Raw genomic sequence first — 114,515 nt, 5'->3', positions numbered from 1 at the left:
CCACCGCGACCTCCTCCGGGGAGCGCACCACCGAACCGTCCGCGCGCTGGAGCACGGCGTACCCCCGCTCCATCGTCGCGGCGGGCGACAGCGCCCGGACCCGGGCCCGGGTGTGCGAGAGCTCCGAGTCGGCCCGGTCGAGCAGGTGCCCGAGCGTCCGCCGACTGCGGGCCAGCAGCGCGTCGAGCTCGTCCTCGCGCAGCTCCACCATCCGCTGCGGATGCTCCATGACCGGCCGGCCCAGCGCATGGGCGAGTCCGCGCTCCTCCCGGTCGAGCAGCCCCCGTACGGTCCGCAGCGCCCGGTCCCGCAGGCCCTGCACCCGGTCCAGCTCCTCGCCGACGTCCGGTACGACCTTCTTCGCGGCGTCCGTCGGCGTGGAGGCGCGCAGGTCGGCGACGAGGTCGAGCAGCGGCGAGTCCGGCTCGTGGCCGATCGCGGAGACCACCGGCGTACGGCACTCCGCGACCGCCCGGACCAGCTGCTCGTCCGAGAACGGCAGCAGGTCCTCCACGCTCCCGCCGCCCCGGGCCACGATGATCACGTCCACCCCCGGATGGGCGTCGAGCTCCTGCACGGCCTGGACGACCTGGGGCACGGCCTTCACGCCCTGCACGGCGACGTTGCGGACCTCGAAGCGGACGGCGGGCCAGCGGCGCCGCGCGTTCTCCAGGACGTCACGCTCGGCCGCGGAGGCCCGGCCGACGACGAGGCCGACGAGCTGGGGGAGGAAGGGCAGTGGCTTCTTGCGGTCGAGCGCGAAGAGACCCTCGGCGCCCAGGCTCCGCTTCAGCTGCTCCAGCCGGGCGAGCAGCTCCCCGATGCCGACGGGCTTGATCTCCACCGCCCGCAGGGACAGCTGCCCCCGCGGCGCGTACCACTCGGGCTTCGCGTGCACGACGACCCGGGCTCCCTCGGAGACCACGTCGGCCACCGCGTCGAACACCTGGCGGTAGCAGGTCACGCCGATGGAGATGTCGTACGAGGGATCCCGCAGCGTCAGAAAGACGACCCCGGCTCCGGGGCGACGCGACAACTGCGTGATCTGCCCCTCGACCCAGACGGCACCGAGCCGGTCGATCCACCCCCCGATCAGCCGGGAGACCTCCCCGACGGGCAGCGGCGCTTCGGCGGACGTGTTGAGACCCATGCGCCGAGCGTAGTGGCGCGGTCGGACAATGCGGAGAGCGCGTCGGGGCGGGGCGCCGCGACCGTGCCGGTTCGTTGCCGCGTCCGGCCGACGCGGGCAGGCGCCGGTCGCACCCGCGCTCCGTCCGGGGCCTCGCCCTCGCTCGTATCGGCGTACCCCGTACCCCGTGCCTCAGCGGCACCTCTCCCGTACCCGCGCCTCACCTCTCCCGTGTCGTGCCCTGCACCGCGAGCACCACGAGTCCCACCCCCAGCCAGATCACGCCCACCACCTGCGCCGTCACCGACGCCTCGACGATCACCGCGATCAGGATCGCCGCGCCCACCACCGGCATGACCACGTGCCACAACCAGTGCGGCGGACCCTCCATCCGGCGCACCGCGAACCACCCCACCACGCTCGCGTGCAGCAGCACGAAGGCCGTCAGGGCGCCGACGTCGACCACCGACACCAGGTGGTCGAGGCCGTCGTCGCGCTGGGCCGCCCACACCGCCGCCACCATCGTCACCGTCGCCGCGAACAGCAGCGCCACTCGCGGAACACCCGAGTCCGTACGGGCCAGGAGATGGGGCAGCCGCCGCTCCCGGGCCATCGCGAAGAGCAGCCGGCCCGCCGCCGCCTGCCCGGCGAGCGCCGCGAACGCCGCGCCGATCGCCTTCGACACCGCCACCAGGTCGTGCAGCCACGTCCCCACGGACACGTCCACCGCGTCGTAGAACGCCGAGCCCTGCTTCGCCGGGTCCGCCGCCAGCTCCGCGGAGGAGAGCGGTTCGAGGAGCGCCACCAGGTACGTCTGGGCCACGAAGAGCACACCCGCCAGCACCAGACAGAACAGGACCGCCCGCGCCACCTTCTCCGACCCCCCGGTGACCTCCTCCGCGAAGGAGGCGATCGCGTCGAATCCGAGGTACGAGAGGACCGCCACCGACACCGCGCCCACCACGGCGGCCATCGAGAACGTCCCGTCGCCGCCCAGCGGCGACCACCAGTCCCGCCGCGCCCCGTCCCGGGCCAGGACGACCACCGACGACACCACGAAGACCAGCAGCACCACGATCTCCATGGCGAGCACCGCGAAGCCGACCCGCGCCGCCGCCCGCACCCCCCACAGGTTGAGGAGCGTCGTGACGACCACCGCGATCGCGGTCCACACCCACCGGTCCACCTCCGGGACCAGCGCCTCCATCGCGATGCCCGCGAAGAGGTACGCCACGGCCGGGATCAGCAGGTAGTCGAGCATCGCCATCCACCCGGCGACGAACCCGGGCCCCTCACCCAGACCCTTGCGGGCGTACGCGAAGACCGAGCCGGCCAGCGGGGCCACTCGCACCATCTGGGCGTAGCTGAAAGCGGTGAAAGCCATCGCGACGGTGGCGACGACGTACACGAGCGCCACCGCGCCGTGTGACTTGGCGTCGAGGGTGCCGAAGACGCCGACAGGGGCCATGGGCGCGATGAACAGCAGCCCGTAGACGACAAGGTCGCGGAACCCGAGGGTCCGCCGCAGTCCGGTGTGCGCTGCCACCTGTGCTTCCTCGGCCATGCGCCCCAGTCTCGGCCACGGTCCGGACCGGCGCCGTACCGACGCGGCCGTAGCCGAGCGCGGGATCACGCGGCCTTACGATGGGACGCATGACTGCTACGCCCGCGTCGACGCCCGAGACCGCGACCACGACGAACCGCCCGAAGCGTGTCCTGCTCGCCGCTCCCCGCGGATACTGCGCGGGCGTGGACCGTGCCGTGATCGCCGTGGAGAAGGCCCTGGAGCAGTACGGCGCGCCGATCTACGTACGCCACGAGATCGTGCACAACAAGTACGTCGTCCAGACCCTGGAGCGGAAGGGCGCGATCTTCGTCGACCAGGCGACCGAGGTGCCGCCGGGCAACATCGTGATGTTCTCCGCGCACGGCGTCGCCCCGACCGTGCACGAAGAGGCCCGCGAGGGCCGCCTGAAGACCATCGACGCGACCTGCCCGCTGGTCACGAAGGTCCACAAGGAGGCCGTCCGGTTCGCCAAGGAGGACTTCGACATCCTCCTGATCGGTCACGAGGGCCACGAGGAGGTCATCGGCACCTCCGGCGAGGCCCCCGACCACATCCAGCTCGTCGACGGCCCCAGCGACGTGGCCAAGGTCGAGGTCCGCGACCCGGACCGGGTCGTCTGGCTCTCCCAGACCACGCTCTCCGTCGACGAGACGATGGAGACGGTCGACGCGCTGAAGGAGAAGTTCCCGAACCTGATCTCCCCGCCGTCCGACGACATCTGCTACGCCACGCAGAACCGCCAGCTGGCCATCAAGGAGCTCGCGGGCCAGGCGGAGCTGGTGATCGTCGTCGGCTCGAAGAACTCCTCGAACTCGATCCGCATGGTCGAGGTCGCCAAGCAGGCCGGCGTGCCGGCCGCCTACCTGGTCGACTTCGCGAGCGAGATCGACGAGGCGTGGCTGGAGGGCGTCACCTCGGTCGGCCTGTCGTCGGGCGCCTCGGTCCCGGACGTCCTCGTCCAGGAGGTCCTGGAGTGGCTCTCCGAGCGCGGCTACGCGGACGTGGAGATCGTCAAGACGGCCGACGAGTCGCTGACCTTCTCGCTTCCGAAGGAGCTCCGGAACAAGGACCTGCGCGCCGAGGCGGCGAAGCTCGTACAGGAGTAGGACCACTCCTCCCACGGGTGGCGTTCGAGGAGTAACTCCCGGCCACAGCCCTTACCGTGGGGTTCATGAACGTCTTCGGAGTGGACATCGGCGGCTCGGGCATCAAGGGCGCTCCGGTGGACCTGGAGCGCGGAGAGCTGGCCGAGCCCCGCCACAAGGTACTGACCCCGCATCCCGCCACACCCGAAGGTGTGGCGGGATGCGTCGTCGAGGTGGTGGAGAACTTCGGCTGGTCGGGCCCGGTAGGGGTGACCTTCCCGGGCGTCGTGACCGGCTCCACGATCCGTACCGCGGCGAACGTCGACACGTCCTGGATCGACGTCGACGCGGGCCGCCTGATCGGCGAGCGCCTGGGCGGGCTCCCGGTGACGGTCCTGAACGACGCGGACGCGGCCGGCGTGGCCGAGATGACCTTCGGCGCGGGCCGGGGCCGCAAGGGCACGGTGATCCTGCTGACGCTGGGTACGGGCATCGGCTCGGCGCTCTTCGTGGACGGCCGGCTCGTGCCCAACACCGAGCTGGGCCATCTGGAGCTGAAGGGCCACGACGCGGAGAAGCGGGCGTCGACGAAGGCCAAGGAGGACGAGGACCTCAGCTGGGAACACTGGGCGACGCGACGGGTGAAGAAGTACCTGGCCCACGTGGAGATGCTGTTCTCGCCGGAGCTGTTCATCATCGGCGGAGGAGTGAGCCGGAAGGCGGACAAGTTCCTGCCGCTGATCGACGGCATCAAGGCGGAGATCGTTCCGGCGGAGCTCCAGAACAACGCGGGAATCGTGGGCGCGGCGATGGCGGCACGGGCGGGCTAGGAGCCGGGCGGCGGGGGCCGGGGTCGGAAGCGGCGGCCGAGGGCCGGGGTCGGAAGCGCGCCCCTGCGAGCGTCGGATCCCGGAACTCCTGCGGATGCCGGAACTGCTCCGTATCTCGGCACTCCTCCGAATACGGAACTCCTCCGGATACGGAAATCCTTCGAACGCCGGAATCCGAACGGAACCCTACGGGCGGCGGACGCGCTGGGGGGCGCGGGCGGCGAGGCGCTGGCGGCGGCCCATGTGCCGTACCTTCCGGACGCAGGTGATCAGACCGGCGACGAGCGTGCCGCCGTAGAGCCACCCGGCCTGCACGGCGAGGGCGGTGACGACGGCCATGGCCTGTCCGCCGAAGCCACCGGTGCCGCCCGCGATCGGCACGACACCGACCGCGAAGGCGATCGGCACGCTGATGGGGGCCGTGACGAGGTCGGCGGTCCGGACCCAGAGCGCGGTGAGGGCGCTGACCGGCAGGAACAGCAGACCGTAGGCGAGCGGGGAGCCGTCGAGCAGCAGCTGGTCGAGGAGGCCGAGCAGCAGCATGGTGGCGGAGGCGAAGAGCCCGGCGCCGAGGCCGGTCAGCCGCGGGTTGGGGAGGCGCCGCAGCGCGACGACAACGGGCGGGGCCGGCCGCCGCACGGGCGCGGCCCGCTCGACGCGGCCGCTGCCGGGCTGGCCCGGGCGGGTGGTGACGCGGTAGACGGCCGCGCCCTCGACGAGCGCGCCGGGCGGCGTGAGAGGCGTTTGCGGCCGTCGGCGGCCTTGAGGCTGACTTGTCCGTTGCTGCTCCACTACACCAACGTAGGTCGGGAAGGGGTGCAGGGACGGTCCAGGACACGCCCTTTGGGTGACGTTGCCGTCGAGATCGGCCGAAGGTCGGCGTCGCAGGCCGGTTCGGACCCCCCGTAAACTGGTGGATCGGCCCACCACCGCACCCCCATCCGTACTCCAGGAAGTCGCCACCGTGTCGCTCACGATCGGAATCGTCGGTCTGCCGAATGTCGGCAAGTCGACCCTGTTCAACGCCCTGACCAAGAACGACGTCCTGGCGGCCAACTACCCGTTCGCCACGATCGAGCCGAACGTCGGCGTCGTCGGTGTTCCCGACACCCGTCTGACGAAGCTGGCGGAGATCTTCAGCTCGCAGCGGATCCTGCCGGCGACGGTCGACTTCGTGGACATCGCGGGCATCGTCCGCGGCGCGAGCGAGGGCGAGGGCCTGGGCAACAAGTTCCTGGCGAACATCCGCGAGTCGGACGCGATCTGCCAGGTCATCCGCGCCTTCAAGGACGAGAACGTCGTGCACGTCGACGGCAAGGTCTCGCCGAAGGACGACATCGAGACGATCAACACCGAGCTGATCCTGGCCGACCTGCAGACGATCGAGAAGGTCCTGCCGCGGCTGGCGAAGGAAGCCCGGATCAAGAAGGACGTGGCTCCGAAGGTCGCGGCGGTCGAGGCGGCGAAGGAGATCCTGGAGCGGGGCGACACGCTCTTCTCGCAGGGCATCCTGCAGGGCTCGGACAAGGCCGAGCTCCTCCACGACCTGCACCTGCTGACGACGAAGCCGTTCCTGTACGTCTTCAACGTCGACGAGGACGAGCTGACGGACGACGCCTTCAAGGAGGAGCAGCGCGCGCTGGTCGCCCCGGCCGAGGCGATCTTCCTCAACGCCAAGCTGGAGCAGGACCTCGCCGAGCTGGACGAGGAGGACGCCATGGAGCTCCTCCAGTCCGTCGGCGCGGAGGAGCCGGGCCTCGCGATCCTGGCCCGCGTCGGCTTCGACACCCTGGGCCTCCAGACGTACCTGACGGCCGGCCCGAAGGAATCCCGCGCCTGGACGATCAAGAAGGGCGCGACGGCCCCGGAGGCGGCCGGTGTGATCCACACCGACTTCCAGAAGGGCTTCATCAAGGCCGAGGTCATCTCCTTCGCCGACCTCGTGGAAACGGGCTCGGTGGCCGAAGCCCGCGCGGCCGGCAAGGCCCGCATGGAGGGCAAGGAGTACGTGATGCAGGACGGCGACGTGGTGGAGTTCCGCTTCAACGTCTGAGCGGATGAGATAACACCACGTCGCTGACGTGGCAAACATGTAGGTCAGAAGGGGTCGACTCCTCCAGAGTCGGCCCCTTGGTGTTTGCCCGTGCTGGGATGGTGCTGGGAAATCTGGCTGCCCGTCAGCCGCATGACCCGCCTGATATGGACCGAGAGTGGTACGTTATTAGGTACCACTTGAGGGGAGAGGCCAGGTCATGTCCATAACTGCGAGTGAAGCCCGCAAGGAACTCTTTCCGCTGATCAAGAAGGTCAACGAGAACCACGAGGCGATCGAGATCGTCTCCAAGCACGGCAATGCCGTACTTGTCTCGGCCGAGGACTATGCCGCGTTGCGTGAGGGCTCGTACCTGCTGCGCTCCCCGGCGAATGCCCGTCGCCTGCTCAAGGCGTACGAGAACGCCCTGGCGAACATCAACGTGTCGGAGCGGGATCTGATCGACCCCGACTCGCCGGATGCGGCACGTGAGGGTGCCGCGTGAGGCTCGTCTTCGAGGATCAGGGCTGGGAGGACTACACGTCCTGGCTCAAGAACGACCGGAAGATACTCGCTCGGATCAACAAGCTCATCGAGGACGTCAAGCGTGACCCCTTCACGGGGATCGGCAAGCCCGAGCCGCTGAAGTACCACTTGCCCGGGGCATGGTCGAGGCGGATCGATGATGAGCACCGCCTCGTCTACCTGGTCACGGACAAGGAAATCGTCATTCTCGCGGCTCGTTATCACTACTGACGTCCGGGACGTTTTCTTGTGGGACGCGGCCCGTGCGCGGCGCAGGCCAGGCGACGGAAGGCGCTGCTAAGGCGTGTCCGCAAAGTGGGTTGGTCGCTGGTCCGTTAGTGGTGCGTCGTCATGAGCTGACTGATGAGTCGTGGGCGGCGATCGCCCCGTTGCTGGTCCCGTCGCGGATGGGTCGGCCGGTGCGGGACCGCAGGCAGGTGGTCAACGGGATCCTGTGGAAGCTGTCCACCGGGGCCGCCTGGCGTGACCTGCCCGAGCGCTACGGGCCGTGGAAGACGGTCTGAACGCTTCCGCCGCTGGTCGGCCGACGGCACCTGGGACCGTCTGCTGGCGCACGTCCAGCAGCACTCCGATGCCGTGGCCGGCGTCGACTGGTCGATCGACTGCGTCGACTCGACCACGGTGCGGGCCCAGCGATCCCGGAACGGATCGACCAGATCAACGGACGGCTTCGCAGAGGCGGGAGCCGCTGTCGGCTCGATCGGGCCGCCTACCGGCGCCGCAAGGTCGTCGAACGCTGCTTCAACCGCCTCAAACAGAACAAGGCCCTCGCCACCCGCTACGACAAACGAGCCCCTTGTCGATCGTGCAGACGACGCGGTAGTCGCCGACTCGCAGGCGGCGGCGTTCTGGCCGCGGTACGAGCGCCGTGGTGTCGCCCGCGCCCGGAGATCGTCACGAACGGCAGGGACAACGCCGCGTACTGACAGTCCATGATGGCGATGACGGGCACGCCCGGTTCGGCGCGATACGTGCCCTGAGACAGAGGAAGACCGTGTCTGCTGAACGGAACATCCGAACCAACTTCGCCTTCTATCCGCCCCAAGGCAACGGCGGAGCGTGGGGTGCCACCCTTGCGTCGCTGGAGCGGGCTCTGAGACAGGGTTTCCCGGAGCCCACCGTGGAGCACCGGACTTCCGGCATCCACGGCATGACCGTGCTGGACTTCGAGATCGAGCTGGTTCCCGACGTATGGATCGACGGCACCGCGGCGATGACCGACCCCGACTACGCCTACATCACCCTGACCGACGTGACCGCTGGTGAAGCCGCCGTCTTCGCCCGATGGCTCCGTGATTCCTTCGCCCCCGCACCTGACCTCGTCCGATTCGCGAGCAGTCTCGCCATGGCCAAGGGCGAGCAGGACCCGTGGCCCCTGCCGGTCGAGGGTCGCGAAGAGGAGATCGCCACGGAGCTTCGGAGGCACCTCGACTCCGTCGAGTGAGTCCGCAGACAGTCCGCAGGACACACGTGCGCGGCCGCCGGAGGCCAACGCCTGCCGGCTGGGGCGAGGGATGAAACTTGAGAGCAATGCGGGAAACCCGGTACGCGTGGGCCAGGGCCGCCAGGCAGCATGGGGGAGAGCACCAGTACACCGAAGGGGAGTCGGTGCTTACGCTGCCTCGGGCGGAGACAGTGCTGTCCCGGCCGGCCGACGCCGAGTGTCCGCAGGTTCCCGCCAGTTTCGCCGCACTGCCGCGTCTGGTGCGGCTCGCGTCGCGGAGCGGGCGGGCGAGCGGGCTGGCCGGGACGATCGTGCGGTGCGCGGCAAGGGACCGCGGGTGCGACGATCTGCCGGCGGGGTGCGACAGATCGAGAAGGACGCCAACGCGGGCGAGGGGCAGCCGGCGCATCTCCGACCGGCGGGTGCAGATGGGCGATCGTCGATCCGAAGGCTCATGCTTCACACTCGCCAAGTGCCTGCTTGGCCGGTAATGCTTGTGTACGTCGCGCGAAATTTGCCTTCGCGACTCGTTTCCGCTGCCCTTCCCGTATTGTCGATCAATGTGCGCCACATCCTGGCGCACTCGCGGTGGCGGGCGTCCCAGGGGCGGTCGGCACCGGGGTCACGGGGACAGGGGGATGGCTCATGGCGGCCGAGGAAGCGCAGAGGGAAAGTGCGCCGCGGGACGACAAACTGCCGGACAGCGTGCTCTGGGCGCCACCCGGAGCGCCGGGACTGATAGCCCCGGGCCCGCTGCAAGCGGGCCCGGGTAAGCCGAACATCTACGACCCTTACGCTCCTCAGCCGCCCGCGCGGTCCCTCCCGCCGGGGACGCACGGGCCGGTGGTGCCGAACCTCAAGATCGGGGAGAAGGTCCTGGAGGGGGCGGCGGGCAAGGCGGACGAGATCTACGACGTCTTCTACAAGGCGGCGGCGTCGCTGGAACCGGATACCGTCGCTGCCTCGGGTGCCGTGGGTGAGCTGGAGACCGGTGCGGCGCTGAAGAGTTCGGGCAAACGCTGGGAGCAGCAGGCGGGGCTCGTGAGTGCCTGGATCGCCAACATCTCCGAGAGTCTGAGGCTGGCGGCCCGCGACTATCAAGGCAACGAGACCGCTCTGGAGGACCGGTTCCGAGGAGGCTCCGGACTGACCGCCGACCCGAATCTGCCGCAGAGTCCGAGGGTCGGCCGAAACCCCGTGTACGACCGGTGGGGGATCTGATGCCCGCGCTCTACGAGGATCTCACCGCCTCCGACTTCGGCAAGCTGACGACCCTGTCCCTGAAGTGGGGGCAGGCCACCAAAGACATCGACGGCCTTGCCCGACGCATGCGCGACGAGGTGCTCAAGGCGCTGAAGGACAAGGGTTACTGGGAGGGCATGGCCGCCCCGTACGCCTGGGCCCAGATCGACGACATCGAACGCCAGCTCGCCGCCGCCGCCAAGGTAGCGAAGGCGATGGAGGCAGCTCTCAAGGACGGGGCCGGCGAACTGAAGGCCATCCAGAAGGAACTGAAGGACGCGGTGGCGCGGACCCGATCCAAGGGCATGCACGTCGGGCGTGACGGCGCCGTGTCCAAGGGGGTGTCGGACGGGGTGTGCAAGGTGGGTGGTCCTGAGAAGGACGAGCAGAAGGAGATCGACGAGGCACAGGGTGAGATCAACGACATCCTTCGCCGCGGGTCTCTCGTGGACCAGCGCCTGGCACTGACCGTGCAGGACAACATCGGCGTGGACCGGTGGTTCAACAAGGGCACGGTGCGTTCCGACATCAACCACACGGCCGACATCAGCCTCGACCGGATCAACGCCCTGGAGCGGGACCAGCAGGGATGGGAGGTGAACCCCGGGCGCAACGACACCACGCCGCGTGGGCTGCTCGGCGACTGGATCACCGGAACCGGCCGCAGTGACCAGCACTTCACCATGGGGGACAAGTTCACCGAGCAACTGCGGCGGAGCGAGAGCATGAAGGACATCAGAGCCGACACCATCAAGGAGTGGGAGAACGGCAACGGGACCGGCCGGGTCAAGCACAAGATCTCGTCGGATGGTTTCCTCACGCAGGTCGGGACCTATGCCAAGGACATGGCGGGTCTCTCCGGAATCGACAACCTGTGGGGCGGCGACACCAACGAGGCCCAGTCCCTGCTCGGGTCGTACGACGTCGACTACGAGGTGAAGGGCGTCGACGACGACGGACAGCTGATCGTCCAGTACACGCTCACCAATGACACCGACATGGAGTCGTTCCTGCCCGGCTACCCCGAGTGGCAGCGGAAGCTGAATCACGAGCAGGGGCCCGGACGGGACATCGAAGAGACGATCACCTGGACCGAGCGCCTGAATCCCAAGGGGGCCTGATCCGATGGAGTTGTCCGGTGTGCCGCGTCGGCTCGTGCGGACGCGGGGGCGGAAGGTCGCTCTGGGGGTGGCGTTTCTTGTGCTCGTGCCCGTGGGGTGCGTCTCCCTCGTGGGGCTCGGTCGGGAATGTGCGCGCCCTCTGGCGGGTGGCTCGGCCGTCGTTCTGGCGGGGACCTACCAGGGGCCCGGAGGCATGTCCGTGACCCTCGCCGCGCCCGGCGCGGAGGGGCGGGCCGTCGCCTCCGTGCGGAACTGGCCCGTCGACCCGGCGGACGACTCCCCGGGGTCGCGCTTCGACGGGAGCGCGACCTGGGACGACGACGTCGTCGGCGGCGAACTCAGCGTGCGGCTGAGCTTCGCGCCCGGTGGTCTCTGGGACGAGCGGCCCTCGAGGGCCCAGTATCTGGTCGTCGGCGGCAGCGAGTCGGAGCCGGTGCTGCTCGTCAGGGAGGACCCCGACAGCTGCGGAGACCCCGAGCTGCGGCGGGCGGGCTGACCGGAGGCGGACAGGGCGGACGGCCATACTGGGGACATGACAACACCGCCCGGGTTCGGCTCCCCGACACCGACACCGCCCCCGTACAGAGCACCGCAGGCACCGGCCCCGTCACCGTACGGAGCGCCCCAGGCGTCGCCCCCGCACGACGGCCAGATGCCCGGGCCGTACGGTGCGCCCCCAGCCGGTCCTTACGGGCAGCCGGCAGCCGGGCCGTACGGTGCTCCCGCACCCGGGCCCTACGGCGCGACCCCACCCGGTCCCTACGGCCAGCCCGCACCCGCGCCGCCGTACGGCGCACCCGCAGCCGGCCCGTACGGCGCGCCCGCCCCCTACGGTCAGCCCGGGCCGTACGGCCAGCCCGCAGCCGGGCCGTACGCCCAGCCCGCCCCCGGGCCCGAGTTCGTGGCGCACGATCGGCGCAACTCCGTGATCGTGGACCCGTCCGGGGTGTCCCTGGAGATCAACGGCCAGGTCATGGACTTCCCTTGGGCCGCCGTCGCCACCGTGCACCACGCCCCGTCCCCGCACGGTGGTGCCTTCCTCATGGTGGCCGTCGTCCATGCCGGTGGAACGCTGTACGAGTGCCGGGTCGACGCCAAGCGCAAGGCGCAGCTCCACCAGTGGCTGGGGCAACTGGGTCCCGTGCTGCACCACTACCTCGCGAACCGGGTCTGACGTCGTCAGGCCTCCGGCAGCAGGCCCAGTTGATCCATGAACTGCATCTGGTCGTAGTAGAGCCGGTAGCTCTCGATCCGGCCGTTCCTGACCGTCGCGATGTCGACCCCGCGGATGCCGACCTCCCTGCCCGTCGGCGGCAGCGTCTCGCCGGTCAGGAGCAGGATCGGGCCCGTGTTCCGCCCGCTGAAGACGCCCTCGTCGATCGCGGTGTCGCCGATCTCGTACTTGTGCAGGGACGTGTACGTGGCGTCCGGTACCGAGCCCGTCATCGTGCGCAGATACGCGACGATCGCGTCGCGTCCCGCCACCTCGCCCAGGTCGGGGGTGACCGCGACGGCGTCCTCGGCGAAGAGGTCGGCGATCACCTCGGGGGCCAGGTCCGGTGTGGTCATCGCCTCGGTGAGACGGTCCATGACCGTGCGTGCCTCTCCCATGATCCACCTCCGTGGTCCGGACCGGCGGGTGTCCGAGAGCCTGGTCGTCCGGTTCCTCCATTTTCCCACCGGAGGATCGCGACCGGGAATCGGCGGCGCGGACGGCCGGCCCCGAGGGGGCCGGCCTCCTCCTCAGGCGCGCTGCGTGCCGGACGGGGCGAGGCCCGTCTTCGCGCCCGCCCCGCACAGGGGTACGACGGTCAGGCCGGGGCGCGGGGCCGTGGCGCGCACGGCGGCCCAACAGGCGACACCCGTCGACTCCACGAAGAGGCCGCGGCGCGCCAGGTCCAGCTGGGCCGCCTGGATCTGATCCTCCGTCACCGTCAGGAACGTCCCTCCGGTCTCGCGGACCGCCCGCAGGATCTGCCGGGCGCGGGGTGGGTTCGGGATCGCGATGCCCTCGGCGAGGGTGGGGCGCAGGGGTGCCGGTTCCCCCAGCTCCTCCGCGCCGGCGTGGAAGGCCGCGGCCAGCGGGGACACCGCCTCGGCCTGGACGGCGACCAGGGCGGGGCGGGTGTCGACGAGCCCGTGGCCGTACAGCTCCTCGATCGCCAGCGAGGCGCCCAGGAGGAGGGTTCCGTTGCCGACCGGGACCACGATCGTGTCCGGGAGCGTGCCGCCGAGCTCCTCCCAGAGCTCGTACACGTACGTCTTGGTGCCGTGCAGGAAGTGCGGGTTGTACACGTGCGAGGCGTAGAACACGCCCGGTTCGTCGGCGGCCTCGCGCGCCGCCCTCGCCGTCGCCTCGCGGTCGCCGGGGACGACGGTCAGCCGTGCGCCGTGCGCCCGGATCTGCTCCAGCTTCTTGGGGGACGTGCCGTCCGGTACGTAGACCGCGCAGTCGAGCCCGGCCCGCGCGCAGTACGCGGCGATCGACGTCCCCGCGTTGCCGCTGCTGTCGGCGAGGACGCGCCGTACGGCGCCGCCTCGCGCGAGGCGCCGGGCCAGCTCGACGAGCATCACCGCGCCGCGGTCCTTGAAGGACAACGTCGGCATGAGGAAGTCGAGTTTGGCCGAAACCGTGTCCGTGAGGGGGACCAGGGGTGTGCGCCCCTCGCCGAGGGTCACATGAGGGATCTCGGTCGCCAGCGGCAGTGCTTCCTCGTAACGCCACAATGAATTCCCGCGTGACGCCAGGGACTTGAGTGGCACCGGTGCACTGGCGAACTCCAGATCCCAGGGGCCGCGGCACTGTGGACAACACCAGGTGAGGGCGTCGGCGGGGGCGTGGAGACGGCAACGGGGGCAGTGGTAGGCGGTCATGGTCATCAGCATGGCAGCGGTGTGTCGCGCGTGTGACGGGGCGCTCGCAGCCCTTGTGGGATTCCTATGGATCCGCCAATCTTTCGCTCGGCAGCCGGATGTTCCGAACGGCGTGGACGCCCCATGTCGGTTTGTCATGTCCCTGCCGTACCCCCACAGCAGCGCACCACCAATGAGGAGGATCCCTCACATGTCAGTGATGCGTGACTCGCGGCGCAGACTCGTCGCCGCCAGCGCCATAGCCGTCGCCGCCCTGGCCCTCGGCACCGCCTCCACCCTCCCGGCCACCGCGGCCGAGGCCGCCCCGGAAGGCGTGATCCTCAACGCCGGCGCTCCCGGGACGATCGAGGGCAGCTACATCGTCACCCTCGACGAGTCCGCGCAGGCGGAGACCTCGAAGGGCCGGGCGATCGCGGCCAAGCACGGCGCGACGATCAAGAAGACGTACACCTCGGCGCTGAACGGCTACAACGTCGAGCTGACGGAGGCGCAGGCCAAGAAGCTCGCCGGCGACCCCGCGGTCGAGTCGGTCGTGCAGAACCGTGTCTTCAAGGTCAGCGGCACCCAGCCCAACCCGCCCTCCTGGGGCCTGGACCGGGTCGACCAGCGGGCCCTTCCGCTGAACCAGAGCTACACCTACCCGGACAGCGCGGGCCAGGGCGTCACGGCGTACATCATCGACACCGGCGTCCGCATCTCCCACAGCGACTTCGGTGGCCGGGCCTTCAACGGCTACGACGCCATCGACAACGACAACGTCGCCCAGGACGGCCACGGTCACGGCACGCACGTCGCGGGCACCGTCGCGGGATCCTCCTACGGTGTCGCCAAGAAGGCCAAGATCGTCGGCGTCCGCGTGCTCAACAACCAGGGCTCCGGCACGACCGCGCAGGTCGTCGCCGGCATCGACTGGGTGACGCAGAACGCCGTCAAGCCGGCCGTCGCCAACATGAGCCTCGGCGGCGGTGTCGACACCGCCCTCGACCAGGCGGTGCGCAACTCGATCGCGTCCGGCGTCACCTACGCCGTCGCCGCGGGCAACGACAACTCCAACGCCTCCAACTACTCGCCGGCGCGCGTCACCGAGGCGATCACGGTCGGCTCCACGACCAACACCGACGCCCGCTCCAGCTTCTCCAACTACGGCAGCGTCCTGGACATCTTCGCCCCGGGCTCCTCCATCACCTCGGCCTGGAACAGCAGCGACAGCGCCACCAACACCATCTCCGGCACCTCGATGGCGACCCCGCACGTCGCGGGCGCGGCCGCGGTCTACCTCGCGGACAACCCGTCGGCCACCCCGGCCCAGGTGTCGACGGCGCTGACCGGCGCCGCCACCCCGAACGTCGTCGGCAACCCCGGCAGCGGCTCGCCGAACCGTCTCCTCTTCGTCGGTGGCGGCGGCACGACCCCGCCGCCCGGCAAGAAGTTCGAGAACACCGCGGACTACGCCATCGCCGACAACTCGACCGTCGAGTCCCCGGTCACCGTCAGCGGCGTCACGGGCAACGCGCCTTCCGCGCTCCAGGTGCCCGTGAACATCGTTCACACGTACATCGGTGACCTTCAGGTCCAGCTGATCGCTCCCGACGGCACCGCGTACACGCTGAAGGGCTACGGCACCGGCGGCAGCTCCGACAACATCAACACCACGTACACGGTGAACGCCTCCTCCGAGGTCGCCAACGGCACGTGGAAGCTCCGGGTCAGCGACAACGCGCGCCTCGACACCGGAAAGATCGACTCCTGGGCGCTGCAGTTCTGAACGACGGTTCTTCCGCAGCGTAGGACGTGAACAGTGAGGGGCGGTCGCCGACGGCGGCCGCCCCTTCGTCACGCCTCGTCGAGAAGCCGGTACATCGTGCCCGGAGGAAGCGCCGGATTGGCGGCCGCGTCCTTCGACGACTCCTCGTCCTCGAGGAGTCGATGAAGCCGTGCCTGCGGGAGTGCCGGGTTCCGGGCGGCGGCCGAACGGATCCGCCGATCCCGGTCACGGGTCAGCGCGTCGGCGACGGCCGGGTCCAGTTCCGGATCGCGGGCGGCCAGCAGACGTTCGGCGGGGTCCTCCGCGTCCGCGAAACGGGGGCCGAGCCCGGCACCGGGGAACTGCGGCAGTTCGAGCAGCCGGTCGCGGTACCACCCCGTGTACTCCAGGTAGCACCGCAGCAGGAGCTCCGGCGGCGCCGCGGGGTGGAACTGTGCCAGCAGGACCCGTACGCCCAGGTCGTCGTCGTCCGCCAGGAGGGCGACGAGCCCGGCGGGGAGCCCGGGGTTGTGGGCGACGCGGCGGCGCAGCAGGGGGTGGGCGGACCGGGCGTGGGAGAGCGGCGCGCCGTACGGGTCCTCGCCCAGCCGGAAGTCCCTGAGCGGAGGAACGACGTAGTCGACGGCGGCGCGCTCCTCCTCCGTCAGCTCAGGACGTACGGAGACGGCGGTACGGACCTCCGGGTCGGGATCGCGGGCGAGGAGGTCCACCAGGTCGCGGGGGAGATCCTCGCGGCGGGCGACCGCCAGCCGGGCCTTGGGGTCGCCGACGCGGGCGACGTGGGCGACGACGTCCGGGGGAGTGCTGTAGTTGTGCGCGAGGCACCACAGGTCGTCGTCCTCGCGTTCGAGCAGCAGGTCGTCGACGACCGCCCGCGAGAGGCGGCAGTTCACGAGGATGTGGCTGTGGGCGTGCGAACGCGTTCCGGGCAGCGCGCGCAACCGCCGCTCCATCTCCTCGGCGTCGTCCTCCTCCAGCCGTCTCGCGGCGGACGCGCGGATCTCCGGGTCGGGGTCGTCGAGCAGGGCGGCGCGGCGCTCCTCGGTGAGAGACCCCCACGCGCCGGTGCCGTACCGGCGGAGCGCGGCCGAGGGGTGGGAGGCGTACGCGACGGGGATGCGGCGCGGTACCTGGCGCGAGACGATCAGCTCGGTCAACTCCTGGCCGTCGTACGTCGTGTACATCCGTTCGATCACGTGGTCCGGCAGGTGCCGGGGCCACGCGTCGTCACCGGGGCCGCCCGCCAGCTTCGCCCGTACGAGCCAGAACTCGTCGTCCACGACCAGGCCCCGCAGCTCCCCCGGGACGTACGGATTGCGGGCGAGTCCGCCCCGTGTGCGCGGGTTCGGGTGGGCGAGGATCGCCGCCACGACCTCGTCGGGGATCTCCCGCCTTTGCCGGCACAGGGACGAATGGACCGCGCCGTCCCCCGAGTCGAGGAGCCGCAGCAGGACGTCCACGGGCGCTGCCGGGTTGACCGCCAGCCCCTGGAGGATCGCGCTCACGCCGCGTCCTCCTCGAACTCCTCGGTGTCGTCCCACTCCTCGAAGACGTGGTCCACCGGCTCGGCGACCCAGCCCGCCGTCAGGACGAGCCGCGAGGTGCGGTGCACGGTCAGGAAGCCGAAGGGGCGGTCGAAGCGGACGTCGACGCGCCGGACGCGGTACGGCGGGGGAAGCGCGGCCCCGCCCGCGACGGCGCCCATCACCGAGACCGACGCCGCCTCGAAGCCCTTCGCGTCGAAGCGGGCCAGGGCCGACTGGCGGGCCTCGGAGATCGCGAGCGGGGCGTCACTGATGCCCGGGAAGTGACCGTGCCGGTCGTCCGTCGCCGAGCCGAGACCGAACAGCTCGGCCGACCTCAGCAGATCGTGCTCGGCGGTGAGGGAGAACGGGGAGGTCGTGACGGTCAGCTCCGGCGCGCGCCCGTAGCTGCGCGCGTTGCGCACGGTCACGCCCGGTCCTGGCTCCCCGAGCGGCAGCAGATCGCCCGGCACGGCCCTGGCCGCGCCGGACAGCACGTCGATCCCGGCCCTCAGGACCGCGCCCGGCTCCATCTCCTCCTCTCCGAGGAGGAGATGGACGTCGACTCCGGTGTCGCCGAGCACCTTGAGGACCGTCAGCGGACCGGAGTCCGTCCCCGCCACCCCGACCCGGTCGAGGAGCGAGGTGCTGCGCCACAGGCCGTCCAGCTCCCGCCCGGCCCACGGCCCGGACCGGGGCGTCAGCGCGTCGTGCGCGAAGGGCTGGAGCCAGCGCGTCCGCACGCTCTGGGCGGCGGCGAGGACCAGTCGGGTCCGCTCGTCCACGGAGACCGGCATGGTCGGGATCAGTCCCCCCGTACGCTCCCCGGCCCACGCGTCCAGCGCCGCGCGGTCCGCGGCGGCGTCTCCGGTGAAGCGGCCGAGGGTGGCCTCCGGAAGCCCCTTCACCCACCGCTCCCGCAGCTCCAGTCCGGGTCGGGTCCAGAGCCCGATCGCGGCGGCCGACCCGCGCATCGCCCCCAGGGCTCCGAGCAGCCCTCGCGCCGCCTCCGCGGCCCTGTCGGCGCGTATGCCGAGGGCGTCCTCCAACTCCTCCCGCGCCGGGCCCTCCGCGCCGTCCGCGAGGAAGGCCAGCAGCGGCCAGACGCCGGCGGCGGACAGGACACCGCCCTCGGTGCCGAGGGTGCCCGCCCACCGCGAGGTGAGCCGGTTGACCGCTCGCACGGTCTCGGCCCGTACCGCCGTGGATGCCCGTCGCATACCGCCCCCACTCCCGGACCACGTACGATGCGCGCGCCCGTTCGCATAGATGTGCCAGTCGATTCCAGCCGTGAGGCCGTGCCGGCTGACCCGTACCCGCCCCGACAGGAGCACCGTAGTCGTGGAGCCCTCCCAGCCGCCCCAGGATTCCCCGCCGCCCCGGCAGGGGTGGCCCGCCCCCGAGCCGTCGAACCCGATGGGGGCCGCTCCCGCGGCGGGTCCGCCCGCTCCGGGGCCGTACGCGGCTCCCGGGCCGTACACGGTTCCGGGTCCGTACACGGCTCCGGGTCCGTACACGCCCTACGGCCCCGGGGCGGCCCTCGGCCCGGGGCCCGGCCCCTATGGAGCGCCGCCCACCACCAACGGCCTGGCCATCGCCTCGCTGGTCTCCGGCATCGTCTGCTGCGTCCCGCCCCTCGGCCTGGTCTTCGGCCTGATCGCCCTTCCACAGATCAAGAAGAGGAACCAGACCGGCAAGGGACTCGCGATATCGGGCATCGTCCTGTCCTCCCTCAGCTGTCTCCTGATGGTCGTCGGCCTGGTGACCGGAGGCTTCGGCGAGGCGTGGAAGGGCTTCAAGGAGGGCATGGACGAGGCGGCGAGCTCGAAGTCGCCGTTCTCGCTGCGCACGGGCGAGTGCTTCGAGGTCGACGGCGAACTGGAGTCGTACACGACCGACGTCGGGATCGTCGACTGCGCGAAGCCGCACGACGGCGAGGTGGTCGGCGGCTTCACGATCACCGGCTTCGACACGTGGCCGGGTGACGACCGGCTGGACAAGCTCGCGGAAGAGCGCTGCTTCGAGATCAGCAGCGGGTACGCCATGGACGGCTGGGCGATCCCCGAGCGGGTCTGGGACTACTTCTACATCCCGAGCCGGCAGAGCTGGCGCGCCGGCGACCGCGCGGTGACGTGCACGCTCGCCGTCGACGGCGGAGAGCCGCTCAAGGGCTCCCTGCGCGCCGACGCCACCACCCTGGACCCCGACCAGCTGTACTACCTGGAGAACCTCAACCCCGTCGAGGAGGCCGTCTTCGCGGAGCCGGACGAGGACGCCGACGCGGACTTCGCGGCCAACAAGGCGTGGGCGACCCGGGTCCACAGGGCGATCGTGGACGCGAGCAAGGGGCTCAAGAACCACCGCTGGTCCGGTACGGCCGTGCGGCCGGTCGCCGACCTGGGCAAGGAGCTCGACGCCGCCGCGAAGCAGTGGGACGAGCTGGCCCGGTCCGCGGACGCCGACGCCTACTGGGAGTCGTACGACCTGGCCTTCGAGGCCCTGCCCGAGGACATCGGCGCGGACGTGCGGGAGGCCCTGGGACTCGCGGGTTCCACGGCGAACAGCCGGTCCGCCTGACCGTTCGGAGGACGCGGGTGGGGCTGGTGACGCCCCTGGGGCCGGTGGGCGCGATGGACGCGGTGGGCGCGGAGGACGCGGTGGGCGCGGGTGGGGCTGGTGGACGCCCCTGGGGCCGGTGGACGCCGGTGGGCGCGGTGGACGCCGGTGGGGACGGTGGACGCGGAGGACGTCGGTAGGGCCGATGGACGCCGGTGGGGCCGGATCTCCTCCAGGGAGACCCGGCCCCACGGTCGTGCGTGGCGCAGACGCGGGCCGGTTGCGCGGCGGCGGCCCGCCGTGCGGCCTACCTGCGGCCGAGAACCCCGTCGACCGCCGTGATCAGCTCGCCGTCGGGGGTGTCCCCGTCCAGCGACCAGAACATCGCGCCGCCGAGCCCCTTCACCCGTACGTACGCCGACTTGGCGCGCAGGACCTGCGGGTCGTCGTACGTCCACAGGGTCGTCCCGTCGAACAGCCACGCGTGGCCGTTCCTCCAGTCGCGGTGGAGGGTGTACGAGCCGGAGTCCGCGAGCTTCTTGAGCGCCTCGTAGTCCTCGGAGCCGTTCGCCCAGGTCGCGGGAGCGGGGCCGGTCGCGGGGCGACCGAGCCCGTTGCCGCCGCCGGTGACACCCGTCCATCCCTGGCCGTAGAACGGCATCCCCACCACGAGCTTGCGGGCGGGCGCGCCCCGTCGCAGCCAGTCGTTCACGGTCTGGTCGACGCTGAAGTCGTTCTTCGCGAAGAGCGCGGACTGCTGGGCGGTCGTGGTCTCCCAGGAGCCGTGGAAGTCGTACCCCTGGAGGTTGACGAAGTCCAGGTCCCGCATGATCTTCGGGACCTCGAAGCCCGCGTCGATCTTGGCGGGTGCGGTGGGGACGAAGGCGGTCAGCTCGTAGTGCTTGCGCTTGCCGTGGCCCTTCAGGGTCTTCGCGTACGCGTCGAGCTGGCTGCGGAACTCCCGTACGAGCGCGGTGAAGTTCTGCTTGTCCTCGGGGCGGAAGACGGTGTCGACGTCGCCTGCCGAGCCCGGCCACTCCCAGTCGAGGTCGATGCCGTCGAAGAGACCCGCGGCGGCTCCCGCGCCGCCACGGGTGCCGTCGGTGGGCAGATTGCCCTTGATGTAGAGGTCGATGCAGGAGGAGACCAACGCCTTGCGCGAGGCGGGGGTGCGGGCCGCGTCGGAGAAGTGGGTCGACCAGCTCCAACCGCCCAGCGAGATCATGACTTTGAGGCCCGGGTGCTTGGCCTTGAGCTCGCGCAGCTGGTTGAAGTTGCCGGCGAGCGGCTGGTCGGCGGTGTCGGCGACGCCGTCCACCGAGCCCGCCGCGTCGAGCGGGCGGACGTAGTCGGCCCAGGCGTCGGCCTCGCCGGGGATGTTGCCGGTGAAGCACTTGCCGTCGGAACTGACGTTGCCGAAGGCGTAGTTGATGTGGCTGAGCTTGGCCGCCGTGCCGCTGGTCTCCAGGTCCTTGACCTGGAAGTTCCGTCCGTAGACGCCCCATTGGGTGAAGTAGCCGACCCGCTTGTAGGAGGGGCGGCTGGTGTCGTGCGAGGCGGGGTCGGCGCCCGCTGCGGGCGCGAGACCGGCCACGAGGCCGAGGGAGAGGGCGGCGATCGTCAGCCGGGAAAGGGTTCTACGACGCATGAGGCTCGTTTCCTGTGCGTGTGCCGGAAGGGAGCTGTGCTCACAGGAAAGTATTGGTCTGGACCATTGAGGTCAAGGCTTCGGTGGAGATCGACTCCTATACCTGCGGTAAGCGCAGGCGTAAAGGCCAGTCATCACTTCGGGTGAAACTCTGGCCCATGGTTGCGGGTGGACACCGAGGGTTGTCACTCTGTAGCTGTCCGTCAACCTGAGGGGAGTGTCCAGTGACGTTCGGTGAGCAGCCCGCCTATCTGCGAGTGGCGAGCGATCTCCGGAAGAAGATCGCCAACGGCTCGCTGCCGCCGCACACCCGACTCCCCTCGCAGGCGCGCATCCGCGAGGAGTACGGCGTCTCGGACACCGTGGCGCTGGAGGCCCGCAAGGTGCTCATGGCCGAGGGGCTCGTCGAGGGCCGCTCGGGCTCGGGGACGTACGTACGGGAGCGGCCCGTGCCGCGTCGGATCGCCCGCTCCGGGTACCGGCCGCCGTCCGGCGCCAACCCCTTCAGACAGGAGCAGGCGGCCGACGGCGCGCGGGGCACCTGGGAATCCAGCAGCGAGCAGGAGCAGGCGAGCGCCGTCGTGGCGGCGCGGCTCGGCGTCGAGCCGGGCGAGCGCGTGATGCGCACGCGGTACGTGTACCGGGACGCGGGCGAACCGATGATGCTCTCCACCTCGTGGGAGCCGCTCTCCGTCACCGGCCGGACGCCCGTGATGCTCCCCGAGGAGGGGCCGTTGGGGGGCTGCGGGGTCGTCGAACGGATGGCGGCGATCGACGTGGTCGTCGACAACGTGGTGGAGGAGGTCGGCGCGCGTCCGGGCCTCGCGGAGGAACTGCTGGCGCTCGGTGGTGTGCCGGGCCATGTGGTGATGGTGGTCGAGCGGACCTACTACGCCTCGGGGCGGGCGGTGGAGACGGCCGACGTCGTCGTCCCCGCGGACCGCTTCCGGATCGCCTACCACCTGCCGGTGCGCTGACCGCACCGGGCCGAGCGGCGAGACGCCGACGGACGGGGAGTGTCGGGTGGGGGCACCGACGGGCAGGGAGTGTCGGGTGGGGGGGCATCGGCGGACGGGGAGGAGTGTCGGGTGGGGGCGGGCGGGGCTGGGTCGAGTCCTGTCCGGAGGGGCTGGGCTGGGCTGGGCCCCGCCCGTGTCGGCAGCCGTGCCCGCAGCGGTGCGACAGCCGTGACCGCAGCCGTGCAGACAGCCGTGCCGACGGTGATGCCGATGGGCCCCGAGTCGTGTCCCGAGGTCTGATCTTCGGCCTCCCTCCGTCAATTCCCGGCCGGATCCGTACCTCTTTGTGAAAACCCGTATCCGCTGTGTAAAGGTCAGGCGTAAGGTCGGGCATATGCGGATTGCCATTTCAGGGAGATCCTTAGAGACGACCGGACCGGCGGAGGGAGAAGCCCGATGACCGACAGTGGCCCTGTCCTGGCCTGGCTGGTCATTCGGCAGGACGACAACGGGAACCGCTATCGCGTCGGGCGATACGCAACGCAGGACGAAGCCCAGAAGGTCGCCGACAGCCTCGACGACCGCGGACACAAGCAGCTCTACTGGGTCGAGCGCATCGGCCAGCCCGCGGTCTGACCTCCCGGGAGCCTTCGACCTGGGCGTACCTCCACGCGGGATACGCTCCGGACCATGACAGATCGCCGTACCGACCACGTGGCCGACCACGTGGTCGTGGTCGCCGGAGCCGTGTACGACCGGGGGCGTCTGCTGGCCGCGCGCCGCAGCGCCCCCGCCGAACTCGCAGGCCGCTGGGAGCTTCCCGGCGGCAAGCTGGAGCCGGGGGAGAGCGCGGAGGAAGCGCTGGTCCGCGAATTGCGCGAAGAACTCGGCGTCGAGACCGAGCCCGGGGAGCGCATCCCCGGCGAGTGGCCGCTGAAGCCCGGCTACGTGCTCCAGGTGTGGACCGCCCGGCTGCTCTCCGGAGAGCCGCGCCCGCTGGAGGACCACGACGAACTGCGCTGGCTCGCCCGGCACGAGCTGGACTCCGTCGACTGGCTCGACCAGGACAGGCCGGCCGTCGCCGAGGCCGGGCGCCGACTGCCGGCCGCCCCGGCGGACGGTGTGCGCGGCTGACGCCCTACGCCGTTCGTACCACCCTGCGCGCACGGGTTTGATCCCTGCGATATCTCGCCAGGAATATCGGGTATGTGGTGATTAACCCCCCGAAATAGGACGTGGGCCTTCCTTCTGGTGATGGGCTGGGGAAGTGATTCGGCGTGATCGACACCGAAGGCGACTGCGTCGAGTGGTCCTTCCCGGCGGAGGCCAACGCCGTGCGCACCGCACGCCACGCCGTGCGCGACGCTCTTCGGACCTGGGAGATCGACTCCGCGATCGGTGACGTGACCGTCCTCCTGGTGAGCGAGCTGGTGACCAATTCCCTGCGCTACGCCTCCGGCCCCATCGGCGTCCGCCTCGTGCACGTCCAGCCGGACGGCGGCGACGCCGCTCACCACCCCGCCCTTCTCGTGGAAGTCTCCGATCCCCTTCCGGATGTCCCCACCGAACGCCCCGCCGGACCCGATGACGAGGGCGGTCGCGGGCTGCAGCTCGTGGCTTGTTCTGCTCGGCGCTGGGGGACCCGTAAGGGCAGGACGGGGAAGACAGTGTGGTTCGAGCTGGCCCTGCCGGGTTAGAAGACGGGGAGGGACAACGATCACCAAGGCTCGGCCGGAAATGAACGAGACCACCCTGTGATCGTGAACGTCGTGCCGTCGGGGGCCGTAGTGCTGAATACTGCGGGCATGGCCGGTCCGGTGCGGTGAGCTGGAGGGGACGGTCGCGTGAGCGAGATACCTGAGACGGCGAGCGGCGTCATGTGGCAGAGCAGCCCGCCCGGCTCGATCTATGACTACATCAGGGTCGCCTCCTTCTCGATAGGGCCCGACGGGCTCGTCGACCAATGGAGCCGTCGGGCCGTCGATCTCTTCGGCGTGCCCGCCGAGGAGGCGATGGGCAGGGACCCGGTTGAGGCGTTCATGCCGCCCGACCTGCGGGAGCGCGGCAGGCGCAGGGTCGCGGAGATCCTCGACGGCAAGGAATGGACGGGCCTCGTCCCCTTCCGTATCCCGGGGCAGACCCGCCGTGACGGGATCGCCGAGATGTACGTCATGCCGAGCCAGACGCCGTCCGGTGAGCGGGCCGCGCTGTGCATCGTCGTCGACGTGCGGGCGCTGCGGCACATCGAGACCGACCTCGCCGCCTCGCAGGCCATTTTCGGCCAATCGCCCTTCGGCTTTCTCCTCTTCGGTACCGATCTCACCGTGAAGCGGGCCAACCAGCGTTTCGCGGCCGTCTTCGGCGGCTCGGCCGACGACCACCGGGGTCGTACCGTCCACGACTACCTCTCGCGCCCCGAGGCCGAGCGGATGACCGCCGCGCTCCAGCGCGTCCTGGAGACCGGCGAGGCCGTCACCGAACTCCAGATCGTCGGCGCGCCCCCGGGCTCCACCGACCGCCGCCACTGGTCGATCAACCTCTACCGCGTGCACGGCGGCTCCGGACGGCCCGTCGGCGTCGCCGGGCTCGGCATCGACGTGACCCGTCGCCACAACGCCGCCCGCGAGGCGGCGAGCGCCCGCCGCAACCTCGCCCTCCTCAACGAGGCCGGCGCCCGGATCGGCAACTCCCTCGACCTGGAGGCCACCGCACGCGAGCTGCTGGACGTCGCCGTCCCCGGCTTCTGCGACCTCGCCTCCGTCGACCTCTACCAGGGGCTGCTCACCGGGGACGAGGCCCCGCCGGGGCGATGGGGCAGCTCCCACGACGTGGGCTACGGCGCGGGCAGCGCCGAACTGCGGCGGGTCGCCTTCGCCAGCGCCGTCGCCGACGCCCCGCTGCGCACCACCGAGGCGACCGCGGGTCCGGGAGCGGACGGAGGCTGTTGCGGCACCGGACCCGTCGAGGTCGGCTCCGTCCACCACTACCCCTTCAACTCGCCCTGCGCCGGAGCGCTGCGCACCGGACGCGTGAAGACGGTGCCGGGCGCCGAAGGCAGCCTCGTCCACTCCACGCTCGTGGTCCCGATGGTCGCCCATGACACCGTCGTGGGCCTGGTGCAGTTCTCCCGCGCCAAGGGCAGCGAGCCCTTCGGCGAGAGGGACCGGGCCCTCGCCGTCGAGTTGGCGGCCCGCGCCGCGGTCTGCATCGACAACGCCCGGCTCTACCGCCGCGAGCACGAGCGGGCCCTCATCCTCCAGCGCAGCCTCCTCCCGCCCGGCGACCCCGAGGCCGCCGGACTGGACATCGCCTGCCGCTATCTCCCCGGCACCACGGCGACCGAGGTGGGCGGCGACTGGTTCGACGTGATCGAACTGCCCGGCCACCGCACCGCACTCGTCATCGGCGACGTCATGGGCCGCGGCCTGCGCGCGGCCGTCGCCATGGGCGAACTGCGCACCGCCGTCCGCACCCTCGCCCAGCTCGACCTCGAACCCGCCGAGGTGCTCTCCCACCTCGACGAGATCGCCCGTGGGCTCGGCACCCCCGCCGGAGTCCAGCAAGGCGCCCGCGCCCACAAGGCCCGAGGACCCGAACTCTCCGAGGTCTACCTCGCCACCTGCGTCTACGCCGTCTACGACCCGGTCACCCGCCGCTGCACCTTCGCCAACGCGGGCCATCTGCCGCCGGTCCTCGTCGAACCCGGCGAGAAGGCCATGCTGCTCGACGTGCCCCCGGGGATGCCGCTCGGTGTCGGTGGCGAACCCTTCGAGGAGGTGGAGGTCGAACTGCCCGAGGGTTCGCTGCTGGCCCTCTACACCGACGGGCTCGTCGAGTCCCGCGACCACCCCCTCGACGAGGGCCTGAGCGCCTTCCGCAACGCGCTCACCGACGCGACGCGCCCCCTCGAGGACGTCTGCGACCGCGTCCTGAACACCCTCGACACCGGGCACGGCGAGGACGACATCGCCCTCCTGATGGCCCGTATCCAGGGACTGCCGTGCGACGCGGTGGGGGACTGGCGACTGCCCAGGGAACCCCGCTCGGTCGGCCGGGCCCGCGAGCTGGCCCGTGCCCAGCTCACCGCCTGGGACCTCGAACCGCTGGTGGACACCGTCGAACTGCTCGTCAGCGAGCTGGTCACCAACGCCCTGCGGTACGGCGAGGGCGAGATCCGGCTGCGGCTGCTGCGCGACCGCACCCTGGTCTGCGAGGTGTGGGACGCCGGCCTGGTCCAGCCGAGGCGCCGCCGGGCCCGGGACACCGACGAGGGCGGGCGCGGACTGCAGCTGGTCGGCCTGCTCAGCGCGGCCTGGGGTTCGCGCCGCACCCCGCGCGGCAAGACGGTCTGGTTCGAACTGCCGCTTCCGGACGGCGACGACGCCGCGGAGCCGACCGTGGAGCAGCTGCTGAGCATGTTCTGACCAGCGCCTCACGGCCCGCCGGGCCCGGTCGGAGAGCCTTCCGCGCCGGGCCCGCAGGACGGCCGCTACCCCTTGAGCGCGGCAAGCCGGGCCTCGATCTCCGCGCTGTCGCCGAGGGCGTCCAACTGCTCGAACTGGGCGTCCAGGGAGGAGGCGGCCAGCTCCTGCTTGCCCATCGCCCTGGCCTCCTCGCGCCGGACCTTGTCCTCGAACCGGCTCAGTTCGCTCGTCGGGTCCAGGACGTCGATGTTCTTCACCGCGTCCATCATCCGGTTCTGCGCCTGCGCGGACTTGGCGCGTGCCACCAGCTCGTCCCGCTTCGTCCGGAGCTCGCTCAGCTTGGCCTTCATCTGGTCCAGGCCGGACTTGAGCTTGTCCACCACCTCGGTCTGCGAGGCGATCGTCGGCTCGGCCGTCCTCGCCTCCTTCTCGGACTGGAGCTGGCGTCCCAGCGCGACCTTGGCCAGGTTGTCGAACCGGTCCGCCTCCGCCGCCTGTCCGCCGGCCCGCAGCTCGTCCCCCTTCCTGCTCGCGGCCAGCGCCTTCTCGCCCCACTCCTTCGCGGCCTCGACGTCCTCCTGGTGGTCCTGTTCCATCAGCCGCAGATTCCCGATCGTCGCGGCCACCGCCTCCTCCGCCTCCGCGATGTTGTTCGTGTAGTCGCGGATCAGCTGGTCCAGCATCTTCTGCGGGTCCTCGGCCTGATCCAGAAGGGCGTTGATGTTGGCCTTCGCCAGCTGCGCGACACGACCGAGGATCGTCTGCTTCGACATGCGTGATCTCCTTGAACGCGATGAGCGTGACATGGTCAGAAGCGGCCGCCGCCGCCCAGCCGGCCGCGTGTGCCCCCGCCGCCGAAGCTGCCGGGCCCGCCGCCGAAACCTCCGCCCCCGAAACCGCCGCCACCGAATCCCCCTCCGCCGCCACCGAATCCCCCTCCGCCTCTGCCGGAACCTCCGCCGAACAATCCGCCGAGGATGATGCCGCCGAGCACCGCACCGCCGAGCCCGCCGCCACCTCCCACCCCTGTTACACCGCCCATCCCGTTCGGGTTCCCGTACGTGCGGACGTCCTGCTCGGCGAGGTCCTGAGCCCGGCGGGCCAGCGCGTCCGCCTGCTGGGCCTCGGCGAGCGCGGCCTGCGGGTCGTCGGCCGCTTCGAGTTCCCCGGCCTTCGCCAGCCGCCGCTGGGCCTCGGCCAGCCGCGTACGGGCCTCGCTGCCGACCGCCCCGCGATGCGTCGTGACGTAGTCGGCCGCCGCCCCGATCGCGGAACGGGCCGTCAGCATCGCCTGATCGAGGAGCGCGCGTGCGCGCCGCGTGCCCGACTCGCGCTCCCGCGCGCCCTCCAGCGCCTCGTCGAGCGCCGCGTCGGCCTCCTCGACGCGGCGCAGGGCGTCGAGCGGGTCGTGGCGGCCGGCCTCCACCAGCCGTCGCACATCGGCGACGACGGACTCCGCGCGGGCGATGCGGCCCTGGAGGTCGGCGGTGGAGACCCCTTCTGCCGTGCCCTGGAGCAGGCCGCGGGCGTCGGCGAGGTCCGCCTCCGTCTCGGCGAGCGCGGTCGGCAGTTTGCCCACGGCCTCGGCCAGCTCCCGCGCCCGCCGGTCCACGGCCTCGCTGAGCCGCGCCGCCTGGTCGACCGCTCCCTCGGCGGCCCGGATGCGGACGGCGGCGGCGCCGTTGTCACCCGCGTCGATCTCCTGCCGGGCCCGGTCCAGGTTGGTCGTCGCGAACAGCAGCCGGTCCTTGGCCTGCTCGACGGCGCCCGAGACGGGCGACGCCGCCGAATCGGCGTACCGTTCCCGCATCGCGGTCAGCGCCGCCTCCGTCGTGACCACCCGCCCGGTCTGTTCGCGGAACGCCGCCTCCACGGCGGCCAGCGCCTCGGGGGCGTTGCGCTCCAGGGCCCGGAGCCGGTCGAAGTCCTCGGACTCGGCGTCGAGGCGGGTGTCGGCCTCGCCGCAGCGTCTGATGATCTCGTCGAGCATCGAGCGGCGGGTCGCGTCGTCCTCCGGGAAGGCGTCGTCGAGCTTCTGCCGCAGCCGGAACGCGGCCGTCAGCTCCTCCTTCGCGAAGGCCACGGCCTCCGTGAACTGCCGTACCGCCTCGTCGCCGAACTGGGCGCTCGCGAAGCCGAGTTCCTCCTGGCTCGTGCGGACGGCGTCGTCGGTGGCGACCAGGGTCTGCCGGGCCCGTCCGTCCAGCTCCTCCAGCGGCACCTCCGCGGGCTCCTTCGGAGTGCCCCAGCCCTGCCCGGTCCGGGGCGGCGGGACGCTGCCGGCCGCGGCCCGCCGGCGGCGCCTGGTCCAGGCGTAGGCGGCGACGGCCCCGGCCCCGCCGACCAGGACGACGGGCAGGACGAGGTCCGTCCCCGAGGTGCCCTCGTCCGCGCCGCCGCCGGGATCGGGCTCACCGGGGGTGATGGTCGGCGTGGGGACGGGCTGTCCGGCGAGTACGGCCCCGTAGCCGTTCGCCGCCCCGATCGCGGCCCCGGCCCAGTCGTTCTCCCGCAGCGCGGGCTCGATCGCGGTCCGCGCCACGTCGTCGAGCTGCGCCGGGGTGAGGCCGGAGGCGGGGTCCGCCGAGTAGCCGTACTGCCGGTCGTGCGTGGCCACGGCGAGGAGCAGGTCGTCGATGCCGAGGCCGTTGCGCTCGGCCGTCGCGTCGGCCCAGCTCTGGCCCGAACGCCCGGAGAAGTCCCGGACGTAGACGACGAAGAGCTGCATCCGCCGCTCGTCGTAGAGCCGGTCGAGTGCCTGGGCGACCGCGCCGCGTCGGTCTCCCAGCGCCCCGACCGTGTCCGTGATCTGACCCGTGCGGGACAGGACGACGGGGTCTTCGGCGCGGGCGTCGTGCACGGCGGGCACGGTCAGCCACCACGCCGCCACCAGCACCGCGAGGAGGAATCGGGTGGCTGTTCGTGTCACATGGGGAGGCTATGTCCCGATCTGTTCACCCGCGACCGGGCGGAACCCGATCCTCGGCCCCGAGCGTCACTGTCGGTAGCCGCCCCTAGGGTGGTGAACCGATGGCCGGCGATCTTGGGGGGCACGCATGAACGGACGCGTACGAGGCTGGTGGCGGCGGGGGCGCTGGGTCGCCCTCGGACTGGTCCTGCTCCTGGTGCTGCCGCTCGCCGGCAGCGCGGTCGCCCTGCGGGTCAATTACACGGGCGACCTCCGTGACGGGACGAAGTCCCGCGGCAAGGACGCCATCTGGCTGGGCCACGCCTGGGTGGACGGCCGCAAGAAGGACGCCGACCTCGCGGCGTTCGCCGCCCGCATCAAGGGCACGGGGATACGCGACCTGTACGTGCACGCGGGTCCGCTGGAGCACGACGGAACGCTCCCCGCGGCCCGGTACCCCCGGGCCGCCTGGCTGATCGAGAGCGTCCACCGCACCATGCCCGGCATACGGGTGCACGCCTGGCTGGGCGACATCCTGGCCACCGAGGGTCCCGAGGGGCTGCGCCTGGAGGACGCCGCCTCGCGCGCGGCCGTGGTGGGTTCGGCCCGGCAGATCCTCGACGCCGGCTTCGACGGGGTCCACTTCGACCTGGAGCCCCTGCTCTCGGACGACGCGAACTACCTGTCGCTCCTCGACGACCTGGGCCGGCTGACCGAGTCGCGCAAGGTCCCGCTCTCCGTCGCCGCCCACCAGATCGATCCGCTGCCCGGCCTGCACTCGGTCAACGGCGCCGTCAGCGGCAGCGAGAAGTGGTGGTCGCAGGAGTTCTTCGGACAGGTCGCCCGCCGGGTCGACCAGATCGCCGTCATGTCGTACGACACCTGGATGCCGCTGGAGGGGCTGTACGGCGGCTACGTCGCCCAGCAGACCAGCCTGGCCCTGGAGGTCACGCCCGAGGACACCGACCTCCTCATGGGGCTGCCGTTCTTCCACGAGGACGACCTCGGCCACCACGACTCGGCGGAGACCGTCGCGGCCGCGATCCGCGGCACCCGGCTGGGCCTGGGGCGCACGGACCACGACCGCGAGCGCTTCGGCGTCGCGCTCTACGTCGACTTCGCCGCCAAGGAGGAGGACTGGGCCGCCTACCGGGCCGACTGGCACTGACCCGAGGGGCTCCTACGCCTCCCGGCGGCGGATCTTGTTCCCGAGCCAGACCAGCGGGTCGTACGTGCGGTCCACGACCCGCTCCTTCAGCGGGATCAGCGCGTTGTCGGTGATCCTGATGCCCTCCGGGCACACCTCCGTACAGCACTTGGTGATGTTGCAGTACCCGAGCCCGTGGTCCTCCTGGGCGGTCCGCCTGCGGTCGAGACCCGCCTCCTCGGCGGCGTCCAGGGGGTGCATGTCCAGCTCGGCCACCCGCATCAGGAAACGCGGGCCGGCGAAGGCCGCCTTGTTCTCCTCGTGGTCCCGCACCACATGGCAGGTGTCCTGGCACAGGAAGCACTCGATGCACTTGCGGAACTCCTGCGAGCGCTCCACATCCATCTGCCGCATCCGGTACTCGCCCGGGGCGAGCCCCTCCGGCGGCACGAAGGCCGGGATCTCCCGGGCCTTCGTGTAGTTGAAGGACACGTCCGTCACCAGGTCCCGTACGACCGGGAACGCCCGCAGCGGGGTGATCGTGAGGGTCTCGGCGCGGTCGAAGGTCGACATCCTGGTCATGCACATCAGGCGCGGCCGGCCGTTGATCTCTGCCGAGCACGAACCGCACTTGCCCGCCTTGCAGTTCCAGCGCACGGCGAGGTCCGGAGCCTGGGTGGCCTGCAGCCGGTGGATGATGTCGAGCACCACCTCCCCGTCGTGCACCTCGACCGTGAAGTCCGTGAGGTCTCCGCCGTCGGTGTCGCCTCGCCACACCCTGAAGTGCGCGTCATAGGTACTCACTCGTACAGCTCCTCCTCGGCGAGGTACTTGACCAGCTCCTCCTTCTCGAACAGCGCGAGCAGATCCGCACGGATCGCCTCGGTGCGCGTCCGCTCAAGACCGATTCCGCCGTCCTCCGTCGGGTGGCACAGCAGATTCACCGGGCGCCATGTCCGCTCCATCGACGGACAGTCCTCCCGCGTGTGCCCGCCCCGGCTCTCGGTCCGCTCCAGCGCCGCCCGCGCCACGCACTCGCTCACCAGCAGCATGTTCCGGAGGTCGAGCGCGAGGTGCCAGCCGGGGTTGAACTGCCGGTGCCCCTCGACCCCGGCCCTGCGCGCGCGGACCCGCAGCTCGGAGATCCGCTCCAGGGCCTCCGCCATCTCTCCCTCCCGCCTGATGATGCCGACGAGGTCGTTCATCGTCTGCTGGAGCTCCTGGTGGAGGGTGTACGGGTTCTCGGCGGAGGGCTCCTCCGCCGCGCCGAACGGCGCCAGCGCCTCGGCGGCCGCCGCCTCGACCCCGGCGTCGGAGACGCCCGCGCGCGCGGCGCCCGCCGCGTACTCCGCCGCGTGCCAGCCCGCACGCCGGCCGAAGACCAGCAGGTCGGAGAGGGAGTTGCCGCCCAGCCGGTTGGAGCCGTGCATCCCGCCCGCGACCTCTCCCGCGGCGAAGAGCCCCGGGACCCCCACCGTCGCCGCGGTGTCCGAGTCGACCGCGATGCCGCCCATCACGTAGTGGCAGGTCGGCCCGACCTCCATCGCCTCCGCCGTGATGTCCACGTCCGCCAGCTCCTTGAACTGGTGGTACATCGACGGAAGCCGCCGCTTGATCACCTCGGCCGGCATCCGGGTCGACACGTCGAGGAACACCCCGCCGTGCGGAGAGCCGCGCCCCGCCTTCACCTCGGCGTTGATGGCCCGCGCCACCTCGTCGCGCGGCAGCAGCTCCGGCGGGCGCCGGTTGTTGTCCGGGTCCTCGTACCAGCGGTCGCCCTCCTCCTCCGTCTGCGCGTACTTCTCCTTGAAGACGTCGGGGACGTAGTCGAACATGAACCGCTCGCCCTCGGAGTTGCGGAGCACGCCGCCGTCCCCGCGCACGGACTCGGTGACCAGGATCCCCTTCACGGACGGCGGCCAGACCATCCCGGTGGGGTGGAACTGCACGAACTCCATGTTCACCAGCGGGGCACCGGCGAGCAGTGCGAGCGCGTGGCCGTCACCGGTGTACTCCCAGGAGTTCGAGGTCACCTTGAAGGACTTGCCGATCCCGCCCGTGGCCAGGACCACGGCCGGCGCCTCCATGACGAAGAAGCGCCCGGTCTCCCGCTCGTAGCAGAAGACACCGCCGACCCGTCCGTCCTCGTCCTTCAGGATCCGGGTGACCGTGCACTCCTGGAAGACCTTCAGCCGCGACTCGTAGGAGCCGGTCTCCCGGAAGTCCTCCTGCTGGAGCGCGACCGTCTTCTGCTGGAGGGTGCGGATCAGTTCCAGACCCGTCCGGTCGCCGACGTGGGCGAGCCGCGGGTACTCGTGGCCGCCGAAGTTGCGCTGGGAGATCCGGCCGTCCGGCGTCCGGTCGAAGAGGGCGCCCCACGCCTCCAGCTCCCAGACCCGGTCCGGGGCCTCGCGCGCGTGCAGCTCCGCCATCCGCCACTGGTTGAGGAACTTCCCGCCGCGCATGGTGTCGCGGAAGTGGACCTGCCACGTGTCGTGCGGGTTGGCGTTGGCCATCGACGCGGCGATGCCGCCCTCGGCCATCACCGTGTGCGCCTTGCCGAAGAGCGACTTGCAGATCACGGCCGTACGGGCGCCCCGCTCGCGCGCCTCGATCGCGGCACGCAGCCCGGCACCGCCCGCGCCGACGACGACCACGTCCCACTGCTGCCGTTCGACTTGAGCCATGTCAGAAGATCCTCGGGTCGTCGAAGGTTCCGGTGGCGAGCAGGTACACGTACAGATCGCAGAGGGCGACGGAGATCAACGACGCCCAGGCGAGCAGCATGTGGCGGGTGTTCAGCCGTCCGACCCAGCTCCACAGGCGGTAGCGCACCGGATGGCGTGAGAAGTGCCGCAGCCGGCCGCCGACGATGTGCCGGCAGGAGTGGCAGGACAGGGTGTACGCCCAGATCAGCACGATGTTGATCAGGAAGATCACGGTCCCCAGGCCCGCGTGGCCCCACTCGTACGAGGCGTCCCGGAAGGTCAGCGCGGTGTCGTAGGTGAGGATCGCGGCGACCGGGAGCGCGGTGTAGAAGAAGTACCGGTGGAGGTTCTGCAGGATCAGCGGGAAGCGGGTCTCACCGGTGTAGGTCGCATGCGGCTCGGCGACCGCGCAGGCCGGGGGAGAGGCCCAGAAGCCCCGGTAGTACGCCTTGCGGTAGTAGTAGCAGGTCAGTCGGAAGCCGAGCGGGAAGACCAGGATCAGCAGGGCGGGGGAGAGGCCCCACCAGCTGCCGAAGACCTCCCAGTTGGGTCCGCCCCGCATCGGGACGCAGTTCTCCGCCAGGCAGGGCGAGTAGAACGGCGAGACGTAGGGCGCGGCGTAGTAGTCGCTGTTCGCGAAGGCTCGCCAGGTGGAGTACGCGATGAAGGCGAGCAGTCCGGCCGCGGTGGCGGCGGGCGCCAGCCACCAGCGGTCGGTCCGTAGGTGGCGGGGGGCGATCGCCGCACGGGAGGGGGAGTGCACGCCGGTGGCGGGCGCTCCCCTTCCGGTGGAGGGCGGTTCGGTTCCTGTGGCCAACGAGGTCTCCTAGGGCGCGTGCCGGTCGCGTGCTCCCAGGCCCTCGTCGTCCGAATCCGTCCACAGCCCGCTGTCGTACGGGGTGTCGGGGATCGTCACGATGTTCTCCGGCCGACCGGGGGTCGGCGGCGAGGGGGTGCCCCGCTCCGCCGCGATGCGGCGCTCCAGCTGTTCGACCGTGCGAACCAGGTCGTCGAGGCGGCCCTTGACTGCCGCCAATTCGTCCTGAAGGGACATGGATTGCCCTCACTTCCGCGATTGCGGGTGGCGAACACGCGCCTGAGAGTGTCGCGCGTCACACCCCGCTTGTGAAGCCATGTGTACGGGATTCCACTCGTCCGGAGATCCGCGCCGCCCGGCGGTTGGGCCGCACGGGTGGGGTTTGCCGGCCGCGCCGCCGTGTCGCCTCGGGCGGATCCACTCCTTCCTTTTCAGTGTATGAGCAATAGGTGTGATCATCTCTAAATGGCATGAAACTGGACGAAGGGGTACAAGTCATGTCCCAGGTCGGCGCCCCTCGCGGGAGGACATGCTCCAGGAGCCCCCGCTCCCGCACGCTCCGCTCCGTCGCCACCCTCACCAGCGCGGTGCTCGCCATCTCGGTCCTGGCCGGATGCAGCTCGGCCGACGAAGCCGACGAGGCCAGGGCCGCCGCCCCGGACCACGCGCCCGCCGCACGCGACCGGGTGACCGACGGCGGCACCCTGAACTGGGCCGTGGACACCATGCCCACCACGCTCAACGCCTTCCAGGCGGACGCCGACGGCTCCACCTCGCGCATCGCCGGGGCCGTGCTCCCCGCCCTCTACACCCTCGACGCGCGGGGCCGCCCGCAGCGCAACCCGGACTACCTGGAGTCCGCGAAGGTCATCGAGACGGAGCCGAAGCAGGTCGTCCTGTACAAGCTCAACCAGCAGGCGGTGTGGAGCGACGGCCGCGAGATCGGCGCCCCCGACTTCGTCGCCCAGTGGCGGGCCCTGAACGGCAGGGACACCGCGTACTGGACCGCCCGCAACTCGGGCTACGAGCGGATCGAGAAGATCGAACGCGGCAAGAACGACCTGGAGGTGCGCGTCACCTTCGGCAAGCCGTACGCCGACTGGCAGTCCCTCTTCACCCCTCTCTATCCGAAGGAGGTGATGGGGACCCCGGCCGCCTTCAACGACGGCGCGCGCACCGCCCTGAAAGCGACCGCCGGCCCCTTCCGGATCAAGGAGGCCGACCGCAAGGCGGGCACCGTCACCCTCGACCGGAACCCTCGCTGGTGGGGCCAGTCCGCCAAGCTCGACCAGATCGTCCTGAAGTCCGTGCCGCGAGCCGACCGCGTCACCGCGCTGGCCGCCGGGAAGCTCGACCTGGCCGAGATCGACCGGTCGGCGGCGGACCGCATCGCCCTCGCGGTGAAGGACTCCCGGGACGGCCGGAACGGCCAGGCTCCCGCGCACGGCCCGGGCTCCGCGATCACCCCCTCGGCGGCGCTGAAGTCCTGGGCGCTGGCCAACGGCTCCGACGAGGCGAAGGCACGGGCCGTCCAGGCCGCCCGCAAGCAGAACCAGGAAGCCATCGACCGGTACGCCGCCGAGCAGCGCGCGCTCGGGAAGTTCGTCGTGCGCAAGTCGCTGGAGCCCGCGTACACGCAGCTCTCGCTGAACGGCGAGTCCGGTCCGCTCGCCGACGAGCGGGTCCGCAGGGCGGTGGCCCGCGCGCTCGACCGCCAGGAACTGGCCGAGGCCGTCCTCAAGCCGCTGGGGCTGCCCGCCCAGCCGCCCGGCAGCCACCTCGCTCTCGCCGGGCAGGCCGCCTACGCGGACAGCAGCGACGCGCTCGGCGACCAGGACGCCAAGGAAGCCATGGCGCTGCTCGCGGACGCGGGCTGGGTCCCCGGCGGCGCGGCCAAGAAACCGGCCGGGACGAAGGCCGGCAGCGAGGCGGAGAACACGGAGAAGACGGAGAAGGGGGGTACGGAGAAGGAGGGGACGGCCGGCACCGAGAAGAAGGCTCCCGCCGACCCCGCGGAGAAGTCCCCGGCCGAGAAGACCCCGGCCGAGAAGACCCCGGCCGAGAAGACACCCGCCGAGAAGACCCCCGCCGAGAAGACCCCGGCCGAGAAGAAGCCGGAGGCGAAGAAGCCCGAGGGCGACGCCGCCTCCAGCGACGGCCTCTACATCGTCGGCGACGACAAGCCGGGCGGCACTGCCGCCCGGGACGGCGCCAAGGCGCCCGAGCCCGCGATCGGCGCGGCCGGCCCCGAGAGCGGCACCGACGTCCTCGCCCCGGCCCCCGGAGCCGCCCTGCAGAACGCGGCACTGCTCCGCCAGGCCGCACTCCTCGACACCGGCACCGACGCCGGCACCACGACCGAGGCCAAGGGCCAGGCGGCCAAGCCCGACAGCGGCGTCGCCGGCGCCTACGCCCCGCGCGGCACCGCGGCCCCCGCCCCGGCCGGCCCGGAGGGCGCGGGCACGGGCCTCGGCAAGGACGGCAAGGCGCTCAACCTGCGGTTCGTCCTGCCCTCGGGCCCTGGCTCGGAGTCGCTGCGGACCGTCGGTGACAAGATCGTGCAGATGCTGGACGCGGTCGGCATCCGCACCGAGGTCACCAAGGTCGCGGACGAGAGCTTCTTCAAGGACCACATCGCCTCCGGCGACTACGACCTGGCGCTCTACTCCTGGCCCGCCTCCGCCTTCCCCGCGACCGACGCCCGGCCGATCTTCGCCAAGCCGGAGCCCGCCTCCGACGGGTCGCTCCTGGTCGAGCAGAACTACTCCCGGGTCGGCACGGACCGTATCGACCAGCTCTTCGACCAGGCGGTGGCCACCCTCGACGAGGAGGAGGCCCGTGACCTGGTCCGCCAGGCCGACGCCCGGATCTGGGCCGCTGCCGGATCGATTCCTCTCTATCAGCGCCCCCAGCTCGTGGCGGCCAAGCCCGAGATCGTGAACGCGGGCGCCTGGGGGTTCGCGGCCCCGCGGTACCAGGACATCGGGTTCAAGAAGCCCGAATCGGCGGGCGGTGCGGAGCGCAATACCAAGAAGTAGCCGAAAGTGCAGGTCACAACCTCAGATGCAGCTCAAGTTCCTTGCCCGCCGGTGTCCCCGGCGGGCAGGATCACGTCCGGCCCCTTGACCCGGCCGGTTCCGCACGCTCAGTGCTCCCCCCTCACCCCAGTGCACCGCTCCACCGAGGCCCCAAACCTCCTAGTAGACCCTCTCGAATCCGGGCGGGGAAGCCCCTTGCGCGGCGGCCCCGTACCATAGGACATAGCCGTGGCGCGTCCGCCCGGCGGGCGTAAGAGGAACTGACGCCGCATCCCACGATCCGAGAGAAGCGCAAGCACCCATGCCCACGCGCCACGACATCCGTAACGTCGCCATCGTCGCCCACGTCGACCATGGCAAGACGACCATCGTCGACGCCATGCTCAAGCAGGCCGGTGCCTTCGCCGCCCACCAGCAGCTCGACGACCGCATGATGGACTCGAACGACCTGGAGCGTGAGAAGGGCATCACGATCCTCGCCAAGAACACGGCGGTGAAGTATCACCCCAAGGACGGCGGGGCCCCGATCACGATCAACATCATCGACACCCCCGGTCACGCCGACTTCGGTGGCGAGGTCGAGCGTGGTCTGTCGATGGTCGACGCGGTCGTCCTCCTCGTCGACGCCTCCGAGGGCCCGCTGCCGCAGACGCGCTTCGTGCTCCGCAAGGCCCTCCAGGCCCGGATGCCCGTCATCCTCTGCATCAACAAGACCGACCGTCCGGACTCCCGGATCGACGAGGTCGTCAACGAGACCTACGACCTGTTCCTCGACCTGGACGCCGACGAGGACCAGATCGAGTTCCCGATCGTCTACGCCTGCGGCCGTGACGGCATCGCCTCGCTGACCAAGCCGGAGGACGGCACCGTCCCCGCCGACAGCGAGAACCTGGAGCCGTTCTTCTCCACCATCCTGGAGCACGTCCCCGCCCCGTCCTACGACGAGGACGCGCCGCTCCAGGCCCACGTCACCAACCTCGACGCCGACAACTTCCTCGGCCGTATCGCGCTGCTCCGTGTCGAGCAGGGCGAGCTGCGCAAGGGCCAGACGGTCGCGTGGATCAAGCGTGACGGCTCGATCTCCAACGTCCGCATCACCGAGCTGATGATGACCGAGGCGCTCACCCGCAAGCCGGCCGAGGTCGCCGGTCCCGGTGACATCTGCGCCGTCGCCGGTATCCCCGACATCATGATCGGCGAGACCCTCGCCGACCCGGAGAACCCGATCGCGCTGCCGCTCATCACGGTGGACGAGCCGGCCATCTCCATGGTCATCGGCACCAACACCTCCCCGCTGGTCGGCCGTGGCGGCACGGGCAAGGGCGCGGACGCCAAGGCCGCGGTCAAGGACCGCAAGGTCACCGCCCGCCAGGTCAAGGACCGTCTGGACCGCGAGCTGATCGGTAACGTCTCGCTCCGCGTCCTGGACACCGAGCGCCCCGACGCCTGGGAGGTCCAGGGCCGTGGTGAGCTCGCGCTCGCCATCCTGGTCGAGCAGATGCGCCGTGAGGGCTTCGAGCTGACCATCGGCAAGCCGCAGGTCGTCACCAAGGACGTCGACGGCAAGGTCCACGAGCCCGTCGAGCGCATGACGATCGACGTGCCCGAGGAGCACATGGGCGCCGTCACCCAGCTCATGGGTGTCCGCAAGGGCCGGATGGACAACATGTCCAACCACGGCTCCGGCTGGGTCCGCATGGAGTTCGTCGTCCCGTCCCGCGGCCTCATCGGCTTCCGTACGGAGTTCCTGACCCAGACCCGCGGCACGGGCATCGGCCACTCGATCCACGAGGGCCACGAGCCGTGGTTCGGCCAGCTCACGACCCGCAACAACGGCTCCCTGGTCGCCGACCGCGCGGGCGCGGTCACCGCCTTCGCGATGACCAACCTCCAGGAGCGCGGTGTCCTGTTCACCGACCCCGGCACCGAGGTGTACGAGGGCATGATCGTCGGCGAGAACTCGCGCTCCGACGACATGGACGTGAACATCACCAAGGAGAAGAAGCTCACCAACATGCGCTCCTCCTCGGCCGACTCCTTCGAGGCGATCGTGCCGCCGCGCAAGCTCTCCCTGGAGCAGTCCCTGGAGTTCTGCCGCGACGACGAGTGCGTCGAGGTGACCCCGGAGGCCGTCCGCATCCGCAAGGTCGTCCTGGACCAGAAGGAGCGCAGCCGCTCCGCCTCGCGCGCCAAGAACGCCTGACCTGTGATCTCGGCCGCGTCCGGCTGACGCCGGCAGGCTGACACGACCTCAGACAGAAGGCTCGGGCCCCCGCAGTGACTGCGGGGGCCCGAGCCTTTCGTCAAATCCATTTCAGAGGCACCGTGTCCGGATATCGGCCGTCGCTCTCCGGAACGTGTGTTAACGGTCCGTTTCGCGGGTGTCTGTCTGTGATCGCTTTGTCCGGATTTCGGTCTCAGGGCCCCTGCTGATGTTGTCAAACCGAGACCACTTAAGTGTGGTTTACAGCCCTGACGTACTTAATAGTTGGCTCCATTGAGCTCGGGTCAATGGGTCACGCACTGTGGGGAGTGCCGACTCACGAGCACACTCGGGGCACATGAGTGCATCGCCGTCAGGGGTGTCGGCGGACTCGAAGTGCCCCTCTTGTAGTGACAAGTGGACTCATGAGGAGGAACCCATGCGCGGTGCCAAGAGCGCCAAGTGGGTAGTGGGCGCGATTGTCGTCGCCCTGGCAGCGACCGCCTGTGGCGGAGGTAAGGGCGACGGCGGCAGCGACGCCAAGGGCCAGGTTGACCCGAACGGGATCTTCTCGATCGAGGTGGGCGAGCCGGAGAAGCTGCTGCACCCGGCCGACACGATGGAGTCCAACGGCTCGATCGTTCTGTCCGGTCTGTTCTCGCAGCTCGTGGACTACACCGCCGACGGCAAGCTCACCATGGTGAACGCCGAGTCGGTCGAGACCACGGACAGCAAGCTGTGGACGGTCAAGCTCAAGAAGGGCTGGACCTTCCACGACGGCACCCCGGTGACCGCCAAGTCCTACGTGGACGCGTGGAACTGGGCCGCCAACGTCGACAACCAGCAGGGCAACGCCTCCTGGTTCTCCGACATCAAGGGCTCCGAGGCCCTGCTGCCGGAGAAGGAGGGCGCCAAGCCCACCGCCGACAAGCTCACCGGCCTGAAGATCGTCGACGACTCGACCTTCACCATCGAGCTCAAGAGCGCGGTTCCGTACTTCGCGTACAAGCTCGGCTACGAGGTCTTCTCGCCGCTGCCGGAGTCCTTCTACAAGGACCCGAAGGGCGCGGGCCTGAAGCCGGTCGGCAACGGTCCCTACAAGTTCGAGTCGTGGGACCGCAAGAAGCAGATCAAGATCGTCCGCTACGACGCGTACAAGGGCGAGAACAAGGCGAAGAACGGCGGTGTGATCTTCAAGAACTACACCGGCCTCGAGCCCGCCTACGAGGACCTGAAGTCCGGCAACCTCGACGTCATCCGTCAGGTCGGCCCGAAGGACCTCCCGGTCTACCACCAGGACCTCGGTGACCGCGCCGTGGACGCCGACCAGTCGGCGATCCAGTCCATCGCGGTCGCGTTCTACGCGGACCAGTGGAAGAAGCCCAAGAAGGTCGACCCGAAGGTCATCCAGGGCATCTCGATGGCGATCGACCGCGCCACCATCACCAAGACGGTGCTGCAGGGTACGCGTGAGCCGGCGACCGGCTGGGTCGCCAAGGGCGTCCTCGGCTTCCAGCCGAACGCCGCGGGCGACGTCACCAAGTTCGACCCGGCCAAGGCCAAGCAGCTGATCGCGGAGGGTGGCGGCGTTCCCGGCAACGCCATCACCATCCAGTTCAACGCGGACGGCGGCCACAAGGAGTGGGTCGACGCGGTCTGCAACAGCATCACCCAGGCCACCAGCGTGAAGTGCGTCGGTGACAGCAAGGCGGACTTCCAGGCGGACCTCGCGGCCCGCAAGGCGAAGCAGGTCAAGTCCCTGTACCGCTCGGCCTGGACGCTCGACTACCCGGTGAACTCCAACTTCCTCCGTGACCTGTTCCAGACGGGTGCGTCCGGCAACCAGGGTGACTTCTCCAACCCTGCGCTCGACGCGAAGATCAAGGCGGCCGACTCCGCGGCCACCCTTGAGGAGTCGGTGAAGGCCTACCAGGAGGTGGAGAAGGAGCTCGTCAACCTGATGCCCTCCATCCCGCTCTGGTACTACAAGGTCAACGCCGGCTACTCCGAGAACGTCGAGGGCGTCCGCTACGCGCAGGACGGCGACCCGGTTCTCGAAGAGATCACCGTCAAGAAGAAGTAATCACCCAAGCGTAGTCCGCTAGCCGCAAGGCGAGGGGCCGTCGGTCGCACACCGCCCGCCGGCCCCTCGCACCGGCGATACGCAGTGGCTGGGGGGCCCTTCCACGACATCCGCGTACCCACAGGGGCGCGGTTGCCGGGGGAGGGCTCGTAGCGCTGCGGCTGTCACATCTCAACGGAGGCATGATGGGGCGCTATGTCGTACGACGACTGCTCCAGATGATCCCGGTCTTCATCGGGACAACCCTGCTGATCTTCCTCATGGTCTACAGCCTGCCCGGCGACCCCGTGGCGGGTCTGTTCGGCGACAAGGCCGCCAACCCGGCGACCGTGGCCAAGATCAGACACGAACTGGGGCTGGATCAGCCGATCCTGCAGCAGTACGCCAACTACATGTGGAACATCATTGCCCACTTCGACTTCGGCACCCAGATCCGTAACGGGCGTCCGGTCACCGAGGTTCTGGGCGACGCGTTCCCTGTCACGCTCCAACTCGCCGCGATGGCCTTCGCGTTCGAGCTGGTCTTCGGCATCGCGCTCGGCGTCATCGCCGGTATGCGCGCCGGCCGTCTCGCCGACAACGCGATCCTGATCTTCACCCTGCTGATCATCTCGGTGCCGGTCTTCGTTCTCGCCTTCATCATCAAGATGGTCTTCGCCTTCGAGCTGGAGTGGATCGCTCCGAACGTCAGCAACGACCAGCTGCTGTCGGAGATGATCGCGCCCGCCATCGTGCTCGGTGGTCTCTCGCTGGCCTACGTGGCCCGACTGACCCGTACGTCCATGGCGGAGAACCTGCGCGCCGACTACATGCGTACGGCCGTCGCCAAGGGCCTGCCGAAGCGCCGGGTCATCGGCGTCCACCTGATGCGCAACTCGATGATCCCCGTCGTCACCTTCCTCGGCACCGACATCGGCGCCCTCATGGGCGGCGCGGTCGTCACCGAAGGCATCTTCAACGTCAAGGGCGTCGGCGGCCTGATCTACGAGTCGATCATCCGCCGCGAGGGCACCACCCTGGTCGGTCTCGTGACCATCCTGGTGCTCGTCTACCTCGTCACCAGCCTGCTCATCGACCTGCTGTACGCGGTCCTGGACCCGAGGATCCGTTATGCCTGACGTGACCAAGACCGCCGTCACCGCCGTCGAGGACGCCGTCGCGCCCCCCTCCGTGACGGAGCCCGCGCCGAAGGCGAAGTCGGAGAAGGCCCGCAGCCTCTGGGGCGACGCCTGGGTGGACCTGCGTCGCAACCCGTACTTCGTCGTCTCGTCGGTGCTGATCCTCATCCTGCTGGTGATCACCGCGTTCCCGGGCTGGTTCACGAGCGCGTCGCCCACCAGGGGCGACCTGGTGAACCACTACCTCGGTCAGCCCGAGCTCGGCAAGATCGGCTCCGAGGGCTGGCTCGGCTGGGACGGCCAGGGCCGCTCCGTGTACGCCCGACTGATCTACGGCACCCGTGCCTCGATCATCGTCGGTGTCTGTGTCACCGCGATCGTCACCGTCATCGGTGGCATCACGGGCATGATCGCCGGTTACTTCGGCGGCATCACGGACGCGATCCTCTCGCGCCTCACCGACGTCTTCTTCGGCATCCCGTTCCTGCTCGGCGCCATGGTCGTCCTGCAGTCCTTCACCGAGCGCACCGTCTGGGTGGTCGTCTTCGCCCTCGCGTTCCTCGGCTGGACCCAGATCGCCCGCGTCATGCGTGGTGCGGTGATCACCGTCAAGCAGGCGGACTACGTCCACGCGGCCACGGCGCTCGGCGCCGGCACGACCCGGATCCTGTTCCGGCACATCCTGCCGAACGCCATGGCTCCGGTGATCGTCGTCGCGACCATCGCGCTCGGTGGCTACATCTCGGCCGAGGCGACCCTGTCCTACCTGGGTCTGGGCCTGTCCGCACCGACCATCTCGTGGGGTGTCGACATCTCCGCCGGTGTCCAGCAGATCCGTACGGCGCAGCACATCCTGCTGTACCCGTCGATCATGCTGAGCCTCACCGTCCTGGCGTTCATCATGCTCGGCGAAGCCGTACGCAACGCCCTCGACCCCAAGCTGCGCTGAGGAGGGCGTACGACGTGAGCATCATCGACAAGACCGCGACCGTTCCCGCGCCGCGCGACGGCGACGACTACAACGGTCCCCTGCTCGAAGTCCGTGACCTGCACGTGGAGTTCCACACCCGTGACGGTGTGGCCAAGGCGGTCAACGGAGTCAACTACAGCGTGAACGCCGGCGAGACGCTCGCCGTGCTCGGCGAGTCCGGGTCCGGCAAGTCCGTCACCGCGCAGGCCATCATGGGCATCCTCGACATGCCGCCCGGCAAGATCCCGCAGGGCGAGATCTTCTACCGCGGCCAGGACATGCTCAAGATGTCCTACGAGGAGCGCCGGAAGATCCGCGGTCGCAGGATCGCCATGATCTTCCAGGACGCGCTGTCGTCCCTCAACCCGGTCCTCACCGTCGGCTACCAGCTCGGCGAGATGTTCCGGGTGCACCACGGCCTCTCCAAGAAGGAGGCCAAGGCCAAGGCCATCGAGCTGATGGACAAGGTCAAGATCCCCGCCGCCGCGGCGCGGGTCAACGACTACCCCCACCAGTTCTCCGGCGGTATGCGCCAGCGCATCATGATCGCCATGGCGCTCGCCCTGGAGCCGGACCTGATCATCGCGGACGAGCCCACCACGGCGCTCGACGTGACGGTCCAGGCCCAGGTCATGGACCTCCTCGCGGAGCTCCAGCAGGAATACAACATGGGCCTGATCCTGATCACCCACGACCTCGGCGTCGTCGCCGACGTCGCGGACAAGATCGCGGTCATGTACGCGGGCCGGATCGTCGAGTGCGCGCCCGTGCACGAGCTCTACAAGCGCCCGGCCCACCCGTACACCCGGGGTCTGCTCGACTCGATCCCGCGCCTGGACCAGAAGGGCCAGGAGCTGTACGCGATCAAGGGTCTGCCGCCCAACCTGCTCCGCGTGCCCTCCGGCTGCGCCTTCAACCCGCGCTGCCCGAAGGCCGACGACATCTGCCGCACGGAGATCCCGGCCCTCGCACCGGTCACCGAGCAGGACGGCACGGAGCTGCCGGGCCGCGGCAGCGCCTGCCACTTCTGGAAGGAGACGATCCATGGCTGAGCTCAGCAAGAACGACGAGGCCGCGGACGTGACTCCGAACGTCACCGAGGTGCACACCGTCGACGCCGCGAGCGAGGCGGAGGCCGTAGCCGCCATCGAGGCGCCGGTCGAGCGCGGTGAGCCGATCCTGCAGGTGCGCAACCTGGTCAAGCACTTCCCGCTGACCCAGGGCATCCTGTTCAAGAAGCAGGTCGGCGCGGTCAAGGCCGTGGACGGGGTCTCCTTCGACCTCTACCAGGGCGAGACCCTCGGCATCGTCGGCGAGTCCGGCTGTGGCAAGTCCACGGTCGCCAAGCTGCTGATGAACCTGGAGCGGGCGACCGCGGGCGAGGTCTTCTACAAGGGCCAGGACATCACCCGGCTGTCCGGCCGCGCGCTGAAGGCCGTCCGCCGGAACATCCAGATGGTGTTCCAGGACCCGTACACCTCGCTGAACCCGCGCATGACGGTCGGCGACATCATCGGCGAGCCCTTCGACATCCACCCCGAGGTGGCCCCGAAGGGCGACCGGCGCCGCAAGGTGCAGGAGCTGCTCGATGTGGTCGGTCTGAACCCCGAGTACATCAACCGCTACCCGCACCAGTTCTCCGGCGGTCAGCGCCAGCGCATCGGCATCGCCCGCGGCCTCGCGCTCAACCCGGAGATCATCATCTGCGACGAGCCGGTCTCGGCGCTGGACGTCTCCGTCCAGGCGCAGGTCATCAACCTGATGGAGAAGCTGCAGGACGAGTTCAACCTCTCCTACGTCTTCATCGCGCACGACCTGTCGATCGTCCGGCACATCTCCGACCGGGTCGGCGTGATGTACCTCGGCAAGATGGCCGAGATCGGTACGGACACGCAGATCTACGACCACCCGACGCACCCCTACACCCAGGCGCTGCTGTCGGCGGTCCCGGTCCCGGACCCGGAGGCCCGCGAGGGTCGCGAGCGGATCATCCTCACCGGTGACGTCCCCTCGCCGGCCAACCCGCCGTCGGGCTGCCGCTTCCGCACCCGGTGCTGGAAGGCCGAGGAGAAGTGCGCCACGGAGATCCCGCTGCTGGCGATCCCCGAGCGCTTCCAGGGGCAGGACTCCCCGGCCGCGCACGAGTCGGCGTGCCACTTCGCCGAGGAGAAGGACGTCATCCACGCGGCGTAGCCTCCCGAGCGGTCCACCGAGGGCGCTCCGGCCATCACGGCCGGGGCGCCCTCGGCGTGTTTCTCCCAACGGGTGTCGTAAAGGTGCATAGCGGTATTTCTAGGGTGATATTGGGGCCTATCTGATACTCGGGACTCTCGGGAGGCACCTGATGCGCGGAGCCACGCACGCCAAGTGGACCGCTCTGGCCGCCGCCGTCGCCCTCATGGCGACCGCCTGCGGCGGCGGCGACGACAGCGGCGGTGGAAGTGGCGCCGACGGGATCGTCAGCTCCTCGTGGGGCGATCCGCAGAACCCGCTGGAGCCCGGGAACACCAACGAGGTGCAGGGCGGCAAGGTCCTCTCCATGATCTTCCGGGGTCTCAAGCAGTACGACCCGAAGACCGGCGAGGCCAAGAACATGCTCGCCGAGAACATCGAGACGACGGACTCGACCAACTTCACCATCACCCTCAAGGACGGCTGGACCTTCTCCAACGGCCAGGCGGTCACCGCGAACTCCTTCGTGGACGCCTGGAACTACGGCGCCTCCCTGAAGAACAACCAGAAGAACGCCTTCTTCTTCGGCCAGATCGAGGGCTACGACCAGGTCCACCCCGAGTCCGGCGAGCCGACCGCCGAGACCATGTCCGGCCTCAAGGTCGTCGACGACAAGACCTTCACCGTCAAGCTCACCCAGAAGTTCTCCACCTGGCCGGACACCCTCGGCTACGCGGCCTTCGCCCCCCTGCCCCAGGTGTTCTTCGACGACCACGCGTCCTGGCTGAACAAGCCCATCGGCAACGGCCCGTACACCGTCGACTCGTACGCCAAGGGCTCGCAGATGGAGCTGAGGCGCTGGGACGCCTACCCCGGCGAGGACAAGGCACAGAACGGCGGCGTCACCCTCAAGGTCTACACCGACAACAACACCGCCTACACCGACCTGACCGCCGGCAACCTCGACCTGGTCGACGACGTGCCCGCCTCGCAGCTCAAGAACGTCCAGGCGGACCTCGGCGACCGGTACATCAACGTCCCGGCCGGCATCATCCAGACCCTCGGCTTCCCGTTCTACGACCCGGCGTGGAACAAGCCCGGCCAGGAGAAGCTCCGCCAGGGCCTCTCCATGGCGATCAACCGCGAGCAGATCACCGACACGATCTTCCAGAAGACCCGCACCCCCGCCGTCGACTGGACCTCCCCGGTCCTCGGTGAGGACGGCGGCTTCAAGGACATCTGCGGCGACTTCTGCAAGTACAACGCGGAGGAGGCGAAGAAGCTGGTCGCCGAGGGCGGCGGCATCCCCGGCGGCACCATGACGATCACGTACAACGCCGACACCGGCTCCCACAAGGAGTGGGTGGACGCCGTCTGCAACTCCATCAACAACGCCCTCGGCAACAACCGGGCCTGCGTCGGCAACCCCATCGGCACCTTCGCCGACTTCCGCAGCCAGGTCAGCACACAGAAGATGAAGGGCCCGTTCCGGGCCGGCTGGCAGATGGACTACCCCCTCATCCAGAACTTCCTGCAGCCGCTCTACTACACCAACGCCTCCTCGAACGACGGAAAGTACACCGACCCGGAGTTCGACAAGCTCGTCGACCAGGCCAACGCCGAGTCCGACATCGCCAAGGCCGTCGAGACCTTCCAGAGCGCCGAGGAAGTCCTCCGCGACGACATGGGAGCGATCCCGCTCTGGTACCAGAACGGCAGCGCCGGCTACTCCGAGCGCGTCTCCAACGTGGTCCTGAACCCCTTCAGCGTGCCCGTCTACGACCAGATCAAGGTCAGTTGACGCAGAGCTCGTCGGCGTACGGCCCGGCCCCGCGTTCCCCCGCGTGCCGGGCCGTACGACTTCCCCACACCCCCGGAGCCCCTCATGGGACGTTATGTGATCCGGCGTCTGCTGCAGATGATCCCGGTCTTCATCGGCGCCACCCTGCTGATCTTCCTCATGGTCAACGTGATGGGCGACCCCATCGCCGGCCTCTGCGGCGACCGCGCCTGTGACCCGGCGACCGCCGCCCAGCTGGAGAAGGAGTTCGGCCTCGACAAGCCGGTCTGGCAGCAATACCTGATCTACATGGGCAACCTCTTCACCGGCGACTTCGGCACGGCCTTCAACGGCCAGCCGGTGACCGAGCTGATGGCGAGCGCCTTCCCCGTGACCATCAGGCTCACGATCGTCGCGATCCTCTTCGAGATCGTCATCGGCATCAGCCTCGGCGTGCTGACCGGTCTGCGCCGCGGCCGCCCGATCGACACGACCGTGCTCCTGCTCACTCTCGTCGTGATCTCGATCCCGACCTTCGTCACCGGTCTGCTGCTCCAGCTGCTGCTCGGCGTGGAGTGGGGCTGGATCAAGCCCGCCGTCTCGCCCGAGGCCCCCTTCAACGAACTGATCGTCCCCGGCCTCGTCCTCGCCTCCGTCTCCCTCGCCTACGTCACCCGGCTCACCCGGACCTCGATCGCCGAGAACAAGCGCGCCGACTACGTCCGCACCGCCGTCGCCAAGGGACTCCCGCGCCGCCGGGTCATCACCCGCCACCTGCTGCGCAACTCGCTCATCCCCGTGGTCACCTTCATCGGCGCCGACATCGGCGCGCTGATGGGAGGCGCCATCGTCACCGAGCGGATCTTCAACATCCACGGCGTCGGCTACCAGCTCTACCAGGGCATCGTGCGCCAGAGCACCCAGACCGTCGTCGGCTTCGTGACCGTCCTCGTCCTCGTCTTCCTGGTGGCCAACCTGCTCGTCGACCTCTTGTACGCCGTCCTTGACCCGAGGATCCGCTATGCCTGAGCCTCTTACGCCGCATGAGCCGTTCGACGACGGGCGCGCCATCGACCACACGGGGGCGGGTGGCGCCACGGACCTCGCCATGGAAGAGGGCGAGTCGCTGGAGAAGACCCCCGGCGGGCCCCTCGGTACCGGCCCCGCGGGCAAACCCCGCTCCCTGTGGTCCGACGCCTGGCACGACCTGCGCCGCAACCCGGTCTTCATCATCTCGGGCCTGGTCATCGTCTTCCTGGTGATCATCTCCATCTGGCCCTCCCTGATCGCCAGCGGAGACCCCCTCCAGTGCGACCTCTCCAAGGCGCAGGAGGGCTCACAGCCCGGCCACCCCTTCGGCTTCAACGGCCAGGGCTGCGACGTCTACACCCGTACCGTCTACGGCGCCCGGACCTCCGTGAGCGTCGGCGTCCTCGCCACCCTCGGAGTCGCGCTCCTCGGCTCCGCGCTCGGTGGCATCGCCGGCTTCTTCGGCGGCGCGTCGGACGCCGTCCTCTCCCGGATCACCGACGTCTTCTTCGCCATCCCCGTCGTCCTCGGCGGCCTCGTCCTGCTGTCGGTCGTCACCAGCAGCACGATCTGGCCCGTCATCGGCTTCATGGTGCTCCTCGGCTGGCCGCAGATCTCCCGGATCGCCCGCGGCTCCGTCATCACCGCCAAACAGAACGACTACGTCCAGGCCGCCCGCGCGCTCGGCGCCTCCAACTCCCGGATGCTGCTGCGCCACATCACGCCCAACGCCATCGCCCCGGTCATCGTCGTGGCGACCATCGCCCTCGGCACGTACATCTCGCTCGAAGCGACCCTGTCCTACCTGGGCGTCGGGCTGAAGCCGCCGACCGTCTCCTGGGGCATCGACATCTCCTCGGCCTCGCCGTACATCCGCAACGCCCCGCACATGCTGCTCTGGCCCGCGGGCGCGCTCGCCATCACCGTGCTCGCGTTCATCATGCTCGGCGACGCGGTGCGCGACGCCCTCGACCCGAAGCTGAGGTAGCCGCCCATGCTGCTCGAAGTCCGCGATCTGCACGTGGAGTTCCACACCAGGGACGGTGTGGCCAAGGCCGTCAACGGCGTCAGCTACTCCGTCGACGCCGGCGAGACACTGGCGGTGCTCGGCGAGTCCGGCTCCGGCAAGTCCGTGACCGCGCAGGCCGTCATGGGCATCCTCGACATCCCGCCCGGAAAGATCACCGATGGCGAGATCCTCTTCCAGGGGCAGGACCTGCTGAAGCTCAAGGAGGAGGAGCGGCGCAAGGTCCGGGGAGCCAAGATGGCGATGATCTTCCAGGACGCGCTGTCCTCCCTCAACCCCGTCATCAGCGTCGGCGACCAGCTCGGCGAGATGTTCCAGGTCCACCGGGGCATGTCCCGCAAGGACGCCCGGGCCAAGGCGATCGAGCTCATGGACCGGGTCCGCATCCCGGCGGCCAAGGAACGCGTGGGGCAGTACCCGCACCAGTTCTCCGGCGGCATGCGCCAGCGCATCATGATCGCGATGGCGCTCTCCCTCGAACCGGAACTGATCATCGCGGACGAGCCGACGACCGCCCTCGACGTCACCGTCCAGGCCCAGGTCATGGACCTCCTGGCCGAGCTCCAGAGCGAGCTCAACATGGGCCTCATCCTCATCACCCACGACCTCGGCGTCGTCGCCGACGTCGCCGACAAGATCGCCGTCATGTACGCGGGCAGGATCGTCGAGACCGCCCCCGTCCACGAGATCTACAAGGCGCCCGCCCACCCCTACACCCGCGGACTCCTCGACTCGATCCCGCGCCTGGACCAGAAGGGCCAGGAGCTGTACGCGATCAAGGGGCTGCCCCCGAACCTGCTGGCCATCCCGTCCGGATGCGCCTTCAACCCGCGCTGCCCGCTCGCCCGGGACATGTGCCGGACCGACGAGCCGCCGTTGTACGAGGTGTCGGAGGAACGCCGCAGCGCGTGCCACTTCTGGCAGGAGGCCCTCCGTGGCTGAGCCGATTCTCGAGGTCAGGGACCTGTACAAGCACTACCCGCTGACCCAGGGCGTCCTCTTCAAGAAGCAGGTCGGCGCGGTCAAGGCCGTCGACGGCGTCGACTTCGACCTGACGGCGGGGGAGACCCTCGGCATCGTCGGGGAGTCCGGCTGCGGCAAGTCGACCGTCGCCAAGATGCTGGTCAACCTGGAGCGCCCCACGTCGGGCTCGATCCGCTACAAGGGCGACGACATCACCACGCTCTCCCCGAAGGCCCTGCGCGCCGTCCGCCGCAACATCCAGATGGTCTTCCAGGACCCGTACACCTCGCTCAACCCGCGGATGACCGTGGGCGACATCATCGGCGAGCCGTACGAGATCCATCCCGAGGTCGCCCCGAAGGGGGACCGGCGGCGCAAGGTCCAGGACCTGCTGGACGTCGTCGGGCTCAACCCGGAGTACATCAACCGCTACCCGCACCAGTTCTCCGGCGGTCAGCGCCAGCGCATCGGCATCGCCCGCGGCCTCGCGCTCCAGCCGGAGATCATCGTGGCGGACGAACCGGTCTCGGCGCTCGACGTCTCCGTGCAGGCGCAGGTGGTGAACCTCCTGGAGAAGCTCCAGGACGAGTTCTCGCTGAGCTACGTCTTCATCGCCCACGACCTGTCGATCGTCCGGCACATCTCCGACCGGGTGGGCGTCATGTACCTCGGCCGGATCGTGGAGATCGGCACGGACGCGCAGATCTACGACCACCCCACCCACCCGTACACCCAGGCGCTGCTGTCGGCCGTCCCGGTCCCCGACCCGGACGCGCGGGAGCACCGCGAGCGCATCATCCTGGCCGGGGACGTGCCCTCCCCGGCCAACATCCCCTCCGGCTGCCGCTTCCGCACCCGCTGCTGGAAGGCCCAGCAGCGGTGCGAGCTGGAGGTACCGGAGCTGGCGGTCCCGGCGGTCTTCCGGCTGGCGGACACCCCGGCGAAGCACGACTCGGCGTGTCACTTCGCGGAGGAGAAGCACGTGGTGCCGACGGAGGACGAGTCGCAGTAGACCGTCACACGCGTTTACGGCCAGGCAACTTGCCCGACCCGGCTCCGATATACGAACGCGGCAGACTCGACAGCGTACGGCCGTGCGGGTGCCGTAGGCCGGCCGGGACGCGCCATGTCGCCCCGGCCGGCCGTGGCAAGCGGAACCGCTTGTTTCGGTGCGTGGTTGCGGTGAGTATCGGCTCCGTGACAGTGACTCGACCGGCACGCATCACCGGCGCCGCGCTCTGTGGCGCACTCGCACTCGTCATCGCCGTCTGGCTCCTCCGCGACCTCGCGGCCTTCGGCTCACCCGCCGAACTCGCCTGGTACTGGGCGGGGGAGAGCGCCTTCCTGCCGCGGCGGCGGGCCGCCACCTCGCTGGTCGACCCGCTCCTCCTCATCGCCTGCGTCGCCACCGCCGTCACCGCGCTGCGCTCCCCCTCCGCGGCGTCCGCGCTCGCCGCCACCGGGGCCGTCACCCTGGCGTTACGGCTCCCCGGCCTGTGGGCCACCGGGGTGGACGCCCTCGTCACCACCCTGATCACGCTCGCCCTCGCCACCGGTCTCGTCGTCACCTCGGCGGCCGGCCGTCGCCCCGCCGAGTCCCGCGACGAGCTGCCCGGCCGCCTCGGGACCGGCGCGGCCGTGGCGGCGGGGATCCTGTTCGCGGGCGCCGGCGTCGCCTGGGCGGCGTGGGAGGTGCACGGGGCACGGGCGCTGCCCGTCGAGTTCACGGTCGACCGCTTCACCGGCGGCCGCTCGCTCCTGCTGCCGGCGCTCGCCGTGCCACCGGGCTGGCTGAACGTGATGCTCGCCGTGCTGTTCCTGCTCGCCGCCGCGAGTGCCTTCGCCCGCGTCCCGTTCGCGCGGCCCCTCGGGCTGCTCGCGGGATTCCTCCTGGCCGGCTGGGGCGGTGCCGGAGTGGCGATCGCCTTCCGGCTCGGCCGGGTCGAGCACCTCGGCGCGCTGGACGACGACGGCCGGCTCACCCTCGCCACCTCCGCCTACGGGCTGCTCGCCGGGATCGCCGTACTGATCCTGCTCGCCGGCCGCGGCGCCGCCGCCGGGACCGCCCGCCACCGGCCGGTGGCCGCGCTGCCCCCGTCCCCGCCGTCCCCGCCGCCACCCGGCTGGTGACTACGGCTCGACGAGCCCCAGCGACCGCTTCAGGAAGTCCACCTGAAGCAGCAGCAGATTCTCCGCCACCTGCTCCTGCGGCGTCATATGGGTCACGCCCGTCAGCGGCAGGACCTCATGGGGGCGCCCCGCCGCGAGCAGCGCCGAGGACAGACGCAAGGTATGGGCCATCACCACATTGTCGTCGGCGAGACCATGGATGATCATCATCGGCCGCGCGGGGTTCTCCGGTGCCGACAGACCGTCGTCCGTCACCAGCGAGTTCGCCGCGTACACCTCCGGACGGTCCTGCGGCGTCCCCAGATACCGCTCCGTGTAGTGGGTGTCGTACAGCCGCAGGTCCGACAGCGGCGCCCCCGCGATGGCCGCGTGGAAGACGTCCGGTCGCCGCAGCACCCCGAGGGCGGCGAGATAGCCGCCGTACGACCAGCCCCGGATCGCGACCCGCCCCAGGTCCAGCGGGAAGTCCTCCGCCAGCGCGTGCAGCGCCTCGACCTGGTCGTCGAGGGTGGGTGTCAGATCGTTCGCGATCGCCTTCTCCCAGGCGGGAGACCGGCCCGGAGCGCCCCGGCCGTCCGCCACGATCACGGCGAAGCCCTGGTCGGCGAACCACTGGGACGTCAGATGCGGGTTGTGCGCCGCGACCACCCGCTGGCCGTGCGGCCCGCCGTACGGATCCATGAGCACGGGGAGTAGTCCGTCACCTTCCCGGTACCCCGAGGGGAGCAGGACGGCGCACGGAATCCGCCGTGCGCCCCCCGCCACCAGTCGCACCCGCGCCGACAGCACCGGCGTCTCCGCGTGCGCGCCGACGACCGCCACCTGCTCGCCGTCCCGCAGCACCCGCACCACGCTCCCCGCCGCGTCGGGCCGGGCCGAGGACAGCACCGTCACCGCTCCGCCGCGCACCGCCGAGTGAATTCCGGTCCCCTCCGAGACCCGCTCCACACCCCGCTCGCCGACCCGGTAGACATGGATCTCGCCGATCTCCGGCTCCGCCGCCTCCTCGCCCGCCGACGCCGACACCAGGACGTCGTCCTCCCCGACGTCCAGGACGGCCCGCAGGTGGAGCTGCGCGTTCGTCAACGCCCGGTCCCCGACCGCCAGGACGCGCGCCCCGGCCTCGTCGGCGATCCGCACGAGCCGCCCTCCCGGCCCCCAGGCCGGCGCCCCCGGCAGCAGCTCCAGCCACACCGGGTCCTCGTCCGCGTGCACCGTCCGCGTCGCCCCGGTCTCCGCGTCCACCGCCAGATACAGCTGGGTGCGCTGGTCACGCGCCTGTACGAGGATCAGCGGAGGGCCGTCGGAGGACCAGTGCACCCGGGCCAGATACGGATACCGCTCCCGGTCCCAGTCGACCTCCGTACGCTCCCCGGCCAGATCCACCAGGTACAGCCGCACCTCCGCGTTCGGCGTGCCCGCCGCCGGGTACGGCACCACCCGCGGCTCCCGGTCCGGGTGCGCCGGATCCGCGATCCACCACCGCCGCACGGGCCGGTCGTCCGCCCGCGCCACCAGCAGGCGGTCCGAGTCGGGCGACCACCAGAAGCCCCGCGAGCGCCCCATCTCCTCGGCCGCCACGAACTCCGCCAGCCCGTAGGTCGTGTGCGAGTCCTCCGGCTCCGCCAGCGCCCGGTCGCCCTGCCCGTCCGCACCCACCGACCGCAGAGCGCCCGCCGTCACATAGGCGATGCGCCGCCCGTCCGGTGACGGCCGCGGATCGATCACCGGCCCCGGCACCCTCAGCTCCCGTGCCGTCCCCGCCCTCAGCTCCGCCGCGAACAGCCGCCCCGACAGTGCGAACGCCGCCAACTCCACCGCCCCGTCCACCGCGTAGGACACGATCCCGGCCGAACCCTCACGGCTCCGCTCCCGCCGGTCGCGCTCCTCCGCCGACAACTCCTCGGCCGCGCCCTCCAACAGCGCCTCCGGGTCCGCCGCGAGCCGCTCCCGCACCTCCCCGGCCAGGTCCAGAACCCACAGCGCGTGCGAGCGGTCCGTACCCGACGACGAGCGCACGAACACCACCCGCTCACCGTCCGGGGAGACCGAGAACGCCCGCGGAAGGCCCAGGGTGAAGCGCTGCGTCCGGGCGTACTGACGGGGGAACGAGAGCGGGAACGACCGCTGTTGCCTGGAGGTCATGCGATCGAACCTAGCGCTGTGCGCCCCCCTGTGCCCCCGTACACCATCAATGCGGTGCCACACATAGTTATGATCCGTAGCGCTGGGTGGGTAGGGGACAGCTGGCACATGCTCGCCGACCTGACCGTCCGAATATCCGACCGAAGAAGTGTGGAGGTGAACCGCCGTGGCACTCTCGATTTCGGCGGTGGTGCTGCTGGCGATCGTCGTCTTCCTGCTGATCCGGAAATCCGGGCTGAAGGCTGGACATGCGGCGGTCTGCGCGCTCCTGGGGTTCTACCTGGCGAGCTCGTCCATCGCCCCGTCCATCAGCACGCTCACCACGAACGTGGCGGGCATGATCGGCGGCCTCAAGTTCTGAGCCGGGCTCTCGCGGCCGCCGTCGCGCGGCCCGCCGTCCCGATCCGGGCCCTGCCTCGTAGGGTGGGGCCATGACGGTTCTCCCAGCCCGTCGTCTGCTCCTGGTGCACGCGCACCCCGACGACGAGTCGATCAACAACGGCGCCACCATGGCCAAGTACGCGGCCGAGGGCGCGCTGGTCACGCTCGTGACCTGCACGCTCGGCGAGGAGGGCGAGGTCATTCCGCCCGAACTCGCCCATCTGGCACCCGACCGGGAGGACCGGCTCGGGGCCCACCGCGTCGGCGAACTCGCCGCCGCGATGAAGGAGCTGGGCGTCACCGACCACCGCTTCCTCGGCGGCCCCGGACGCTTCCGTGACTCCGGAATGATGGGAGTCGAGCAGAACCGGCGCGAGAACGCCTTCTGGAACACGGACGTCGACACCGCCGCCCCGTACCTCGTCGAGATCATCCGGGAGACCCGCCCCCAGGTCCTGGTCACCTACGACCCCGACGGCGGTTACGGCCACCCCGACCACATCCAGGCCCACCGGGTCGCCATGCGCGCCGCCGAGCTGGCCGCGGACGCCTCGTACCGCCCCGACCTCGGCCCGGCGCACACGATCGTGAAGATCTACTGGAACCGGGTCCCGCGCCCGGTCGCCGAGTCCGGCTTCGCCCGGCTGCGCGCCGAGGGCGCCGACTTCCCCGGCATCGCCGAGATCGACGACGTCCCCGGAGTCGTGGACGAGTTCCTGATCACCGCCGAGATCGACGGAGAAGCGGGCCATACGGACCGCAAGACCGCCGCGATGCGGGCACATGCCACCCAAATCGCCGTCGATGGGCCGTTCTTCGCGCTGTCGAACGAACTGGGACAGCCGATCTTCACCACGGAGTACTACCAGTTGGTCAGCGGCACGCCGGGCACACCGGCGGGGGTGCGGGAGACCGACCTCTTCGCGGGAGTGGAGGGATCGTGAACGTCCGGGTCGTCTGGTACGTATTCCTCCTCGTCCTCGGCTCAGCGGTCGGCGCCGCCGGCTCGCTGGCCCAAACCGCATGGTTCCCGGGAGGATTGGTTCTCTCGCTGCTCGCCACCGCCGGCGTCTTCTACGGCGGGCTGCGCGCCACCGAGACCCAGCTCGGCATCGTCGCGCCGGGCGTGGGCTGGCTGGTGACGATCGTGCTGCTCAGCCTCGGACGCCCGGAAGGCGACGGGGTCTTCGCGGGCGGGGCGGCCGAGATGATCTACCTTCTTGGAGGCATGGCCGTCGCTGTGATGTGTGCCACCATGGCGCGGCTGCCGCGACCGGCCCCGTGAACAGGCCGACTTGAGCGAGGGGCGTCCGGACTTCGGCCGGAATGCCCCGTACTCGGTCCCCGGCCGTCGGGTGCCTGTCGGCGACGGCCAGTATGGTGGTGCGCGCCGCCGAGCCGCCCGGGTACACGAGCACCAGCAAGAGCGGGCGGTGGAGCCAACCGGGAGAACCTGCTTTGAGTCGTGAAACTGGTCGAGAGACTGACAGTTCGTCCTCCGGCGCCCAGGGGCGCGGTGGAGCCGCGTACCCGTCGGGTACACCGCCGTACGGATCCCGCCAGTATCCGTCGCTCCACCCCACGCAGGACGGGGCCGACGACCCGGCCGGCGCCTCCGCCGTGCCCGCTCCGCCCCAGCCGGAGGAGCCGAAGACCGAGACCACGCTGACCACCCGGATCCGGATCAACATCCCGGGTTCGCGGCCGATCCCGCCCGTGGTGGTCCGCAAGCCGGTCGCGGACGGGGACGCGCCGAAGCCCGAGCGCGAGAGCGCCCCGGCCGCCGAGGCCGTCCCGGCACCCGCGCCCGCGCCCGCACCGGCCCCCGAGCCGCCGGCCCAGGCGGAGCCCCCCAAGGCGGAGGAGAAGCCGACCAGCGACTGGTTCGCCCCGCGCAAGGGAGCCGCTCCCGCCGCGCCCGCGACCCCGGCCGCGCCTCCCGCTCCGTCCGGGCCTTCCGGGGCCTCCGCCCCCTCGGCGCCCGCCGGACGGAGCGCCGGTCCCGGCGCCGGTCCCCGTGGCGGCCCCGGCCCTCGGGGCGGGGCGGCACCGCGTGGCGGTCCCGGCGCGCCCGGCCGCACGCCTCCCCCCGGCCCGCGGCCCCCGGCGTCGGGCGGTCCGGCACGCGGCTCCGGCTTCGCGGGACCCGCGACCGGCGGCATCCCGACCATAGGGGGCGCCTCGATCTCGGCGACCCCCGCGGCCGGCACCCCGATGTTCCTCACGCCGCCGCCGCAGGAGGAGGCCGGGTACGGCCCCGACGGCGCGCCGTACGCCCCGGAGGCGCCCAGCGGCCCGACCACCGGGCCCGTCACCGGCAGCAGCACGGTGGGCGGCCCGATGGGCGCCGGACCTCTCGCGGGCGGACCGGCCGGCGGCCCGGGAGGAAGCGGGCCGATGGGTGGCGGCGGCCCCGTCGCCGGCGGCCCCTTCGGGGGAGCGCCGCGCATGTCCGACGACACCGCCGTCCTCACCCCGCAGAGCCCCGGCCCGGTCACCCCTCCCGGCGCCGGCCCCGGTGGCCACGTCTCCGGGGACACGCTCACGAGCGGCATCCCCGTCGTGCCCTCGGGCCCCGGCGGCCCGTCCGGCCCCGACCGCGCGCCCCGAGCCCCGGAGCACGGCTTCTCGGCCCCCGAGGTCGTCGGCGGCGCCCCGGCGCCCGCCGCGCCCAGGAGGCCGACGCCCGCGCCCGCCCCGGCGAAGCAGGGCCGCTCCAAGCTCGTCCTCGTCGGCGTCGGCGTGTTCGGGCTGGTCGGCGTCGCCTACGGCGCCGGACTGCTCCTCAACCACTCCGACGTCCCCAAGGGCACCACCGTCCTCGGCGTCGACATCGGCGGCGGTACGAAGGAGGAGGCGGTCAACAAGCTGGAGGCCGCCCTCGGCAAGCGTGCCCACGCGCCCCTCCAGCTCGACGTCGGCGGCAAGACGGTCGCGCTCTCGCCGGACAAGGCCGGTCTCACCCTCGACAGCCAGGAGACCGTCCGGGCGGCCGCGGGCAGCGACTACAACCCCGTCTCCGTGATCGGCTCCCTCTTCGGCGGCGAGCGCGTCGCCGAACCGAAGCTTCCGGTCGACGAGGAGAAGCTGGCCGTCGCCCTCGCCGACGTCTCGGGCGCGTCCGGGTCGGCGACGGAGGGCACGATCACGTTCTCCCCGGGCAAGGTCACCGCCGTGCCGGGGAAGCCGGGCAAGGGCCTGGACGTCGCCCGTTCGATGATCTTCGTGAAGGACGCGTTCCGCGCCCAGGTGCAGACCGGGCAGTCGAAGCCCGTCGAGCTGCCCGTCGTCACCCGCCAGCCCACCGTCACCCAGGCCGAGCTCGACCGGGCGATGAGGGAGTTCGCCCAGCCCGCGATGTCCGGCGTGATCCTGATCAAGGCGGGCCCGAAGGAGATCAAGTTCGGCCCGGCGCGCTCGCTGCCGCAGATCCTCTCCATGAAGGCCGTCAACGGCCGTCTGGTCGAGGTCTACGACAAGAAGGCGATCGACGAGCTCCTCGACGGCGTCTTCGACGGCATCATGATCACCAAGGCGGACGGCCGGAAGCACCAGGTCTCCGCCGACGACGTGGCCTTCGTGATGCGCGACGCCCTGATGGGCAAGACCGCGGCCGAGCGGACGAAGGTCATCGACCTCGACGGCGAGGGCTGACGGTCCGTACCGCGACGTGAAGGAGCCCCGCCCGGCATCCCGGGCGGGGCTCCTTCACGTCCTCACGAGGTTGCGATGGTGAACCTGTCGTGCGCGGCTTGTGAAGATACCGGCGGAATGCGAATTCCTCAGGTGGGAAAGGGTTACCCACGGTCTGCCTGACTACGATCCGAGGGTCCCCGAGCTGACGAGACTTGCTGGGGTGAACGCGGGAACTCGGCTCACTGAGGGGTAGACGTGATGGGTGCGGCAAGGCGGGCCGTGGGCGGCCTGGGGCTGGCGATGACGGTCACGGCGTGCGGCGTCGGCGACCCGGGACAGGCCGCGACGTCGACGGTGGCGGCCGCCGCGGTCTGCGGGGGCCTGTCGCCGAAGGCGGCGAAGGCGCTGGAGCGGATCTCGGAGACGAAGCGGTTCGCGTACCGCTCGTACGAGGTCGCCGACTCGCTGAAGGAGATGCTGCACGACCCCGAGCTCGACAGCGGCGGGGTGCGGACGGACTGCGTGATCGAGCCGGACGTGGAGGACCCCGAGGAGAGCCCGGCGAAGATGACGGTGCTGTTCGAGGAGGTCGACCGGGTGCCCGCGCCGCAGCCCGAGGTGGTCGCGGCGGCACGCCTGCCCGTCGGTCTGCTGGCGGAAGGCGGCGACGCGAGCGCCGACCTGTGGTTCGCCTGCGAGGTGAAGGGCGTCGGCAAGCCCATCGTGCACGCGGAGCTGGTCTACGGCCCCCGCCCGCGCGAGGGCAGCGTCAAGGAGGCGAACATCCGCGTCCTCCAGGACCTCTCCCACCGGCTCGCCCTCGCCATGGGCTGCCCCGGCGCCGGCGGCGTCCCGAGCGTCTGAGACGGCTCCCGGGCCGAGGCCGGGGCGGCGACGGCCTGGACGGCGGCCGCCACCGTCCGCCCGGGGCGGTCAGTTCAGCAGCGCCCGCGCCGCCTGCGCCCTGTTCCTGATCGACGCCGCCGCGCTGGGTTCGACCGCGTCGACCACCGTGGCGTACGCCTCCATCTCCGCCGCGCCCGCGAGGAACTCGCCGCGCTGGACCAGCAGCTCCGCGTGTTCGTAGCGGAGGCGCGCCGGGTGCGAGGGGAGGAGCAGGGAGAGTTCCACGGCCCACAGCGCGACCGCGGAGCGTTCCGGGCGAGGGGTCGCCCAGGCGCGGATGTTGTTGAGGATGCGCAGCACGATCTCCAGCGGGTCCGCGGGGCGCAGCATCGAGGGTTCCAGGGGTTCACCGGTCGCGCCCGCCACCAGGAGCTCCGCGTCGATGCCCGTCATCGCCCGGCCGCCCGCGAAGGGGTCCGCGAGGACCTGGGCCGACGGGTCGCCGAAGCCGATGACGAAGTGGCCCGGCAGGCCGAGCCCGTACACCGGCGCACCCGCCCGGCGCGCGACCTCCATCCAGACCACCGACAGCAGGATCGGCAGGCCCCGCCTCCGCCGCAGGACCTCGTGGAGCAGCGAGGACTCCAGCCGCTGGTAGTCGGCGGGGACGCCCTGGAAGCCGTACCGGCCGCCGAGCAGCCGGGCGAGCGCCGCCGCCCACTCCTCGGGGTCGCGCATACCGTACGGCAGCTCGCCGGCCAGCCGGTCCAGCTCGATCTCCGCCGCGTCGAGGTCGGCCTCCGTGACCGTCGGGTCCGCCTCCGCCCCGATCAGCAGACAGAGCCGTGCGAGATCCGGGCGCCGCGCACGGGCCTCCTGGGCGAACTCCCGCCGCCAGTCGGTCACGCCGGTCACCTCGCTCCCGCCTCCGCCGCCCGGTAGTGGTGGTAGTGGTGATGGACCGCGAAGCCCATGCCCTCGTACAGCGCCCGCGCCCCGTCGTTGTCCTGCTCCACCTGGAGCCAGGCCGCCGACGCGCCCTCGTCGAGGGCCTGCCGGGCGAGCGCCGTCATGACGGCCGTGGCCAGGCCCTGACGCCGGAGCGCGGGGTCGACCTCCACCGCCATGAACCCGGCCCAGCGACCGTCCACCACACAGCGCCCGATCGCGGCCGGTATGTCTCCCGTGCCCGGTACGGACGCGAACCACACACTGGGGCCGCCGGTCAGCACCTTCAGCACGTGCGGTCCGGGCTCGCCCGAGCGGTTGTAGCGGCCGAGCCAGCCGGCGTCCAGGGACCGGGAGAGGCGGACCGGCGACACGTCCGCGTCCAGGTCCGCGATCGGAGCCAGCCCCCCGGTCCGCACCTCCGCCGAGACCTCCGGGTACCAGCCGCGCCGCTCCAGCTCCGCGCAGAGAAGCTCCTGCGTGCCCTCGGCGCCGGTCGACGTCTGGACGTAGGCGGGGAGCCCGCGCCGCGCGTACCAGTCGCGTACCCGCTCCAGGGCCTCGTCGAGGGGGAGCCCGGGGTCGCCGAGCGGCAGCGCCGAATTAGCCCGCCGGGTGAACCCCGAGGCGGCCCGCAGGGTCCACTCGCCGAGGGGCTCGCTCTCCACCGGCTCCCACGCGCGGGCCAGCACCCGCGCGAGCTCCTCGAAGGAGGCGGCGGGCCCACGGCGGCGGGCCGGGGCCGCGGGGACCACCTTGCCCGCGACCAGCGCGGATTCCGCGATCCGGACGCTCTCACCGGTCCGGCGTGTGATCAGCAGCACACCCGCGTCCCATGATGTGAGAACACCGACCGCGTCGGTGAAGCGTTCACCCGGGGCAGCGGACTCCGTCACGTACCGAACTGAGACACGTTTTCCCACGTCAGCGCGGGTAATACGCACCTCAAGGCGCCCTCCAGCGGTGAATTCCACAGCTTCTCCGCCCCTCCTGTTCGGATCGTCCCCAAGAACGGAGATACTAGGGGCGGGCATCGACGACGCCGCGCTCCCGCGCAGACCAGCCCTACCGAGGAGGAACGACAGCGTGACCTACGTCATCGCGCAGCCTTGTGTCGACGTCAAGGACAAGGCTTGCATCGAGGAGTGCCCCGTCGACTGCATCTACGAGGGCTCCCGGTCCTTGTACATCCACCCGGACGAATGCGTCGACTGTGGTGCTTGTGAGCCGGTGTGCCCGGTCGAGGCCATCTTCTACGAGGACGACACCCCGGAGGAGTGGAAGGACTACTACAAGGCGAACGTCGAGTTCTTCGACGAGCTCGGTTCGCCCGGTGGTGCCTCCAAGCTCGGCCTGATCGAGCGCGACCACCCCTTCATCGCCGCCCTGCCGCCGCAGAACGGCTGATCAACCGCCTTCGGTCCCGTACGGCTTCGCCCGCTGTACGGGGCCGACGCGTTTCCCGACGTGTCACCCCGCCCGACGCGTCACCCCGTACGTGACGAGGAAGTGAGCCAACTCGTGAGCGCAGTCTCTTCGCGCCTGCCCGTCTTCCCCTGGGACAAGCTGGAGCCGTACAAGAAGACGGCGGCCGCCCACCCGGACGGCATCGTGGACCTGTCCGTGGGCACGCCCGTCGACCCGGTGCCGGAGCTGATCCAGCGGGCACTGATCGCCGCGGCCGACTCGCCGGGCTATCCCACGGTGTGGGGCACCACCGAGCTGCGGGACGCGCTGACGGGCTGGTGCGAGCGGCGCCTCGGCGCGGTCGGCTTCGCGCACACGAACGTGCTGCCCGTCGTCGGCTCCAAGGAGCTGGTCGCCTGGCTGCCGACCCAGCTGGGGCTCGGCGCGGGGGACCAGGTCGCCTACCCGCGGCTCGCCTACCCGACGTACGAGGTCGGCGCGCGGCTCTGCGGCGCCGAGCCCGTCGTCTACGACGACCCGGTCGCCGATCTCGACCCGGCCGCGGTCAAGCTGCTCTGGCTCAACTCGCCCTCGAACCCCACCGGCAAGGTGCTCGCCAAGGACGAGCTGGTCCGGATCGTGGCCTGGGCGCGTGAGCACGGCATCCTCGTCTTCTCCGACGAGTGCTACCTGGAGCTGGGCTGGGAGGCCGACCCGGTCTCCGTGCTCCACCCGGACGTCTGCGGCGGTACGTACGAAGGGATCGTCGCCGTCCACTCGCTCTCCAAGCGCTCCAACCTGGCCGGCTACCGCGCCGCGTTCATCGCGGGCGACGCGGCCGTCCTCGGCGAGCTGCTGCAGATCCGCAAGCACGGCGGCATGATGACCGCCGCCCCGGTGCAGGCCGCGACCGTCGCCGCCCTCGGCGACGACACGCACGTGGCCGAGCAGCGGGAGCGGTACGCCGCCCGGCGCGCGGCCCTGCGCGCGGCCCTGGAGTCGCACGGTTTCCGGATCGAGCACAGCGAGGCGAGCCTCTACCTGTGGGCGACCCGCGACGAGCCGTGCTGGGAGACGGTCGCCCACCTCGCGGAGAAGGGCATCCTGGTCGCCCCCGGGGACTTCTACGGGGCGGCGGGGGAGCGGTTCGTCCGCGTGGCCTTCACCGCCACCGACGAGCGGGTCGAGGCGGCCGTCAAGCGGCTCGGCTGACCCGCACGGACGCGAGAGGGCCCGGGGAGCGTGACGCTCCCCGGGCCCTCTGCCGCACCGGTGCCGGAGTACCCGGCCGGTTCAGCCGCCGAGCGGCAGACCGCCCAGGGAGGGCGCGCCGCCACCGGCCGGCAGGGCCTGGCCGAGGCCGCCCGCCGCCGGGGCGCTCCCGGCGGTCTCGCCGAGGACCTCGCCCGCGCTGCCCGCGGTGTCGCCCGCGACCTTCTGCGCGGCGGGGGCGGCGGTCCTGCCGGCCGCGCCCACGGTCTTGCCCGCGGCCGGGACGGCCGAGTCGACGGCCTTGCCGCCGGTGTCGCCGACCACGCCGGTGGCGGTCTGCGAGGCGCCGTCGACGGCGTTGCCGACACCGGCGCCGTCCAGGCTGGAGACACCGGAGAGGGCTCCGGTGGGCGCGATGCTGTGGTCCAGGGCGCTCGCGGACCCGGCCGCACCGACCACGGGGGCTGCTCCGGCCGCCACGAGGAGTGCGGCGCGGGCGATCCGACGGGTCAGGGGGAGGGACATGGTGCTCCTTCGACGGAGAGGACGTTCTGACTCCGTGACAACCGAGGCGGGGGAGGCTGAGGTTTCGGCGGTCGAAGGTAAAGGCTGCGGGATGCGTCGCATTATCGGGTCGGGAGGAAAGCGGACGAACGCGCCCGAAGATCCACCCCTTGCCGAACCGTCACTGCCCGTGTCCCGCAAGGGGATGGGCGTGCGGGACGGTGAGGGGGAGTGACGAGCACCCGGAATGGGGCGAACAGCCCGGTCGGGTGACATCCCGTACGCGCGCTCGGGTCGGTGTTCGGTTACTGCGCCAGCCGGACGCGAACCCCGCCGCCGCTGTCGCCGTCCGTCTTCCGCCACGCCCCGGAGGGGTCGCTCGCGCGCCAGACCCGGTCCGCGTAGGCGACCTCGGAGATCCGCAGGTCGTCCGCCCGCGCCACCGCCCAGTGGGCCAGCTCCCAGCCTCGCTGCGCATCCGTGCCGGTGGTCGCGAGGACGGGCACGGTGAGCACGGCGGGAGCCCCGCCCAGGCTCGCCCCGGACCGTCCCGCGCTGCCCCCGCTCCCGCCCGCCGGCTTCGGGGCCGCCTTCTCGCCGAAGGCCCGCACCAGCTCCGCCCGCACCTTCGCCGGATCCCCCGGCTGCCCGTCCTTCGACGGGCTCGTCGTGCAGTTCAGGGACGCCGCCGAGCGGCCGGTCAGCGCCGCGGAGAGCAGCGCCGCGTCCGGCTCGTGCTTCGCGTACGCCTGCGGGAAACCGCTGCGCTGCACCTTCTGCGCCGCCACGGTCAGCGGGAGCCGCGAATAGCCGGGGACCTTCGCGAGACCCTCGTAGAACTTCCCCGAGGAGTACACCGGGTCCATGATCTGCTCCGGCGTGCCCCAGCCCATGGACGGGCGCTGCTGGAAGAGGCCGAGCGAATCCCGGTCGCCGTGCCGGATGTTGCGCAGCGCGGACTCCTGGAGCGCCGTCGCCAGGGCGATCGTGACCGCGCGCTCGGGCATCCGCCGCGTGGTGCCCACGGCGGAGATGGTGGCGGCGTTCGACGCCTGCTCCGGCGAGAACGTGTACGTGTTCTCGCCACTGCCCACGGTGCAGCCCGGAGCGCCCTTGGGGCCCGTGACGTGGTGCACGGTGAGATAGCCGGCCAGGCCGAGGAGCACGACGAACCCGGCCGTGAACCTGGCGAGACGGCCTGAGCGAGAGCTGCGGGGGTGGCGGTTGGGCTCGGACACGGGGCCAACCGTACTGGAGGCCGGGTTAGGGTCGGCACATGGCTGACAATGCTCCCCTCGACCTCACGATGGACGGCCCCGCGCTCACCGCCGCGCTCGTCGACTTCCCTTCCGTCAGCGGGACAGAGAAGCCGCTCGCCGACGCGATCGAGCAGGCCCTGCGCGCCCTGCCGCACCTCACCGTCGACCGGTACGGCAACAACGTCGTGGCCCGCACCCGGCTCGGCCACGCGGAGCGCGTCGTCCTGGCCGGCCACATCGACACCGTCCCGATCGCGGGCAACGTTCCCTCGCGCCTCGACGAGAACGGCATCCTGTGGGGCTGCGGCACCACCGACATGAAGTCGGGCGTCGCCGTCCAGCTCCGGATCGCCGCGACCGTCCCCGAGCCCAACCGCGACCTCACCTTCGTGTTCTACGACAACGAGGAGGTCGCCGCCCACCTGAACGGCCTCGGGAAGGTCGCCGAGGCGCACCCCGACTGGCTGGAGGGCGACTTCGCGATCCTCCTGGAGGGCTCGAACGCCGAGGTCGAGGGCGGCTGCCAGGGGACCCTGCGGGTCCTCCTGCACCTGGAGGGCGAGCGCGCCCACTCCGCGCGGTCCTGGATGGGCTCCAACGCCATCCACGCGGCCGCCCCGGTCCTCGCCCGCCTCGCCGCGTACGAGCCCCGCAAGCCGGTCATCGACGGCCTGGAGTACCACGAGGGCCTCAACGCGGTGCGGATCGAGGGCGGCGTCGCCAACAACGTCATCCCCGACGCCTGCACGGTCGTCGTCAACTACCGCTACGCCCCCGACCTCACGCAGGCCGAGGCCGAGGCGCACGTCCGCGAGGTCTTCGCGGACTGCGGGGTCGCCGAGTTCGTGATCGACGACCACAGCGGCGGCGCCCTGCCCGGCCTTTCCCACCCGGCCGCGGCCGAGTTCATGAAGGCGGTCGGCGGCACCGCGCTGCCCAAGTTCGGCTGGACCGACGTGGCCCGCTTCAGCGCGCTCGGCGTCCCCGCGGTCAACTACGGCCCCGGTGACCCGATCTACGCCCACAAGGTCGACGAGCACGTCGTCGTGGAGCGGATCGTCCGGTGCGAGGACCGGCTCCGCGACTGGCTCACTGCCTGACAGCCGTAATTTCGCTTTTTGTCACGTCCGTGCACCTACCCTGACCGAACCAGAAGATCAGTGGATCGGTGGAGGGAGCAGGCCATGGGTATCCCCGAGGGAGCGCAGAAGCCGGAGGAGCAGCGGCTGGGACCGGTGCTCAGGCGCCGCGAGCAGGTCCAGCCGGGCACCACGGATCAGCGTCTGCTGGACACCGAGGGCGACTCGGAGTGGGTGCACACCGACCCCTGGCGGGTCATGCGCATCCAGTCCGAGTTCGTCGAGGGCTTCGGCGCGCTCGCCGAACTGCCGAGCGCGATCAGCGTCTTCGGCTCGGCCCGCACGAAGCCGGACTCGCCCGAGTACGAGGCCGGCGTGCGGCTCGGCCGCGCGCTGGTCGAGGCGGGCTTCGCGGTGATCACGGGCGGCGGCCCGGGCGCCATGGAGGCGGCGAACAAGGGCGCCCGGGAGGCCAAGGGCATCTCGGTGGGCCTCGGCATCGAGCTCCCCTTCGAGCAGGGGCTCAACCCGCACGTCGACATCGGCGTGAACTTCCGCTACTTCTTCGTCCGCAAGACGATGTTCGTGAAGTACGCGCAGGGCTTCGTGGTCCTCCCGGGCGGCCTCGGCACCCTCGACGAGCTCTTCGAGGCGCTCACCCTGGTCCAGACGCGCAAGGTGACCCGCTTCCCGATCGTGCTCTTCGGCACGGAGTACTGGAAGGGCCTCGTCGACTGGCTCCGCGACTCGGTCGTCGCGGGCGGCAAGGCATCGGAGCGCGACCTCCTGCTCTTCCACGTGACGGACGACGTGGACGAGGCGGTCGCCCTGGTCACGAAGGAGACGGGCGGCCGCTGAGGATCGCCGCGCCCGGCGGCCTCGGTGCCGGGCGCGGGGTGCCCGGCACCCCGCGCCTACGCCAGGCCCCGCCGGGCCACGGCGGGCCGGCGGTGCCCCGCGATGGTCGCCACCATGTCCAGGACCTGCCGCGTCTCGGCCACCTCGTGCACGCGGTAGACCTGCGCTCCCAGCCACGCGGACACCGCCGTCGTCGCCAGCGTGCCCAGCACCCGCTCCTTCACCGGCCGGTCCAGCGTCTCCCCCACGAAGTCCTTGTTGGACAACGAGACGAGCACCGGCCACCCCGTCCGGGTCATCTCGTCGAGCCGCCGGGTCGCCTCCAGGCTGTGGCGGGTGTTCTTGCCGAAGTCGTGACCCGGGTCGATCATGATCCCGTCCCGCCGGACGCCCAGCTCGACCGCGCGCTCCGCCAGCCCCACGGTCACCCGCAGGATGTCGGCCATCACGTCCTCGTACTCGATCCGGTGCGGCCGGGTCCTCGGCTCGGCGCCGCCCGCGTGGGTGCAGACGAGGCCGGCGCCGTACCGGGCGGCGACCTCCGCGAGCCGCGGGTCCACCCCGCCCCACGCGTCGTTGAGGACGTCCGCGCCGGCCTCGCAGACCGCCTCGCCGACATCGGCGCGCCAGGTGTCCACGCTGATGACGACGTCCGGATGCCGGCGCCGTACCTCGGCGACGAAGCCGACCGTGCGCCGCGCCTCCTCCTCCGCCGTGACCTCCTCGCCGGGGCCCGCCTTCACCCCGCCGATGTCGATGATGGCGGCGCCCTCGGCGACCGCCTGCTCCACGCGGGCGAGAGCCGGCTCGTCGCGGAAGGTGGCGCCCTGGTCGTAGAAGGAATCGGGGGTCCGGTTGACGATCGCCATGATCACCGGCTCATGCGGCCCGAATTCACGCCGTCCCAAGCGCAGCATCCCTTTTGTCCTCCCTCGCGTCCGTTCGCCAGTGACCCTAACCGTCGGTGGCACATGGCACGATCGGCGGTGGGACGTTTTCCATTCCGGGGAGAGGCGCGCTGGTGTTCTGGTTCTTGCTGATCGCGATGGTCGTGGTCGTCGCGGCGGTCACCCTGGCGGTGGTCGGCGGAGGCGACAGCGAGGTGCTGCCCGACGTGGCACCGGAGCAGCTGATCGACCCCCTTCCGGCGTCCCGGCCCGTCGACCGCGCCGACATCGAGGCGCTCCGGCTGCCGGTGACCGCGCGGGGCTACCGCATGGCCGACGTGGACGACGTCCTGGGCCGCCTGGGCGCCGAACTCGCCGAGCGGGACGCGCGGATCGCGGAGCTGCAGGCGGCGCTGGCGGGCGGGAACGGCGGGGCGGGGCCCTCGCTGCGGAAGGACGAGGACCGGTGAGCGGCGGAGCCGTCACGGGCCCGGACGGCCGCCCGCGCTGCCCCTGGGGCCTGTCGGCCGAGGACTACGTCGCGTACCACGACGAGGAGTGGGGCCGACCCGTCCACGGCGACGACGCGCTGTTCGAGCGGCTGTGCCTGGAGGCGTTCCAGTCGGGTCTCTCCTGGATCACGATCCTGCGCCGCCGCGAGGGATTCCGGCGGGCCTTCGCCGGCTTCCGGATCGCCTCGGTCGCGGAGTTCGGCGAGGCGGACCGCGAGCGGCTCCTCCTGGACGAGGGCATCATCCGCAACCGGGCCAAGATCGACGCGACCCTGGCGAACGCGAAGACGCTGGCGACCTGGTCGCCCGGCGAGCTCGACGCCCTGATCTGGTCGTACGCCCCGGATCCGGCGACCCGCCCGGCGCCGCTCACCCTCGCCGACGTCCCGGCCGTGACGGACGAGTCGACGGCCCTGTCCAAGGCGCTGAAGAAGCGCGGCCTGCGGTTCATCGGGCCGACGACGGCCTACGCCCTGATGCAGGCGTGCGGCCTCGTCGACGACCATCTGAAGGAGTGCGTGGCCCGGGGCCGCCGCTGACGACGACCCGGGCCACGGCCGGTGTCACCGGCCCACGTACCGCGGCTTCTCCTTCGCCAGGAACGCCTGGACCGCGATCGTGTGGTCCTCGGAGGCCCCGGCCGCCGTCTGGAGCTCGTCCTCCTTCTCCAGGGCCTCGGACAGCGAGTGATCCGCCCCGTAGGCCAGCGACGCCTTGAGGGCCGCGTAGGCGACCGTCGGCCCCTCGGCCAGGGCGCGGGCGACCTTCAGGGCCTCCTCGGCGAGGTCGGCGGCCGGGACCAGCTTGTTCACGATGCCGAGTTCGTACGCCTCCCGCGCGCTGATCGAGCGCGGGAAGAGCAGCAGGTCGGAGGCGCGGCTCGCACCGATCAGCCGGGGCAGCGTCCACGACATGCCGGAGTCGGCGGTGAGCGCGACACCCGCGAAGGAGCTGTTGAACGCGGCGGTGTCGGCCACCACCCGGTAGTCCGCCGCCAGCGCGAAGCCGAAGCCGGCCCCGGCCGCGACGCCGTTGACGCCCGCCACCACGGGCTTCCGCATCCCGGTGAGCGCCTTGACGATCGGGTTGTAGTGGTCCCGGACGGTGTTCATGGTGTGCTGCGTCCCGGACTCCTTGTCCGACAGCAGCAGGCCCACGTGCTCCTTCAGGTCCTGGCCCACGCAGAACGCCCGGTCGCCCGCCGCCGTCAGCAGCACGGCCCGTACGGCGGTGTCCGCCGCGGCGGCCTCCGCCGCGTCCCGCAGGGCGACCTTCGCCTCGACGTTCATCGCGTTCATGGCCTCGGGCCGGTTGAGCGTGATCGTGGCGAGTCCGTCGCTCACCTCGTACAGAACGGTGTCGGCCATCGGGGCTTCCCTTCGCGTCTTTTTCGTCCTGACCTCCCCCGGACGTCGTCCTGGGGACCCCCAGGATGGCGGAGATCACGCACCCCGCACATGTGAGCTGCGTCAAAGCCCGACGGGGGAGGATCGGCGGGGCGGCGGCGAAGTATCGCAGGCTGATCGCCGAAAAGGGCGGTTTTGCGGAAGCGCGTTGCACAAGCGATGCAACCTGATGTTGGTCATCGGGTCCTGTGATGCGGGATAATGACCTGGAAGCAATGTGTTCGATGCCGGTGACGTGTGCTCCCGATCAGGGGCCGTCGGCTGACGAAGAGCTGGTTTCAGGAAGGGGAACAGGCATGGCGGCCATGAAGCCGCGGACGGGCGACGGCCCGCTCGAGGTGACCAAGGAGGGGCGGGGCATTGTCATGCGCGTTCCGCTCGAAGGCGGCGGTCGGCTTGTCGTCGAGCTGACCCCGGACGAGGCCGAAGCACTCGGCGACGCCCTGAAGCAGGTAGTCGGCTGACGCGACAAGCCAGGATTGTCCACTCCTGCCCCGGCACGGTACCCACCGCGCCGGGGCAGGGGTGTGTCGGGGGTCCTTGCGGGGATTCCCCCGGGGCTCAGGGCCGTCGCACCGCGCACAGCAGGCCGTCGCCCACCGGCAGCAGGGTGGGCAGCAGCTCCTGGCTCTCGCGGACCGCCCGCAACAGCTCGCGCACCCGCAGCACCTCGGCCGGCTGGGCCGCCGAGTCGACCGTGCGACCGTCCGAGAAGACGCCCTCGAAGCAGACCAGACCCCCTGGTCGCAGCAGGCGCAACGATTCAGCGAGGTAGTCCAGGGACTCCAGCCGGTCGCCGTCGCAGAAGACGAGGTCGTATCCGCCATCCGCGAGCCGCGGCAGGACGTCCAGGGCGCGACCCGGGATGAAACGCGCCCGGTTCCCGGCGAAGCCCGCGGCCCGGAAGGCCGTCTTCGCGAACTGCTGACGCTCCGGCTCCAGGTCCACCGTCGTCAGGACCCCGTCCGGACGCATCCCGTGCAGCAGATAGATCCCGGACACTCCCGTGCCCGTACCGATTTCGGCCACCGCTTTCGCGTCCGCCGTGGCCGCCAGCAGGCGCAGAGCGGCACCGGTGCCCGGAGACACCGAGGGCAGCCCTGCCTCCCGGGCCCGGTCACGGGCCCAGCGCAGCGCTTCGTCCTCGGCGACAAAGGCGTCGGCGAACGCCCAGCTCGTCTGCCGGTTGGCGGTAATGGCCCTCTCCTGTCCCCGTAGTTGGCGCAACGGTGACTGTATCCGCTGCGCGCGGGAACCCGCAGATGGGACCGCGCGTTCTGAGGAGGTGGGACCCGATGCGGAGCGCCGGTTCGGCCGTCCCCAAATTCGCGTAAAGATTCTTATCCGGAGCTAACGGGCGAGGTGGCTATGGTAGGGGCTCCACTGGACACCACCAGAGCCGATAGGGGAGGTGCGGCTGCGCCTGTGGATCGGGGAGGAGTGCTTCGGCGTCTTCTCAGGTCGGCGGGTGAGCCGAAATCCGTGACCGACACCGCTGACCGAATCCACACCGCCGACTCCGCTCCCACCACCGCGACCTTCGCATCGGATGCGGAATCGCAGGCGTGGACTCCGCCCACATGGGAGGAGATCGTCAGCACGCACAGTGGCCGGGTCTATCGCCTCGCCTACCGGCTGACCGGCAACCAGCACGACGCCGAGGACCTCACGCAAGAGGTCTTCGTCCGCGTCTTCCGCTCGCTGTCGACGTACACGCCGGGCACCTTCGAGGGCTGGCTGCACCGCATCACCACCAACCTCTTCCTCGACATGGTCCGCCGCAAGCAGCGGATCCGTTTCGACGCGCTCGCCGACGACGCGGCCGAGCGGCTGCCCAGCCGTGAGCCCTCGCCCCAGCAGGCGTTCAACGACACGCACTTCGACGCCGACGTCCAGCAGGCCCTCGACACCCTCGCGCCGGAGTTCAGGGCCGCGGTCGTGCTCTGCGACATCGAGGGACTCTCGTACGAGGAGATCGCCGCGACGCTCGGCGTGAAGCTCGGCACCGTCCGCAGCCGGATCCACCGCGGGCGCTCCCACCTGCGCAAGGCGCTGAAGCACCGTTCCCCCGAGGCCAGGGCGGAGCGCGCGCTGGCCACCGTCGGCTGGGAGGGCGGTACGGCGTGAACACACGTCCTGCCGGCCCGACCCCCGCGGAGCAGCACCTCGGGGACCGGCTCGCCGCGCTGGTCGACGGGGAGCTCGGCCACGACGCCCGCGAACGGGTCCTCGCGCACCTCGCGACCTGTGCCAAATGCAAGGCGGAAGCCGACGCCCAGCGCAGGCTGAAGAGCGTCTTCGCCTCCGCCGCGCCCCCGCCGCCCTCGGAAGGGCTCCTCGCCCGTCTCCAGGGGCTGCCCGGGGGCCCCGGTGATCCGGGCGGCGACGACCGTCGCGGACCCTTCGACGACCTCTTCGGCCTGGGCGGACCCGGCGGGTCCGACGGGCCAGGCTCGGTGAAGTCCGACGGCTTCGCCACGGCGGTCGTCTCCCCGCACTCCGGCTTCCGCATCCACGCGGTCGGCGGCCGCCCCGACCAGGACCGTTCGCCCTGGCGCGGGCGACGCTTCGGCATCGCCGCGGCCAGCGCGGTCTCCTTCGCCGCCATCGCGCTCGGCGGCGCCCTGCCGCTGGAGTCCTCGGTGAACGTCGGCGCGCGCGGCGAGGGCACGGGCAACACCGTGACCCCGCTGCGGGCCGCCGCCTCGGGCGGCGGCACCGGCTCGAACCCGGGGAACGGCGCGGGCACGAACCTGGCCTCGACCACCGGCCGAGGCGGGCGCTCGGGCGACCGGCCGGTCGCGGCCTCCACGACCGGTCCCCTCGGCACGCCGCTGTCGGCGCCCGGCGTCGTGGCGCCAGGACCCCTGGTCCCCGGCGAGGCGACGCCCGCGGTGACCGGCCGGTTCCAGGACCAGGCTCCGCCGTCGCTGCTGGCCCTCTCGCCGTTCATACGGCCGACGGGACCGGCCCTGCACCTGGCGTTCAGGTCCGGGCTCACCACGCACACGGGCCCGACCGTCACCTCGGCTCCGGCCACGTCGACGGCCTCCGGTTCGTCGACGATCCCGCTCACCTCCCAACGCTGACCCGGGACCTGGTTGAATCCAGGTCACGAGTGCCCGACACGGTCGGGCACGGACAGGCCAGCTGTTGCGGGGAGAGCATGAACGACGGGAAGCCCACCGGCCAGAAGCCGAAGTGGTGGAGCCGGCCCACGGCGCCGTCGGCCGGGGGGCACCCCGGCCAGGGCCGGGCGGAGACACCGGAGCCGCCGGCCACGGACGAGGGGGACTTCACGCTCGCCGCACCCGCGGTCTCGGACGGCCCGTCGGCCGCCGGGCCCGCCGACGCGGCCGCCGCGCCGGACCGGGTCGTCCCGGAACAGCGCCCCGACGACCCGGCCTCGGCCCAGGCCACGACCGAGGTCCTGGACCTGGCCGACGCCCCGGTCCCGGCGAAGGCCGAAACGCCGGATCAGGCCCGTACCCCCGACCTCGTCCCGACCCAGGCCGCTCCCTCGGCTCCGGGACACGACGCCGTCCCCGGCGTCCATGAGGGCGCGCCGGACGCGGCTCCCGGGCCGGTCGGTGCGCCGCGCCCGCTGCACGAGCCCGACGAGTACCGGACCCCGCCCTACGGCGGTCCCGGCCCCTGGGCCCCCGCCCCGCCGGTGCAGCGCCCGATGGCCGCCGAGGGACACGGGGTTCCCGTACCTCCGCAGCCCGTACCCCAGCAGGGGCCCCCGGCTCCCGCACCGCAGCCCATGCCGCAGCAGGCCGCCCCGCAGGCCCATCCCCAGCCTCAGCAGCCCGCGCAGTGGGTGCAGTACGACCCCTGGGGCGCTCCCGGGGCCATGGGCGCCGCGCTCGCCCCGCTGACCATCGGCGCGGAGCCGCCGGCCAAGCGGCGCCGCTCCCGGCGCGGCCTCGCGCTCACGGGCGCGCTGGTCTTCGCCATGATCACCGGTGTCGTCGGCGGCGCGGTCGGCGCCTACGTCGAGCGGCACGGTGGCATCAGCACGATCGAGCTGCCCCAGGCCGGCCCCGAGGACTCCGGACGGGCACCCGACAGCGTCGCCGGGATCGCCGCGAGCGCCCTGCCCAGCGTGGTCACGCTCCACGTCAGCGGCGGCGGCGCCTCGGGCACCGGCACCGGCTTCGTCCTGGACACCCAGGGCCACATCCTGACCAACAACCACGTGGTCGACGCGGCCTCCTCCTCCGGGGACATCTCGGTCACCTTCAGCAGCGGCGAGACCGCGAGCGCCAAGCTGGTCGGAAAGGACAGCGGCTACGACCTCGCCGTCGTCAAGGTCACCGGCGTCTCGGGGCTCAAGCCGCTGCCGCTGGGCAACTCCGACAACGTGCGGGTCGGCGACCCGGTCGTGGCCATCGGCGCCCCCTTCGACCTCCAGAACACCGTCACCTCCGGCATCATCAGCGCCAAGGAGCGGCCCATCACGGCCGGCGGCGAGAAGGGTGACGGCAGCGACGTCAGCTATGTCGACGCGCTCCAGACCGACGCACCGATAAACCCCGGCAATTCGGGCGGTCCGCTGGTCGACTCCAAGGCCCGGGTCATCGGCATCAACAGCGCCATCCGCGCCGCCGGAGGCGGCGACGGCGGCGACGGCGGCGGAGGCCAGGCGGGCTCCATCGGCCTGGGCTTCGCCATCCCGATCAACCAGGGCAAGCGGGTCGCCGAGGAGCTGATCAACACCGGCAAGGCCACCCATCCCGTCATCGGTGTGAGCCTCGACATGCAGTTCAACGGCGACGGGGCCCGCGTGGGGGAGAAGGGCAAGGACGGCTCGGCCTCCGTCACCCCCGGCGGTCCCGCGGCCAAGGCGGGCGTCCGGCCCGGCGACGTGATCACCAAGGTCGACGGCCAGCGGGTCCACAGCGGCGAGGAGTTGATCGTCAAGATCCGCGCCCACCGCCCCGGGGACCGGCTGGAGCTGACCCTGACGCGCGGCGGCAAGGAGCAGACCAAGACGTTGACTCTCGGCTCCTCGCAGGGCGACTGAGCGCCATGTGGGAGACACCGCAAGGTACCCGCCCGGCGGTTTCGGCGGGTACCGTGGAGCGGGCCCCGGACCCCGTGTAAGGAGCAGCAAGGTGTTCAACGACCTAGGCATACTCGAGCTCGTGACGCTCGTGGTCCTTGCGGTGCTCGTTTTCGGCCCGGACAAGCTGCCGAAGGTCATCCAGGACGTCTCGCGCTTCGTCCGGAAGGTCCGCGACTTCTCGGAGAGCGCGAAGGCCGACATCCGCACCGAGCTGGGGCCCGAGTTCAAGGACTTCGAGTTCGAGGACCTGAACCCGAAGACGTTCCTGCGCAAGCAGCTCGAAGGCAACGACGACCTCAAGGAGCTGAAGGAGCTGCGCAGCAGCTTCGACCTCAAGAAGGAGATGAACGAGGTCGCCGACGCGGTGCACGGCCGCGAGACGGCCCCGGCGCCCGCCTCGGTCCCCGCGGCCGTCAACGGCTCCCCGGACCTCCTCAAGAAGCAGGACAAGCCGGCGGCCGACGAGCGGCCGCCGTACGACTCCGACGCGACCTGACGACCTGGGCTGACACCACCGGGCCCGCACCGGTGGCTATCCTCCCTCTGTTGTCCGCCGACGCGGGCACAACGGATCGAGGAGGCGGCCGAGATGGAGACGACGAGTCGGGTGGAGGGAGTGCCCGCTGCCCGGCGAACGGTCGAAGGCTTTCTGCGCGCACCCTTCACCTGGTACGGACTTGACGAGGCGTTCACCGGGCCGCGCTGGCTGATGCAGGTCGGCACGGCGGCGGACGGGACCGTCCAGCACGGGTCGATGGGCCACGGCGACGAGCCGTCCATAAAGTCCGACGCGAGCGGGGTCGAGAAGGAGCGCTTCGCGGTCGTCGTGACGGTCGCGGCGAACCCGGTGCGGCGCTCGGCGGACGGCACGGGTGTCCTGGACGCCACGACGGTCGCCTCGGCCGCGTGGCTGGCGGGCTCGGGGCTTCTCGCGTACACCTGGCCGGCGCAGCTGGACCACGCGCTGCGGAACGAATGGCTCGACCAGCAGACGGAGACGGCCTTCGAGCTGGCGGACGACCTGACCGGGCCGGAATGGTCCACGCTCTCGCTGCCGGTGGACGGGGTACCGGTGCCGTTCCACTACCGGGAGTCGGAGTTCGGCTGGGTGCTGGCAGGGTCCGCGGGTGAGGTGCACATCGGGGCGTACGGCCGGGGCATGAGCGCCTACGGTCTGGGGTTCTCGGGAGTCGAGGACCTGGACGCGTACGCGTAGCACGAGGCTCGCGAGCACGACGAAGGGGCACCCCGGTCGCGGGGTGCCCCTTTCGGTGTCGCGCGGCCCCCACGGGCCGGTGGGCCGGCCCCGGGGGCGGGCGAGCCGGAGCCCCGGCGGGGCCCGCTCGCGACGCCTCTCAGAACTTGTTGCGCGGCGTGATGCCCAGGCTCATCCCGGACAGGCCGCGAGCGCGGCCGCCGAGCTTGCCGGCGATGGCGCGGAGCGCCGAGCCCGCGGGGGACTCCGGGTCGGTCAGGACGACCGGCTTGCCCTCGTCGCCGCCCTCGCGCAGGCGGACGTCGATCGGGATGGAGCCCAGGACCGGGACCGTCGCGCCCGTGGTCTTCGTCAGGCCGTCCGCGACCTTCTGGCCGCCGCCCGTGCCGAAGACGTCGACCATCTCGTCGCAGTGCGGGCACGGCAGGCCCGACATGTTCTCGACGACGCCGACGATCTTCTGGTGGGTCTGGACGGCGATCGAGCCGGCCCGCTCGGCGACCTCGGCCGCCGCCTGCTGAGGGGTGGTGACGACGAGGATCTCGGCGTTCGGCACCAGCTGCGCCACGGAGATCGCGATGTCGCCCGTGCCCGGGGGAAGGTCGAGCAGCAGCACGTCCAGGTCGCCCCAGTACACGTCGGCGAGGAACTGCTGCAGCGCGCGGTGGAGCATCGGGCCGCGCCACACGACCGGGGCGTTGCCCGGGGTGAACATGCCGATGGAGATGACCTTCACGCCGTTCGCGGACGGCGGCATGATCATGTTCTCGACCTGGGTCGGACGGCCATCCGCGCCCAGCATCCGGGGCACCGAGTGGCCGTAGATGTCGGCGTCGACGACGCCGACCTTCAGCCCGTCCGCGGCCATCGCCGCGGCGAGGTTCACGGTCACGGAGGACTTGCCGACGCCGCCCTTGCCGGAGGCGACCGCGTAGACGCGGGTCAGCGAGCCGGGCTTGGCGAAGGGGACCTCGCGCTCGGCCGTCGTGCCGCGCAGCGCCGAGGCCAGCTCCTTGCGCTGTTCGTCGCTCATCACGTCGAGCGTCACGTCGACACCGGAGACGCCCTCGACACGGGAGACCGCGTCCGTGACGCGCTGGGTGATCGTGTCGCGCATCGGGCAACCGGAGACGGTGAGATAGACCGTGACGGCGACCCTGCCGTCGGATCCGATCTCCACCGATTTGACCATGCCGAGTTCGGTGATCGGTTTGTTGATCTCGGGGTCGTTCACCGTCGCCAGTGCTTCGCGCACCGCGTCTTCCGTAGCCATACCGACGATGGTACGGCGCGGACCACCGGCCCCGGAAAGGCTGTCAGCGGTCGGGTACGTCACTTCCGCGATCGCCCCCGGAGGGGAATAGACCGCCGTGGTCCCCGAGACCGTCGCCCCGGTGCCCGTCCCGGCGCTCCTCCATCTCCTTGACCAGGTCCTGGAGCTCCGAACGGATCCAGTCCCGGGTCGCCACCTCCCCCAGCCCCATCCGCAGCGCCGCGATCTCCCGGGTGAGGAACTCGGTGTCCGCGATCGACCGCTCGTTCTGCTTCCTGTCCTGTTCGAGGTTGACCCGGTCCCGGTCGTCCTGCCGGTTCTGGGCGAGCAGGATGAGCGGGGCCGCGTACGAGGCCTGGAGCGACAGGGCGAGCGTCAGGAAGATGAACGGGTACTCGTCGAACTTCAGCGACGGCGGCGCGAAGATGTTCCACAGCACCCAGACGATGATGGTGATCGTCATCCAGACGATGAACCGCCCCGTCCCCAGGAAGCGCGCGATCCGCTCCGAGATCCGGCCGAACGCCTCCGGGTCGTACTCCGGCAGAAACCTGGCCCTGCGCTCGCGCGGAAGGTCGAGCCGGATCCGCGGGAGGGAGCGTTCCCGCTCCCTCTCCGCCGCGCGTTCAGCCGCCATGGCCGGCCTCCTCCCCGTGGAACTCGGTCTCCCGCCAGTCCTCCGGCAGCAGGTGGTCGAGCACGTCGTCGACGGTGACCGCGCCGAGCAGCGACCCGCTCTCGTCCACGACCGGAGCCGCGACCATGTTGTACGCGGCGAGATAGCTGGCGACCCCGGGCAGCGGGGTGTCCGGGGACAGCGGCGGCAGATCACTGTCGGCCAGTGAGCTGACCAGGGTGAACGGGGGGTCGCGCAGCAGCCGCTGGAAGTGCACCGTACCCAGGTACTTGCCCGTCGGGGTCTCGTCCGGCGGCCGGCACACGTACACCTGCGCCGCGAGCGCCGGGGAGAGGTCCTGCTGGCGTACGCGCGCCAGCGCGTCCGCGACCGTGGCGTCGGGACGCAGCACGATCGGCTCGGTCGTCATCAGGCCGCCCGCGGTCCGCTCCTCGTACGACAGCAGCCGGCGCACGTCCGCCGCGTCGTCGGGGCGCATCAGGGTGAGCAGCCGCTCCTTGTCCTCCTCCGGCAGCTCGGAGAGCAGGTCGGCGGCGTCGTCCGGGTCCATTGCCTCCAGGACGTCGGCGGCGCGCTCCTCCTTGAGCTTGCCGAGGATCTCGATCTGGTCGTCCTCCGGCAGCTCCTCCAGGACGTCGGCGAGCCGGTCGTCGTCGAGGGCCGCGGCGACCTCGGCCCGCCGCTTGGGGGAGAGGTGGTGGAGCACGTTGGCCAGGTCGGCGGGGCGCAGCCGCTCGAAGGTGGCGACCAGGTTCTCGGCGCCCTGGCCCTCCTCCTCCAGCGAGAAGCCGGTCACGGCCGACCACTCCACGGTCAGGGTCTCGCCCTTGCGGCGCAGCGCGCCCGGCTTGCCACGCCGTACGAAGACCTTGTCGATCTCCCAGTCCCGGCGGGCCGGCAGCTGCTGGATGGCCACGTCAAGGACGGTCACCTCCTCGTCCGTCTCCACGAGCCGTACCCGGCGGTCGAGGAGTTCGCCGAGGACGAGCCGCTCGGTGGGGCGCTGCTCGAAACGGCGCATGTTGACCACGCCCGTGGTGATGACCTGGCCGGACTCGACTCCGGTGATCCGGGTCATCGGAACGAAGACCCGGCGGCGGCTGAGCACCTCGACGACCATGCCGAGCAGCCGGGGCGGCCGGCGGCCGCCGACCCGCAGCATGGCGACGAGGTCGCTCACCCGGCCGACCTGGTCGCCGTTGGGGTCGAAGACGGGGACGCCGGCGATGTGCGAGACGAAGACCCGGGGGGCGCCTGCCGCCATGCCACGCGCCTCCTCGATGTCGCACGATTCGGGCCATTGCCGAGCAATGCCGGGTTCAGGCTAGCCCGTGCGCTTCCGTGCCGCCCCGGCAGAGCGCCCGTACGGCTGCCTGTGGGGGGCGGCTCCGCGCCCGGGTACGCTGCGGTCTGCCGTCCCCCCACCGACGACGTTCGAGAGGCAGCGCAGGTGACCGCACTCCCCTATGCATCGCGCATCCGCCGGGCCGTCCTGCCCGTGGCGCTCTGCGCCGGGCTCGCGGCCGGTCTCACCGCCTGCGCATCGGATCCGGACGAGGGGACCAACGGGGTCGGGAAGCTGGAGGCGACCGCCATCGAGCAGAAGGCCCAGACCGCGGCCGATGCGGCGAAGGCGGTGCGGCTGGCCGGGACCCTGGTGAGCAAGGGCGGCACGTACAAGCTGAACATGCGGCTCAAGCAGGACGGCGCGAGCGGCTCGGTGACGACGAAGAACAGCACGTTCGAGCTGCTGCGGATCGGCGACGCGCTCTATCTGAAGGCCGACGCGGGCTTCTGGGCGCACGACGAGGAGGCGTCCGACGGCAAGAACGGCGGCTCCGCGTCCGGCGGCGCCTCGCCCGCGGCGCCGACCGAGGCGGACAGCGAAGCCGCCGACAAGCTCGACGACAAGTACGTGAAGGTGCCGCAGGACGACCCCTCGTACAAGCAGCTGCGCGGCTTCACCGACATGGACCTGCTGCTCGACGGCCTCATCGGGCTGCACGGCGACGTCGTCAAGGGCGACCGCGACAAGATCGGCGGCATCCGCACGGTCAAGGTCAAGGGCGGCGAGGACGGCGAGGGCGGCACGCTGGACGTCGCGCTGGAGGGGACGCCGTTCCCGCTGCAGTTCGCGCGCGGCGGTGGCGCCGGGGTGGTGGTCCTGTCCGAGTGGGACAAGGACTTCCCGCTGGAGGAGCCGTCGAAGGACCAGACCCTGGACTACGGCAAGCAGTTGCCGCGTACGTGAGGGGGGCCGCGCCCCTGTGCGCGGCCCGTACGGGTGAGGGCCCGCCCCTGATCAGCGCTTGCGGCGCTTCAGCAGCAGCCGGGGGAGCGCCGCCGGTACCGGGCGCCTCGTCGTGGCGTCCGAGGGCTGCGGGACCGCCGCCAGGGACCCGTCCGGCAGCTCGGTCGTGGCGTCCAGGGGCGTGAGCCGCAGGACCCGGCACTCCCGCGCCCAGCGGGCGGGCATCTCCTCGCCGTCCGTCGCGTTCAGACGCTTGCCCTTCAGCTCGGCGACGGCGGCGTCCCACTCCTCCGTGCCGGGGGTCAGTTCGCTCACCGTCGCCGTCCAGGCGACGATCCGGCCGCCCTTGTCCTTGCTGCGGACCGTGACCTCGGCCGTCGCGCCGGCGACGAGGCCGGGGAGCGGCTGCTCGCCCGGGCCGTCGCCCACGATGTGCGCCGCGCCCTCGTGCCAGACGTGCCACAGCGCCCGGGCCGCGGGGGCGTCGCCCCGGACCCAGATGAGGCCGGACTTCTTGGTGGCCTCCTCGACGAGGGCGAGGCCGAGCAGCGTGTCTGTCATGCTCCGCAGCCTATCCAGTGCCGGCGGGAGGACCGTCTAGAGCCAGCCGTTCCGCTTGAGGGTGCGGTGGATGGCGAAGCAGGCCGCGGCGATGCCGACGAGCACCATCGGGTAGCCGTACTTCCACTCCAGCTCGGGCATGTGCTCGAAGTTCATCCCGTAGACGCCGCAGACCGCCGTCGGGACGGCGATGATGGCCGCCCATGAGGTGATCTTGCGCATGTCCTCGTTCTGCGTGACGGTCGCCTGGGCCAGGTTGGCCTGGAGGATCGAGTTGAGGAGCTCGTCGAAGCCGACGACCTGCTCCTGCACGCGCGCGAGGTGGTCGGCGACGTCGCGGAAGTACTTCTGGATGTCGGGGTCGACCAGCCGCATCGGGCGCTCGCTGAGCAGCTGCATGGGGCGCAGCAGCGGCGTGACGGCCCGCTTGAACTCCAGTACCTCGCGCTTGAGCTGGTAGATCCGGCCGGTGTCGGTGCCGCGCGTGGAGCCCTTGGCGGGCGGGGAGAAGACGTCGATCTCGATCTGGTCGATGTCGAGCTCGACCGCGTCGGCGACCGCGATGTAGCCGTCGACGACGTGGTCGGCGATGGCGTGCAGGACGGCGGAGGGGCCCTTGGCGAGCAGCTCGGGCTCGCCCTGGAGGCGGTGGCGCAGGTTGCGCAGCGAGCCCTGGCCGCCGTGCCGGACGGTGATGACGAAGTCGGGGCCGGTGAAGCACATCACCTCGCCGGTCTCGACCACCTCGCTGGTGGCGGTCAGCTCGGCGTGCTCGACGTAGTGGATCGTCTTGAAGACGGTGAACAGGGTGTCGTCGTACCGCTCCAGCTTGGGCCGCTGGTGGGCGTGGACGGCGTCCTCGACGGCGAGCGGGTGGAGCCCGAACTCGGCGGCGATGCCCGCGAATTCGGCCTCGGTCGGCTCGTGCAGACCGATCCAGGCGAAGCCGCCGCTCTCCCGCACCTGCCGCATCGCGCCGCGCGGCGTCAGGCAGGCGCGGTCGTCGACGCGACGGCCGTCGCGGTAGACGGCGCAGTCGACGACCGCGCTGGAGGCGGAGGGGTCCCGGGTGGCGTCGTAGTTGGCGTACGGGGAGGCGAGGGTGGAGCCGTCCTTGCGCAGGGAGGGACGGACCGCGGCGCGGAGGTCACGGATCATCGACATTTGGCATGCTCCTTCACGGAGAAGCCGTCGGCGAGGCGTGGCACAGCCCGGAATGGGGACGTGGAGCTACGTCGTCCACAAAGCGGGCGGCACCGCGGGATCGCGGTGACGGCGTTCGCTACAGACAGGCAAAGGCGAAGTGCTCTTCCGTCGTGCGAGATGCCGGATGACGGGGCGGACCGGGAACGGAGCGCCTCAGATCACCGGGAGGAGCGCACCGGGCTCGGGTGCGGGGCGGAAGAGCGGTTGGTACTGCCCGATCGACTTCGATCCACGCAGCCCCACCTCCTCCAGCCGGTCCCCCATGGGGGATGACGAGTAGTCGGGAGTCCCGACCAGCGACCAAGACTATCAGCCGACAGGGGGCCAATCCCTTCCTTTGCCCGTTCCGTACGCGCTTTATGCTCGCGTCATGGGAGAAGTTCTTGCTCTGGTCGAGGCCCGGCTCCGTACGGCGCTCGGCGAACCGGACGCGCGGGCCGCGGTGACGTTCCTCGGTACGGACCGGATCGAGGTGCTCCGATTCATCGACGGCGACGTCGTGCGGTACGCCACGCTCGGCATGTCCGCGCACCCGATGACCGACCCGACGTCCGCGCTCGCCGACCCCGTGAAGGGTCCGCGCGCCGAGCTGGTGCTGTCGGTACGGGCCGGGCTCGCCGACACCGACAAGGTGCTGCGCCCGCTCGCCGTCCTCGCCTCGACCCCTCAGGTCGAAGGCGTGGTCGTGGCCGCCGGCGCCTCGCTCGACGTGGGCGAACCCCTGTGGCCCGGGGCCCCGTTCAGCTCGGTCCTCGTGGCGGAGCCGGGCGGTCTGGTGGAGGACCTGGATCTGAACGAGGCGACCTCGCGGAGCGACTCCTCGGGTGACGCCGGCGGGGCCATGGATCCGGTGCGGTTCCTGCCGCTGCTGCCGATGACGTCCAACGAGGCGGCGTGGAAGCGGGTCCACGGCGCGGAGGCGCTCCAGGAGCGGTGGCTGACGAACGGCACGGATCTGCGGGATCCGCTGCGCAGGTCCGTTCCGCTGGACTGACGCGCGCCCTCGTCCTGTGGGGGCGGGCGCCGCCGGTGCCCGCCCGTGGCCGAGGCGTGCGCGGAACGGTGCCGACCGCACCGATGTGTGCAAACCACATCCTTCACTGGGGGTGAACCGGTCGGTCCGGACGGGTGATCGTCCTTGACGTGGACGCGGTGTGGTAGGACCGTTGGGCTCTATGAGGGGCGAACCCAGTTGCCCGAAGTGCGGTGGCCGGGTCAGGGCGCCCGGTCTTTTTGCCGACTCGTGGCAGTGCGACGTGCACGGCTCGGTGCACCCGCTGCAACCCGTGATCCCGCCCAGCGTCGAGGCCCTCGGTGTCGTGGTGCACCGGACCCAGGTGCCCGTGTGGATGCCGTGGCCCCTGCCCGTCGGATGGCTCTTCACCGGGGTCGCGTACGCCGGTGACGACCGCAGCGGAGGGCGCGCGACGGCCGTCGCCTGCTCCGGTCCCGGCCCGCTCGGCGGGATCGGCGAGCTGCTGCTCGTCGCCGAGGAGCTCGGCGTCGGCCTCGGCGCTCGGTACGCCGGGATCGACGGACCCGACCCCGGTCCCCACATGGCCATCGAGAAGCCCGCCCAGACGAAGGTGCTCGCGGCGGGCCGTCCCACACCGCTCTGGCACGTGAACGGCGCGCCGCAAGACCGGGCCGTGTTCGCGGGGGAGGCGCGCGGGCTGTGGCTGTGGGCGATCGTCTGGCCCGAGCAGTCCGGACTGCTGATGTACGACGAGCTGGTGCTGACGGACCTGCGGGACGCGGGCGCGGAGGTCGAGCTGCTGCCGTGCGGGGCGCTGACACCGCGTCTGCTGTCGTAGGAGGGGCTCCGCGGGCCCGGCCGGGCCCGGGGACGTCGGGCCCGCCGCCGCGGGGCGGGGGTGTTCGATTCCCCCGTTATGCTGGAGCGTCCCCTTCGTCCGCCCCGAGCCCTGGAGTACCGCGTCGTGCGCATCGATCTGCACACCCACTCCACCGCCTCGGACGGCACGGACACCCCGGCCGAGCTTGTCCGCAACGCGGCGGCCGCCGGGCTCGACGTCGTCGCCCTCACCGACCACGACACGACGCGCGGCTACGCCGAGGCGACCGCCGCGCTTCCCGAGGGGCTGACCCTCGTCACCGGAGCCGAACTCTCCTGCCGCGTCGACGGGGTCGGGCTGCACATGCTCGCCTACCTCTTCGACCCCGAGGAGCCCGAGCTGGCTGCCGAGCGCGAGCTGGTCAGGGACGACCGGGTGCCGCGCGCCCGCGCGATGGTCGGCAAGCTCCAGGAGCTCGGCGTCCCCGTCACCTGGGAGCAGGTCGCCCGGATCGCCGGGGACGGCTCGGTGGGCCGCCCGCACGTCGCGGAGGCGCTCGTCGAACTCGGCGTCGTACCGGACGTGTCCGGGGCGTTCACGCAGGAGTGGCTGGCGGACGGCGGACGGGCGTACGTGGAGAAGCACGAGCTCGACCCGTCGGACGCGATCCGGCTCGTCAAGGCGGCCGGTGGCGTCACGGTCTTCGCGCACCCGGCGGCCGTCAAGCGCGGCGAGGTGGTGCCGGAGTCGACGATCGCGCGGCTCGCGGAGGCCGGCCTCGACGGCATCGAGGTGGACCACATGGACCACGACGAGGCGACCCGGGCGCGGCTGCGAGGGCTGGCGAAGGAGCTCGGGCTGCTCACCACGGGCTCCAGCGACTACCACGGCAGCCGCAAGACGTGCCGCCTCGGGGAGTTCACCACGGACCCCGAGATCTACGGCGAGATCACCCGCCGCGCCACGGGCGCCTTCCCGGTCCCGGGCGCGGGCGGACCCAGGTAGCCCCACCGGAACCCCCGGAGAACCCACACCGGCCCCGGGAGCCCTCGGGCCCCCGGATCCGGTCACCTGAGGGAGCCGCGGGAGCCCTGCGGGATCGGCACGGCCCCCCCGAGGGAGCCGCGGGAGCCCTGCGGGATCGGCACGGCCCCCTGAGGGAGCCGTCCGCCGGAGACCCGGGACCGCCTCGGCCCCGAGGGAGCCGTCCGCCGGAGACCCGCGGGACGTGATCCGCCCTTCGGCGGAGACCCGCGCCGAGCCCTTCGGGACCCGGTTCGGTCACCTGACGGAGACCCGCGTCGGAGTCCTGCGACCCGCCCCGGCCCACCCGGCTGCGGCGTCGCCGGAACCTGCGGGGCCGGAGGCCGTCGTGGTCTTCCCCCGGCGGGCTGTCCGACCCGCTCGACGCCGCGCGGCGGCAGCCGCTCCGTGAAGGCCCGGGCCGGATCTCCTGCGGGTCCGCCCGGCTCCCGGCGGCTCCACGGGCCGGACCGGACGGTCTCCGCCCCGCGCCCTCGGCTCAGGCGGGTGTCCTCCGACGGTCTCCGGCCGGCGCCTCGGCTCAGGCGGGTGTCCCCCGGTGGTCTCCGGCCGGCGCCGTCCGCGCGGCGGGTCCCCGATCGGTGCCCCGCGCTCGCGCGGCCGGTTCCGACGGGTGTCCGCTCCCGGACGGGGCCGGGCCGCCCGGGACACCGCCCACGCCCATGTTCCGTACGTCGCCCCCCAAGGGCGCCGCACCGAACCCCCACACCCCTCGTACACCCCATAGCGCAAGGCTCATCGTGTTCGACGTCGCCGTCTTCGGCTCGCTCTTCCTGACTCTGTTCGTGATCATGGATCCCCCCGGGATCACCCCGATCTTCCTCGCCCTCACCTCCGGGCGACCCGCCAAGGTCCAGCGGCGGATGGCCTGGCAGGCCGTCGCCGTGGCCTTCGGCGTCATCACCGTCTTCGGGATCCTCGGGCAGCAGATCCTCGCGTATCTGCACGTGTCCGTCCCCGCGCTGATGATCGCGGGCGGTCTGCTCCTGCTGCTCATCGCGCTCGACCTGCTCACCGGCAAGACCGACGAGCCCAAGCAGACCAAGGACGTCAACGTCGCCCTCGTCCCCCTGGGCATGCCCCTGCTCGCCGGGCCCGGTGCGATCGTGTCCGTGATCCTCGCCGTGCAGCACGCCGACGGCGCCGCCGCCCAGGTCTCGGTCTGGGCCGCCATCGTCGCCATGCACGTCGTGCTCTGGCTGACCATGCGCTACTCGCTGGTGATCATCCGCGTCATCAAGGACGGCGGCGTCGTGCTCGTCACCCGGCTCGCCGGCATGATGCTGTCGGCCATCGCCGTCCAGCAGATCATCAACGGCGTCACCCAGGTCGTCCAGGGCTCCTGAGGCCCCCCGCACGCGCCACTGCGCCCCCGTACGGATTCCGGTTCACGGAGTCCATGCGGGGGCGCGGTGCGTCTGAGCGTTGCCTGGTTACGAGGCCGTGGTGTCGGCCGGTCGGATCCAGATGCGCTGGCCGATCGAGGCGGCCTGCTGCACGATCCGGTTGACGGAGGCGGCGTCCACGACGGTGCGGTCGACGGGCGTCCCGTCGATGTCGTCCAGTCGCAGGATTTCGAAGCGCATGGGCTTCTCCCTTCGTCTGAGTTGATCCTCCTGATGGAGAACTGCGATGCGAGCTACACCTGTCCAACGGGATGCATCCTGCAAACATTCCCTACGCTAAGGAAATTTTTTGGATGTCTAACTACTAAGCGGTAGGGGACGTTGGCGACGGCGCCCCGAGCGGCGGAGAATGAGGCCCGTATGAACGACGCAGAGATACCTCAGACGACGCCCGACGACCCGGTCCGCGACCTCGGCGCCCGCCTGGAGCGCACCAATGAGCTCCTCCAGCGGATGCTCGCCGAGGTGGCCAAGACCCCCTCGACGCATGCCATCTTCGTCGACGCGGGTTACGTCTATGCTGCGGCCGGGTTGCTGGTCGCGGGCACCGAGGACCGCCGCTCCTTCGATCTCGACGCGGAAGGGCTGATCGAGGCGTTCATCGACAAGGCCCGCACGATCTTCGCCGACAGCCGGCTGCTGCGCGTCTACTGGTACGACGGCGCACGGCGCAGGATCCACACCCCCGAGCAGCAGTCGATCGCCGAGCTGCCCGACGTCAAGGTCCGCCTCGGCAACCTCAACGCCAACAACCAGCAGAAGGGCGTCGACTCCCTCATCCGCTCCGACCTGGAGTCCCTCGCCCGCCACCGCGCCATCAGTGACGCCGCGCTCGTCGGCGGCGACGAGGACCTGGTCTCCGCCGTCGAGGCGGCCCAGGGATACGGGGCACGCGTCCACCTCTGGGGCATCGAGGCCGCCGACGGGCGCAACCAGGCCGAGCCGCTGCTCTGGGAGGTCGACAGCCAGCGCACCTTCGACCTCGACTTCTGGCGGCCCTACGTCACCCGGCGCCCCGTCACGACCTACGAGAACGAGGGGGAGCCGCCGCCCTCGCGCGAAGAGGTCCGCTTCGTCGGCGCCCAGATCGCCGCGACCTGGCTCGCCGAACGCGGCCCGGACGCGCTGGCCGAGCTGCTGCCAGGGCATCCGTATCTGCCGGGACCGGTCGACCAGGACCTGCTCATCGAGGCGGAACGGCTCCTCAGTCGCTCCCTGCGGGGACACGCGGCGCTGCGGAGGGCGCTGCGGGACGGGTTCTGGCAGCACCTCCAGGCCCAGTTCTGACGGCTCGCCGCCCGGGCGTCAGGAGCAGCGCTCCCAGAACGCCGTCAAGCGGTCGGCCAGCTCCCGGGGATGGGTCACGTTGGGGGAGTGGCCGGCGCCGGCGACCACCGTGTGATGGGCCCCGGTCCGCCGCGCCGCCTCCGCGAGACCCGCCGTCGGCCAGACCATCTCCTCGTCCCCGTACGCGATGTGCAGCGGCACGGGGAGACCCGCCAGCTGCGCCGTACCGTCCGGATCGCGCCTCAACAGCCGCCCCGTAGCGGACAGTTGGACGATCCGTGTGCGCATCCAGCGGCGCCGCAGGAAGCTCACGATCTCCGGCGGGTCGGTCACGCCCGGCTCCTCGCCCCGGCTGTCCAGCCATCGCGTCGCCAGCCAGACCCGCTCCTTGGGCAGCACCGCGAGCGCCCCGCGCAGCACCCGGACGCGAAGGCGCTGCGGCCGGGCGACCCGGCCCGGCCCCGACGAGAGCAGGGTCAGCGAGAGGAACGCCTCGGGGGCCACCGCGACCGCCGCCCTCGCCACCAGCCCGCCGAAGGAGTGCCCCAGCAGATGCACGGGCCCGTCGCCGAGCGCGAGGGCCTGGGCCACGGCGTCGAGCGCCAGGGCCCGCCGGCTGTACGCGCCCCGGTGCCGCGGCCCCGGGCTCTCGTGCTGGCCCCGGCCGTCGACCGCGACGGCGCGGTAGCCGGCGTCGCTCAGCGGTCCGAGCAGCGCGAGGAAGTCCTCCTTGCTGCCGGTGTAGCCGGGCAGCAGCAGCACCGTGCCCCGGGCCTCGCCCTCGGGCGCGGTGTCCAGGACGGCGAAGACGCCGCGGGCCGTCATCAGCCGGTAGGCACGCGTGCGCGGCGGCGGCGCCAGGGACCGGGGCTTGCTCATAGAGGGACTGTAACCGCTGCTCGAAAGGGGTCGGACAGCACGGCGGCCCGGCCCCTGGGCAGGGACCGGGCCGCCGAAGACGGTGCGGGGCGCGTCAGCTCTCGGGCTGCGCGGCCGCGGCCTTCTTCGTCGTGCGGCGGCGCGGGGCCTTGGGGGCCTCGGCCGTCTCGGTGGCCTCCGCCGGAGCGGCGGCCACCTTCTTCACCGTGCGGCGGCGCGGCGCGGCCTTCGGCTCCGAGGCGTCGGGGGCCTCGGCGACGGCGGCCTTCTTCGTGGTGCGGCGGCGGGGAGCCTTGGGGGCCTCCTCGACGACCTCGGTCACCGGGGCCGTCTCGACCACCGCGGCGGCGGCCTTCTTCGTGGTGCGGCGGCGGGGAGCCTTGGGGGCCTCCTCGACGACCTCGGCGGCCACCGGGGCCGTCTCGACCACCGCGGCGGCGGCCTTCTTCGTCGTGCGGCGGCGGGGAGCCTTCTTGGGCTCCTCGACGGTCTCCACCGCGACGACCGTCTCCACCGGCGCGGCCGGCGTGACCGTCGCGAGGGCGGCGGCGGCCGACTCCGGGGTCTGGAACGACACCGTCTCCGCGGGCTGCACGACGCGCGGACGGCGGCGGCGCGGAGCCCGGGGAGCCTCCTCGACCGCGGGGGCCGGTGCGGCGGCGGGCACCACCGGAGCGGCGGCGGCCTTGGCGGCGGGAGCCTTCGTGGCGACGGCGACCGGGGCCGCGGGGGCCTCCGTCACCGCGGCCGGGGCCTCGGCGACCGGTACGCCCGAGGCACCGACGGCGCGGGTACGCCGACGGCGGCGCGGGGTGCGCGGCTCGGCGGGGGCGTCCTCCGCCACCGGGGCGGCGACCGGAGCGGCCGTCGTCCCGTCCACGGTGGAACCACCACGCGTACGGCGACGCTGGCGCGGGGTGCGCGTACGGGCGGGGCGCTCCTCGGCCGCCGGAGCGGCCTGCTTGCGACCACGGCCGCCACGGCCGCCCGGCTCGCCCAGGTCCTCCAGCTCCTCCGCGCCCAGACCCGCACGGGTCCGCTCGGCGCGGGGCAGGACGCCCTTGGTGCCCGCCGGGATGTCCAGCTCCTCGTACAGGTGCGGGGAGGTGGAGTAGGTCTCGACCGGGTCGTGGAAGTCCAGGTCGAGCGCCTTGTTGATGAGCTGCCAGCGCGGGATGTCGTCCCAGTCGACCAGGGTCACGGCCGTGCCCTTGGCGCCGGCGCGGCCGGTGCGGCCCACGCGGTGGAGGAACGTCTTCTCGTCCTCCGGCGACTGGTAGTTGATGACGTGCGTGACGCCCTCGACGTCGATGCCGCGCGCGGCGACGTCGGTGCAGACGAGCACGTCGACCTTGCCGTTGCGGAACGCGCGCAGGGCCTGCTCGCGGGCGCCCTGGCCGAGGTCGCCGTGGACCGCGCCGGACGCGAAGCCACGACGCTCCAGCTGCTCGGCGATGTCGGCCGCCGTGCGCTTCGTACGGCAGAAGATCATCGCCAGCCCGCGGCCGTTGGCCTGCAGGATGCGGGAGACCAGCTCCGGCTTGTCCATCGAGTGCGCGCGGTAGACGCGCTGCGTGATGTTGGCGACGGTCGCGCCCTCGTCGTCCGGCGCGGTGGCGCGGATGTGCGTGGGCTGCGACATGTAGCGGCGGGCCAGACCGATCACGGCGCCCGGCATGGTCGCCGAGAACAGCATGGTCTGACGCTTCGCCGGAAGCATGTTGATGATCTTCTCGACGTCGGGCAGGAAGCCCAGGTCGAGCATCTCGTCGGCCTCGTCGAGGACGAGGGCCTTGACGTGGGACAGGTCCAGCTTGCGCTGGCCGGCCAGGTCGAGGAGTCGGCCCGGGGTGCCGACGATGACGTCGACGCCCTTCTTGAGCGCCTCGACCTGGGGCTCGTACGCCCGGCCGCCGTAGATGGCGAGCACGCGGACGTTACGGACCTTGCCGGCGGTCAGCAGGTCGTTGGTGACCTGGGTGCACAGCTCGCGGGTCGGGACGACGACCAGGGCCTGCGGGGCGTCGGTCAGCTGCTCGGGCGCGGCCCGGCCGGCCTCGACGTCCGCGGGGACGGTGACGCGCTCCAGGAGCGGCAGACCGAAGCCGAGCGTCTTGCCGGTGCCGGTCTTGGCCTGGCCGATGACGTCGGTGCCGGAGAGCGCGACCGGAAGGGTCATCTCCTGGATCGGGAAGGGGGACACGATGCCGACGGCTTCGAGCGCCTCGGCCGTCTCGGGAAGGATCCCGAGCTCTCGGAAAGTCGTAGTCAGGGTGCTGCCTCTTCTGTGAGACGCGGCGCGAGGCGAACGCTGGGGGTCGTACCGTGCCGATTCGCTTCCGGCCGGATCGACTAAGGGATCACAGCCGGGTGGCGCGGGACCACTGCCGTCGCTCGAGCGTCGTGCCGCTTGAGGGACCCTCTCCTGCAGGTGCGCGGGGAGGGCTGTCGGGTCGGAGCCAGTCGGGCCACCGACCGGGCATCCTCATTCATGAGTCGGCCCACCAAGTACGTCCGAACGTGCGAAAGCATGTCCGCATACTCAGCAGGCGCATTACCACTGTACCCCGGATTCGCGCATGTGTGTTGGGGGAATTCGTGATGAGGGCGCGGTCACAGTGACTGACCAGGGCCTTACGCGGGTCGGGGAGCGGGCTATTGTGCGCTTCATGGAGACGCCTGACAACGCCACGCCCGCCGAAGAGAACGCCGCGGAGACCGCCGAAGAGTTCACCGGGATCGCCGCCCAGGACTGGGCCACGGCCTCCGCCGAGCCGCAGTACCGCGCCGCGGTCGTCGATCTGCTCGGCGCGCTGGCCTACGGCGAGCTGGCGGCCTTCGAGCGGCTCGCCGAGGACGCCAAGCTCGCGCCGACGCTGGCGGACAAGGCGGAGCTGGCGAAGATGGCCTCCGCCGAGTTCCACCACTTCGAGCAGCTGCGGGACCGGCTGGCCGCCGTGGACGCCGAGCCGACGGCCGCGATGGAGCCCTTCGCCAAGGCGCTGGACGACTTCCACCGCCAGACCGCGCCGTCGGACTGGCTGGAGGGCCTGGTCAAGGCGTACGTCGGCGACTCGATCGCCTCCGACTTCTACCGGGAGGTGGCGGCGCGACTCGACGCCGACACGCGCCGGCTGGTGCTCTCGGTGCTCGACGACACGGGCCACGGCAACTTCGCCGTGGAGAAGGTCCGCGCGGCGATCGAGGCCGACCCGCGCGTCGGCGGGCGGCTCGCGCTGTGGGCCCGCCGGCTGATGGGCGAGGCGCTCTCGCAGGCCCAGAGGGTGGTCGCCGAGCGCGACGCGCTCTCCACGATGCTGGTCGGTGGTGTCGCCGACGGCTTCGACCTGGCGGAGGTCGGCCGGATGTTCTCCCGTATCACCGAGGCGCACACCAAGCGCATGGCGGCGCTGGGCCTGGCCGCTTAGTCGCTGCGGTCGGCGGGGCGTGTGTGGCGGCGCTGCTCACGCCGCCGCTGATCGCCGCAGCCGGCGCGAGGCGGGGCGAATCAGCAGCGAGAGCAGGACCGTGGCGATCGCGACCGCGCCGAACAGCGTGGCCAGGCCGTGACCCGGGCCCAGGGCACCGTGCGTCACCAGGGCTCCGAAGACGGCGCCCAGCGAGCCCGCGGTGAGGACGACCCCACGTGCGGGGAGCCGGTCGGGCAGCCGGTGCACGGCGGCCCAGGCCAGGGCGAGGCCGAGCAGGGCGGAGCCGAGAGCTTCCAGGAACACGGGATCACCTCGCGTACGGGGCGGGCAATTCGGTCACAGGCCGTCCTACCCGAACCACCCCGGACGCAATCCTCCTCGGCACCCCTCACCAGGACATTCGCCCACGGCGTAGGTGCGGGCCGCGCCCGGACACACGGAAGGCCCGGCGGATCGGATCCGCCGGGCCTTCCCCTGTTCGGCCGTACGTCTCAGAGCGCGCCGAAGCCGACGCGGCGCACCGCGGGCTCGCCGATCTCCACGTACGCGATCTTCTCGGCCGGGACCAGGACCTTGCGGCCCTTCTCGTCCGTGAGGCTGAGCAGCTGCGCCTTGCCGGCCAGCGCGTCGGCCACGGCGCGCTCGACCTCCTCGGCGGACTGCCCGCTCTCCAGAACGATCTCCCGGGGTGCGTGCTGCACGCCGATCTTGACCTCCACGGCTATGTCCCTCCGAACGGTCAGCGTTGCGCGTCTCCCGCGCCGTACGCTGCACACATTAGCCCGGTGAGGGGACCCGCACGGCGCACCCGGCGAACGCCAGGAGCGAACAGTGGGGAGGGAATACGCCGGACCGAGGGGCCGGGGAGCGGGGCTCAGCCGCCGTCGGTGACCGGCTGGCCGTCCGTCGGGTGCAGCGGGAAGCCCGCGATACCGCGCCAGGCCAGCGAGGTCAGCAGCGCCACGGCCTTGTCGCGGGGGATGGCGGACTCGCTGGAGAGCCAGTAGCGCGCGACGACCTGCGAGACGCCGCCCAGGCCCACGGCCAGCAGCATCGACTCGTCCTTGGAGAGGTTGGTGTCCTCGGCGATGACGTCCGAGATCGCCTCGGCGCACTGCAGGCTGACCCGGTCCACGCGCTCGCGCACGGCCGGCTCGTTGGTCAGGTCGGACTCGAAGACGAGACGGAACGCGCCGCCCTCGTCCTCCACGTACGCGAAGTAGGCGTCCATCGTCGCCTCGACCCGCAGCTTGTTGTCCGTGGTCGACGCGAGCGCCGTGCGCACGGCCTGGAGGAGCGCCTCGCAGTGCTGGTCGAGCAGGGCCAGGTAGAGCTCGAGCTTCCCCGGGAAGTGCTGGTAGAGCACCGGCTTGCTGACGCCCGCCCGCTCGGCGATGTCGTCCATCGCGGCGGAGTGGTACCCCTGAGCGACGAACACCTCCTGGGCCGCACCCAGGAGCTGGTTCCGTCGGGCTCGGCGCGGCAGGCGCGTGCCCCGAGGGCGTGCTGCCTCTGTCTGCTCGATGGCTGTCACGCCGCCTCCCAAAAATCGATCCATGCGCACGGTGGTGCCGCGCCCGCCATCGTACTTTTGGGTAACCCGGCTGTGCGCGGTGCGGACGCAGAATTTCACGGACCGGACGTCCGAGGCGACAGGCGATTCAACGTTAAACCGAACAAATCAGCGGTAGTCGTCTTCGTCCAAGGTGACGACGCGCGCCTGTTCGGATGCGTCCGCCGGGTTCGCGGAGTCCTGTTCGAGATGTGTGGGTCGGTCGTCCTCCTGCTGCTGGACATCCGTGTGCTGCTCGGCGGCGTCGGCCTCCGGGATTTCCTCGTCGAGCACCGCGACCTCTTCCTCGGCGAATGTGTCCGGCTCGGTCGGATCGACAGTCATGCGATTCCTTCCGGCATGCGGGTCCTCTCCGATGGCCCTCTCTTCGAGCGTAGGAGCACACCTGGCGCGGCGCACCCGTACCTGTGACGCCACACACACGCGCCGCCGCGTGATCGTCTCGTAATATTGCGGCCATGTCGTCGACCGAGCTGCCGGAGACCCGGACCGCCGCCGCACCGCCCGCGTCGCGAACCCGCGCCGTGCGAGTGGCGGACGGCGAGGAGTTGCGCTCCGTCGCGCTGCCCGGTCTCACGCTGACCGTGCGCGCCCGCCCGGGCGACCGGCCGGGCCTCCCGCCCGCGCTCTACGTCCACGGGCTCGGCGGCTCCTCGCAGAACTGGTCGGCGCTCATGCCGCTGCTGGCCGACCGGGTCGACGGCGAGGCCGTCGACCTTCCCGGCTTCGGGGACTCCCCGCCGCCCGACGACGGCAACTACTCGGTCACCGGACACGCCCGGGCCGTCATCCGATTTCTCGACGCCGCGGGCCGCGGGCCGGTGCACCTGATCGGCAACTCGCTCGGCGGTGCCGTCTCCACCCGCGTCGCCGCGGTCCGGCCCGACCTGGTCCGCACCCTCACCCTGGTCTCCCCGGCCCTGCCCGAGCTGCGCGCCCAGCGCACCGCATGGCCGACCGTGATGCTCGCCGTGCCGGGTGTCGCGCCGCTGTTCGCCAGGCTGACCAGGGGCTGGACGCCGGAGCAGCGGGTCCGCGGAGTGCTCTCCCTCTGTTACGGAGACCCCGCCCGGGTCTCCGACGAGGGCTTCCGGCACGCCGTGGAGGAGATGGAGCGGCGCCTGGAGCTCCCGTACTTCTGGGACGCCATGGCCCGTTCCTCGCGCGGCATCGTCGACGCGTACACCCTCGGCGGTCAACACGGGCTGTGGCGGCAGGCGGAACGGGTGCTGGCGCCGACACTGCTCATCTACGGCGGCCGTGACCAGCTCGTTTCGTACCGGATGGCACGCCGGGCGGCCGCCGCGTTCCGCGGCTCGCGCCTCCTGACGCTCCCGGACGCCGGGCATGTGGCCATGATGGAGTACCCGGAGACGGTCGCCGAGGCCGTCCGGGAACTGATCGAAGCCGACGAAGACGGCACAGACGACAGCGGCGGGAGCTGATCCGGGGCGTGGGACGACACAGTCGGAAGGGCCCCGCGCCCGCTCCACCCGTCGATACGGGGCGGCGGGAAGCGCCGGAGCCGGGGACGGGACGCCGCAGGCGCGCGCCGGGACAGGACGGGTACGCCCCGCCGGCCCAGGCGCAGCAGAGCCGCTACGGACAGGACGGATACGGCCTCCAGGGCGGCACGGGACCGCGCCAGGGTGCCGGTCGGACCGGCTACGCCCAAGGCGCGTACGGGCAGGGCCCGCCCACCCAGGGCCAGGGCGCGTACGGCCAGGGCCCACGCACCCAGGGCCAGGGGGCGTACGGCCAGGGGGCGTACGGGACCGGCGGTGGCCGGCCGGTCTGGGACACGCCGATGCACGGCACGCCGGTCTACGCCGGACCCGACGACACGGCGGTACGGGGCGGGCATCCCGAGCACACCGAGACGCCGGCGCGGCCCCAGCGCTACCCGGACTTCTCGGAGACGCCCCCGCCGGCCCGGGACGAGACCGCGGCGCAGACCCCCTTCATCCCCGGACAGCGGCGCGAGTCCCGCCCGGAGGAGCTTCCCGAGGAGCCGCCCGCCAGGACCGGCGGCAAGGGCCGGACCCTCACCGGTATCGCCGCCGCCGCCGTCACCACCGTCCTCGCCGTCGTGGTGGCGGGTCAGGTGGCGGAGGGAGACTCCGGCGGCCCGCTGGCCCACTCCGCGGACGGCTCCGCCGACCGCGCCGTCGAGGACGACGGCGCCTCGCGCTCCGACACCAGGCCGGCACCCCCGAAGGCCGCGCCGGCCGCGCCCAGCGCCCCCGTCGCGCTCCCCACGTACGAGGAGTTGATGGCGCTTCAGTTCCCCATCGACCCCAAGCTCAAGGGCTCGGGCGAGTTCGAGGCCGTGTCCGGCTTCGACAAGGCCCCGGGCAAGGGGAAGAAGATCCGCTATCGGGTCGATGTCGAGAAGGGGATCGGCCTCGACGCGGCACTCTTCGCGCAGGCCGTGCAGAAGACCCTCAACGACAAACGGAGCTGGGCCGGTCAGGGCGAGATGACCTTCGAGCGGATCTCCAGCGGGGAACCGCAGTTCGTGATCACGCTCGCGAGTCCCGGTACCACCGGCGTCTGGTGCGCGAAGTCCGACCTGGACACCACCGTCGACAACGTCTCCTGCGACTCCGCCTCCACCTCGCGCGTGATGATCAACGCGTTCCGCTGGGCGCAGGGCTCGGAGACCTTCGGCCCCAAGGCGATGTTCGCCTATCGGCAGATGCTCATCAACCACGAGGTCGGGCACCGGCTCGGACACAGCCATGTGACCTGCCGTACGCCCGGCGCCCTCGCCCCCGTGATGCAGCAGCAGACCAAGTCCCTGGACATCGACGGCATCAAGTGCCGCCCCAACCCCTGGGTGCATCCCGGCGGTTGACGGGTCGACCGGTTCACGGAGCCGGTCGGCCGTGCCCGAATCGCGGGACGGGCATGTCCTCGTGACGGCCCGCCGCGAACGGCGCCGGGAGCCGGCCGCGGCCTGACTCTCCGTACGCACGACACCCCGTACCGCGACGGAACGCGACCGTGGTGGGAAAGTTACGTGCATTCACCCCTTCCGGTGGCGCGACGGACAACCGTCCGTCGCGCCACCACTCTCTCCGCTTACGTTCTTCCCGCTGCGAGTCGCCGAGCCACGGCGCCGCCAGGCAAGGGAGATCGGGGGTGTACGCCATGCGGATCGGACTGCTCACGGAGGGTGGCTACCCGTACGCCACGGGTGAGTCCAGGCTCTGGTGCGACCGGCTCGTGCGCGGGCTCGCGTCGCACGACTTCGACCTGTACGCCCTCAGCCGCAGCGCCCGGCAGGAGGAGGCCGGCTGGGTCGACCTGCCCCCGCAGGTCCGGCGCGTCCGCACGGCCCCGCTCTGGGCCCCCGAGGACGACGGCCACACCTACGGCCGACGCGAACGGAGATCCTTCGCCGGCCATTTCGGGGCGCTCGCGACCGGGATCTGCGCCGAGGCCGACGCGACGGCGGAGCGCGCCTTCGCCGACGGTCTCTACGGACTGGCCGAACTCGCCCGCGAGCGGGGCGGTCTCTACGCGGCCCTCCGCTCCGAACTCGCGGTCCGCACGCTGGAGAACGCCTGCCGCGCCCCCGGCGCACGCCGGGGCGTGGCCGACGCCACCGTGCCCGACTACCTCGCCTTCGTCGACCGGTTGGAGCGCGCGCTGCGCCCGCTGTCGCTCGACTGGTACGGCGACGACGGGCTCGGCGCGGTCGACCTCTGCCACGCCGCGTCCGGCGGATCGGCGGCGCTTCCCGGCCTGTTGGCCAAACGCTTCTTCGGCACTCCGCTGCTGGTCACCGAGTACGGCGTGCAGCTGCGCGCGCACTACCTCGCCGCCACCGACGGGCCGCTGGCCGCGCCCGTACGCGCTCTGCTCGCGGCCTTCCAGGGCCGGCTCGCCGCCGAGGTCTACCGGCAGGCCGCGCTCCTCACCCCCGGCAACACCCACGCGCGCCGCTGGCAGGAGAGGTGCGGGGCCGACCGGGCCAAGCTGCGCACGGTCTACCCCGGTATGGAGTCCGAGCGGTTCACCGAGGTCGGCGAGGACGAGGAGAGCGGCGACCCGGCGACCCTCGTCTGGGTCGGCCGCGTCGAACCCGCCAAGGACCTGATCGCCCTGCTGCATGCCTTCGCCGAGGTGCGCAAGGCCCAGCCCGAGGTCCGGCTCCGGATCATCGCCGCCCCGGTGCGCGAGTCCGGCGCGGCGGCGTACCTCGCGCACTGCCGGGCGCTCGCGGCCCAGCTCTTCCCCGACGAGGCCGCGGGTGCGCACGAGGTCGGCGAGAACCCGGTCACCTTCGAGGAGATCGGCGGACCGGAGGCCCCGACGCTCGCCGAGGCGTACGCGGCGGGCGCGGTCGTCGTCCTCTCCAGCGTCGTCGAGGGCTTCCCGATCAGCCTGGTCGAGTCGATGTTCTGCGCACGGGCGACGGTCTCGACGGACGTGGGCGCCGTCGTCGAGGTCATCGGGGGCACCGGGCTCGTCGTGCCCCCGCGCAATCCCCGGGCGCTCGCGGACGCGTGCCTCGCGCTGCTGCGCGACCCCGAGCGCCGCCACCGGCTGGGCGCCGCCGCCCGCGCCCGCGCGCTCGAACTCTTCACCGTCGAACAGAACCTCGCGGCATTTCGCGGCATCTACCTGGAACTCCTCTCCCGCGCGCCGGTGCGCCGCCATGACGCCGAGGGCGTCCCCTTCGCCCACCCGGCGGAGGCGTACGTCCCCGGCACCTGGGCGGACCGGCGCATGAGCGCCGCCGTCGCGGGAGACCCCGATGCCTGAAGGAGGCACCCCCATGCGCGGCCCCGCCGCCTCGCACTCCCACGCCGAGGCGCTCCTGGAGACGACGGCGCTGACCGTGGCCGTGACGGTCTCCGTGAAGACCGACGGGCAGCAGCCGGCGGCGACCCCGGGCTGGAGCCGCCGGACCCGCCCGGGGACGGCCGAGGGCATGCCCGCCGCGCCGGGAACGGGCGCCACCGTGCCCGGCGCGAGGCCCGCCACGACGGAGCCCGGGGACCGGCGCCGGCCCGGCACGGACCTCGACCTGCGGTCGGCCGGCGGTCCCGGGGCGGACGACGCGTCCCTGTCGGGGGCCGCGGCCCCGGAGCCGCGGCCCGGTCCGGGCGACGCCCCACGTGGTCCCGCTACCGGTCCGGTTCCGAGTGGACCCACGGCCGGGTCGGTTCCGAGTGGAGCCACGGCCGGGTCGGTCCCGGGCGGACCCACGGCCGGGTCGGTTCCGAGCGGTCCCACCGCCGGGTCGGTCCCGAGCGGTCCCACCGCCGGTCCGGTTCCGAGTGGACCCACGGCCGGTCCGGTCCCGGGCGGACCCACCGCCGGTCCGGTCCCGACCCGGGGCGCCGCCTCGCCCGGTTCCGCCGCCAAGACCCAGCGGCGGCGGTCCGCCGACCCCGTCAAGGCGCTGATGCACCGGCACCGGGAGCTGTGCGAGCGGGCCGTCGATCCGCTGGAGATCGCCGCCGGACTCGAGGCCCACGGAGTCACCGACCGGACCGCGGCGCGATTCCGGCACCGGGACGTGTTCTCGCTCGCCGAGGAGCTGTACGCGCGCGTGCCCCGGCAGGACGGGGCGCCCCCGCGTCCCGCGACCGAGGGGAACACCCCTTCCGGTTGGGCCGGGTGGACCGTTGCCGCCCTCGCGCCCGGCGCCGTCGCCGCCCTCACCGTCACCGGACTCGCCCTCACCGAAGGGCCCGTGCGCCTCGCCGTCGGCGCGGCCGGGGCCCTCGGCCTGGCCGCCGCGCTCGCCGTCGCCGTCCGGCGAGGCCCCCTGCGCGCCGCCGGCCGCACCGTCCCCGCCGCCCGCGTCTGGACCCTCTGGCTCCTCGCGTACGCGGTCGGCGGGGACGGCCTTCTCCAGCAGCTGCTCGCCGGCGGACCCGACGGCCCCTGGGAGATCACGCCCCAACCCCTCCTCGCCCTCGCCCTCGCCGTCGCCCCCGCCGCCTGGTGCGCCCGGCTCTTCGCCGTCCGGGCCCGCCGCCGGCTCACCGCCAGCCGCGGCCTGGAGGACTTCGCCGCCGGCACCCGCCCCCTGCTGCTGGCCACCGTCGCCCTCCATCTGGCCGCCCTCGCGGGCCTGTCGGGGCTGACCGGCTTCGTGCCCGGCGCCCTCGCCCTCGGTGCGCTCCTCATGCTCGCCAGGCTCCTCACCGTCCACGGCTTCCCCGAGACCGCCGCGAGCGGCCTCGCCGCCGCCTGCGCCGCCGAGGCGCTCGCCCTCGCGAGCGTCCTGGCGGGCCGCGTGCCCGGCTGCGACCTCCTCGCCGCCCCGGTCCGCGCGCTCGTCGACACCTGGGGCCCCGGCGCCGTACCCACCCTCGTCTGCGGCACCGCGGCGCTCGGCCTGCTGGCCCACGCCACCGCCGCCCTCTCCCGGGCCTCGGCCCACGCCGCCACCGGCACCTGAACCCCGGCGCACCCGCGGAGCCGACGCCGCGGGCGCACCCACCGCAGGACCCCATCCCAAGGAGACGAAAGAGACATGACCTCGCAACCCCCAGCAACGGCCGGTCGGCACGAAGGGGCCGCACGATGAGGGTGCTGCTGCTCGGAGCCAACGGATTCCTCGGCCGCTTCGTCGCCGACAGACTGCTCGCCGACCCGGCCGTGCACCTCACCGCACTCGGACGGGGCGACGACGCCGACGTACGGTTCGACCTCGCCGGCGGCAGCCCCGGTGCCCTGACCCGGTTCCTGGACGCCGTCCACCCCGGAGTCGTCGTCAACTGCGCGGGCGCCACCCGCGGCGGCGCCCGCGAGCTGACCCGGCACAACACCGTCGCCGTGGCCACCGTCTGCGAGGCCCTGCGCCGCAGCGGCTGCGGCGCCCGGCTGGTCCAGGTCGGCTGCGCCTCTGAGTACGGCCCGAGCCAGCCCGGATCCTCCACCGCCGAGGACGCCGTGCCCCGCCCCGGCGGCCCCTACGGGGTGTCGAAGCTGGCGGCGACCGAACTCGTCCTCGGCTCGGGGCTCGACGCCGTGGTGCTCCGGGTGTTCTCGCCCGTGGGCCCCGGCACTCCGGCCGGCTCCCCGCTCGGCCGTCTCGCCGAGGCCATGCGCCGCGCCATGCAGGCGGGCGACGGCGAGCTGAAGCTCAGCGGCCTCGGCGTGCAGCGCGACTTCGTCGACGTACGGGACGTGGCCCGCGCCGTCCACGCGGCCTCGCTCTCCGCGGCCCAGGGAGTCGTCAACATCGGCACCGGCCGCGCGGTCAGGCTGCGCGACGCCGCCGCCGTGCTGGCCCGCGTCGCCGGATACGCCGGGACCCTGCATGAGGTCGACGGCCCGCACGGCCCGTCCCAGCGGCCCGTCATCGGCGCTCCCCGCACCGAGACCATCGCCGAGCAACTGGCCGCCGCGCCCTACCCGTACCCCGACGGCTGCGGCGGCTGGCAGCAGGCCGACGTCCGCACCGCACGCGACCGGCTCGGCTGGCGCCCCAGGATCAACCTGGAGGAGTCGCTCGCCGACATCTGGATGGAGGCGGCATGTCGCATCTGACCACGAGCACGACCGGGGCCGTACAGACGCCGGAGCTGGGCTTCGGCGTCCCCGGCTACGCCCACCCGCTGCTCGCTCCCGTCGAGTGGGCCGAACTGACCCGTCCCGGCACCCCCCTGCACTGGGCCGTGCTCAATGTCGCCGGGGGACCGGGGGACCGGCCCGACCCGCACTGCCTGGAGGCGGCGGGCCGGCTGCGGAACGCCGGGATCCGGGTCCTCGGGCACCTGGACCTCCGCCACGGCTCGCGCGAGTTCGGCGAGATCGTCTCGGACGCCCACCGCTACCTCGACTGGTACCGGGCCGACGGCTTCTATCTGGACCGGTGTCCCACCGACCGGGCCGATCTGCCCGAGGTGAGACGCGTCACGGCCACCCTGGAGGCGGTCCTCGACGGAGAGGCCCACCTCGTCCTCGGCCACGGCACCCACCCGTACCCGGGATACGCCGAGACGGCCGACCAGCTGGTCACCTTCTCCGGGCCGTGGACGGACTACCGCTGGTCGCAGGTGGCCGAGTGGACCGCCGAGTACCCGCCGGAGAAGTTCGTCCATCTCGTCCACGGGGTGCCGCGCAGTCACCTGGAGGAGGCGATGCGGATCGCCCGCTGGCAGGGGGCGGGGACGATCTTCTTCACGGACCACGCGGACCGGACGGGACAAAGCGACCCATTCCAAACTCTGCCCGGCTACTGGGACGAAATCGTCTCGCGCATTGGACCGGGTGTCTCGGAATGAGAAGGGCCGTGGCAGTGTTACGGGGAGAACAACCGTACTGACATACCGACCAACGGAGCCCCCGTGTCGCTGCCACCCCTGGTCGAGCCGGCTGCCGAGCTCACCGTAGACGAGGTCCGCAGGTACTCCCGCCACCTGATCATCCCGGATGTCGGGATGGACGGGCAGAAGCGGCTGAAGAACGCCAAGGTGCTCTGTGTGGGCGCCGGTGGCCTCGGTTCGCCGGCCCTGATGTACCTGGCCGCGGCCGGTGTGGGCACGCTCGGCATCGTGGAGTTCGACGAGGTCGACGAGTCGAACCTGCAGCGCCAGATCATCCACAGCCAGGCGGACATCGGCCGCTCCAAGGCGGAGTCCGCCAAGGACTCGGTGCTCGGCATCAACCCGTACGTGAACGTGATCCTCCACGAAGAGCGGCTCGAGGCCGAGAACGTGATGGACATCTTCAGCCAGTACGACCTGATCGTCGACGGCACGGACAACTTCGCCACGCGTTACCTCGTCAACGACGCGTGCGTGCTGCTGAACAAGCCGTACGTCTGGGGCTCGATCTACCGCTTCGACGGCCAGGCGTCCGTCTTCTGGTCCGAGTACGGCCCCTGCTACCGCTGCCTCTACCCGGAGCCCCCGCCGCCGGGCATGGTCCCGTCCTGCGCCGAGGGCGGCGTCCTGGGCGTGCTCTGCGCGTCCATCGGCTCCATCCAGGTCACCGAGGCGATCAAGGTCCTGGCCGGCGTGGGCGACCCGCTGGTCGGCCGGCTGATGATCTACGACGCCCTGGAGATGCAGTACCGCCAGGTGAAGGTCCGCAAGGACCCGAACTGCGCGGTCTGCGGCGAGAACCCGACCGTCACCGAGCTCATCGACTACGAGGCCTTCTGCGGCGTCGTGTCCGAGGAGGCCCAGGAGGCGGCGCTCGGCTCGACGATCACTCCCAAGCAGCTCAAGGAGTGGATCGACGAGGGCGAGAACATCGACATCATCGACGTCCGGGAGATCAACGAGTACGAGATCGTCTCGATCCCCGGCGCGCGACTGATCCCGAAGAACGAGTTCCTGATGGGCAACGCCCTCCAGGACCTCCCGCAGGACAAGCGGATCGTCCTGCACTGCAAGACCGGTGTCCGCAGTGCGGAAGTCCTCGCCGTGCTCAAGTCCGCGGGCTTCGCGGACGCGGTGCACGTCGGCGGCGGCGTCATCGGCTGGGTGAACCAGATCGAGCCCGAGAAGCCGATCTACTAGACCCGTACGAGAAGGGGCCCGGACCTGACATCAGGTCCGGGCCCCTTCTCGTCGCCCTAGGAGCAGCGCGTGCCGTACTTCGGGACCGTGCCGTCCAGGAGGTAGGCGTCGACCGTCCGCGTCACACAGGGGGACGTGCCGTAGGCGCCGTGGCCCTCGCCCTCGTTGCTGACCAGGACGCCGACGCCGGTGCCCAGCTCCTTCGCCATCCGCTCGGCCCCTTCGTACGGGGTCGCCGGGTCGCCGGTCGTGCCGACGACCAGGATCGGGCCGGCGCCGCGCGCGCTCACGTCGGGATCGACGCGCTCGCCCTTGACCGGCCACTGCGCGCACCAGCCGGCCGTGTCCCAGGCCAGGAACGGGCCGAACACCGGCGACAGCTCACGGAATTCCGGCAGCAGCGCCTTCGCCTGCTCGACGGTCTTGCGCTCGGCGGAGTCGGCGCAGGAGATCGCCCGCTGGGAGTGGGACTGGGTCGAGTAGTGCCCGGAGGCGTCCCGGTCGTTGTACGCGTCGGCCAGGGCGAGCAGCTGCGCGCCGTCGCGGTTCCGGGCCTGCTCCAGGGCGGAGGTCAGCATGGGCCAGCTGCTCTCCGAGTAGAGGGTGACCGCGATGCCGGTGAGCGCCAGACCGTCGGTCAGCTGCCGGTCGCCGACGGGCAGCGGGTCGCCGTCCAGTCGCTCCAGCAGACGGGTGATCCGGGCCGTCCCCTGCTTCGGGTCCTCGCCGGTGCTCTTCAGGTAGTTGTCCAGGGCGCGCTGGAAGCCGATGGTCTGGTTGCGGGCGTGGCCCGTGGTGTCGGCGGTCGGGTCGACGACCGCGTCGAGGACGGTCCGGCCGACGCGCGTCGGGAACAGGTGGGCGTAGGCGCCGCCGAGCTGGGTCCCGTAGGAGATGCCGAAGTAGTTCAGCTTGTCGTCGCCGAGGACGTGCCGGACCAGGTCCAGGTCCCGGGCGGTGTTGCTGGTGGTGGTGTGCGGGATGACCTTGCCCGAGCGGCGGGCGCATCCGGCGCCGAAGGCGGCGCCGTCCGCATGGAAGGCGACCTCCTCGGCAGGCGTCTCCGGCGTCGCGTCGACGCTCTCCGCGGCGGCCAGCTCCTTGTCGTCCCGGCACACGACGCCGGCGCTCTGCCGGACGCCGCGGGGGTCGAAGCCGACCAGGTCGTAGCGGCGGTTCAGCCCGCTGTACTCCTGGGCCGCGCGGGGGAGGATCTCGACCCCGGAGGCGCCCGGGCCGCCGAAGTTGAAGAGGAGGGAGCCGATCCGCCGGTTCTTGTCGCGGGCCTCCTTGCGGATCAGCGCGATCGGGATCGTCTCGCCCTCGGGCCGCGTGTAGTCGAGCGGGACCCGCACCTGCGCGCAGCGCCAGTCGGCACCGGGCTCCTCGCCGCCCTCCGGGGCGGCGCAGGGCTTCCAGCCGGGGCGTTGCCCGGTGAGAGAGGCGGGGAGTTCGGCGTCCTTCGACGGCTTCGCGTCCGCGCTGGGCGGGGTCTTGCCGCTGCTCCGGGGGGTGTCGGCGGGGCCCGCGGTGCTCGTGCAGCCCGCGATCAGCAACCCGGTGACGGCAAGGACCGCCACTCGTATCCGTGTGGACAAGACAACCCCCATGATCCGGACCGAAACCGCCATCCTAGGGGTCGGCCGGGCTACTTGCAGACCGTCCCGGACGCGGGGACCTTCCCCTCGAGGAAGTACGCGTTGACGGTGTTCTGCACGCACGCGTTGCCGCCGTTGTACGCGCCGTGCCCCTCGCCCTCGAACGTCAGCTCCACGCCCACGCCCTCGCCGAGCGCGTCCACCATCGCCCGGGTGCCCGCGTACGGGGTTGCCGGGTCGCCCGTCGTGCCGAGCACCAGGATCGGGGCGGAGCCGGGCGCGGAGACGTCGGGGTGCTCCCAGGCGCCCGGGACGGGCCACTGGGAGCAGCCCGACAGGGCCCAGCCCATGTAGTCACCGAAGACCGGGGAGACCTTCTGGAACTCCGGGAGCCGTTCCTTGGCCTGGCCGAGGGTGTAGCGCTCCTCGAAGTCCACGCAGTTGATGGCCGCGTTCGCCGCCTGGATGTTGCTGTAGCTGCCGTTCTGGTCCCGGCCGTTCATGGAGTCGGAGAGGGCGAGGAGCAGCCCGCCGTCGCCACCCTCGGCCGAGTCGAGCCCCTGCTCCAGGTACTGCCAGAACTCCTTGGAGTACAGCGCCTGCGCGATGCCGTTGGTGGCCTGCGTCTGGGTGAGCTTGCGGTCCCCGATCCCGGGGATCGGGTTCTCGTCGAGCTCGTCGAGGAGGTTGATGATGAATCCCTCGATCTCGGCGGCCGTCGAGCCGGGCAGCGTGCAGGCGTCGCCACGGGCCACGCAGTCCTTGGCGAAGTTGTCGAGGGCGAGCTGGAAGCCCTGAGCCTGGCCGAGCGCTCCCGCCTCCGTGCCGGAGTTCGGGTCGACGACCGCGTCGAAGAGGGCACGGCCGACGTTCTTCGGGAACAGGTGGGCGTAGACGCCGCCCAGCTGTGTGCCGTACGAGATGCCGAAGTAGTGGAGCTTGTCGTCGCCGAGGACCTGGCGCATCAGGTCCATGTCGCGGGCCGCGTTCTCGGTGCCGACGTGGGGGAGGACGGTGCCGGACTCGTTCTCGCAGCCGGCGGCGTACTTCTTCTGCCCGTCGGACATGGTCCGCTCCTCGGCGGCGTCGTCCGGGGTGAAGTCCATCGCGTAGTAGGCGTCCAGCTCCTTGTCGGTCAGGCACTGGACGTCCGCGCTGCGGCCGACGCCGCGGGGGTCGAAGGAGACGAGGTCGTAGCGGGTGCGGAGCTTCTCGTAGTCCGGGGCGAACGACGGCAGTCCGGTGACGCCGGAGCCGCCCGGGCCGCCGAAGTTGTAGATCATGGAGCCGATCCGCTGGTCGGGGTTGCTGGTCCGGGCGCGGATCAGGGCCAGCTCGATGGTCTCGCCCCCGGGGTCGTCGTAGTCGAGCGGTGCCTCCATGAAGGAGCACTCCCAGGGGGTCCCGCCGGGCAGCGGGGAGGGCGCCGGTCCGCCGCCCTCCGCGGCGGACGGGGGCGGACAGGGGGCCCACTCCAGGTTCTGGGTGGCGAACCCGGCGAGGTCGGTGGGCGAGTCGGAGGCCGTGCCGCCACTGTCCGAACATCCGGCGGCGCCCACGGCGAGCACCATGGTGGTCGCGATGAGCAGGGCGGCACGCTGCGCGGCGGAGATCGGCATGCATCCATCGTGAGCCGAACGAACCCACCCCGCGCGGGCGGGCACCCACACGGGTGTCACGAGGGAGCCCCCGCCGGGGTCGCGGACCGTCGCACGGCGGTCGCGGGGAAGCGCGCCCCCGCCGCACGGCCGGCATCGGTCGCACGGCGTCGCCCCTCGCGGGGAAGGGCGCCCCGGCGCTTAGAGCGCGCCCCGCTTCGTCAGCCAGTTGAAGCACAGCCACCCCGGCAGTACCGGCAGCCACAGGGTCAGCAGTCGGTACAGCAGCACCGCCGGGGTCGCGACCTCGATGGGGAGGCCGACCGCGACCAGACCGAGCGTCAGCGCGGTCTCGACCGCGCCCACACCGCCCGGTGTCGGCGCCGCCGAGCCGAGCGCGTTGCCGGCGAGGAAGACGACCGCCACGCTGGCGTAGCTGAGTCCCTGGCTGTCGTGCCCGAACGCGCGGATCGAGGCGTCCAGACAGAGCACGAACACACCGGTCAGGAGCAGCATCCCGCCGATGCCCGTGAGCAGCTTCAGCGGCCTCTGGAGCACGTCCAGCATGCGTGGCACGACACCCGCGAACAGCGACCGCAGCCGCGTCGAGACGAACTTGCGCATGAAGGGGATCGCGGTGACCACCAGGACCAGGACCGCCACGGTCAGCAGACCGGCGATCACCGTCCTGGACGGGGTGAACGACTGCGACTTCTCCGTACCCGTCAGATAGCCGAAGGCCAGCAGCAGCAGGATGTGCGCGCCGAGCCCGAAGAGCTGCGACGCGCCGACGCTCGCGACCGCGAGCCCCGGCCGCACTCCCGAGCGCTGGAGGAAGCGGGTGTTCAGCGCGACACCGCCGACCGCCGCCGGGGCGACGATCTTCACGAACGACCCGGCCACCTGCGCGATCACCGTCCGCCAGAACCCGACCCGCTCCGGTACGAAGCCGAGCAGGCTCATCGCGGCGGCGATGTAGCTGAGCGCCGAGAAGAGCACCGCGGCCGCCACCCACCGCCAGTCCGCCGAGCTGATGGTGGACAGCGGAGTCCGGGCGATCTGCGAGAGCAGGAAGTACGCGGCGACGGCGCCGGCGATGAGACTGACGAGCGTGCGCGGCTTGATCCGCTCCAGGCGGACCGGCTCGACGGGCGCCTGGGGCCGGATCAGCAGCACCTGCTGGCGGATCTGCGCCAGCAGATCCTCCTCGCGGGCCTCGTCGAGCGCCTCGTCCAGGGCCCGCTTCTCCGCCTGTTTCTCCGCCTTCTCGATCTTCCGGTCGGACTTGCGGTCCGGTTTCAGGTCCGTGGTGCCCCCGGCGGCCGCCGCGGCCTCGGCCCGGGCCCGCTTCGACGCCTCCGACGCCTCGAGCACGGCCTCGCGCTCCCGCTGGGAGCGCTCGCGCGCCAGCCTCCGCAGCGTCGCCCGCGTGGAGCGGCTCAGCGCGATCGGCTGGAGCAGCGGGAGACAGTCGGCGATCGCGTCCGGGCCGAGCACGGCCACGGCCCCGGCCACCGCACGCTCGGCCCCGACCCGCAGGCCGAGGGTGGTGAGGAGCTGCGCGATGTCCATCCGCAGGATCAGGTCGCCCGCGGCGATCTCACCGCCCCGCAGATCGGTCAGGATCACCTTGCCGGAACGATCCACCAGAATCGCGTCTCCGGCGAGCCTGCGGTGCGCGATCCGGCGCGACTGCAGCGCCTTCACCTGCCGCCAGGCGCTGCGCACGAGATCGTCGGTGATCTCCTTGTCGTCCAGCGAGTCCAGGGTCCGGCCGCCCAGGTGCTCGTACACGAGCATCACGGCGTCCGGACCCAGCTCGGAGGTGGCGATCAGCTTCGGCGCGTTGGCCCCGGCGGCGATCGCCGCGTACGCGAGGAGGGCCTCCTGCTCCAGCGCCTGGCGCAGCGAGACGATCGACCGGCGGGTGGTGATCGCACGCAGGGTGATCCTGCGCCAGACCCGGTAGAAGAAGCCGTGTGCCTGCTGCTCCCGGTCCACGACGGTGACGTCGAGCGGCGGCCCGTCCTCCAGCGTGACGATGTAGCGACGGCCGCGGTCGCTGCCGTCGGTCGAGTCGGGCACGCCCGCGCCCTCGGCGCGCAGCGCCGTGACCGGCCGGAATCCGACCCGGCGCAGACCGGCCAGGAGCGTCTGCCCGGTGGGACGGACGTTGGGGGAGCCGACCGCGTACAGCGTTCCGTACGCCACGGTCCAGCCGATCAGGACGGTCAGGATGATCGAGAACGCGGTGGTGTACCCGGCGACCAGCATCGTGAACGCGTCGAGCAGCAGCACCGCCCACAGGCTCACCCGCCAGCGCGGACGGCGGGCCATGCCGACGGCGGTCATGTACGCGATGACCGGCGCGAGGTAGTTGTGGACCGGGTCGGTGAGCCCTCCGCCGGAGGCGGGCTGGGTCAGGGCATCCTGGATGGTGCCGGGCGCCGCCTTGGCGACCCAGAGGTCGGTGGCGAGGGTGACGCCGTGGGCGAGCACGGCGGCGAGGACGCCGTCGGCGATCCGCAGACCGTCCCGTTTGATCAGCCGCTCGATGGCGAAGGCCACCGGTACGAGCAGCACGGCGATGCTGGAGACCAGACCGGCGATCTTGACGAAGACGTCGGGTGCGCCGCCTGCGCCCTTGTTGATGTCCTGCTCAAGACCTGAGGTGGTGCCGTGGGCGAAGGCGGCGATGGCGATGACGAGGGCGATCGCGAGGACGCCGACGAGCAGCCTCATCAGGTCGGACGGGCGGTGCACACGGGCGGCGAGCAGCGGCTCGTCCTGCGAGACCTGCTCGTTCGGCTCCCCTTCGGGCGAGGGCAGGTCGGGGTGACCCCCCTCCTCAGGAGGCCGAGCGTCGTACCCCATCACCGTGTCCGTCTCTGCTTGTGCCGCGTGCTCGTCGTGCGACGCGTCCTGCTTTTCGAATTGTTGTTCTTCTTGGTCGTCTTGTCGCTCTTGATCTCGTATCACCAGTCACCGCCCGGACGATGGTGGCACGAAGCGGCGCCCGACGGAGGCATCAGGGCGTTGTCGGTGGGGTGAGGCAGGATGGGGCGGATGAGCGTGGAGGAGCTTCCGGAGTACGCGGAGCGGGTCCTTGAAGTCGCCGAGCTGATCCCGCCGGGCCGGGTGATGACCTACGGAGACGTCGCCGAATGGCTCGGCGACGGCGGCCCGCGCCAGGTCGGCCGAGTGATGGCCCTGTACGGCGGGGCCGTGCCGTGGTGGCGCGTGGTGCGCTCCGACGGCACGCTGCTGCCCGGTCACGAGCTGCGCGCCCTCGGGCACTACCGGGACGAGGGCACCCCACTGCGCCAGGCCGGGCGCGGCGCCGAGGGGCACGTGCCGAAGATCGACATGCGGCGCGCGCGGTGGGACGGCGTGGACGGCGCCCACCGGGATCCGCGTGCGGGAACTCACACCTGACGGCTCTGCCCACCGCCGGCCGGGCCGGGCGGCCCGCCGAAGGCACCGAGGCGGGTACGGAGTGCGGCTCGGACGCCCTCCGTTTCCCGTAACGTCGTCGTTCGCCCCGTACACCTCTCCACCTCTTCGCTCAGGACCGGTCGATCCACGTGAGTTCCTCCTCCACCACCCGGCGCACGCCGTACCAGGGGCGGACCACGGGCGCGTACCGTCTGGTGCGCACCGCCCCGGCCCAGGTGGAACCCCCTCTGCTGGACGCAGCGCAGCGGGAAGTGGTTGACCACACGGGCGGACCGCTGCTCGTCCTCGCGGGACCGGGCACCGGCAAGACCACGACGCTGGTGGAGGCGGTCGCCGCCCGGATCGAGAAGGGGACCGACCCGGAGCGGATCCTCGTCCTCACCTTCAGCCGCAAGGCCGCCGTGGAGCTGCGGGACCGGATGGCGGCGCGGATCGGCGCGCTCCCCGGCACGGGCGGTGGGCACCGGGCGGGCGGCCCGCGGCCACCGCAGGCGACGACCTTCCATTCGTACTGCTACGCCCTGATCCGCGCCCACCAGGACGCGGAACTCTTCGCCGAGCCGCTGCGGCTGCTGTCGGGACCGGAGCAGGACCTGTTCGTACGGGAACTGCTCGCTGGCCAGATCGACCTGGAGAAGGCGGGGCTCGCGGGCATCCGGTGGCCCGACGAGCTGCGCGCCTGTCTGACGACGCGCGGTTTCGCCGACGAGGTACGGGCCGTCCTCGCGCGCTCGCGCGAGCTGGGGCTCGGGCCGCGGGCGCTGGCCGAGTTCGCCCAGCGGGTGGGGCGCCCGGACTGGGGGGCGGCGGCCGGCTTCCTGGCGGAGTACCTGGACGTCCTGGACCTGCAGGGAGTGCTCGACTACACGGAGCTCGTGCACCGGGCGGTGCTGCTGTCGGAGAGCGTGACGCTGCCCGACTACGACGCCGTGTTCGTGGACGAGTACCAGGACACCGACCCGGCCCAGGTGCGGCTGCTGCGCGCGCTGGCGGGGGGCGGCCGCACGGTGGTCGCCTTCGGCGACCCGGACCAGTCGATCTACGCGTTCCGGGGTGCCGACGTGAACGGCATCCTCGACTTCCCCGACACCTTCCGGCGGCTCGACGGCCGGCCCTCGGACGTCCGGGTCCTGACGGGCTCCCGCCGCTCGGGCGCGGGCCTGCTCGCCGCGACGCGGGAACTCACCCGGCGGATGCCGCTGCCGCGCCTGCCCGGCGAGAAGGTCCGCGCCCACCGCGAGCCGGTGGCGTCGCGCGGGGGCGGCCGGGTCGAGGTGTACACGTATCCCACGGCCTCCACCGAGTCCGACAACATCGCCGACCTCCTGCGCCGGGCCCACCTGGAGGACGGGGTCCCCTGGCAGGACATGGCCGTCCTGGTCCGCGCGGGCACCACCGTCCCGGGGCTCCGCCGAGCCCTCACCTCGGCCGGTGTCCCCCTGGAGACCGACACCGCCGACACCCCCCTCCGCCACGAACCGGCGGTGACCCCGCTGCTGCTCGCCCTGCGCGCGGCGGCGACCCCGGACGCGGCCGGCGAGGAGGACGGGAGGTCGGCCGGCTCCCCCGCGACCGCCGTCGTCGACGAGGTCGCCGTCGCTGACCACGCTGTTGCGGCCGACCAAGGTGACGAGGCTGCCGCAGTCGACCGAGCCGTCGCGGCCGACCGAGCTGTCGCGACCGACGAGGGCGGCGAGGCCAACGAGGTCCACGAGGCCGCCGCAGTCGACCGAGCCGTCGCGGCCGGCCAGGACGCCGAGGCCAACGAGGTCCACGAGGCTGCCGCAGTCGACCCAGTCGACCCAGTCGACCCAGTCGTCGCGGCCGACCGGGGCGACGACGTCGCCGCAGCCGCCGCAGCCGCCGCTTCAGCCGATCAAGCCGTCGCGGCCGACCAGGCCGGTGAGGGCGGCGCGCGGACGGACGACGACGAGGCGGGTGCGGCGGGCGCCGCGGCGTGGCTCGACACCGAGACCGCGCTCACCCTGCTCGCCTCGCCCCTCGCCGGCATGGACCCCGCCGATCTGCGCCGTCTCGGCCGTGCCCTGCGCGACGAGGAGCGGGCCGGCGGCAACCAGGTGCCGCCGCCCTCCGACGTACTCCTCGCCCGTGCGCTCGCCGAGCCCGAGCGGCTCGTCGCGCACGACCAGTCGTACGCCCGCGGAGCCAAGCGGCTCGGCGAGCTGCTCCGTCAGGCCCGCAACCGCCTCGCCTCGGGCGGTACGGCCGAGGAAGCCCTCTGGCTGCTGTGGAACGGCACCCCCTGGCCCGGCCGGCTGGAGCGCGCGGCCCTGCGCGGCGGCCCGGCCGGCCGGAACGCCGACCGTGACCTCGACGCCGTCTGCGCCCTCTTCGAGGCCGCCGCTCGCGCCGAGGACCGTGTCGGCGGCCGCGGCGCCCTGAACTTCCTCGAAGAGCTCGACGCCCAGGACATCGCCGCCGACACCCTCTCCCAGCGCCAGACCCGGCCCGACGCCGTGCGCCTGATGACCGCCCACCGCGCCAAGGGCCTCGAATGGAGCCTCGTCGTCGTCGCCGGCGTCCAGGAGGGCCTCTGGCCCGATCTGCGCCGCCGCGGCTCCCTCCTCGAAGCCGACCGCATCGGACGCGACGGACTCGCCGAACCCCTCACCCCCGGCGCCCTCCTGGCCGAGGAGCGCCGCCTCTTCTACGTCGCCGCCACCCGCGCCCGCGACCGGCTCGTCGTCACCGCCGTCAAGGCCCCCGCCGACGACGGCGACCAGCCCTCCCGCTTCCTCACCGAACTGGGCACCGAGCCCAAGGACGTCCCGGGCCGCCCCCGCCGCCCGCTCGCCGTCGCCGCGCTCGTCGCCGAACTGCGCGCCACCACCGTCGACCCGGCCGCCTCCGACGCGCTCCGCGACGCCGCCGCCCAGCGGCTCGCCCGGCTCGCCGCGCTCACCGACGACGAGGGCCAGCCGCTGGTGCCGGCCGCCCACCCGGACCGCTGGTGGGGCCTGTTCGAGCCCACCCGCAGCCGGGTCCCGCTCCGCGACCGCGCCCACCCCGTCGCCCTCTCCGGCTCCGCCCTCGACCAGCTCGCCAACACCTGCGCCCTGCAGTGGTTCCTGGGCCGCGAGGTCAAGGCCGACGCCCCCGCCACCGCCGCGCAGGGCTTCGGCAACGTCGTCCACGTCCTCGCCGACGAGGTCGCCTCCGGCCGCACGCCCGCCGACCTCGACGTCCTCATGGCCCGTCTGGACTCGGTCTGGGACGGCCTCGCCTTCGACGCCCCCTGGAAGTCCGCACAGGAGAAGGAGCACGCGCGCGTGGCGCTGGAACGCTTCCTGCGCTGGCACGTCATGGACCGCGGCGGCCGAACCCCCGCCGCCACCGAGCACGACTTCGACGTGACCCTCGAAGCCGGCGCGTACGAGGTCCGGATCCGCGGCTCCATGGACCGCGTCGAGACGGACGAACACGGCCGCGCCTACGTCGTCGACTTCAAGACCGGCAAGTCCGCTCCGACCAGGGACGAGGTCGCCCACCACCCCCAGCTCGCCGTGTACCAGCTCGCGGTACGCGAAGGGGCCCTGGACGAGGTCTTCGACGGCCACCGCCCCGACCCCGGCGGTGCCGAACTCGTACAGCTGCGCCAGGCCGCCCCCAAGAAGGAGGGCGGCGAGGCCCTCCCGAAGGTCCAGGCACAGGAACCCCTCGCGGGGGAGTGGGTCGGCGACCTCCTGGCCACGGCCGCCGGCCGCGTCCTCGACGAGCGATTCACCCCCACCACGGGCCAGCACTGTGCCCACTGCGCCTTCCGGGCCTCCTGCAGCGCCCAGCCCGAGGGCCGCCACATCGTCGAGTAGCCCGTCCGCTTCGGTGTCCCCGGAGCGACGTGTCGGAGGTCACCCCCTTCGCCGTGCATCCACAGGGACCTCACAGGAGTCGGACTGTCCCGGGGGTCAAGAGAAACCACTAGGAGAGCAAAATGCGGGCCAACAGGAAGATCTGGGTCGCGACGATGGTCTGCGCGGCCGCCGTCGCGGGTGTGACGGGCTGTTCCAAGGGCGGCGACACCAAGGCCGACGGGGACAAGAAGGAGCCTGCGGCGTCCGCCACCACGACCCAGGCTCCCGTCGACCCCTTCAAGGGCCTCGACGCCGACGCGATCGCGGACCGGGCCGTGACGGCCATGAAGGGCGCGCCCTCGCTGCGCATGATCGGCGACGGCAAGGCCGACGGTCAGCAGATGAAGATCGACCTCGCGGTCGACGACAAGAGCGCCTGCGTCGGCAAGATGACCATCGACGGAGCCACCGCGGACCTCCTGCAGGCCAACAAGGTCATGTACATGAAGGGCGACGACAAGTTCTGGCAGAGCATGGCCAAGAGCGAGGGCGCCCCGGCCGAGGAGGGCGACGCCATGGCCGAGCTCCTCAAGGGCCGCTGGATGAAGATGTCCGACGGGAACGCGGGCGAGCTGGCCGACATGTGCGACCTCAACAGCCTGATCAAGGAGATGGACAAGGACAAGTCCGAGCGGAAGGGCATGACCAAGGGCGCCGACGCCGAGGTCGACGGCCTTCCCGCCGTCACCCTGACCAAGAACAAGGGCAACGGCGAGACGCTCACCTGGTACATCGCCAAGGAGGGCGAGCCCTACGTCCTCAAGACGGTCGAGGCCGGCGGCAAGGAGCCCGGCACGCTCGTCTTCTCCGACTTCGGCAAGCCCGTCACGGCCACCGCACCGCCGGCCGACCAGGTGATGGACCCGTCGAAGCTGGGCTGACGCGCCCGCTCGACGTGGGGGGGGGGGGGGGGCCGCCCGCGGGGGCGGCGCCCCCCGGGCGCGC

At 71.7% G+C, this 114,515-nt stretch carries 102 protein-coding genes and 2 pseudogenes (1 of these 104 running past the window's edge); 67 read left to right on the top strand and 37 right to left on the bottom strand.

Features of this window, described 5'->3' with window-relative positions; translation table 11 throughout:
• Together xseA and AB0D99_RS21005 are read right to left on the bottom strand one after the other, a co-directional pair.
• A protein-coding gene (xseA, locus tag AB0D99_RS21010; protein ID WP_362364013.1) for an exodeoxyribonuclease VII large subunit crosses the window boundary here: on the bottom strand, positions 1 to 1,150 show its 5' portion. 71 nt of this gene lie to the left of the window's left edge; 1,150 of the gene's 1,221 nt are visible here — the first part of the coding sequence; the start codon lies at positions 1,148 to 1,150; its stop codon lies off the left edge, out of view.
• Between the two features lie 199 nt (positions 1,151 to 1,349).
• Positions 1,350 to 2,693 (bottom strand): APC family permease, encoded by a 1,344-nt coding sequence (locus tag AB0D99_RS21005; RefSeq protein ID WP_362364011.1) that lies wholly within the window; start codon positions 2,691 to 2,693, stop codon positions 1,350 to 1,352.
• An 89-nt stretch (positions 2,694 to 2,782) separates the two neighbouring features.
• On the opposite strand from AB0D99_RS21005, the gene AB0D99_RS21000 reads away from it, so the two are divergent.
• Both AB0D99_RS21000 and ppgK read left to right on the top strand, forming a co-directional pair.
• The gene (locus AB0D99_RS21000; RefSeq protein ID WP_362364008.1) at positions 2,783 to 3,802 is read left to right on the top strand and encodes a 4-hydroxy-3-methylbut-2-enyl diphosphate reductase; all 1,020 of its coding nucleotides are present in this window, start codon (positions 2,783 to 2,785) and stop codon (positions 3,800 to 3,802) included.
• Between the two features lie 65 nt (positions 3,803 to 3,867).
• Positions 3,868 to 4,611 carry a polyphosphate--glucose phosphotransferase gene (ppgK, locus tag AB0D99_RS20995; protein ID WP_362364005.1) on the top strand — a complete coding sequence of 248 codons (744 nt, stop codon included), beginning with the start codon at positions 3,868 to 3,870 and terminating at the stop codon, positions 4,609 to 4,611.
• 186 nt (positions 4,612 to 4,797) lie between these two features.
• Here the strand turns inward: ppgK and AB0D99_RS20990 are convergent, their stop codons facing one another.
• Positions 4,798 to 5,250: a DUF6542 domain-containing protein gene (locus AB0D99_RS20990; protein ID WP_362364072.1), complete on the bottom strand. Its 453-nt coding sequence runs from the start codon at positions 5,248 to 5,250 to the stop codon at positions 4,798 to 4,800.
• A gap of 325 nt (positions 5,251 to 5,575) precedes the next feature.
• On the opposite strand from AB0D99_RS20990, the gene ychF reads away from it, so the two are divergent.
• The 10 genes and pseudogenes from ychF to AB0D99_RS20940 all read left to right on the top strand — a co-directional run bounded on the left by ychF (position 5,576) and on the right by AB0D99_RS20940 (position 12,170).
• Entirely contained in the window at positions 5,576 to 6,664 is a 1,089-nt protein-coding gene (gene ychF / locus AB0D99_RS20985; RefSeq protein WP_362364000.1) for a redox-regulated ATPase YchF, read from the top strand.
• Positions 6,665 to 6,863: 199 nt separating this feature from the next.
• Complete coding sequence (locus AB0D99_RS20980; protein ID WP_018491027.1) at positions 6,864 to 7,148, top strand: type II toxin-antitoxin system prevent-host-death family antitoxin; 285 nt, start codon at positions 6,864 to 6,866, stop codon at positions 7,146 to 7,148.
• A complete protein-coding gene (locus AB0D99_RS20975) occupies positions 7,145 to 7,399 on the top strand; it encodes a Txe/YoeB family addiction module toxin (protein ID WP_018491028.1) in 255 nt (84 codons plus the stop codon). The genes AB0D99_RS20980 and AB0D99_RS20975 overlap by 4 nt, the downstream gene beginning before the upstream one ends.
• Before the next feature lie 110 nt (positions 7,400 to 7,509).
• Positions 7,510 to 7,711 (top strand): annotated as a pseudogene (locus tag AB0D99_RS20970) (transposase); the annotation flags it as partial.
• Positions 7,712 to 7,869: 158 nt separating this feature from the next.
• Positions 7,870 to 7,983 (top strand): annotated as a pseudogene (locus tag AB0D99_RS20965) (IS5/IS1182 family transposase); the annotation flags it as partial.
• Positions 7,984 to 8,309: 326 nt separating this feature from the next.
• The gene (locus tag AB0D99_RS20960; protein ID WP_362363996.1) at positions 8,310 to 8,633 is read left to right on the top strand and encodes a hypothetical protein; all 324 of its coding nucleotides are present in this window, start codon (positions 8,310 to 8,312) and stop codon (positions 8,631 to 8,633) included.
• Positions 8,634 to 9,476: 843 nt separating this feature from the next.
• Complete coding sequence (locus AB0D99_RS20955) at positions 9,477 to 9,854, top strand: hypothetical protein (RefSeq protein WP_362363993.1); 378 nt, start codon at positions 9,477 to 9,479, stop codon at positions 9,852 to 9,854.
• Positions 9,854 to 10,996, top strand: a complete 1,143-nt coding sequence (locus AB0D99_RS20950; protein ID WP_362363990.1) for a hypothetical protein — start codon at positions 9,854 to 9,856, stop codon at positions 10,994 to 10,996. Before AB0D99_RS20955 ends, AB0D99_RS20950 begins: the two co-directional genes overlap by 1 nt.
• A 193-nt stretch (positions 10,997 to 11,189) precedes the next feature.
• Positions 11,190 to 11,492, top strand: coding sequence for a hypothetical protein (locus tag AB0D99_RS20945; RefSeq protein WP_362363987.1), 303 nt, complete (start codon positions 11,190 to 11,192; stop codon positions 11,490 to 11,492).
• Between the two features lie 405 nt (positions 11,493 to 11,897).
• Entirely contained in the window at positions 11,898 to 12,170 is a 273-nt protein-coding gene (locus tag AB0D99_RS20940) for a hypothetical protein (RefSeq protein WP_362363984.1), read from the top strand.
• 5 nt (positions 12,171 to 12,175) lie between these two features.
• Here AB0D99_RS20940 and AB0D99_RS20935 read toward each other — a convergent pair whose 3' ends face one another.
• Both AB0D99_RS20935 and AB0D99_RS20930 read right to left on the bottom strand, forming a co-directional pair.
• Entirely contained in the window at positions 12,176 to 12,607 is a 432-nt protein-coding gene (locus tag AB0D99_RS20935; protein WP_362363981.1) for a nuclear transport factor 2 family protein, read from the bottom strand.
• A gap of 132 nt (positions 12,608 to 12,739) precedes the next feature.
• Positions 12,740 to 13,882 (bottom strand): threonine synthase, encoded by a 1,143-nt coding sequence (locus AB0D99_RS20930; RefSeq protein ID WP_362363978.1) that lies wholly within the window; start codon positions 13,880 to 13,882, stop codon positions 12,740 to 12,742.
• Between the two features lie 178 nt (positions 13,883 to 14,060).
• On the opposite strand from AB0D99_RS20930, the gene AB0D99_RS20925 reads away from it, so the two are divergent.
• Positions 14,061 to 15,635: a S8 family peptidase gene (locus AB0D99_RS20925; protein WP_362363975.1), complete on the top strand. Its 1,575-nt coding sequence runs from the start codon at positions 14,061 to 14,063 to the stop codon at positions 15,633 to 15,635.
• 68 nt (positions 15,636 to 15,703) lie between these two features.
• Here AB0D99_RS20925 and AB0D99_RS20920 read toward each other — a convergent pair whose 3' ends face one another.
• Together AB0D99_RS20920 and AB0D99_RS20915 are read right to left on the bottom strand one after the other, a co-directional pair.
• Positions 15,704 to 17,140, bottom strand: a complete 1,437-nt coding sequence (locus AB0D99_RS20920) for a translation initiation factor 2 (protein ID WP_362363972.1) — start codon at positions 17,138 to 17,140, stop codon at positions 15,704 to 15,706.
• Complete coding sequence (locus AB0D99_RS20915) at positions 17,137 to 18,378, bottom strand: serpin family protein (protein WP_362363969.1); 1,242 nt, start codon at positions 18,376 to 18,378, stop codon at positions 17,137 to 17,139. The genes AB0D99_RS20920 and AB0D99_RS20915 overlap by 4 nt, the downstream gene beginning before the upstream one ends.
• Before the next feature lie 121 nt (positions 18,379 to 18,499).
• Here AB0D99_RS20915 and AB0D99_RS20910 point away from each other — a divergent pair, with 121 nt between their 5' ends.
• Entirely contained in the window at positions 18,500 to 19,735 is a 1,236-nt protein-coding gene (locus AB0D99_RS20910) for a DUF4190 domain-containing protein (RefSeq protein ID WP_362363966.1), read from the top strand.
• A gap of 286 nt (positions 19,736 to 20,021) precedes the next feature.
• Here the strand turns inward: AB0D99_RS20910 and AB0D99_RS20905 are convergent, their stop codons facing one another.
• A complete protein-coding gene (locus AB0D99_RS20905) occupies positions 20,022 to 21,362 on the bottom strand; it encodes a glycoside hydrolase family 18 protein (protein WP_362363963.1) in 1,341 nt (446 codons plus the stop codon).
• Positions 21,363 to 21,586: 224 nt separating this feature from the next.
• Here AB0D99_RS20905 and AB0D99_RS20900 point away from each other — a divergent pair, with 224 nt between their 5' ends.
• From AB0D99_RS20900 to AB0D99_RS20880, 5 genes are all read left to right on the top strand, one after another.
• Complete coding sequence (locus AB0D99_RS20900) at positions 21,587 to 22,339, top strand: GntR family transcriptional regulator (protein ID WP_362363960.1); 753 nt, start codon at positions 21,587 to 21,589, stop codon at positions 22,337 to 22,339.
• A 438-nt stretch (positions 22,340 to 22,777) separates the two neighbouring features.
• Positions 22,778 to 22,957, top strand: coding sequence for an SPOR domain-containing protein (locus tag AB0D99_RS20895; protein ID WP_362363957.1), 180 nt, complete (start codon positions 22,778 to 22,780; stop codon positions 22,955 to 22,957).
• Between the two features lie 54 nt (positions 22,958 to 23,011).
• Positions 23,012 to 23,455 carry a (deoxy)nucleoside triphosphate pyrophosphohydrolase gene (locus tag AB0D99_RS20890; protein ID WP_362363954.1) on the top strand — a complete coding sequence of 148 codons (444 nt, stop codon included), beginning with the start codon at positions 23,012 to 23,014 and terminating at the stop codon, positions 23,453 to 23,455.
• A 143-nt stretch (positions 23,456 to 23,598) separates the two neighbouring features.
• Entirely contained in the window at positions 23,599 to 24,018 is a 420-nt protein-coding gene (locus tag AB0D99_RS20885; RefSeq protein ID WP_362363951.1) for an ATP-binding protein, read from the top strand.
• Positions 24,019 to 24,198: 180 nt separating this feature from the next.
• Positions 24,199 to 26,745, top strand: coding sequence for a SpoIIE family protein phosphatase (locus tag AB0D99_RS20880; RefSeq protein ID WP_362364069.1), 2,547 nt, complete (start codon positions 24,199 to 24,201; stop codon positions 26,743 to 26,745).
• Between the two features lie 65 nt (positions 26,746 to 26,810).
• Here the strand turns inward: AB0D99_RS20880 and AB0D99_RS20875 are convergent, their stop codons facing one another.
• Positions 26,811 to 27,518 (bottom strand): PspA/IM30 family protein, encoded by a 708-nt coding sequence (locus AB0D99_RS20875; protein WP_362363948.1) that lies wholly within the window; start codon positions 27,516 to 27,518, stop codon positions 26,811 to 26,813.
• Positions 27,519 to 27,553: 35 nt separating this feature from the next.
• On the bottom strand, positions 27,554 to 29,674 hold the full coding sequence (locus tag AB0D99_RS20870; protein WP_362363945.1) for a TPM domain-containing protein: 2,121 nt from the start codon (positions 29,672 to 29,674) through the stop codon (positions 27,554 to 27,556).
• Between the two features lie 127 nt (positions 29,675 to 29,801).
• Here AB0D99_RS20870 and AB0D99_RS20865 point away from each other — a divergent pair, with 127 nt between their 5' ends.
• Positions 29,802 to 30,821, top strand: coding sequence for a hypothetical protein (locus AB0D99_RS20865; protein ID WP_362363942.1), 1,020 nt, complete (start codon positions 29,802 to 29,804; stop codon positions 30,819 to 30,821).
• Positions 30,822 to 30,833: 12 nt separating this feature from the next.
• On the opposite strand, the gene AB0D99_RS20860 is transcribed toward AB0D99_RS20865, so the two are convergent.
• The 4 genes from AB0D99_RS20860 to AB0D99_RS20845 are packed head-to-tail and all read right to left on the bottom strand — an operon-like array spanning position 30,834 to position 34,562.
• Positions 30,834 to 31,604, bottom strand: a complete 771-nt coding sequence (locus AB0D99_RS20860; protein ID WP_362363939.1) for a succinate dehydrogenase/fumarate reductase iron-sulfur subunit — start codon at positions 31,602 to 31,604, stop codon at positions 30,834 to 30,836.
• Positions 31,601 to 33,487, bottom strand: coding sequence for a fumarate reductase/succinate dehydrogenase flavoprotein subunit (locus tag AB0D99_RS20855; RefSeq protein WP_362363936.1), 1,887 nt, complete (start codon positions 33,485 to 33,487; stop codon positions 31,601 to 31,603). Before AB0D99_RS20855 ends, AB0D99_RS20860 begins: the two co-directional genes overlap by 4 nt.
• A 1-nt stretch (position 33,488) precedes the next feature.
• Positions 33,489 to 34,325: a hypothetical protein gene (locus tag AB0D99_RS20850; protein WP_362363933.1), complete on the bottom strand. Its 837-nt coding sequence runs from the start codon at positions 34,323 to 34,325 to the stop codon at positions 33,489 to 33,491.
• Between the two features lie 9 nt (positions 34,326 to 34,334).
• On the bottom strand, positions 34,335 to 34,562 hold the full coding sequence (locus tag AB0D99_RS20845) for a hypothetical protein (RefSeq protein ID WP_362363930.1): 228 nt from the start codon (positions 34,560 to 34,562) through the stop codon (positions 34,335 to 34,337).
• Between the two features lie 260 nt (positions 34,563 to 34,822).
• Here AB0D99_RS20845 and AB0D99_RS20840 point away from each other — a divergent pair, with 260 nt between their 5' ends.
• From AB0D99_RS20840 to AB0D99_RS20780, 13 genes are all read left to right on the top strand, one after another.
• On the top strand, positions 34,823 to 37,363 hold the full coding sequence (locus AB0D99_RS20840) for an ABC transporter substrate-binding protein (RefSeq protein WP_362363927.1): 2,541 nt from the start codon (positions 34,823 to 34,825) through the stop codon (positions 37,361 to 37,363).
• A gap of 301 nt (positions 37,364 to 37,664) precedes the next feature.
• A complete protein-coding gene (gene typA, locus AB0D99_RS20835; RefSeq protein ID WP_362363925.1) occupies positions 37,665 to 39,566 on the top strand; it encodes a translational GTPase TypA in 1,902 nt (633 codons plus the stop codon).
• A gap of 439 nt (positions 39,567 to 40,005) precedes the next feature.
• Positions 40,006 to 41,649 (top strand): ABC transporter substrate-binding protein, encoded by a 1,644-nt coding sequence (locus AB0D99_RS20830; RefSeq protein WP_362363922.1) that lies wholly within the window; start codon positions 40,006 to 40,008, stop codon positions 41,647 to 41,649.
• A 185-nt stretch (positions 41,650 to 41,834) separates the two neighbouring features.
• Positions 41,835 to 42,767, top strand: coding sequence for an ABC transporter permease (locus AB0D99_RS20825; protein WP_362364066.1), 933 nt, complete (start codon positions 41,835 to 41,837; stop codon positions 42,765 to 42,767).
• Positions 42,760 to 43,716, top strand: coding sequence for an ABC transporter permease (locus tag AB0D99_RS20820; protein WP_362363919.1), 957 nt, complete (start codon positions 42,760 to 42,762; stop codon positions 43,714 to 43,716). Before AB0D99_RS20825 ends, AB0D99_RS20820 begins: the two co-directional genes overlap by 8 nt.
• A gap of 14 nt (positions 43,717 to 43,730) precedes the next feature.
• Entirely contained in the window at positions 43,731 to 44,789 is a 1,059-nt protein-coding gene (locus AB0D99_RS20815; RefSeq protein ID WP_362363916.1) for an ABC transporter ATP-binding protein, read from the top strand.
• Positions 44,782 to 45,930: a dipeptide ABC transporter ATP-binding protein gene (locus tag AB0D99_RS20810; protein ID WP_362363913.1), complete on the top strand. Its 1,149-nt coding sequence runs from the start codon at positions 44,782 to 44,784 to the stop codon at positions 45,928 to 45,930. The genes AB0D99_RS20815 and AB0D99_RS20810 overlap by 8 nt, the downstream gene beginning before the upstream one ends.
• 151 nt (positions 45,931 to 46,081) lie before the next feature.
• Positions 46,082 to 47,710, top strand: a complete 1,629-nt coding sequence (locus AB0D99_RS20805; RefSeq protein ID WP_362363910.1) for an ABC transporter substrate-binding protein — start codon at positions 46,082 to 46,084, stop codon at positions 47,708 to 47,710.
• 84 nt (positions 47,711 to 47,794) lie between these two features.
• Positions 47,795 to 48,718 (top strand): ABC transporter permease, encoded by a 924-nt coding sequence (locus tag AB0D99_RS20800; RefSeq protein WP_362363907.1) that lies wholly within the window; start codon positions 47,795 to 47,797, stop codon positions 48,716 to 48,718.
• Positions 48,711 to 49,706 carry an ABC transporter permease gene (locus AB0D99_RS20795; RefSeq protein WP_362363904.1) on the top strand — a complete coding sequence of 332 codons (996 nt, stop codon included), beginning with the start codon at positions 48,711 to 48,713 and terminating at the stop codon, positions 49,704 to 49,706. Before AB0D99_RS20800 ends, AB0D99_RS20795 begins: the two co-directional genes overlap by 8 nt.
• A 6-nt stretch (positions 49,707 to 49,712) precedes the next feature.
• Positions 49,713 to 50,687 (top strand): ABC transporter ATP-binding protein, encoded by a 975-nt coding sequence (locus AB0D99_RS20790; protein ID WP_362363901.1) that lies wholly within the window; start codon positions 49,713 to 49,715, stop codon positions 50,685 to 50,687.
• Positions 50,680 to 51,720, top strand: a complete 1,041-nt coding sequence (locus AB0D99_RS20785) for a dipeptide ABC transporter ATP-binding protein (RefSeq protein WP_362363898.1) — start codon at positions 50,680 to 50,682, stop codon at positions 51,718 to 51,720. The genes AB0D99_RS20790 and AB0D99_RS20785 overlap by 8 nt, the downstream gene beginning before the upstream one ends.
• A gap of 185 nt (positions 51,721 to 51,905) precedes the next feature.
• On the top strand, positions 51,906 to 52,838 hold the full coding sequence (locus AB0D99_RS20780) for a hypothetical protein (protein ID WP_362363895.1): 933 nt from the start codon (positions 51,906 to 51,908) through the stop codon (positions 52,836 to 52,838).
• On the opposite strand, the gene AB0D99_RS20775 is transcribed toward AB0D99_RS20780, so the two are convergent.
• Positions 52,839 to 54,983: a prolyl oligopeptidase family serine peptidase gene (locus tag AB0D99_RS20775; protein ID WP_362363892.1), complete on the bottom strand. Its 2,145-nt coding sequence runs from the start codon at positions 54,981 to 54,983 to the stop codon at positions 52,839 to 52,841.
• A 166-nt stretch (positions 54,984 to 55,149) separates the two neighbouring features.
• Here AB0D99_RS20775 and AB0D99_RS20770 point away from each other — a divergent pair, with 166 nt between their 5' ends.
• The 5 genes from AB0D99_RS20770 (at position 55,150) to AB0D99_RS20750 (ending at position 59,864) form a co-directional block, all read left to right on the top strand.
• Positions 55,150 to 55,344: a hypothetical protein gene (locus AB0D99_RS20770; RefSeq protein WP_137993529.1), complete on the top strand. Its 195-nt coding sequence runs from the start codon at positions 55,150 to 55,152 to the stop codon at positions 55,342 to 55,344.
• 70 nt (positions 55,345 to 55,414) lie between these two features.
• Positions 55,415 to 56,308, top strand: coding sequence for an N-acetyl-1-D-myo-inositol-2-amino-2-deoxy-alpha-D-glucopyranoside deacetylase (gene mshB, locus AB0D99_RS20765; protein ID WP_362363889.1), 894 nt, complete (start codon positions 55,415 to 55,417; stop codon positions 56,306 to 56,308).
• Positions 56,305 to 56,649, top strand: coding sequence for a DUF6113 family protein (locus AB0D99_RS20760; protein ID WP_362363886.1), 345 nt, complete (start codon positions 56,305 to 56,307; stop codon positions 56,647 to 56,649). Before mshB ends, AB0D99_RS20760 begins: the two co-directional genes overlap by 4 nt.
• A 92-nt stretch (positions 56,650 to 56,741) precedes the next feature.
• Complete coding sequence (locus tag AB0D99_RS20755; RefSeq protein WP_362364063.1) at positions 56,742 to 59,018, top strand: hypothetical protein; 2,277 nt, start codon at positions 56,742 to 56,744, stop codon at positions 59,016 to 59,018.
• Positions 59,019 to 59,258: 240 nt separating this feature from the next.
• Entirely contained in the window at positions 59,259 to 59,864 is a 606-nt protein-coding gene (locus AB0D99_RS20750; protein WP_362363883.1) for a hypothetical protein, read from the top strand.
• Positions 59,865 to 59,933: 69 nt separating this feature from the next.
• On the opposite strand, the gene AB0D99_RS20745 is transcribed toward AB0D99_RS20750, so the two are convergent.
• Together AB0D99_RS20745 and AB0D99_RS20740 are read right to left on the bottom strand one after the other, a co-directional pair.
• A complete protein-coding gene (locus AB0D99_RS20745) occupies positions 59,934 to 60,752 on the bottom strand; it encodes a transglutaminase-like domain-containing protein (RefSeq protein WP_362363880.1) in 819 nt (272 codons plus the stop codon).
• Between the two features lie 5 nt (positions 60,753 to 60,757).
• Entirely contained in the window at positions 60,758 to 61,768 is a 1,011-nt protein-coding gene (locus AB0D99_RS20740; RefSeq protein ID WP_362363877.1) for a GNAT family N-acetyltransferase, read from the bottom strand.
• 112 nt (positions 61,769 to 61,880) lie between these two features.
• Between AB0D99_RS20740 and fdxA the strand changes: the two genes are divergently transcribed.
• Together fdxA and AB0D99_RS20730 are read left to right on the top strand one after the other, a co-directional pair.
• Positions 61,881 to 62,201, top strand: coding sequence for a ferredoxin (gene fdxA / locus AB0D99_RS20735; RefSeq protein WP_003985062.1), 321 nt, complete (start codon positions 61,881 to 61,883; stop codon positions 62,199 to 62,201).
• Between the two features lie 114 nt (positions 62,202 to 62,315).
• Positions 62,316 to 63,413, top strand: a complete 1,098-nt coding sequence (locus AB0D99_RS20730) for a bifunctional succinyldiaminopimelate transaminase/glutamate-prephenate aminotransferase (protein WP_362363874.1) — start codon at positions 62,316 to 62,318, stop codon at positions 63,411 to 63,413.
• A gap of 81 nt (positions 63,414 to 63,494) precedes the next feature.
• Here AB0D99_RS20730 and AB0D99_RS20725 read toward each other — a convergent pair whose 3' ends face one another.
• Both AB0D99_RS20725 and AB0D99_RS20720 read right to left on the bottom strand, forming a co-directional pair.
• Positions 63,495 to 63,938, bottom strand: a complete 444-nt coding sequence (locus tag AB0D99_RS20725; protein ID WP_362363871.1) for an ATP-binding protein — start codon at positions 63,936 to 63,938, stop codon at positions 63,495 to 63,497.
• Positions 63,939 to 64,222: 284 nt separating this feature from the next.
• Positions 64,223 to 65,155, bottom strand: coding sequence for a hypothetical protein (locus tag AB0D99_RS20720; protein ID WP_362363868.1), 933 nt, complete (start codon positions 65,153 to 65,155; stop codon positions 64,223 to 64,225).
• A gap of 38 nt (positions 65,156 to 65,193) precedes the next feature.
• Between AB0D99_RS20720 and dapE the strand changes: the two genes are divergently transcribed.
• Entirely contained in the window at positions 65,194 to 66,276 is a 1,083-nt protein-coding gene (dapE, locus tag AB0D99_RS20715; RefSeq protein WP_362363865.1) for a succinyl-diaminopimelate desuccinylase, read from the top strand.
• A gap of 84 nt (positions 66,277 to 66,360) precedes the next feature.
• Positions 66,361 to 67,113: a TIGR00730 family Rossman fold protein gene (locus tag AB0D99_RS20710; RefSeq protein ID WP_362363862.1), complete on the top strand. Its 753-nt coding sequence runs from the start codon at positions 66,361 to 66,363 to the stop codon at positions 67,111 to 67,113.
• A gap of 56 nt (positions 67,114 to 67,169) precedes the next feature.
• On the opposite strand, the gene folP is transcribed toward AB0D99_RS20710, so the two are convergent.
• Positions 67,170 to 68,030, bottom strand: coding sequence for a dihydropteroate synthase (gene folP / locus AB0D99_RS20705; protein WP_362363859.1), 861 nt, complete (start codon positions 68,028 to 68,030; stop codon positions 67,170 to 67,172).
• 104 nt (positions 68,031 to 68,134) lie between these two features.
• Here folP and AB0D99_RS20700 point away from each other — a divergent pair, with 104 nt between their 5' ends.
• Positions 68,135 to 68,470 carry a DivIVA domain-containing protein gene (locus AB0D99_RS20700; RefSeq protein WP_362363856.1) on the top strand — a complete coding sequence of 112 codons (336 nt, stop codon included), beginning with the start codon at positions 68,135 to 68,137 and terminating at the stop codon, positions 68,468 to 68,470.
• Positions 68,467 to 69,051, top strand: a complete 585-nt coding sequence (locus AB0D99_RS20695; RefSeq protein WP_362363854.1) for a DNA-3-methyladenine glycosylase I — start codon at positions 68,467 to 68,469, stop codon at positions 69,049 to 69,051. The genes AB0D99_RS20700 and AB0D99_RS20695 overlap by 4 nt, the downstream gene beginning before the upstream one ends.
• A gap of 24 nt (positions 69,052 to 69,075) precedes the next feature.
• On the opposite strand, the gene AB0D99_RS20690 is transcribed toward AB0D99_RS20695, so the two are convergent.
• The gene (locus AB0D99_RS20690) at positions 69,076 to 69,879 is read right to left on the bottom strand and encodes an enoyl-CoA hydratase-related protein (protein ID WP_362363851.1); all 804 of its coding nucleotides are present in this window, start codon (positions 69,877 to 69,879) and stop codon (positions 69,076 to 69,078) included.
• Positions 69,880 to 70,214: 335 nt separating this feature from the next.
• Here AB0D99_RS20690 and AB0D99_RS20685 point away from each other — a divergent pair, with 335 nt between their 5' ends.
• Positions 70,215 to 70,382 carry a DUF3117 domain-containing protein gene (locus AB0D99_RS20685; RefSeq protein WP_006346801.1) on the top strand — a complete coding sequence of 56 codons (168 nt, stop codon included), beginning with the start codon at positions 70,215 to 70,217 and terminating at the stop codon, positions 70,380 to 70,382.
• A gap of 97 nt (positions 70,383 to 70,479) precedes the next feature.
• Here AB0D99_RS20685 and AB0D99_RS20680 read toward each other — a convergent pair whose 3' ends face one another.
• The gene (locus AB0D99_RS20680; protein ID WP_362363847.1) at positions 70,480 to 71,145 is read right to left on the bottom strand and encodes an O-methyltransferase; all 666 of its coding nucleotides are present in this window, start codon (positions 71,143 to 71,145) and stop codon (positions 70,480 to 70,482) included.
• A gap of 141 nt (positions 71,146 to 71,286) precedes the next feature.
• Between AB0D99_RS20680 and sigE the strand changes: the two genes are divergently transcribed.
• From sigE to AB0D99_RS20655, 5 genes are all read left to right on the top strand, one after another.
• Entirely contained in the window at positions 71,287 to 72,045 is a 759-nt protein-coding gene (gene sigE / locus AB0D99_RS20675; RefSeq protein WP_362363844.1) for an RNA polymerase sigma factor SigE, read from the top strand.
• Positions 72,042 to 73,007 (top strand): zf-HC2 domain-containing protein, encoded by a 966-nt coding sequence (locus AB0D99_RS20670; protein WP_362363841.1) that lies wholly within the window; start codon positions 72,042 to 72,044, stop codon positions 73,005 to 73,007. Before sigE ends, AB0D99_RS20670 begins: the two co-directional genes overlap by 4 nt.
• A 77-nt stretch (positions 73,008 to 73,084) precedes the next feature.
• Positions 73,085 to 74,947 (top strand): trypsin-like peptidase domain-containing protein, encoded by a 1,863-nt coding sequence (locus tag AB0D99_RS20665; RefSeq protein ID WP_362363838.1) that lies wholly within the window; start codon positions 73,085 to 73,087, stop codon positions 74,945 to 74,947.
• A 91-nt stretch (positions 74,948 to 75,038) separates the two neighbouring features.
• The gene (locus tag AB0D99_RS20660) at positions 75,039 to 75,485 is read left to right on the top strand and encodes a sec-independent translocase (RefSeq protein ID WP_362363835.1); all 447 of its coding nucleotides are present in this window, start codon (positions 75,039 to 75,041) and stop codon (positions 75,483 to 75,485) included.
• A 93-nt stretch (positions 75,486 to 75,578) separates the two neighbouring features.
• Positions 75,579 to 76,205, top strand: coding sequence for a hypothetical protein (locus AB0D99_RS20655; RefSeq protein WP_362363832.1), 627 nt, complete (start codon positions 75,579 to 75,581; stop codon positions 76,203 to 76,205).
• A gap of 139 nt (positions 76,206 to 76,344) precedes the next feature.
• Here AB0D99_RS20655 and AB0D99_RS20650 read toward each other — a convergent pair whose 3' ends face one another.
• Genes AB0D99_RS20650 through AB0D99_RS20640 form a run of 3 tightly spaced genes read right to left on the bottom strand, consistent with a single transcriptional unit; the run spans position 76,345 to position 79,379 of the window.
• Positions 76,345 to 77,478, bottom strand: a complete 1,134-nt coding sequence (locus tag AB0D99_RS20650) for an Mrp/NBP35 family ATP-binding protein (protein WP_362363829.1) — start codon at positions 77,476 to 77,478, stop codon at positions 76,345 to 76,347.
• Between the two features lie 43 nt (positions 77,479 to 77,521).
• A complete protein-coding gene (locus AB0D99_RS20645) occupies positions 77,522 to 78,115 on the bottom strand; it encodes a DUF1003 domain-containing protein (RefSeq protein WP_362363826.1) in 594 nt (197 codons plus the stop codon).
• Positions 78,105 to 79,379 carry a CBS domain-containing protein gene (locus AB0D99_RS20640; RefSeq protein ID WP_362363823.1) on the bottom strand — a complete coding sequence of 425 codons (1,275 nt, stop codon included), beginning with the start codon at positions 79,377 to 79,379 and terminating at the stop codon, positions 78,105 to 78,107. Before AB0D99_RS20640 ends, AB0D99_RS20645 begins: the two co-directional genes overlap by 11 nt.
• A 186-nt stretch (positions 79,380 to 79,565) precedes the next feature.
• Between AB0D99_RS20640 and AB0D99_RS20635 the strand changes: the two genes are divergently transcribed.
• Positions 79,566 to 80,366: a hypothetical protein gene (locus tag AB0D99_RS20635; protein WP_362363820.1), complete on the top strand. Its 801-nt coding sequence runs from the start codon at positions 79,566 to 79,568 to the stop codon at positions 80,364 to 80,366.
• A 51-nt stretch (positions 80,367 to 80,417) separates the two neighbouring features.
• Here AB0D99_RS20635 and AB0D99_RS20630 read toward each other — a convergent pair whose 3' ends face one another.
• On the bottom strand, positions 80,418 to 80,927 hold the full coding sequence (locus AB0D99_RS20630) for a hypothetical protein (RefSeq protein WP_362363817.1): 510 nt from the start codon (positions 80,925 to 80,927) through the stop codon (positions 80,418 to 80,420).
• A gap of 36 nt (positions 80,928 to 80,963) precedes the next feature.
• The gene (locus tag AB0D99_RS20625) at positions 80,964 to 82,091 is read right to left on the bottom strand and encodes a magnesium and cobalt transport protein CorA (protein ID WP_362363814.1); all 1,128 of its coding nucleotides are present in this window, start codon (positions 82,089 to 82,091) and stop codon (positions 80,964 to 80,966) included.
• 412 nt (positions 82,092 to 82,503) lie between these two features.
• On the opposite strand from AB0D99_RS20625, the gene AB0D99_RS20620 reads away from it, so the two are divergent.
• The 4 genes from AB0D99_RS20620 to AB0D99_RS20605 all read left to right on the top strand — a co-directional run bounded on the left by AB0D99_RS20620 (position 82,504) and on the right by AB0D99_RS20605 (position 86,319).
• Entirely contained in the window at positions 82,504 to 83,127 is a 624-nt protein-coding gene (locus AB0D99_RS20620) for a suppressor of fused domain protein (RefSeq protein ID WP_362363811.1), read from the top strand.
• Positions 83,128 to 83,308: 181 nt separating this feature from the next.
• Entirely contained in the window at positions 83,309 to 83,947 is a 639-nt protein-coding gene (locus AB0D99_RS20615) for a DUF6758 family protein (protein WP_362363808.1), read from the top strand.
• 126 nt (positions 83,948 to 84,073) lie between these two features.
• Positions 84,074 to 84,934, top strand: a complete 861-nt coding sequence (locus AB0D99_RS20610) for a PHP domain-containing protein (protein ID WP_362363805.1) — start codon at positions 84,074 to 84,076, stop codon at positions 84,932 to 84,934.
• A 779-nt stretch (positions 84,935 to 85,713) separates the two neighbouring features.
• Positions 85,714 to 86,319: a MarC family protein gene (locus AB0D99_RS20605; RefSeq protein WP_362363802.1), complete on the top strand. Its 606-nt coding sequence runs from the start codon at positions 85,714 to 85,716 to the stop codon at positions 86,317 to 86,319.
• Between the two features lie 87 nt (positions 86,320 to 86,406).
• On the opposite strand, the gene AB0D99_RS20600 is transcribed toward AB0D99_RS20605, so the two are convergent.
• Complete coding sequence (locus tag AB0D99_RS20600) at positions 86,407 to 86,559, bottom strand: hypothetical protein (protein ID WP_318103221.1); 153 nt, start codon at positions 86,557 to 86,559, stop codon at positions 86,407 to 86,409.
• A gap of 180 nt (positions 86,560 to 86,739) precedes the next feature.
• On the opposite strand from AB0D99_RS20600, the gene AB0D99_RS20595 reads away from it, so the two are divergent.
• Positions 86,740 to 87,666, top strand: coding sequence for an NYN domain-containing protein (locus AB0D99_RS20595; protein WP_362363798.1), 927 nt, complete (start codon positions 86,740 to 86,742; stop codon positions 87,664 to 87,666).
• 18 nt (positions 87,667 to 87,684) lie between these two features.
• Here AB0D99_RS20595 and AB0D99_RS20590 read toward each other — a convergent pair whose 3' ends face one another.
• Both AB0D99_RS20590 and AB0D99_RS20585 read right to left on the bottom strand, forming a co-directional pair.
• Positions 87,685 to 88,545 (bottom strand): alpha/beta hydrolase, encoded by an 861-nt coding sequence (locus tag AB0D99_RS20590; protein ID WP_362363796.1) that lies wholly within the window; start codon positions 88,543 to 88,545, stop codon positions 87,685 to 87,687.
• Between the two features lie 94 nt (positions 88,546 to 88,639).
• Positions 88,640 to 90,724 carry a DEAD/DEAH box helicase gene (locus tag AB0D99_RS20585; protein ID WP_362363794.1) on the bottom strand — a complete coding sequence of 695 codons (2,085 nt, stop codon included), beginning with the start codon at positions 90,722 to 90,724 and terminating at the stop codon, positions 88,640 to 88,642.
• Positions 90,725 to 91,214: 490 nt separating this feature from the next.
• On the opposite strand from AB0D99_RS20585, the gene AB0D99_RS20580 reads away from it, so the two are divergent.
• Positions 91,215 to 91,973: a ferritin-like fold-containing protein gene (locus tag AB0D99_RS20580; RefSeq protein ID WP_362363791.1), complete on the top strand. Its 759-nt coding sequence runs from the start codon at positions 91,215 to 91,217 to the stop codon at positions 91,971 to 91,973.
• Positions 91,974 to 92,009: 36 nt separating this feature from the next.
• On the opposite strand, the gene AB0D99_RS20575 is transcribed toward AB0D99_RS20580, so the two are convergent.
• From AB0D99_RS20575 to AB0D99_RS20560, 4 genes are all read right to left on the bottom strand, one after another.
• The gene (locus tag AB0D99_RS20575; protein WP_362363788.1) at positions 92,010 to 92,279 is read right to left on the bottom strand and encodes a hypothetical protein; all 270 of its coding nucleotides are present in this window, start codon (positions 92,277 to 92,279) and stop codon (positions 92,010 to 92,012) included.
• A 188-nt stretch (positions 92,280 to 92,467) separates the two neighbouring features.
• Positions 92,468 to 92,695 (bottom strand): DUF3107 domain-containing protein, encoded by a 228-nt coding sequence (locus AB0D99_RS20570; protein ID WP_217510274.1) that lies wholly within the window; start codon positions 92,693 to 92,695, stop codon positions 92,468 to 92,470.
• A 155-nt stretch (positions 92,696 to 92,850) separates the two neighbouring features.
• On the bottom strand, positions 92,851 to 93,510 hold the full coding sequence (locus tag AB0D99_RS20565) for a TetR/AcrR family transcriptional regulator (protein ID WP_362363785.1): 660 nt from the start codon (positions 93,508 to 93,510) through the stop codon (positions 92,851 to 92,853).
• Positions 93,511 to 93,657: 147 nt separating this feature from the next.
• Entirely contained in the window at positions 93,658 to 93,873 is a 216-nt protein-coding gene (locus AB0D99_RS20560) for a hypothetical protein (protein WP_362363782.1), read from the bottom strand.
• A 134-nt stretch (positions 93,874 to 94,007) separates the two neighbouring features.
• Between AB0D99_RS20560 and AB0D99_RS20555 the strand changes: the two genes are divergently transcribed.
• The 7 genes from AB0D99_RS20555 to moeZ all read left to right on the top strand — a co-directional run bounded on the left by AB0D99_RS20555 (position 94,008) and on the right by moeZ (position 103,046).
• On the top strand, positions 94,008 to 94,994 hold the full coding sequence (locus AB0D99_RS20555) for an alpha/beta hydrolase (protein ID WP_362363779.1): 987 nt from the start codon (positions 94,008 to 94,010) through the stop codon (positions 94,992 to 94,994).
• Positions 94,995 to 95,002: 8 nt separating this feature from the next.
• Positions 95,003 to 96,406: a DUF3152 domain-containing protein gene (locus AB0D99_RS20550; RefSeq protein WP_362363776.1), complete on the top strand. Its 1,404-nt coding sequence runs from the start codon at positions 95,003 to 95,005 to the stop codon at positions 96,404 to 96,406.
• 296 nt (positions 96,407 to 96,702) lie between these two features.
• Positions 96,703 to 98,322: a DUF3492 domain-containing protein gene (locus tag AB0D99_RS20545; RefSeq protein ID WP_362363773.1), complete on the top strand. Its 1,620-nt coding sequence runs from the start codon at positions 96,703 to 96,705 to the stop codon at positions 98,320 to 98,322.
• Positions 98,323 to 98,335: 13 nt separating this feature from the next.
• Positions 98,336 to 99,973: a hypothetical protein gene (locus tag AB0D99_RS20540; protein ID WP_362363770.1), complete on the top strand. Its 1,638-nt coding sequence runs from the start codon at positions 98,336 to 98,338 to the stop codon at positions 99,971 to 99,973.
• 125 nt (positions 99,974 to 100,098) lie between these two features.
• Positions 100,099 to 101,067 (top strand): NAD-dependent epimerase/dehydratase family protein, encoded by a 969-nt coding sequence (locus AB0D99_RS20535; RefSeq protein ID WP_362363767.1) that lies wholly within the window; start codon positions 100,099 to 100,101, stop codon positions 101,065 to 101,067.
• Entirely contained in the window at positions 101,055 to 101,804 is a 750-nt protein-coding gene (locus tag AB0D99_RS20530; RefSeq protein WP_362363764.1) for a spherulation-specific family 4 protein, read from the top strand. The genes AB0D99_RS20535 and AB0D99_RS20530 overlap by 13 nt, the downstream gene beginning before the upstream one ends.
• Before the next feature lie 63 nt (positions 101,805 to 101,867).
• Positions 101,868 to 103,046 carry an adenylyltransferase/sulfurtransferase MoeZ gene (moeZ, locus tag AB0D99_RS20525; RefSeq protein ID WP_362363761.1) on the top strand — a complete coding sequence of 393 codons (1,179 nt, stop codon included), beginning with the start codon at positions 101,868 to 101,870 and terminating at the stop codon, positions 103,044 to 103,046.
• A gap of 56 nt (positions 103,047 to 103,102) precedes the next feature.
• Here moeZ and AB0D99_RS20520 read toward each other — a convergent pair whose 3' ends face one another.
• The 3 genes from AB0D99_RS20520 to AB0D99_RS20510 all read right to left on the bottom strand — a co-directional run bounded on the left by AB0D99_RS20520 (position 103,103) and on the right by AB0D99_RS20510 (position 109,116).
• Positions 103,103 to 104,644, bottom strand: coding sequence for an alpha/beta hydrolase (locus tag AB0D99_RS20520; RefSeq protein WP_362363758.1), 1,542 nt, complete (start codon positions 104,642 to 104,644; stop codon positions 103,103 to 103,105).
• A gap of 50 nt (positions 104,645 to 104,694) precedes the next feature.
• The gene (locus AB0D99_RS20515; protein ID WP_362363755.1) at positions 104,695 to 106,263 is read right to left on the bottom strand and encodes an alpha/beta hydrolase; all 1,569 of its coding nucleotides are present in this window, start codon (positions 106,261 to 106,263) and stop codon (positions 104,695 to 104,697) included.
• 180 nt (positions 106,264 to 106,443) lie between these two features.
• Positions 106,444 to 109,116, bottom strand: a complete 2,673-nt coding sequence (locus AB0D99_RS20510) for a lysylphosphatidylglycerol synthase transmembrane domain-containing protein (protein ID WP_362363752.1) — start codon at positions 109,114 to 109,116, stop codon at positions 106,444 to 106,446.
• A 183-nt stretch (positions 109,117 to 109,299) separates the two neighbouring features.
• Between AB0D99_RS20510 and AB0D99_RS20505 the strand changes: the two genes are divergently transcribed.
• The 3 genes from AB0D99_RS20505 to AB0D99_RS20495 all read left to right on the top strand — a co-directional run bounded on the left by AB0D99_RS20505 (position 109,300) and on the right by AB0D99_RS20495 (position 114,451).
• A complete protein-coding gene (locus AB0D99_RS20505) occupies positions 109,300 to 109,677 on the top strand; it encodes an MGMT family protein (RefSeq protein WP_362363750.1) in 378 nt (125 codons plus the stop codon).
• A 149-nt stretch (positions 109,678 to 109,826) separates the two neighbouring features.
• On the top strand, positions 109,827 to 113,528 hold the full coding sequence (locus tag AB0D99_RS20500; protein WP_362363748.1) for an ATP-dependent DNA helicase: 3,702 nt from the start codon (positions 109,827 to 109,829) through the stop codon (positions 113,526 to 113,528).
• A 122-nt stretch (positions 113,529 to 113,650) separates the two neighbouring features.
• Complete coding sequence (locus tag AB0D99_RS20495) at positions 113,651 to 114,451, top strand: hypothetical protein (protein ID WP_362363745.1); 801 nt, start codon at positions 113,651 to 113,653, stop codon at positions 114,449 to 114,451.
• Positions 114,452 to 114,515 lie beyond the last annotated feature (64 nt).

Origin of the sequence: Streptomyces sp. NPDC047971 (assembly GCF_040653355.1) — a bacterium.
Lineage (GTDB): Bacteria > Actinomycetota > Actinomycetes > Streptomycetales > Streptomycetaceae > Streptomyces.
The sequence above is the reverse complement of the archived record's forward strand: the minus strand, read 5'-3'. Positions and strand labels throughout refer to the sequence as shown.

Coding starts and splice junctions, on each gene's coding strand:
- AB0D99_RS20795 (WP_362363904.1), top strand. CDS start 48,711: ATGCCTGAGCCTCTTACGCCGCATGAGCCGTTCGACGACGGGCGCGCC.
- AB0D99_RS20905 (WP_362363963.1), bottom strand. CDS start 21,362: ATGCGTCGTAGAACCCTTTCCCGGCTGACGATCGCCGCCCTCTCCCTC.
- AB0D99_RS20935 (WP_362363981.1), bottom strand. CDS start 12,607: ATGGGAGAGGCACGCACGGTCATGGACCGTCTCACCGAGGCGATGACC.
- AB0D99_RS20555 (WP_362363779.1), top strand. CDS start 94,008: ATGTCGTCGACCGAGCTGCCGGAGACCCGGACCGCCGCCGCACCGCCC.
- AB0D99_RS20545 (WP_362363773.1), top strand. CDS start 96,703: ATGCGGATCGGACTGCTCACGGAGGGTGGCTACCCGTACGCCACGGGT.
- AB0D99_RS20505 (WP_362363750.1), top strand. CDS start 109,300: ATGGGGCGGATGAGCGTGGAGGAGCTTCCGGAGTACGCGGAGCGGGTC.
- AB0D99_RS20600 (WP_318103221.1), bottom strand. CDS start 86,559: ATGCGCTTCGAAATCCTGCGACTGGACGACATCGACGGGACGCCCGTC.
- AB0D99_RS20615 (WP_362363808.1), top strand. CDS start 83,309: ATGAGGGGCGAACCCAGTTGCCCGAAGTGCGGTGGCCGGGTCAGGGCG.
- AB0D99_RS20685 (WP_006346801.1), top strand. CDS start 70,215: ATGGCGGCCATGAAGCCGCGGACGGGCGACGGCCCGCTCGAGGTGACC.
- sigE (WP_362363844.1), top strand. CDS start 71,287: ATGGTAGGGGCTCCACTGGACACCACCAGAGCCGATAGGGGAGGTGCG.
- AB0D99_RS20560 (WP_362363782.1), bottom strand. CDS start 93,873: ATGACTGTCGATCCGACCGAGCCGGACACATTCGCCGAGGAAGAGGTC.
- AB0D99_RS20825 (WP_362364066.1), top strand. CDS start 41,835: ATGGGGCGCTATGTCGTACGACGACTGCTCCAGATGATCCCGGTCTTC.
- AB0D99_RS20820 (WP_362363919.1), top strand. CDS start 42,760: ATGCCTGACGTGACCAAGACCGCCGTCACCGCCGTCGAGGACGCCGTC.
- AB0D99_RS20580 (WP_362363791.1), top strand. CDS start 91,215: ATGGAGACGCCTGACAACGCCACGCCCGCCGAAGAGAACGCCGCGGAG.
- AB0D99_RS20875 (WP_362363948.1), bottom strand. CDS start 27,518: ATGTCGAAGCAGACGATCCTCGGTCGTGTCGCGCAGCTGGCGAAGGCC.
- typA (WP_362363925.1), top strand. CDS start 37,665: ATGCCCACGCGCCACGACATCCGTAACGTCGCCATCGTCGCCCACGTC.
- AB0D99_RS20665 (WP_362363838.1), top strand. CDS start 73,085: ATGAACGACGGGAAGCCCACCGGCCAGAAGCCGAAGTGGTGGAGCCGG.
- AB0D99_RS20650 (WP_362363829.1), bottom strand. CDS start 77,478: ATGGCTACGGAAGACGCGGTGCGCGAAGCACTGGCGACGGTGAACGAC.
- AB0D99_RS20515 (WP_362363755.1), bottom strand. CDS start 106,263: ATGCCGATCTCCGCCGCGCAGCGTGCCGCCCTGCTCATCGCGACCACC.
- mshB (WP_362363889.1), top strand. CDS start 55,415: ATGACGGTTCTCCCAGCCCGTCGTCTGCTCCTGGTGCACGCGCACCCC.
- ppgK (WP_362364005.1), top strand. CDS start 3,868: ATGAACGTCTTCGGAGTGGACATCGGCGGCTCGGGCATCAAGGGCGCT.
- AB0D99_RS20830 (WP_362363922.1), top strand. CDS start 40,006: ATGCGCGGTGCCAAGAGCGCCAAGTGGGTAGTGGGCGCGATTGTCGTC.
- AB0D99_RS20800 (WP_362363907.1), top strand. CDS start 47,795: ATGGGACGTTATGTGATCCGGCGTCTGCTGCAGATGATCCCGGTCTTC.
- AB0D99_RS21005 (WP_362364011.1), bottom strand. CDS start 2,693: ATGGCCGAGGAAGCACAGGTGGCAGCGCACACCGGACTGCGGCGGACC.
- AB0D99_RS21000 (WP_362364008.1), top strand. CDS start 2,783: ATGACTGCTACGCCCGCGTCGACGCCCGAGACCGCGACCACGACGAAC.
- AB0D99_RS20925 (WP_362363975.1), top strand. CDS start 14,061: ATGTCAGTGATGCGTGACTCGCGGCGCAGACTCGTCGCCGCCAGCGCC.
- AB0D99_RS20890 (WP_362363954.1), top strand. CDS start 23,012: ATGACAGATCGCCGTACCGACCACGTGGCCGACCACGTGGTCGTGGTC.
- AB0D99_RS20630 (WP_362363817.1), bottom strand. CDS start 80,927: ATGACAGACACGCTGCTCGGCCTCGCCCTCGTCGAGGAGGCCACCAAG.
- AB0D99_RS20530 (WP_362363764.1), top strand. CDS start 101,055: ATGTCGCATCTGACCACGAGCACGACCGGGGCCGTACAGACGCCGGAG.
- AB0D99_RS20640 (WP_362363823.1), bottom strand. CDS start 79,379: ATGGCGGCAGGCGCCCCCCGGGTCTTCGTCTCGCACATCGCCGGCGTC.
- AB0D99_RS20645 (WP_362363826.1), bottom strand. CDS start 78,115: ATGGCGGCTGAACGCGCGGCGGAGAGGGAGCGGGAACGCTCCCTCCCG.
- AB0D99_RS20865 (WP_362363942.1), top strand. CDS start 29,802: ATGAACGGACGCGTACGAGGCTGGTGGCGGCGGGGGCGCTGGGTCGCC.
- AB0D99_RS20590 (WP_362363796.1), bottom strand. CDS start 88,545: ATGAGCAAGCCCCGGTCCCTGGCGCCGCCGCCGCGCACGCGTGCCTAC.
- AB0D99_RS20495 (WP_362363745.1), top strand. CDS start 113,651: ATGCGGGCCAACAGGAAGATCTGGGTCGCGACGATGGTCTGCGCGGCC.
- AB0D99_RS20690 (WP_362363851.1), bottom strand. CDS start 69,879: ATGGCCGACACCGTTCTGTACGAGGTGAGCGACGGACTCGCCACGATC.
- AB0D99_RS20945 (WP_362363987.1), top strand. CDS start 11,190: ATGTCCGTGACCCTCGCCGCGCCCGGCGCGGAGGGGCGGGCCGTCGCC.
- AB0D99_RS20510 (WP_362363752.1), bottom strand. CDS start 109,116: ATGGGGTACGACGCTCGGCCTCCTGAGGAGGGGGGTCACCCCGACCTG.
- AB0D99_RS20950 (WP_362363990.1), top strand. CDS start 9,854: ATGCCCGCGCTCTACGAGGATCTCACCGCCTCCGACTTCGGCAAGCTG.
- dapE (WP_362363865.1), top strand. CDS start 65,194: ATGGCTGACAATGCTCCCCTCGACCTCACGATGGACGGCCCCGCGCTC.
- AB0D99_RS20595 (WP_362363798.1), top strand. CDS start 86,740: ATGAACGACGCAGAGATACCTCAGACGACGCCCGACGACCCGGTCCGC.
- AB0D99_RS20930 (WP_362363978.1), bottom strand. CDS start 13,882: ATGCTGATGACCATGACCGCCTACCACTGCCCCCGTTGCCGTCTCCAC.
- AB0D99_RS20775 (WP_362363892.1), bottom strand. CDS start 54,983: ATGACCTCCAGGCAACAGCGGTCGTTCCCGCTCTCGTTCCCCCGTCAG.
- AB0D99_RS20540 (WP_362363770.1), top strand. CDS start 98,336: ATGCGCGGCCCCGCCGCCTCGCACTCCCACGCCGAGGCGCTCCTGGAG.
- AB0D99_RS20655 (WP_362363832.1), top strand. CDS start 75,579: ATGGAGACGACGAGTCGGGTGGAGGGAGTGCCCGCTGCCCGGCGAACG.
- AB0D99_RS20755 (WP_362364063.1), top strand. CDS start 56,742: ATGGTGGTGCGCGCCGCCGAGCCGCCCGGGTACACGAGCACCAGCAAG.
- AB0D99_RS20980 (WP_018491027.1), top strand. CDS start 6,864: ATGTCCATAACTGCGAGTGAAGCCCGCAAGGAACTCTTTCCGCTGATC.
- AB0D99_RS20535 (WP_362363767.1), top strand. CDS start 100,099: ATGAGGGTGCTGCTGCTCGGAGCCAACGGATTCCTCGGCCGCTTCGTC.
- AB0D99_RS20895 (WP_362363957.1), top strand. CDS start 22,778: ATGACCGACAGTGGCCCTGTCCTGGCCTGGCTGGTCATTCGGCAGGAC.
- AB0D99_RS20805 (WP_362363910.1), top strand. CDS start 46,082: ATGCGCGGAGCCACGCACGCCAAGTGGACCGCTCTGGCCGCCGCCGTC.
- AB0D99_RS20710 (WP_362363862.1), top strand. CDS start 66,361: ATGGGTATCCCCGAGGGAGCGCAGAAGCCGGAGGAGCAGCGGCTGGGA.
- AB0D99_RS20845 (WP_362363930.1), bottom strand. CDS start 34,562: ATGTCCCTTCAGGACGAATTGGCGGCAGTCAAGGGCCGCCTCGACGAC.
- AB0D99_RS20810 (WP_362363913.1), top strand. CDS start 44,782: ATGGCTGAGCTCAGCAAGAACGACGAGGCCGCGGACGTGACTCCGAAC.
- AB0D99_RS20840 (WP_362363927.1), top strand. CDS start 34,823: ATGTCCCAGGTCGGCGCCCCTCGCGGGAGGACATGCTCCAGGAGCCCC.
- AB0D99_RS20585 (WP_362363794.1), bottom strand. CDS start 90,724: ATGACCCTTCCGGTCGCGCTCTCCGGCACCGACGTCATCGGCCAGGCC.
- AB0D99_RS20790 (WP_362363901.1), top strand. CDS start 49,713: ATGCTGCTCGAAGTCCGCGATCTGCACGTGGAGTTCCACACCAGGGAC.
- AB0D99_RS20725 (WP_362363871.1), bottom strand. CDS start 63,938: ATGTCCCTCCCCCTGACCCGTCGGATCGCCCGCGCCGCACTCCTCGTG.
- AB0D99_RS20625 (WP_362363814.1), bottom strand. CDS start 82,091: ATGTCGATGATCCGTGACCTCCGCGCCGCGGTCCGTCCCTCCCTGCGC.
- AB0D99_RS20750 (WP_362363883.1), top strand. CDS start 59,259: ATGGGTGCGGCAAGGCGGGCCGTGGGCGGCCTGGGGCTGGCGATGACG.
- folP (WP_362363859.1), bottom strand. CDS start 68,030: ATGCTGCGCTTGGGACGGCGTGAATTCGGGCCGCATGAGCCGGTGATC.
- AB0D99_RS20915 (WP_362363969.1), bottom strand. CDS start 18,378: ATGCGACGGGCATCCACGGCGGTACGGGCCGAGACCGTGCGAGCGGTC.
- AB0D99_RS20855 (WP_362363936.1), bottom strand. CDS start 33,487: ATGGCTCAAGTCGAACGGCAGCAGTGGGACGTGGTCGTCGTCGGCGCG.
- AB0D99_RS20880 (WP_362364069.1), top strand. CDS start 24,199: ATGTGGCAGAGCAGCCCGCCCGGCTCGATCTATGACTACATCAGGGTC.
- AB0D99_RS20620 (WP_362363811.1), top strand. CDS start 82,504: ATGGGAGAAGTTCTTGCTCTGGTCGAGGCCCGGCTCCGTACGGCGCTC.